The sequence below is a fragment of the Rhizobacter sp. P5_A1 genome (genome assembly GCF_056400745.1).
In genome coordinates, this window is sequence record NZ_JBFUKR010000008.1 from 1 (window position 1) to 114,258 (window position 114,258).

Genomic DNA, 114,258 nt, shown 5'->3' on the forward strand with positions numbered 1-114,258 from the left:
GCCAACGTCAAGATGAGCATGAACCCGTTCGACGAGATCGCCGTCGAAGAGGCCGTGCGGCTGAAAGAGAAGGGCATCGTGACCGAGGTGATCGCCGTCTCGTGCGGCGTCACGCAATGCCAGGAGACGCTGCGCACCGCGATGGCGATCGGCGCCGACCGCGCGATCCTGGTCGAGACTGCCGACGAGCTGCAGCCGCTCGCAGTTGCCAAACTGCTGAAGGCGCTCGTCGACAAGGAGCAGCCGGGCCTCGTGATCCTGGGCAAGCAGGCGATCGACGACGACTGCAACCAGACCGGCCAGATGCTCGCCGCGCTGTGTGACCTGCCGCAGGCCACCTTCGCCTCGAAGGTCGAGCTCACGGCCGACTCGGTGAGCGTCACGCGCGAAGTCGACGGCGGCGCCGAGACCCTGAAGCTGACCCTGCCCGCGATCATCACGACCGACCTGCGGCTGAACGAGCCGCGCTACGTCACGCTGCCCAACATCATGAAGGCGAAGAAGAAGACGCTCGAGGTGCTCAAGCCCGCCGACCTGGGCGTCGACATCAAGGCGCACCTGAAGACACTGAAGGTCAGCGAGCCGCCCAAGCGCAGCGCCGGCATCAAGGTGCCGGATGTGGCGACGCTGGTCTCGAAGCTCAAGAACGACGCAAAGGTGATCTGAGATGGCTGCACTCGTTATTGCGGAACACGACCACGCGTCGATCAAGGGCGCCACGCTGAACACCGTGACCGCCGCGCTCAAATGCGGCGGTGATGTGCACGTGCTGGTTGCCGGGGCGAACGCGAGCGCTGCGGCCAAAGCTGCCGCGCAGATCGCCGGTGTGAGCAAGGTGCTGCACGCTGATGGTGAACAGTTCGCGCACGGCCTCGCCGAGAACGTCGCGGCGCAGGTTCTGACGCTCGCAAAGGACTACAGCCACATCCTGTTCCCGGCCACCGCCGCGGGCAAGAACGTCGCGCCGCGGGTGGCTGCCAAGCTCGATGTCGGCCAGATCTCCGACATCACCAAGGTCGACAGCGCCGACACCTTCGAGCGCCCGATCTACGCCGGCAACGCGATCGCGACGGTGCAGAGCCTGGATGCGATCAAGGTCATCACGGTGCGCACGACCGGCTTCGATCCGGCCGCGGCGAGCGGCGGTTCGGCCGCGGTCGAAAGCGTCGCGGCAACGCCCGACTCGGGCAAGTCGACCTTCGTCGGCAGCGAGATCGCGAAGAACGACCGGCCCGAGCTGACCGCCGCGAAGATCATCGTCTCGGGCGGCCGCGCGATGGGCAGCAGCGAGAAGTTCAACGAGGTGCTGACGCCGCTGGCCGACAAGCTCGGTGCCGCGCTCGGCGCGAGCCGCGCCGCGGTCGACGCAGGCTACGCGCCGAACGACTGGCAGGTCGGACAGACCGGCAAGATCGTCGCGCCGCAGCTCTACATCGCCGCCGGCATCAGCGGCGCGATCCAGCACCTGGCCGGCATGAAGGACAGCAAGGTCATCGTCGCGATCAACAAGGACCCGGAGGCACCGATCTTCTCGGTGGCCGACTACGGGCTCGAGGCCGATCTGTTCACGGCCGTGCCCGAATTGGTGAAGGCGCTCGGCTGACCGGCGCGTCGCCGACACGACGAATCCAAGGGCGCGCAACGCAGGTTGACGCGCCCTCTTTCCATCCGGAGACAAGACATGAGCTACCGCGCCCCCGTCAACGACATGCTGTTCTGCATGAAGGAGCTTGCCGGCCTCGAAGAGATCGCGAAGCTTCCCGGCTTCGAGGACGCCGGCGTCGAGACCGCGCGCGCTGTGCTCGAGGAGTGCGCGAAGTTCAACGAGGGCGTGATCGCGCCGCTGAATGTCGAGGGCGACAAGAACCCGTCCAGCTGGCGTGACGGCGTCGTCACGACGACGCCGGGCTTCAAGCAGGCCTTTCGGCAATTCGGCGAGGGCGGCTGGCAGGGCCTGCAGCATCCGAGCGACTTCGGCGGCCAGAACCTGCCGAAGACGATCGGTGCGGCCTGCATCGAGATGCTCAACAGCGCCAACCTCAGCTTCGCGTTGTGCCCGCTGCTGACCGATGGCGCGATCGAAGCGCTGCTGACCGCCGGCACACCCGAGCAGCAGCAGCTCTACCTGCCGAAGATGATCTCCGGCGAGTGGACCGGCACGATGAACCTGACCGAGCCGCAGGCGGGCTCCGATCTCGCGCAGGTACGTACGCGCGCCGAGCCGCAGCCGGACGGCACGTTCAAGCTCTTCGGCACGAAGATCTTCATCACCTACGGCGAGCACGACATGGCGAGCAACATCGTCCACCTCGTGCTCGCACGCGTCGCCGGCGCGCCCGAAGGCGTGAAGGGCATCAGCCTGTTCATCGTGCCGAAGTTCATCGTCAATGCCGACGGTTCGCTGGGCGCGCGCAACGACGCGCACTGCGTCAGCATCGAGCATAAGCTCGGCATCAAGGCGAGCCCCACTGCGGTGTTGCAGTTCGGTGACCATGGCGGCGCCGTCGGCAGGTTGATCGGCGAAGAGAACCGCGGCCTCGAATACATGTTCATCATGATGAACGCGGCGCGCTATGCGGTCGGCATGCAGGGCATCGCGGTGGCCGAGCGCGCCTACCAGAAGGCCGCGGCATTCGCGAAGGAGCGGGTGCAATCGCGCCCGGTCGACGGTTCGCTGCCGGGCAGCGGACCGATCATTCGGCACCCGGACGTGCGCCGCATGCTGATGACGATGCGCGCCTACACCGAAGGCTGCCGCGCGATGGCGATCACCGCGGCCGCGGCCTTCGATGCGTCGCACCATCATCCCGATGCCGAGGTCCGCCGACAGAACCAGGCCTTCTACGAATTCATGGTGCCGCTCGTGAAGGGCTACAGCACCGAGATGAGCGTCGAGGTCGCGAGCCTGGGCGTGCAGGTGCACGGCGGCATGGGTTTCATCGAAGAAGCCGGCGCCGCGCAGTACCTGCGCGATTCGCGCATCCTGCCGATCTACGAGGGCACGACCGCGATCCAGGCGAACGACCTGGTCGGCCGCAAGACCGCGCGCGACGGCGGCCGCACCCCGAAGGCGATCGCCGCGCAAATCAAGCGCACCGAGGACGAACTCGCGACGCACGACAGCGTCGCGGCGAAGTCCATGCACAAGCACTTGCGTGCGGCGCGCGAGGCCTTCGAGCAGGTCGTCGACTTCGTCGCCGGCAACACCAAGGCGAGCCCGAATGCGGTGTTCGCAGGCTCGGTGCCTTATCTGATGCTTGCCGGCAATGTCGTCGCCGGCTGGCAGATGGCGCGCGCGCTGCTTGTCGCCGAAGACCAGCTCGCGCCAGCGGCGGGCACCGGCGCGGGCGATGCGGCGTTCCTGAAGGCCAAGGTCGCGACCGCGCATTTCTACGCCGAGCACCTGCTGAACAAGGTGCCGGGGCTGCGCGGTTCGATCGTCGAAGGCGGTGACAGCGTCACCGCGCTGGCGCTCGACTCGTTCTGATCTTCATCTCCCTCGACGAACCGAAAGCCCCCATGCGCCTTCCCGGAGTTCTCGCCACGCTGCCGCTGCCCATCATCGGCGCGCCGCTGTTCATCATCAGCAACCCGAAGCTCGTGATCGCGCAGTGCAAGGCCGGTGTCGTCGGTTCGATGCCGGCGCTCAATGCGCGCCCGGCCGAGCAGCTCGACGACTGGCTCGCCGAGATCACCGAGACGCTCGCGGCCTACAACCTCGCGAACCCCGATCGGCCGGCCGCGCCATTCGCGATCAACCAGATCGTGCACAAGAGCAACGACCGGCTCGACCACGACATCGCGATGTGCGCGAAGTACAGGGTGCCGATCGTGATCACCTCGCTCGGTGCGCGCACCGACGTCAACGACGCGGTGCACGCCTGGGGCGGCGTCGTGCTGCACGACGTCATCAACAACTTCTTCGCGAAGAAGGCGATCGAGAAGGGCGCCGACGGCTTGATCGCGGTCGCCGCGGGTGCCGGTGGCCATGCGGGCGTGAAGAGCCCGTTCGCGCTGATCCAGGAGATCCGCGAGTGGTTCGACGGGCCGGTCGCGCTGAGCGGTTCGATCGCGAGCGGCGGCGCGGTGCTGGCGGCACAGGCGATGGGCGCGGACTTCGCCTACATCGGCTCGGCCTTCGTCGCGACCGATGAAGCGCGCGCCGTCGAGGGCTACAAGCAGATGATCGTCGACAGCAGCAGCGACGACATCGTCTACAGCAACCTCTTCACCGGGGTCCACGGCAACTACCTGAAGGGCTCGATTCGAGCGTCCGGCCTGGATCCCGACAACCTGCCCGAGAGCGACCCGAGCAAGATGAACTTCGGCGGCGCCGGTTCGGCCAAGGCCTGGAAGGACGTCTGGGGCTGTGGGCAGGGCATCGGCGCGATCAAGAGCGTGCAGCCCGCGGCCGAGCTGATCGCTCGGCTGACACGCGAATACCAGTCCGCGCGGCAACGCGTCGCTTGCGCTTGACATCACCGCGCCACGGCCGCATGTAAGCCGCGTGGCGTTCAGGTCCTCGACAACGTGCGGTGGTAAAGTCGCGCGCTTGAACTTAACAGCTCCTTCCCGTCCCCTTGACGCTTTGGGTCAAGGCGGGTCGCTTCTCCGCCCAGTGGTCTAGCCGCGTCGCGGAAGGTTTTCCAACCCACTACAGCGCCGGAAACCGGTGCGAAAGGTGAGCGAAATGATGCAGGAATCCAGGTCGAACTCGTACCTGTTCGGCGGCAATGCGCCGTACGTCGAAGAGATGTACGAGGCCTACCTCGACAACCCGGGCTCGGTGCCGGACAACTGGCGCAAGTACTTCGACGCGCTGCAGCACGTGCCGGCCGTCGATGGCTCCAACAGCCGTGACGTGGCCCACGCGCCGGTCGTCGAATCCTTCGCGCAGCGCGCCAAGGCGGGCACCTTCGGCAGCAAGGCCTCGAGCACCGACCTGGCGATCGCGCGCAAGCAGGTCCACGTTCAGTCGCTGATCGCCGCGTACCGGTTCCTCGGTTCGCGATGGGCCGACCTCGACCCGCTGAAGCGCCAGGAGCGCCCGAAGATCCCCGAGCTCGAGCCGGCGTTCTACGACCTGTCCGAGTCCGACATGGACATCGCGTTCAGCGCCACGAACACCTACTTCTCGACCGCCGAGAGCATGACGCTGCGCGAGATCGTGCAGGCGCTGCGCGAGACCTACTGCGGCTCGATCGGCACCGAGTACATGCACGTGACCGAGCCGACCGAGAAGCGCTGGTGGCAGGAACGGCTCGAATCGATCCGCTCGAAGCCCAGCTTCAATGCCGAGCAGAAGAAGCACATCCTCGACCGCCTGACCGCTGCCGAAGGTCTCGAGCGCTACCTGCACACCAAGTACGTCGGCCAGAAGCGCTTCTCGCTCGAGGGCGGCGAGAGCTTCATCGCGTCGATGGACGAGCTGGTGCAGCGCGCCGGCGCGAAGGGCGTGCAGGAGATCGTGATCGGCATGGCGCACCGCGGCCGCCTGAACGTGCTCGTGAACACGCTGGGCAAGATGCCCAAGGACCTGTTCGCCGAGTTCGACCACACGGCGCCCGAAGCGTTGCCGTCGGGCGACGTGAAGTACCACCAGGGCTTCTCGAGCGACATCACGACCAGCGGTGGCCCGGTCCACCTGAGCCTGGCGTTCAATCCCTCGCACCTCGAGATCGTCAACCCGGTCGTCGAAGGCTCGGTCAAGGCGCGCCTCGATCGCCGCGGCGACAAGGAAGGCGACTCGGTGCTGCCGATCATCGTCCACGGCGACGCGGCGTTCGCGGGCCAGGGCGTCGTGATGGAAACGCTGGCGCTGGCGCAGACACGCGGCTACTACACCGGCGGCACGGTGCACGTCGTCATCAACAACCAGATCGGCTTCACGACCAGCGACCCGCGCGACTCGCGCTCGACGCTGTACTGCACCGACGTCGTCAAGATGATCGAGGCGCCGGTGTTGCATGTGAACGGCGACGACCCCGAGGCGGTCGTGCTGTGCACGCAGCTCGCGCTCGACTACCGGCAGGAATTCAAGAAGGACGTGGTCGTCGACATCGTCTGCTTCCGCAAGCTCGGTCACAACGAGCAGGACACGCCGGCGCTGACGCAGCCGCTGATGTACAAGAAGATCGCCCAGCACCCCGGCACGCGCAAGCTCTACGGCGAGAAGCTGATCGTGCAGGGCGTGCTGCCGGCCGATGGCCCCGATGCGATGGTCAAGGCGCTGCGCGCCGCGATGGATGCCGGCAAGAACACCTACGACCCGGTGCTGACGAACTACAAGAGCAAATACGCGGTCGACTGGGCGCCGTTCCTCGGCAAGAAGTGGACCGACGCGGCCGACACCGCGCTGCCGCTGTCGGAGATCAAGCGCCTGGCCGAGCGCATCACGACCGTGCCGCCGAACTTCAAGGTCCACACGCTGGTCGAGAAGGTGCTGGCCGATCGGGCCGCGATGGGCCGCGGCGAGATCAATGTCGACTGGGGCATGGGCGAGCACCTCGCGTTCGCCTCGCTGGTGGCGAGCGGCTATGCGCTGCGCCTGTCGGGCGAAGACAGCGGCCGCGGCACCTTCACGCACCGCCACGCGGTGCTGCACGACCAGAACCGCGAGAAGTGGGACGTTGGCACCTACACGCCGCTCGAACACGTCGCCGACGGCCAGGCACCGTTCGTCGTGATCGACTCGCTGCTCTCCGAAGAAGCGGTGCTCGGCTTCGAATACGGCTACGCCTCCGCCGAGCCGAACACGCTGGTGATCTGGGAGGCGCAGTTCGGCGACTTCGTCAACGGCGCGCAGGTGGTGATCGACCAGTTCATCGCGTCGGGCGAGGTCAAGTGGGGTCGCGCGAACGGCATCACGCTGATGCTGCCGCACGGTTACGAAGGCCAGGGGCCGGAGCACTCGTCGGCGCGCCTCGAGCGCTTCATGCAGCTCGCAGCCGACAACAACATGCAGATCGTGCAGCCGACCTCGGCGAGCCAGATCTTCCATGTGTTGCGACGCCAGATGGTGCGCATGTTCCGCAAGCCGCTGATCATCATGACGCCGAAATCGCTGCTGCGCGCGAAGGACGCGACCTCGCCGCTCACCGACTTCACGAAGGGCGAGTTCAAGACCGTGATCGGCGAGGTCAGCACCGACGTGCAGCCGGACAAGGTCAAGCGCGTGATCTGCTGCTCGGGCAAGGTCTACTACGACCTCGTCAAGGCGCGCGCCGAGCGCAAGAACGGCGACGTGGCCGTGATTCGCGTCGAGCAACTGTATCCGTTCCCGCACAAGGCGTTCGCGGCCGAGATCAAGAAGTATCCGAATCTCAGCGAGGTCGTCTGGTGCCAGGACGAGCCGCAGAACCAGGGTGCCTGGTTCTTCGTGCAGCACTACATCCACGAGAACATGGTCGACGGCCAGAAGCTCGGATATGCGGGGCGCCCGGCTTCGGCGTCGCCCGCGGTCGGCTACGCCCACCTGCACCTCGAGCAGCAAAAGGCGCTGCTCGAGCAGGCCTACGGCAAGCTCAAGGGCTTCGTGCTCACCAAGTAACGCGCGGACCGACGCACCTCAAAAAGATACCGAGCAAACAAAATGGCAATCGTAGAAGTCAAGTGTCCGCAGCTGTCCGAATCCGTCGCCGAAGCGACGCTGCTGCAGTGGAAGAAGCGGCCCGGCGAACGGGTCGAGATGGATGAGATCCTGGTCGAGATCGAGACCGACAAGGTCGTGCTCGAGGTGCCTGCCCCGGCGGCCGGCGTGATCGCGCAGCTCGTCAAGAACGACGGCGAGAGCTGTGTCGCCGAAGAAGTCATCGCGAAGATCGACACCGAAGGCGTCGAAGCGGTCAGCCCGCTCGACGTGAAGCCGGTGCCGCAGGGGCAACCCGCGCCGGGTGCCACGCCCGGCGTCGTGCCGGCGCCGACGCCCGACGCCGTCGCGGCCAACGCCGCGCCGGCGATGCCGGCCGCGGCGAAGATCATGGCCGACAACCGCATCCCCGCGGGCTCCGTCCCGGGCACCGGCAAGGACGGCCGCGTGACCAAGGGCGATGTGCTGGCCTCGATGGAAGGCAGCGCGAAGCCGGTCGCACTGACCCCGCCGGTGATGGCGCCCGCGCCGGCCCCGAAGGCCGCGTTGCCGAGCGTCGCCGCGCCGCCGGCGCCGTCGCTGGGCGACCGCCCGGAGCAGCGCGTGCCGATGAGCCGGCTGCGCGCACGCATCGCCGAGCGGCTGATCCAGTCGCAGTCGACGAACGCGATCCTGACGACCTTCAACGAAGTGAACATGGCGCCGCTGATGGAGATGCGCAAGCGCTTCCAGGAGCGGTTCGAGAAGGAGCATGGCGTCAAGATCGGCTTCATGAGCTTCTTCGTGAAGGCCGCCGTCGCCGCGCTGAAGAAATACCCGGTCATCAACGCGTCGGTCGACGGCAACGACATCGTCTACCACGGCTACTTCGACATCGGCATCGCGGTCGGCTCGCCACGCGGCTTGGTTGTGCCGATCCTGCGCAACGCCGACCAGATGAGCTTCGCCGACATCGAGAAGAAGATCGCCGAGTTCGCCAAGAAGGCCGGCGAGGGCAAGCTCTCGCTCGACGACCTCACCGGCGGCACCTTCTCGATCAGCAACGGCGGCACCTTCGGCTCGATGCTGTCGACGCCGATCATCAACCCGCCGCAGTCGGCGATCCTCGGCGTGCATGCGACGAAAGACCGGGCTGTCGTCGAGAACGGCCAGATCGTCGTGCGCCCGATGAACTACCTCGCGATGTCCTACGACCACCGCATCATCGACGGCCGCGAAGCCGTGCTGGGCCTGGTCGCCATGAAGGAAGCGCTGGAAGATCCTTCGCGCCTTCTCTTCGACATCTGACATCCGAGGTTCGCATGAGCAAAGCATTTGACGTCGTCGTCATCGGCGGGGGCCCCGGTGGCTACGTCGCGGCCATCCGGGCCGCGCAACTCGGTTTCAACACCGCGTGCATCGACGAATGGAAGAACGACAAGGGCGGCCCTGCGCCGGGCGGCACCTGCACGAACATCGGGTGCATCCCGTCGAAGGCGTTGCTGCAGTCGAGCGAGCACTTCGAGCACGCGGGCCACAGCTTCGCCGATCACGGCATCGGTGTCGGCAAGCTGTCGATCGACGTCGCGAAGATGCACGGCCGCAGGGCCGCCGTCGTGAAGCAGAACAACGACGGCATCCTGTACCTGTTCAAGAAGAACAAGGTCACGTTCTTCCATGGCCGCGCCTCGTTCACGAAGGCCGGCGCGGGCGGCTACGAGATCGCGGTCGCAGGCGACAAGCCGGACGATCTGACCGCCAAGCACGTGATCATCGCGACCGGCTCGAACGCACGGGCGTTGCCCGGTGCGGCCTTCGACGAAGAGACCATTCTGTCGAACGACGGCGCACTGCGCATCCCGTCGGTGCCGAAGACGCTCGGCGTCGTCGGCTCGGGCGTGATCGGGCTCGAGATGGGCTCGGTTTGGCGCCGCCTCGGTGCCGACGTGACGGTGCTCGAAGCACTGCCGACGTTCCTTGGCGCGGTCGACGAGCAGATCGCGAAAGAGGCGCACAAGGCACTGACCAAGCAGGGGCTGAAGGTCCAGCTCGGCGTGAAGATCAGCGAGGTGAAGTCGGTCAAGGGCGGCGTCAGCGTCGCCTACACCGATGCGGCCGGCAAGGAGCAGAAGCTCGACTGCGAGAAGCTGATCGTCTCGATCGGCCGCGTGCCGAACACGACCGGGCTGAACGCCGAAGCCGTCGGGCTGAAGCTCGACGAGCGCGGCTTCGTCGCGGTCGACGACGACTGCAAGACCAACCTGCCCAACGTCTGGGCCATCGGCGACGTCGTGCGCGGCCCGATGCTTGCGCACAAGGCCGAGGAAGAGGGCGTCGCGGTCGCTGAGCGCATCGCCGGCCAGCACCCTCTCGTCGACTTCAACACCGTGCCGTGGGTGATCTACACCTCGCCCGAGATCGCCTGGGTCGGCCAGAACGAACAGCAGCTGAAGGCTGCCGGCCGCGCCTACAAGGTCGGTACGTTCCCGTTCATGGCCAACGGTCGCGCGCGTGCGCTCGGCGACACGACCGGCATGGTCAAGATGCTGGCCGATGCGAAGACCGACGAGATCCTCGGCGTGCACATGGTCGGGCCGATGGTTTCCGAGCTGATCGCCGAGGCAGTCGTCGCGATGGAGTTCAGGGCGTCGTCGGAAGACATCGCCCGCATCTGCCATGCCCACCCGTCGCTCAGCGAAGCGACGAAGGAAGCCGCACTCGCCGTCGACAAGCGCACGCTCAATTTCTAGTTTCATGACGACCCCCACGTCGCTTCGCGCCTGCCCCCCGAGGGGGCGCCCAGGCGCCTTGGGGCGGCCCGGCGGCGCCTGACGTGGGCGTCCGCGCGCTGTACGAACAGACGCTCTCCGAGCGCGGCTACACGGCCGATCCGGCGCAGCTGCGGGCGATCGACTCGCTCGAGCGCTGCGAGACCGAGTGGGCCGACTACAAGGCGCGGCGCGGCAACGGGCTGAAGAAGCTGATCTCGCGACCCCCGATCCCGCGCGGCGTCTACATGTACGGCGGCGTCGGTCGCGGCAAGAGCTTCCTGATGGACTGCTTCTTCAACGCCGTGCCGCTGACGCGCAAGACGCGTCTGCACTTTCACGAGTTCATGCGCGAGGTGCACCGCGAGCTGACCGAGTTGCAGGGCACCGTGAACCCGCTGCAGGAGCTCGCCCGGCGCATCGCGCGGCGCTATCGCCTGATCTGCTTCGACGAGTTCCACGTCTCGGACGTGACCGACGCGATGATCCTGCACCGGCTGCTCGAGGCACTGTTCGAGAACCGCGTCAGCGTCGTGACGACCTCGAACTTCAAGCCCGACGACCTGTACCCGAATGGTCTGCACCGCGACCGCATCCTGCCGGCGATCGAGCTGCTGAAGGCCAGGCTGGAGGTCGTCAATGTCGACAACGGCAGTGACTACCGGCAGATCACGCTCGCGCAGGTCGGGCTGTACCAGACGCCGCTGGGCGAAGCGGCCGACGCGGCGATGACACTTGCGTTCGAGCGCCTCGCCGAGGCGAAGGACGAGTCGCCGCTGCTGCACATCGAGCACCGCGCGTTGCAGGCGCGGCGGCGTGCCGGCGGCGTCGTCTGGTTCGATTTCAAGGAGCTGTGCGGCGGGCCACGCTCACAAAACGACTACCTCGAGCTCGCGACCCAGTTCCACACCATGCTGTTGTCGGGCGTGCCGGCGATGTCGCCGCGCATGGCGTCCGAGGCGCGGCGCTTCACCTGGCTGGTCGACGTGCTGTACGACCGGCGCGTCAAGCTGATCATGTCGGCCGAGACCGAGCCCGAGGGTCTGTACACCGAAGGACCGCTGGCGCACGAGTTTCCGCGCACCGTATCACGCTTGCGCGAGATGCAGTCGGCGACGTTTCTGGCATTGGCGCGGCGCGATGTGGACACTTCGCTGACATGAACCTTCGTCTGCTCGGATTTGCGCTGCTCTGCGGCGTGTCGCTCGGCGCTCGCGCCGATGCCGAGCACGAGCGCATCGCGGCCGAACGAGCGGCGGCGAACACGAAGCTCGCCGAGCAGCAGCGCGAGTGCGCGACGCGTTTCCTTGTCGCGCCCTGCCTGGAGGACGCGCGCACCGAGAACCGCGCGACGCTGGCCCGCTTGCGCCAGCGCGAGTTGCAGCTCGACGAAGCCAAACGCCGGGCGACCGCCGAGGCACGCCGCAAGGCGATCGCCGAGAAGGCCGAGGCGCAACAGGCGCGCGCGAGCGATGCGGCGCCCGAGCCGCCGCGAGTGCGCGTGCGGCGTGCGCCGCAGGCGGCGCCGCTTCCCGCGGGGCGCGCATCCGACAGCGTGGCGCCGCGGCTGCCGGGTGGCGCCGAGCCGGGCGCGGACCGAGCAGCGCTCGAGCAGCGCAATCAGCAGAAATTCGAAGCCAGGCAGCGCGAGACCCGGGCGCACCGCGAGGCGGTCGAACGCCGCAATGCGCAGCGTGCCGCCAAGGGCAAGGTGGCCGCGCCGTTGCCGGTGCCCGAAGGCGCTTCGGCGCCGCGCTGAGAGCTTCGCTCGGCGTCGCGCCGGGCGGTCAATCGAGCGCTTCGACGCGCACCAGCGCGAGCGACAGGTTGTCGCCGCCGCCGCGGGCGCGCTGGCGCGCCTTGCTGACCAGCATCTCGCTCGCTTCGCGCGGCGGCAGCGCCTGCACGATCGCGCCGAGTTCGCGCGGCGTGAAGTAGTGCCACAGGCCATCGCTGCAGGCAAGGATGCTGTCGCCGATCTCGAGTTGATCGACGTGCTTGTGACTCAGCGGCGGATCGGCGTTCGTGCCGAGGCAGCCGGTCAGCAGGTTTGACTGCGGGTGGCTGTTGGCCTCGTCTTCGGTGATCTGGCCCTCGTCGGTCAGCCGCTGCACGTAAGAATGATCGACCGTGCGGCTGACCAGATCGGCGCCGCGGAAGTGGTAGACCCGCGAGTCGCCGGCATGAATGATGTCGCAGCCTCGCGAAGGGCTGACGATGAACGCTGCCACGGTGCTGTGCGGCTCTTCTTCGGAGGTGATCGCCGTCAGCTTGATCATCAGATGCGCTTCGAGCACGAGTTGCTTCAGCGCCTCGCCGGCATCGTCGCGGCTCGGGGCGTAGCGTTCGAAAAGCTGGCTCGCGGTCAGCAGCACCTGGTCGGCGGCCTTGCGCCCGCCGCTCTTGCCGCCCATGCCGTCGGCGAGAACGGCCATCAGGCAGCCCGGCGCACGGTCGTGCTGCAGGATCTCGACCTGGTCTTGCTGGTAGGCACGGTCACCACGGTGCAGGCCGGTCGTGCCGGTGAGGCGGTAGCCCAAGGTCGCTGTGCTCATGGTCGAAAACTATAATCGCATTGCATTCGTCCGCCTCGCCCAATTCCGCACAGAATCCGCATCGACTGCGCGCGCCCATGGACCTCAACCTGCACTCCCTGCCGCGCCGCCTGATCGAACTGCGAATCGAGCATGCCGATCTCGACGACCTGATCGACCAGGCCGCGCTGACCTTGTCCGACGACGAACTGAGCCTGCGCCGCCTGAAAAAACGCCGCCTGCGTCTGCGCGACCAGATCGCGCGGTTGGAGGCGGAACTCGATCCGCCCGAGCCGGCGTGAGCCCCCTGGAAGAGGCGGTTTCAGCCGCATTCGCGCACGGCGGGGCGCTCGCGCAGGCCGACGCCAACCATGTCGAGCGTGACGTGCAACTGCGCATGGCGCTCGGGGTCGCGCAGGCGATCGAGACGCGCAGCGCGCTCGTCGCCGAAGCCGGGACCGGCGTCGGCAAGACCTTCGCCTATCTGGTGCCCACGCTGCTCAGCGGCGCGCGTGCGCTCGTCAGTACCGCGACGAAGAGCCTGCAGGATCAGCTCTTCCTGCGCGACATCCCGCGCCTGCGCGACGCACTGAAGCTGCCGGTCACGGTTGCGCTGCTCAAGGGGCGCAGCAGCTACCTGTGCCTGCACCGGCTGAACCAGGCGCGCCAGGCCGAGACGCTGCCGGATCGCTGGGCCGTGCGCACGCTCGCGAAGGTCGAGCAGTGGTCGCACGTGACCGTCAGCGGCGACCTGGCCGAGCTCGACGGCCTGGACGAGCGCAGCAGCGTGATCCCGCTCGTGACCTCGACGCGCGAGAACTGCCTGGGCCAGGAGTGCCCGCAGTTTCGCCAGTGCCATGTCGTGAAGGCGCGGCGCGAGGCGATGCTCGCCGACCTGGTGGTCGTGAACCACCACCTGTTCTTCGCCGACATGAGCCTGCGCGATACCGGCGTGGCCGAGTTGCTGCCGAGCGTCGAGGTTGCGCTGTTCGACGAGGCGCACCAGTTGACCGAGGCCGGTGTGCAATTCCTCGGCACGACGCTGGGCAGCGCGCAGGTGATCGATTTCGCGCGCGACATGCTGGGCGCCGGCCTGCAGCAAGCGCGTGGGCTGCAGCCCTGGCAGGACCTCGCGGCAGCCTGCGATCGGGCAGCGCGCGATCTGCGCATCGCGGCCGCCGGCCGGCTGCGCGATTTGCGCGGCACGCTCAAGCTGCGCTGGAACGAGCGCGGCACGCAGGACGATTTCACGAGCGCGCTCGACGGCCTGCGCCAGACCTGCGAGGCCGCGGCGGCCGCGCTGAAAGTCGTCGTCGAGATGTCGCCCGACTTCGTCAAGCTGATGGAGCGAGCGAGCCAGTTCGGCGCGCTCGCGCAGCGCTTCGGCGAGCCGGCCGAGGACGGCAACGTGCGCTGGATCGATGTCTCGCCGCACCAGGCGCGGCTGGTCGAATCGCCGCTGGACATCCGCGATGCGCTGCGCGAGCAGATGGCCTTGGCGCCAAAGGCCTGGGTGTTCACGTCGGCCACGCTCGGCGACGACGAGCGGCTCTCGTGGTTCACCGAATCGGCCGGCCTGACCGATGCGCGCACCTTGCGGCTGGGCAGCCCGTTCGACTATGCGGCGCACGCGCGCCTGTACATCCCGCGCGGCTTCCCGAAGCCGAACGAGCCCGAGCACGCGGCCTCGGTCGCGCTGCTGGCATCGCGCTGCGCGCGTTCGCTGGGTGGGCGCACCTTCGTGTTGACGACGACGCTGCGCGCACTGCAGACGATCGGCGAACGCCTGCGCGCCGAGTTCGATGCCAACGGCGACGCGCTGCAGGTGCTGATGCAGGGCCAGATGCCGAAGCGCCAGCTGATGCAACAGTTCCTCGCGCAACCGCGTTCGGTGCTGGTCGGCTCGCAGAGCTTCTGGGAGGGCATCGACGTGCCCGGCGACGCGCTGCAATGCGTGCTGATCGACAAGCTGCCGTTCCCGCCGCCGAACGATCCGCTCGTCGAGGCCCGCGTCAAGCGGCTCGAGGGCGAAGGCCGCAACCCGTTCGCCGACTACTTCGTCGCCGAGGCCGCGGTGTCGCTGAAGCAGGGTGCCGGGCGTCTGATCCGCAGCGAGACGGATCGCGGCCTGCTGGTGGTCTGCGACCCGCGCATGGCGGGCATGAATTACGGCAAGCGACTGCGCGAAGCACTGCCGCCGATGGCGATGGTCGCGAGCGAGTCCGAGGCGCTAGACTGGCTGGGCACCTTGGCCGGCGCGGCGCTGCCGTTCTGAGGCGGCCGGCGCGCGCCGCCGTCTATCTCACCAGAGCTGCCACCACGCCCGCTTCGCCGAGCCGAGACCCTCGGTCGGGATCGTCGTCGCCGGGAAGTTCTTCAGCAGCACGCGGTTCGCGTCGTCGCGCAGTTCGTTCAGGCCGAGCTTGTCGTAGCTCTCCGACATGATGTAGAGCGCCTCCTGGGCCGAGGGCGACTGCTGGAACTCGGCCACCACGGTCTGCGCCCGGTTCGCCGCGGCGACGTACGCGCCGCGTCGGAAGTAGTAGCGCGCCACGTGCACCTCGTAGGCGGCGAGCGAGTTGACGATGTAGTTCATGCGCACGCGCGCATCGTCGGCGTAGAGCGACTGCGGGAACTGGTCGACGAGCTGCTTGAACGACTGGTACGAGTCGCGCGCGGCCTGCTGGTCGCGCTCGGAGAGGTCTTGCCGCGCCAGGCTGCCGAGCAACCCGAGGTTGTCGTTGAAGTTGATCAGGCCCTGCAGGTACAGCGCGTAGTCGACCGCAGCGCTCGTCGGGTGCAGCTTGATGAAACGCTCGAGTGTCGACAGCGCCTGCGCTTTCTCACCGCCCTTGTAGAGCATGTAGGCGCGCTCGATCTGGGCCTGCTGCGCGAGCGCGGTGCCGGAGGCGCGGCCCTCGAGCCGCTCGTAGAGCTTGCCGGCGCGCTCGAAGTTGCCCTGCGAGGCTTCTTCCTTGGCCTCCGCATACAATCTCTCGGCGCTCCACTGCGACTCGGGCTCACGCGGGTTCGTACCGCAACCAGCGAGCACGGCCATCAGCATCGCCAGCGCGATGGCGCGGGGCCGTCGCAGCACACTCATTTGAATCATCGGGCCTGGGGCGAGCCGCGAGAGCGGCGCCATCCTGTCAAGAAAACGAGTCGCGATTATATGGTTCAGCCCCCGGCGCCCGCGCCCGAAGACCCGGCCGGTGCCGATGCCGCTGTCGACGACGCCGAGCTCGATGCGCCCTGGAGCGCACAGCCCGAGCGACGCACGGCACCGGTGCCGGCGCAGCTCCACGGCCAGCGGCTCGACAAGGCCGTCGTCGCGATGGCTGGCGAGTTCTCGCGCAATCATCTGCAGGGGCTGATCGAGTCGGGTCATGTCAGCGTCGATGGGGTCGTCGCGGGCAGCGCGTCGCGCAAGGTGCTGGCCGGACAGGTGATTGCCGTCGACCTGGTGCCCACCGCCGAGAGCCGCGCGTTCCGGCCCGAGACGCTGCCGATCGCGGTGGTGTTCGAGGACGAGCACCTGCTTGTCGTCGACAAGGTGGCCGGCATGGTCGTCCACCCGGCGGCGGGTAACTGGTCGGGCACGCTGCTGAACGCGCTGCTCGCCCACCACCGCGCCGCCGCGAGCCTGCCGCGCGCCGGCATCGTGCACCGCCTCGACAAGGACACCTCGGGGCTGATGGTCGTCGGCAAGACGCTGCCGGCGCTGACGGCGTTGACGCGCGCGATCGCGGCGCGCGAGGTGCATCGCGAGTACCTCGCGATCGCGCACGGCGAAGTGCGTCTGGCCGAATTCAGCATCGACGCGCCGCTCGCGCGCGACCCGCAGTCGCGCGTCCGCATGGCGATCGTCGCGTCCGGCAAGCCGGCGCGCACCGACGTCCTGGCGATTGCGCGCGCCGACGGCTTCAGCGCGCTGCGCTGCAAGCTGCACACCGGGCGCACGCATCAGATCCGCATCCACCTCGCGTCGCGTGGGCACCCGCTGGTCGCCGACGCGGTCTACGGCGGCAAGCCGGCGCTCGGCATGCGGCGCCAGGCGCTGCATGCAACCCGGCTCGGCTTCGCGCATCCGGTTTCCGGCGCGCTCGTCTGGTTCGACGCGCCGCCGCCGGCCGACTTCGCGTCGGCTTGGCGCAACGTGGCGGGCGTGGACATCGGATAGCGTTCGCACGTCGCGCCGGTCGTTCGGTACAATGCGCCCAATCCTTTCCGACGCCGACCCTCGCGGTGGCACCTCGAGGTGCCCCGAGCCCACACCGAGTGTGGCCGCGACGAAGCCCCCGGGAAGTGAGCCGCGCACCGAAGGTGCCCCGAACCGGCGTGACGCGAGAAGCGTCGCCCACCTGCCAGCCGCGAAACGCGATGCTCGAGCCCGACCGGCCGGGCATCCTCCGTGAGCGATGAGCGGCATCTGCACTGAATCACGAATGTCAGTCGAATACCAGCCGGGTGCGATCCGGCCGAGGATGTGAACAAAGCCCATGAATAGCCAGGATGCGAAGCGCGTCCTCGAGACCGCCCTGATCTGCGCGAGCCAGCCGCTGCCCTTGCGTGACATGCGCGTTCTGTTCGCCGACGAGATCGGTCACGACACCCTGCGTTCGCTGCTCGACGAGCTGACCCGCGAATGGGAAGGCCGCGGCGTCGAGCTCGTCGCGCTGGCTTCCGGCTGGCGCCTGCAGAGCCGCCCCGAGATGCGCGAGTACCTCGATCGGCTCAACCCGGAGAAGCCGCCGAAATACTCGCGCGCCGTGATGGAGACGCTGGCGATCATCGCGTACCGCCAGCCGGTGACGCGCGGCGACATCGAAGACATCCGCGGCGTCACCGTCGCGAGCCAGATCATCAAACAACTCGAGGACCGCGGCTGGGTCGAAGCGATCGGCTACCGCGAATCGCCCGGGCGCCCGGCGCTGCTGGCGACGACGAAGCAGTTCCTCGACGACCTCGGCCTGGCCAGCCTCGAACAGCTGCCGCTGCTCGCCGGCGCGGCGCCCGATTCCGAAACACTGGCGGGCACGATGCTCGAGCAAGGCTCGCTGCTGGACCCGCCGGCCGATGCCCCGCAAGCCGAGGCCCCGGCCACCGAGGACGCTGCCGATGCGTCCGCCGCCCCTTCTCCCGATCGTCCCGACGAGCCTGCGGCGGATGCCGCCCCGATGGAATCTCACGAATGAACGTCAATCCAGAAACTTCGCTGCCGCCCGACGCGGATGACACCGCCCTGAACGACAGCGCGGAAGCGCCTGCGAAGCCAGCCCGGCGACGCCGGACGACGAAGGCCGACGAGGCCGTCGCGACCGCAGCGCCCGAGACCGCAGCCGCCGAGGCTGTCGTCGAGCCGGCGCCGAAGCCGAAGCGCCGGCGCGCCGCGGCGAGCGTTGCTGCGGCCGGTGACGAGGCCCCGACGGCCGAGTCGCTGCCGCCGGCATCGGAGCCTGCCGTCGCACCCGCGCGGGCGACCGAGGTCGAACCGATCGGCGCCGCGGCGCCGATCGAGAGTCTTCCCGGCGACGAAGCAACGACCGAAGGCGCCGACGATGCCGAAGGCACGGCCGATGGCGCAGACGCCGGCGACGGTCCGCGCGGCCGGCGTCGCGGGCGTCGCGATCGCAAGCGCGGCGAGCCGCGCGATCCGGCGAGCACCGAGGCCGGCGCCGAAAGCGCGCCCGTGGCGCCGGTGCAGACCGGCGAGCTGTTCGCGCAGGTGCTGTCGGGCGAATTCGATGTCAACGGCGAACCCGAACCCGAGCCCGAGATGGCCGGCGAAGAAGACACCGCGGCCGCGCCGAAGCGCGTGCTGCTGCCCGAGCCCGAGGCGCCGAAGCTGCACAAGGTGCTCGCGCAGTCGGGCATCGGCTCGCGCCGCGACATGGAAGACCTGATTGCCGACGGCCACGTGATGGTGAATGGCGAGCCGGCGCATGTCGGCCAGCGCGTCTCGTTCGGCGACCGCGTGCAGGTCAACGGCAAGCCGGTGAAGCTGCGTATCGTTCCGCCGCCGCCGCGCATCATCGCGTACCACAAGCCGGTCGGCGAGATCGTCACGAACGACGATCCGCAGAACCGTCCGACCGTGTTCCGACGCCTGCCGCGGCTTCAGCAGGGCAAGTGGCAGTCGGTCGGCCGGCTCGACATCAACACCGAGGGCCTGCTGCTGTTCACGAACTCCGGTGAGCTCGCGAACCAGCTGATGCATCCGCGCTTCGGCGTCGAGCGCGAATATGCGGTGCGCCTGCTCGGAACGCTGACCGAAGAGAACAAGGCGAGCCTGCTCGCCGGCGTCGACGTCGACGGCCAGAAGGCGAGCTTCAAGTCGATCACCGAAGGTGGTGGTGACGGCGCGAATCACTGGTACCGCGTCGTCATCACCGAAGGCCGCAATCGCGAAGTGCGCAAGCTGTTCGACACGGTCGGCCTGACGGTCAGCCGGCTGATCCGCATCCGCTATGGCACCGTGGTGCTGCCGCTCGGCCTGAAGCGCGGCGTGTGGGTCGACCTCGAAGAGGGCGACGTGCGCGCGATCCGCCGCCTGGCCAGCGGCGAGAACAACGCGCCGCGCGCCGAGCGCAACGACAACAACAACGCGCGCGCCGGCGGTCGTGGCAACGAACCGCGCCAGGGCGGCCAGCAACAGCCGCGCAACGAGCGCCAGGGGGGCCGCCAGAACGACCGCCAGGGCGATCGGCAACGCGGCCCGCGCCGCGACGGCAACGCGCCGGCGCCGCAGGCTTTTGCCGAGGGCATGGAGCGTGCGGCGGAGCGTCACGACGACGATGACGACATGGACTTCGATCCCGCATCGATCCCGAATCCGCTCGAGCAGACCTTCGACAAGCGCTTCGTCTCGAACCCGCGCAGCCCGGTCGGCGGGCGCGGCTTCCGCAACGGCGGCGGCGGTGGCTTCGGTGCCGGTGGCAGCGGCCCGGCGCCGGGCCCGAAGCGCGGCGGCGGGCAGGGCGGTGGGCCGAAGCAGCCCGACCCGCTGCAGACCGCGCTCGGCGTGTTCGGTGCCGATGCCTTCCATCGCAAGAACCGCGGTGGTGGGGGCGGTGGCGGCGGCGGCGGCGGGCGCGGTGGCAACCGGGGCGGCGGCGGTGGCAACAGCGGCGGCGGTTTTGGCGGTGGCGGCGGCGGCCGCCGCGGGCGCTGACGCGACCGTGCCTTCATCAGCCGGCAAGGCTCGCACGCTACAATCTAAGGCTTTGCCAAGTACTTGATTCCAGGAGAAAAAACATGGCCATCGAACGCACGCTTTCGATCATCAAACCCGACGCCGTCGCGAAGAACGTGATCGGTCAGATCTACGCCCGCTTTGAAGGCGCCGGCCTGAAGGTCGTCGCCGCGAAGATGGCGCACCTGTCGCGCGGTGAGGCCGAGGCCTTCTATGCGGTGCACAAGGCACGCCCGTTCTTCAAGGACCTGGTCGACTTCATGATTTCGGGCCCGGTGATGATCCAGGCACTCGAAGGCGAAGGCGCGATCATGAAGAACCGCGACCTGATGGGCGCGACCGACCCGAAGAAGGCCGAGAAGGGCACGATCCGCGCCGACTTCGCCGACAGCATCGACGCGAACGCAGTGCACGGTTCCGACGCGGCCGAGACGGCAGCGGTCGAGATCGCGTTCTTCTTCCCCGCGATGAACGTTTACAGCCGCTGACTGCCGTGAACCTCCCGGAGCCGGGCCCCAGGGGGTCGACCGACGCATTCGTCGGTCAGGGGGCTCCATCGGCCAACTTGCTCGAGCTCGACCGCGACGCGCTGGCTGCATTCTGCGAGCAGCTCGGCGAGAAGCGCTTCCGCGCGACGCAGCTGTTCCGCTGGATCCACCAGAAGGGCGCGGCCGATTTCGCGCAGATGTCTGATCTGGCGAAATCGCTGCGCGACAAGCTCAGCGGTCGCGCCGTGATCGCGGCGATGCCGCTGCTCAGCGAGCAGGCCTCGAGCGACGGCACGATCAAGTGGCTGTTCGATGTCGGCGACGGCAACGCGGTCGAGACCGTGTTCATCCCCGAAGACGATCGCGGCACGCTGTGCATCTCTTCACAGGCCGGCTGCGCGGTCGGCTGCCGCTTCTGCTCGACCGGCCACCAGGGTTTCAGCCGCAACCTGACGACCGGCGAGATCATCGCGCAGCTGTGGTTCGCCGAGCACCAGCTGCGCCGGCGCCTCAAGAACCTGCCGGACGGCGAGCGCGAAGATTCTGGAGACGACAAGCGTGTCATCACGAACGTCGTGATGATGGGCATGGGCGAGCCGTTGCAGAACTACGCGGCGCTGCTGCCGGCGTTGCGCATGATGCTCGACGACCATGGCTACGGCCTCTCGCGGCGCCGTGTCACCGTGTCGACCTCGGGCGTCGTGCCGATGATCGAGCGGCTGCGCGACGACTGCCCGGTCGCGCTGGCGGTCTCGCTGCACGCGCCGAGCGATGCGCTGCGCGACGACCTGGTGCCGCTGAACCGCAAGTACCCGCTGCACGAATTGCTCGCTGCCTGTCGCGCCTACCTCGCGAAGGCGCCGCGCGACTTCATCACGCTCGAGTACTGCATGCTCGACGGCGTCAACGACAGCGACGCGCAGGCGCGCGAGCTGCTTGCGCTGGTCAATGACCCGAAGACCGGCATTGCCTGCAAGTTCAACCTGATTCCGTTCAACCCGTTCCCTGAATCCGGCCTGACGCGCTCGCCGAGCGAGCGCGTCGGCGCATTCGCCCGCGTACTGCAGGAAGGCGGGCTGATCGCGACCGTTCGCAAGACGCGCGGCGACGACATTGCCGCCGCCTGCGGCCAGCTCGCCGGTGAGGTTCAGGATCGAACCAACGCGAAGGCTCGCATGACGCGTGCCCCCGTGAAGCTGCACCGCAGCGGCTCGGCCGTGACCGTGGCGATCGCCGCGGGCCGCGCCGACCGACAGGAGACGAACCGATGAAGCTGCTGCCGTTGCCGAGCCGTTCGCGGCACTGGCTGCCTGTGCTGTTGACGATCGCCGCGCTCGCGGGCTGCACGACGCAGACCACCGTGACCGGATCGGTCGGTGACGGCAAGGATCTCGTGACCGCCTCCGACGAGTCCGATGCCAGCAAGCGCGCGCACCTGCGCATGGAGCTCGCCTCGGGCTACTTCAGCCGCGGCCAGATGACGACCGCGCTCGACCAGGTCAAGCTCGCGCTGCAGGCCGATCCGACGCTCGCCGAGGCCTACAACCTGCGCGGCCTGATCTACGGCAACCTCGGCGACGACAAGCTCGCCGAAGAGAGCTTTCGCCGTGCACTGCAGCTCAGCCCGCGCGACGCCGACACGATGCAGAACTTCGGCTACTACCTGTGCCAGAAGAAGCGCTACCCGGAGGCGAGCGCGATGTTCGACCAGGCGCTGGCCGCACCGCAGTACCGCGACCAGTCGCGCACGCTGCTGACGAAGGGCGTCTGCGAGGCTTTCGCGGGCCAGCTCGCCCAATCGGAGGCGACACTGACGCGCGCCTACGAGCTCGATCCGAAGAACCCGTCGACCGCGGTGAACCTGTCCGAGGTGCTGTACCGCCGCGGCGACTACGAGCGCGCCCGCTTCTACATCCGCCGCGTCAACGCCGTGCCGGCACTGACCGGCGCGCAGACACTGTGGCTGGCCGCGCGCATCGAGCAGCGGCTCGGCAATCGCTCGGGCGCCCAGGAATTCGGTGACCAGCTGCGTAGGCGTTTCCCGGATTCGCGCGAAGCCGCATCGTTCGAACGGGGCAACTTCGATGAGTGACACGCCCGAGTCCGCAGCACCGGCACCGGCTCCGTCCCGACCGACCACGGCCGGCGGCCTGTTGCGGCAGGCTCGTCAAGCTCAGGGCCTGCACATTGCGGCGCTCGCGGCGGCGATCAAGGTCGTGCCGCGCAAGCTCGAGCTGCTCGAGTCCGACCAGTTCGACCAGCTGCCCGACGCGACCTTCACGCGCGCGCTCGCGCAGACCGTCTGCCGCACGCTGAAGATCGATGCCGCGCCGATCCTCGCGCTGCTGCCGCCGCCCAAGGGCCACCGGCTCGAGCAGGTGGCCGAGGGCCTGAACACGCCGTTCCGCGAACGGCCGGGCCGCCTCGAACCGAAGGATTGGGCGAGTCTGACGAACCCGGTGCTGTGGATCGCCGGCCTGATCGTCGTGCTGACGCTGGCGATGTACGCGATGCCGGCCCGCTGGCTGCCGTTCGGGAGCTCGGCGGTCACGCGGCCGCGGCCGGCCGATGTCGCCACGGCGCCGGCGATCGTCACGAGCACGGTTCCGACGCCGATCGCGGCGGCTTCGGCCGCGGCCAGCGACGCGGCGCCGGCGCCGACGATGGCGGTGACGCCGGCACCGGCCGCCTCCGAACCCGCGCTCGCGACCGAGCCCGATGCGGTGACCGCGGTCGCCGCTTCGGGCGTGCTGCAGTTTCGCGCCAGCGCGCAGACGTGGATCGAGGTCACCGATGCGCGCGGGCAATCACTGATCTCGCGCGTGCTGGAACCGGGCGAGAGCGTCGGCCTCGACGGCGTCATGCCGATGAAGGTCAGAATCGGCAACGCCGCCGTGACGCAGGTCGTGTTCCGCGGCCAGCCGCTGGCGCTCGCGGCGTACACGCGCGACAACATCGCGCGGCTCGACCTGAAGTAGCCCAGGGCCCGACACCATGAGCGACATGAACCTGCCTTCGTCCGCCATCGACGCCCTCGAGGCCATCGACGATTTCGTCGCGCCCGCGCAGCCGCCGGTGCATCGCACGCGCCAGGCGAAAGTGGCCTGGGGCGCGCGCGTCGTCACGGTCGGCGGCGGCGCCCCGGTGCGGGTGCAGGCGATGACCAACACCGACACGGTCGATGCGATCGGCACCGCGATCCAGGTCAAGGAACTGGCGATCGCCGGCTCGGAGATGGTGCGCATCACTGTCAACACGCCCGAGGCCGCGGCCGCGGTGCCCTACATCCGCGAGCAGCTCGACCGGATGGGCATCGACGTGCCGCTGATCGGCGACTTTCACTACAACGGCCACCGGCTGCTGACCGAACACCCGGCGTGCGCCGAGGCGCTCAGCAAGTACCGCATCAACCCCGGCAACGTCGGCAAGGGCGACAAGCACGACCGCCAGTTCGCGCAGATGGTCGAGGCCGCCGCGAAGTACGACAAGGCGGTGCGCATCGGCGTCAACTGGGGCAGCCTGGACCAGGAACTGCTGACCGGCATGATGGACGCGAACGCGCAGCTCGCCGAGCCGTTCGAGCCGCAGCAGATCATGTACCGCGCGATCCTGACCTCGGCGATCCAGTCGGCGCGACGCGCCGAGGCGCTGGGCCTGCGCGGCGACCAGATCATCCTGTCGTGCAAGATGTCCGGCGTGCAGGACCTGATCAGCGTCTATCGCGCGCTGGCCAAGCGCTGCGACTACGCGCTGCACCTCGGGCTGACCGAGGCCGGCATGGGCACGAAGGGAACGGTCGCGTCGACCGCGGCGCTCGGCGTGCTGCTGCAGGAAGGCATCGGCGACACGATCCGCGTGTCTCTCACGCCGCAGCCCGGCGAAGCGCGCACGCAGGAGGTCGTCGTCGCGCTCGAGATTCTGCAGGCGCTGGGCCTGCGCCAGTTCAACCCGAGCGTGACCGCGTGCCCTGGCTGCGGCCGCACGACCAGCACGACGTTCCAGGAGCTCGCGAAGCAGATCGACGACTACCTGCGCGCGCAGATGCCGACCTGGAAGGCGCGCTATCCCGGCGTCGAGAAGATGAAGGTCGCGGTGATGGGCTGCATCGTGAACGGCCCGGGCGAAAGCAAGCATGCCGACATCGGCATCAGCCTGCCCGGCACCGGCGAGGCGCCGGCCGCACCGGTGTTCATCGACGGCGAGAAGGCGCTGACCTTGCGCGGCGACAACATCGCGGCCGAGTTCCATGCGCTGGTCGAGCGCTACATCGAGCAGCGCTTCGGCGCGGCATCGGCGCATTGACCCGCGCTCCTCGCCGCCCTGCGGCGAAGGGAAAAATTCAACGAGTTCCCATGGCTGAACAACAACTGCGTGCCGTCAAGGGCATGAACGACATCCTGCCGCCCGAATCGGCGCGCTGGGAATGGTTCGAAACCAAGGTGCGCGGGCTGATGGCCCGCTACGCCTATGCCAACGTGCGCACGCCGATCGTCGAGCCGACCGCGCTGTTCGTGCGCGGCATCGGCGAGGTGACCGACATCGTCGAGAAGGAGATGTACTCGTTCGAGGACTCTATGAACGGCGACAAGCTCACGCTGCGCCCCGAGGCCACCGCCGGCATCGTGCGCGCGATGGTCGAGCACAACGCGCTGTACAACGGGCCGCTGCGGGTCTGGTCGCAGGTCTCGGTGTTCCGGCACGAGCGACCGCAGAAGGGGCGTTACCGCCAATTCCACCAGATCGATGTCGAGGCGCTGGGCTTTGCCGGACCGGATGTCGACGCCGAGCAGATCCTGATGTGCCGCGCGCTGCTGCACGACCTGGGGCTGACCGATGCGCACGTGCGCCTGGAGCTCAACAACCTCGGGCAGCCGGCCGAGCGCATGGCGCACCGCGCCGCGCTGATCGCGCACTTCGAGGCCCATGCCGACGCGCTCGACGACGATGCCAGGCGTCGCCTGCACAGCAACCCGCTGCGCATCCTCGACACGAAGAACCCTTCGATGCAGGCGACGGTCGACGCCGCGCCGCAGTTGATGGATTTTCTCGGCGAGGCCTCGCTTGCGCACCTGAACGCGGTGCGCGCGGTGCTCGACGCGGCGGGGGTCGGGTACCGCATCAATCCGCGCCTGGTGCGCGGCCTGGACTACTACAACCTGACCGTGTTCGAGTGGATCACCGACCAGCTCGGCTCGCAGGGCACGGTCTGCGGCGGCGGCCGCTACGACGGCCTGTTCGAGCAGCTTGGCGGCAAGCCGACGCCGGCGGTCGGCTGGGGCATGGGGATCGAACGCATGCTGCTGCTGCTCGAAGCCGTCGGCGTGCAGCCGCCCGAGAGCGCACCGGATGTCTACGCGATCGTGCCTGCGGCCGACGCGATGCCGACCGCGATCGCGGCCTGCGAGGCGCTGCGCGCGGTCGGCGTCAACGTGCAGATGCACGCGGCCGGTGCCGAAGCCTGGGGCGGCATGAAGAGCCAGTTCAAGCGTGCCGACGCGAGCGGCGCGCGTTTCGCGCTGATCTTCGGCGCCGACGAACTCGCGCGCGGCGAGCTCGCGCTGAAGTCGCTGCGCGACGCCGGCGTGCCGCAGCGCACGCTCGCGCTCGCCGAGTTGGCCGCCTGGGCCGCCGAGCTGCGCACCGCATAATCCCGCCTTCACTGGAAACCTCCCGTCCATGGCCACCCATCTCGACCTCGAAGAACAAGAACAGCTCGACCAGCTGAAAGCCTTCTGGAAGCGCTACGGCAACCTGCTGACCTGGGTGCTGATCGCCGTGCTCGGCGCCTATGCCGCATGGAACGGCTGGAACTGGTGGCAGCGCGATCAGGCGGGCAAATCGAGCGCGATGTTCGACCAGCTCGACAAGGCGGTGCAGGCCGGCGACGTCGACCAGGCCGGGCGCGTCTTCGCCGACCTGAGAGATCGCTACCCGCGCACCGCGTTCACCGAGCAGGGCGGCCTGCTGGCGGCGAAGCTGCAGGCCGAAAAGGGCAAGACCGACGCAGCGCTCCAGACGCTCGCGTGGGTCGGCGCGAATGCGGCCGAGGCCGAATACCAGACGGTCGCGAAGATGCGCGCTGCCGGCATCCTGCTCGACCAGAAGAAGTACGACGAGGCGCTGAAGCAGCTCGACGCTGCGACCGCCCCCGAATTCGTCGCGCTCGCGCAGGACCGCCGCGGCGACGTGCTGCTCGCGCAGGGCAAGAAGGACGACGCGAAGGCCGCCTACGCGAAGGCCTGGGCCGCGATGGACCCGAAGGTCGACTACCGGCGCCTGATCGAAGCCAAGCTCACCTCGCTCGGTGTTGCGCCCGCCGAGGGCGCAAAGATCACCGAGGTGACGAAGTGACGGCGCGCCGCGGCCTGCGCCGTCTCGGCTCGGCATTGGCGTTGCTCGTGCTGCTGGCCGGCTGTGCCGGCAGCAGCAAGCCCAAGCCGCAGCCGCTCGAGGCGCTGACGCCGAAGCTCACGGCCAGCGTGGCCTGGAGCCAGCACATCGAGGCGGTGCCGTTCCCGCTCGCGGTCGCGGTCACGCGCGGCACGTTCACGGTCGCCGGCGGCGACGGCACCGTGCTCGCGCTCGACGCCGAGACCGGCCGCGAGATCTGGCGCGGCAACGCCGGCGGCAAGCTCGGCGCCGGCGTCGGCAGCGACGGCCGCTTCGCCGCGGTCGTCACGCGCGACGGCGAGCTCGTGGTCTTCGAGCAGGGCCAGGTCAAGTGGCGCAAGCCGCTCGGCACGCGCGTATCAACCGCGCCGCTGGTGGCCGGCGAGCGCGTGTTCGTGCTCGGGGTCGACCGCGCGGTGCAGGCGTTCGACGCGCTCGACGGCCGCAAGCTCTGGGCTCTGCAGCGCCCCGGCGATCCGCTGACGCTGGCGCAATCGGGCGTGCTCGGCGCGTTCAAGAACACGCTGGTCGTGGGCCAGGGGCCGCGCATGGCCGGTGTCGACCCGCTGCAAGGCACCGTCAAGTGGGACGTTCCCGTCGGCTCGCCGCGCGGCGCGAACGAGATCGAGCGACTGGCCGATCTGGTCGGCCCGTCGCTGCGCGTCGGCGAGATGATCTGTGCTCGCTCGTTCCAGGCCGCGGTCGGTTGCGTGAACGCCGAACGCGGCGCCAGCATCTGGAGCAAGAACATCGGCGGCACCGATGCGATCGGCGGCGACGCCGAGTTCGTCTTCGCCGGCGATGCCTCGGACCGCATCAGCGCCTGGAAGACCGCCAGCGGCGATGTCGCGTGGACCACCGACAAGCTGCTCTACCGCACGCTGAGTGCACCGCTGAGCTTCGGCAAGTCGGTCGTGTTCGGCGACGAGGACGGCACCGTGCACTGGCTCGCGCGCGAAACCGGCGAAGCGCAGCTGCGCCTGACGACCGACGGGGGCGCGATCACGGTGCAGCCGGTCGCCTCGGGCAACACGATGCTCGTCGTCACGCGCAAGGGCGGCCTGTTCGCCTTTCGCCCTTAAGCGCACGAGACGCCGCGCCAATGAAACCGGTGATCGCGATCGTGGGCCGCCCGAACGTGGGCAAGTCCACCTTGTTCAACCGGATGACGAAGAGCCGCGACGCGATCGTCGCCGACTTTTCCGGGCTGACCCGCGACCGCCACTACGGCGACGGTCGCCTCGGCGACCACGAGTTCATCGTCGTCGACACCGGCGGCTTCGAGCCCGACAGCACGACCGGCATCGTCAAGGAGATGGCCAAACAGACGCGCCAGGCGGTTGCGGAAGCCGACGCGGTGATCTTCGTCGTCGACGTGCGCTCGGGCGTCTCGGGCCAGGACCATGACATCGCGCGCTACCTGCGCACCGTCGGCAAGAAGGTGATCCTCGCCGTCAACAAGGCCGAGGGGATGCAGGAATCACCGCTGCTCGGCGAATTCTTCGAGCTCGGCCTCGGCGACCCCCACCCGATCTCGTCGGCGCACGGGCAGGGCATCCGCAGCCTGACCGAGGCGGCGCTGGCGCATTTCGAGTTCGAGGATGAGGAAGATGCGACGCCCGAGGACGGCGGCCCGATCCGGCTCGCGGTCGCGGGCCGGCCGAACGTGGGCAAGTCGACGCTGATCAACACCTGGCTCGGCGAGGAGCGCCTGGTGGCGTTCGACCAGCCGGGCACGACGCGCGACGCGATCACCGTGCCGTTCGAGCGCAACGGGCAGAAGTTCGAGCTGATCGACACCGCCGGGCTGCGCCGCCGCGGCAGGGTGTTCGAGGCGATCGAGAAGTTCTCGGTCGTGAAGACGCTGCAGGCCATCGCCGATGCGAACGTCGTGCTGCTGCTGCTCGATGCCACGCAGGGCGTGACCGACCAGGACGCGCACATCGCCGGCTACATCCTCGAAAGCGGCCGTGCGGTCGTGATCGCGATCAACAAGTGGGACGCCGTCGACGGCTACCAGAAGGAGACCCTGCAGCGCTCGATCGAGCAGCGCCTGGCGTTCCTGAAGTTTGCCGCGGTGCTGCACATCTCGGCGATCAAGCGGCAGGGCCTCGGGCCGGTCTGGAAAGCGATCGGCGATGCGCACGCCTCGGCGATCAAGAAGATGCCGACGCCGGTGCTGACGCGGCTGCTGCAGGAGGCCGTCGAGCACCAGGCGCCGAAGCGCGCCGGCGCGTTCCGCCCGAAGCTGCGCTACGCGCACCAGGGCGGCATGAACCCGCCGCTGATCGTGATCCACGGCAACTCGCTGGACCACATCACCGACTCGTACAAGCGCTTCCTCGAAGGGCGCTTCCGCGAGCACTTCAAGCTCACCGGCACGCCGATGCGGATCGAGATGCGCTCGTCGAAGAACCCGTTCGATACCAAAGACTGAGTGACGCCGCGAGGACGCACGGGCAAAGCCCCCAAACTTGCTGCGGCGCATCATCGCTGTGTTAACGTGATCGCTTCTGAACTTTCATCACGGAGAATATCGTGAGCAACAAAGGGCAACTCCTACAAGACCCCTTCCTGAACCTGCTGCGCAAGGAGCATGTTCCGGTTTCGATCTACCTCGTCAACGGGATCAAATTGCAGGGCCACATCGAATCTTTCGATCAGTACGTGGTTCTCCTGCGCAACACCGTGACGCAGATGGTCTACAAGCACGCGATCTCGACGGTCGTGCCGGGCCGTGCCGTGAATTTCCACGCGGCCGAACCAAACGATCCGACCGCTTGATCGTGACCCGCGCGCCACGCCTGTCGCCTTGAGTTCCGCGGAATCGATCGCCCTGAACGGGTCGCAAGGCCCCGCCCGGGCGATCCTTGTCGGGGTCGACTTCGGCCGCGGCAAGGCCTTCGACGCGTCGCTCGACGAACTTGCGTTGCTGGCCGAATCGGCCGGCGACGTGGCCGTTGCGCGCGTGGTCGCGCGTCGCAAGGCGCCCGATGCGGCGCTGTTCATCGGCTCGGGCAAGGCCGACGAGATCAAGGCGCTGGTGCAGGGCCACCAGGCCGAGGCGGTGCTGTTCGACCAGGCCTTGTCGCCGGCGCAGCAGCGCAACCTCGAGCAGCACCTCGGTGTCGCCGTGGCCGACCGCACGATGCTGATCCTCGAGATCTTCGGCGAGCGCGCGCAGAGCCACGAGGGCAAGCTGCAGGTCGAGCTCGCGCGTCTGCAGTACCTCTCGACACGGCTGGTGCGGCGCTGGAGCCACCTCGAGCGCCAGAGCGGCGGCATCGGGATGCGCGGCGGTCCGGGCGAGGCGCAGATCGAGCTCGACCGTCGCATGATCGGCGAGCGCATCAAGGGGCTGAAGAAGCAGCTCGAGCGCGTCAAGAAGCAGCGCAGCACGCAGCGCCGTTCGCGCGAGCGCAACCAGACCTTCCGCGTCTCGCTGGTCGGCTACACGAACGCCGGCAAGTCGACCCTGTTCAACGAGCTCGTCAACGCGAAAGCCTACGCGGCCGACCAGCTGTTCGCGACGCTCGACACGACCACGCGCCAGCTGCATCTCGACGGCGTGCCCCGTTCGGTCTCGCTGTCCGACACTGTCGGCTTCATCCGCGACCTGCCGCACAAGCTGATCGAGGCGTTCGAGGCGACCTTGCAGGAGGCCAACGACGCCGACCTGCTGCTGCACGTCGTCGATTGCGCGAGCCCGGTGCTTGCCGAGCAGACGACCGAAGTGCAACGTGTGCTCACCGAGATCGGCGCCAGCGGCATTCCGCAGGTGCTGGTGTTCAACAAGCTCGACCAGCTCGAAGAGACGCAGCGCCCGCGCGAGCTGCGCGACCTGCTCGAGCTCGACGCCGGGCTGCGCGTGCCGCGCGTGTTCGTCAGCGCGCGTACCGGCGAAGGCATGCGCGAGCTGCGGCAGATCCTGATCGAGGCGGTCGGCGGCGCACTGGCCGGCGCCTTGAACCGCCCCGGAGCGACCCCAGATGACATCCGGCTGCAGCAGGTCGACGACGACGAAGAAGAAGACGACGACGTTGGCGGCGACGATGCCGCCGATCCGCCGGCGCACCCGGCAACCCACCATACCCTCCCATGACCATGAGCCAGACGACTTCTGAAGGCCGCTTTCGGCGCCTGCGCGCGCGCGCAGCCGGCTGGGTGCTGATGAGCAACGGCCGCGGCGATGGCCCGCCCGACCTCGACGAACTCTGGCGCGACTTCAATCGCAAGCTCAGCGGCCTGTTCGGCGGCAAGGGCGGCGCGCCGCGCGGCCCCAGCGACGGCGGCGGCGGCGGGAACTTCCAGCCCGACATGAAGAGCGCCGGCGTCGGCGCGAGCCTGGTGGCCGGTGTGGTCGTGATGATCTGGCTCGGCAGTGGCTTCTTCATCGTGCAGGCGGGCCAGCAGGCGGTCGTCACGTCGTTCGGCAAGTACGCGAAGACGGTCGAGGCCGGTTTCCAGTGGCGCATGCCCTATCCGTTCCAGGCCCACGAAACGGTCAACTTCACGCAGCTGCGCACCGCCGAGGTCGGACGCAATGCGGTGATCGCCGCGACCGGGTTGCGCGATTCGTCGATGCTGACCCAGGACGAGAACATCATCGACATCCGCTTCACGGTGCAGTACCGGCTGAAGGACGCGCGCCAGTTCCTGTTCGAGAACCAGAACCCCGAGGCCGCCGTGACGCTGGCCGCCGAATCGGCCGTGCGCGAGATCGTCGGCAAGAGCAAGATCGACTCGGTGCTGTACGAGCAGCGCGACGCGATCGCCACCGAGCTCGTCAAATCGGTGCAGGGCCAGCTCGACCGGCTGAAGGCTGGCATCGTGATCGTCAACGTCAACGTGCAGAGCGTGCAGCCGCCCGAGCAGGTGCAGGCCGCGTTCGAGGACACGCTGAAGGCCGGACAGGACGGCGACCGCCTGAAGAAGGAAGCGCTGGCCTACGCGAGCGACGTGATCCCGAAGGCCAAGGGCACCGCGTCGCGCCTGCATGAGGAGGCCGAAGGCTACAAGGCGAGCATCGTCTCCGAGGCCGAAGGCAATGCGCAGCGCTTCAACAGTGTGCTGGCCGAGTACCAGAAGGCGCCGACCGTGACACGCGATCGCATGTACATCGACACGATGCAGCAGGTCTACACCAACGTCAGCAAGGTCCTGGTCGACGCACGCAGCAACTCGAACCTGCTCTACCTGCCGCTGGACAAGCTGCTGCAGCAGAGCGCTGCCGCGCCGACCGTCGTGACGCCGGCGGCGCCGTCGCCCGAGACCACGACACCGCTGAGCCCGGCCGACGCGCGTTCGCGCGATAACCAGCGCAGCCGCGATCGCGAGAGCCGCTGAAGCGACGGCCCTGAGGAGAACAACAAGATGAATCGCATTGTCCTGATCGTCGGCGGCCTGCTGGTGGCGCTGATGCTGCTTGCCTCGACGCTGTTCGTGGTCGACCAGCGCCAGCTGGCCGTCGTCTACGCGCTCGGCGAAATCAAGGAAGTGATCACCGAACCGGGCCTGCACTTCAAGCTGCCGCCGCCGTTCCAGAACGTGATCTTCCTGGACCGCCGCATCCAGACCATGGACAGCCCCGAGACGAGGCCCATCTTCACCGCCGAGAAGAAGAGCCTGGTGATCGATTGGCTCGTCAAGTGGCGCATCACCGAGCCGCGCCAGTTCATCCTGAACAACGGCTCCGACATGCGCAGCCTCGAGACGCGCCTGAGCCCGATCGTGCACGCGGCGTTCAACGAAGAGGTGACCAAGCGCACCGTCGGCGAAGTGCTGTCCAGCGGGCGCGACAAGGTCATGCAGGACGTGCGTGGCCGGCTCAGCGACGAGGCCAAGTCCTTCGGCATCGAGATCCAGGACGTGCGCATCAAGCGCGTCGACTTCGTCGCCAACATCACCGATTCGATCTACAGCCGCATGGCGTCGGAGCGCAAGCAGGTCGCGAACCAGTTGCGCGCGACCGGCGGCGCCGAGGGCGAGAAGATCAAGGCCGACGCCGATCGCCAGCGCGCGGTGATCGTCGCCGAAGCGTTCCGCGATGCACAGAAGCTCAAGGGCGAAGGCGACGCGAAGGCCTCGGCGATCTTTGCCGAAGCATTCGGGCGCGATCCGCAGTTCGCGAAGTTCTATCGCAGCCTCGAGGCCTATCGCTCGAGCTTTCGCACCAAGTCCGACGTGATGGTCGTCGACCCGACCAGCGAGTTCTTCCAGGCCATGCGCAGCGGTGGCCCCGGCACGCCGGCGGGCGCCGCGAAGAAGAAGTAGCCCGGTGGCTGCTTCGGCGCCGGATTTCTGGGAGCTGCTGCTCGGCGCGTTCGCGCTGATGCTGGTGATCGAAGGCATGCTGCCCTTCATCAGCCCGCTCAAGTGGCGCGCGGTGTTCGAACGGGCAATGCGGATGAGCGATGGGCAACTGCGCTTCGTCGGCCTCTCGAGCATGCTTGCGGGCCTGGCTCTGCTGTACATCTTCCTGTCGTGAGCGGGCGACGGCCGCGACGGAGCACGCCGGTACAATCTCGTTTTTAACCCCCCGGCGTTTTCACATGTCATCTGCTTGGCTGCTGCCCGAGCACATTGCCGATGTGCTGCCCGCGCAGGCACGGCACATCGAGGAACTTCGCCGCGGCTTGATCGACGTCGCCCGCAGCTACGGTTGCGAGCTCGTGATGCCGCCGCTGCTGGAGCACATCGAGTCGCTGCTGTCGGGGGCCGGGGCCGGTCACACGCTCGACCTGAAGACCTTCAAGCTCGTCGACCAGCTCAGCGGCCGCACGCTGGGCCTGCGTTCGGACAGCACGCTGCAGGTCGCGCGCATCGATGCGCACCTGCTGAACCGCAGCGGCGTCGCGCGCCTTTGCTACTGCGGGCCGGTGCTGCACGCGCGTCCCGAGGGCTTGCATGCGACACGTGAGCCGCTGCAGTTCGGCGCCGAGATCTACGGCCACGGCGGGCTCGAGGCCGATCTGGAAGTTCAGGATCTGGCGCTCGACTGCCTGCGCAGCGCCGGCCTCGCGGGCGCGACGCTCGACCTCGGCGATGCCCGCATCGTGCGCGGCCTGCTCGCCGGCGTGGTCGCCGGCACCGAAGAGCTCGGCGAGGTCTACGCGGCGCTCGCGGCCAAGGACGCGGCCGCGCTGCGCGTCTTGTCGCGCGGCTATCCGGACGAAGCGCGGGGGGCATTGCAGACGCTCGTGACGCTCTACGGCGGCGCCGAGATTCTCGACATCGCGCGGCGCGAGCTGCCGCCGCGCCCGCTCGTGCAGGCCGCACTCGACGACCTGCAGTGGCTGGCGCAACGCGTCGAGCAGGCGCACCCCGAGGTGAGCGTCGGCTTCGACCTCGCGGACATCGGCGGCAACGGCTACTACAGCGGAGTGCGCTTCGCTGCGTTCGTCGCCGGCTCGCCCGATGCGGTCGCGCGCGGCGGCCGCTACGACGAGGTCGGTGCGGCCTTCGGGCGCAACCGGGCGGCGGTCGGCTTCAGTCTCGACCTCAAGGGACTCGCGGCGATCGCGCCGGCGCAGCCGTTGCACGCCGCGATCCGCGCGCCCTGGGCCGAAGACGCGGCCTTGCGCGCGAAGGTGCGCAGCCTGCGCGAGCAGGGCGAAACGGTGGCGCGGGTGTTGCCCGGCCACGAGCACGAAGCACAGGAGTTCGCCTGCGACCGCGAACTCGTGCTGGCGAACGGCGCGTGGACCGTGCGGCCGCTTTGAGCGCCGCGCCGCCCGCTGCCCCGCGAATTTTCAGCATTGGACGATCTGACATGCAAGCATTGAACACACGCGCCGACGCGAAAGCGGCCGGGCACAACGTCGTCGTCGTCGGCACCCAGTGGGGCGACGAAGGCAAGGGCAAGGTTGTCGACTGGCTGACCGATCACGCGCAAGCCGTCGTGCGTTTCCAGGGTGGCCACAACGCCGGCCACACGCTGGTGATCAAGGGGGTGAAGACCGCTCTGCAGCTGATTCCGTCGGGCATCATGCGCGACGGCGTGGCCTGCTACATCGGCAACGGCGTGGTCGTCGATCCGACGCACCTGCTCAGCGAGATCGAACGCCTCGAAGCGATCGGTGTCGAAGTGCGCTCACGGCTCTTCATCAGCGAGTCGTGCCCGCTGATCCTGCCGTTTCACGTCGAGGTCGACAAGGCGCGCGAGGCGCTGCGCGAGCAGAGCGGCGCCGGCAAGATCGGCACGACCGGCAAGGGCATCGGCCCGGCCTACGAAGACAAGGTCGCGCGCCGCGCGCTGCGCGCGCAGGATCTGAAGCATCCGGAGCGTTTCGCGAAGAAGCTGCGCGAGCTTCTCGAGCTGCACAACTTCGCGCTCGCCGGCTACCTGCAGTCGAAGGCGCTCGAGTACCAGCCGATCTTCGAGCACGCGATGCGCGTCGCCGAGCAGCTCAAGCCGATGCTCGCCGACGTCGGCTACATCCTGCACAACGCCAATCGCGACGGCGCCAACATCCTGTTCGAAGGCGCGCAGGGCACGCTGCTCGACATCGACCACGGCACCTACCCGTACGTTACCTCGAGCAACTGCGTCGCCGGCAACGCAGCGGCCGGCGCCGGCGTCGGGCCCGACCTGCTGCACTACATCCTGGGCATCACCAAGGCCTACACGACGCGCGTCGGCAGCGGCCCGTTCCCGACCGAGCTGCCAATGGACGTGCCCGGCACGGTCGGCCACCACCTCTCGACTGTCGGTCAGGAGCGCGGCACCGTCACGGGCCGGCCACGCCGCTGCGGCTGGCTCGACGCCGCGCTGCTGAAGCGCTCGGTCATCATCAACGGCATCTCGGGCCTGTGCATCACGAAGCTCGATGTGCTCGACGGCCTGCCCGAGATCAAGGTCTGCGTCGGCTACGAGCTGCACGGCCGGCGCATCGACATCCTGCCGCTCGACGCCGACGACATCGTCGCCTGCGTGCCCATCTACGACACCTTCGAAGGCTGGACCGACAGCACCTTCGGCGTCACCGAATGGGACAAGCTGCCGCGCAACGCGCGCCGCTACCTCGAACGCGTGCAGAGCCTGATCGGCGCGCCGATCGACATGGTCTCGACCGGCCCCGACCGCGAGCACACGATCCTGTTGCGCCATCCGTACAAGGGCTGAGCGCCGCCTCGCTATGCTTGGCGCAGGCACACGATTCACCTCGGATTCACCTCGACAACCGCACCGATCTTGAAGGGTTCTGCATGCTGACCGACGATGGCAAACACCTGTACGTGAGCTGGGACGAATACCACATGCTCATCGAACGGCTGGCATTGAAGATCGCCGGTTCGGGTTGGGAGTTCGACCAGATCCTGTGCCTGGCGCGCGGTGGCATGCGCCCCGGCGACGTGATCTCGCGCGTGTTCGACAAGCCGCTCGCGATCATGTCGACGAGTTCGTACCGCGCCGAGGCGGGCACGATCCAGGGCCGGCTGGATCTGGCGAAGTACATCACGATGCCGAAGGGCGAGCTGGCCGGCCGCGTGCTGCTGGTCGACGACCTGTCGGACTCCGGCGTGACGCTGCGCGCGGTCGTCGATCGGCTGCGCGGTATGCCGTCGATCAGCGAACTGCGTTCGGCGGTGATCTGGACCAAGGGCGTCTCGACCTACACGCCCGACTATTACGTCGAGCTGCTGCCGACGAGCCCGTGGATTCACCAGCCGTTCGAGGAGTACGACGACATGCGGCCCGACGCGCTGGCGAAGAAGTTCGTGATTTGAACCGCGATTTGAACCGAACGAAAAACAGAAGCACAAAGCAAAAAGGCCAGCACTCGCGTGCTGACCTTTCACTTATTCTTGGTGCCCAGGAAGGGACTCGAACCCCCACGGAGTTACCCGCTAGTACCTGAAACTAGTGCGTCTACCAATTCCGCCACCTGGGCATTTCAGGAAGTCTTGGACTATATCATCAAAACAAACACATTGAAGAATTCAAACCCGATCGGCACCGAACTGATGGCCGAAGTGGAAGGCACGGTGCAAGGGCACCGTGATGGGCACGGCTTCGTCGTGCGCGACGACCGTCAGGCCGATCTGTACCTGTCGCAGCAGGAGATGCGCGCGGTGCTGCATCGCGATCGCGTCAAGGCGCGCATCGTGCGCTACGACCGCAAGGGTCGGCCCGAGGGCCGCGTGCTCGAGATTCTCGAGCGGCGGCGCGCGCCGATCATCGGCCGCCTGCTGCACGAAAGCGGCGTCTGGCTGGTCGCCCCCGAAGACAAGCGCTACGGACAGGACATCCTGATCCCGAAGAACGCGATCGCGAATGCGAGCGCGGGGCAGGTCGTCGCGATCGAACTGACCGAGTCGCCGTCGATGTACTCGCAGCCGGTCGGCCGCGTCACCGAGGTGCTCGGCGAGATCGACGATCCCGGCATGGAGATCGAGATCGCGGTGCGCAAGTACGAGGTGCCGCACCAGTTCTCGCCCGAGACGCTGGCGCAGGCCGCGAGCCTGCCCGACAAGATCCGGCCGATCGACCGCAAGGGCCGCATCGACCTGACCGACGTCGCGCTGGTCACGATCGACGGCGAGGACGCGCGCGACTTCGACGACGCGGTGTACTGCGAGCCGGCCGTCGTTGGCAAGCGCGTCGGCCGCGCCAAGACAACGCCGAACGGCTGGCGGCTGATCGTCGCGATCGCTGACGTGAGCCATTACGTGAAGCCCGGCGAGCCGATCGACGACGACGCCTACGAGCGCGCGACCTCGGTCTACTTCCCGCGGCGCGTGATTCCGATGCTGCCCGAAAAGCTCAGCAACGGGCTGTGCTCGCTGAACCCGTACGAAGACCGGCTCGCGATGGTCTGCGACATGCTGATCACCGCCAGTGGCGAGATCCACGCGTACCAGTTCTATCCCGCGATCATCTGCTCGCACGCGCGCTTCACGTACAACGAAGTCGCCGCGATCCTCGCGAACACACGCGGCCCCGAAGCCGCGAAACGCAAGGATCTGGTGCCCGACCTGCTGAACTTGCACGAGGTCTATCGAGCCTTGCTGCGCGAGCGCACCAAGCGCGGTGCGATCGACTTCGAGACCACCGAGACGCAGATCGTCTGCGACGAGAACGGCCGCATCGAGAAGATCGTGCCGCGCACCCGCACCGAGGCGCACAAGCTGATCGAAGAGGCGATGCTCGCGGCCAACGTGTGCTCGGCCGATTTCATCGAGCTCTCGAAGCACCCGTCGCTGTTCCGCGTGCACGAGGGGCCGACCCCGGAGAAGCGGGTGCTGCTGCAGAACTACCTGCGCGCGCTCGGTCTGGGCCTGTCGATCAGCGACGATCCGAAGCCGGGCGAGTTCCAGGCCATCGCCGCGGCCACGAAGGACCGGCCCGACGCGATGCAGATCCACACGATGCTGCTGCGCTCGATGCAGCAGGCGATCTACACGGGCATCAACGCCGGCCACTTCGGCCTCGCGTACGAGGCCTACACGCACTTCACGAGCCCGATCCGGCGCTATCCCGATCTGCTCGTGCACCGCGTGATCAAGGCGCTGCTCGGCGGCAAGCGCTACCACCTCGTGACCGGCGCGAGCAACCCGGCGCCGAGCAACCGCAAGACGACCAAGCCGGTGCGCACCGCGACCGCCGAAGAAGAGAAGTGGGAAGTCGCCGGCGTGCATTGCAGCGTCAACGAGCGCCGTGCCGACGAGGCCTCGCGCGACGTCGAGGCCTGGCTCAAGTGCCGCTACATGCGCGAGCACCTCGGCGAGGAGTATGGCGGCACCGTCAGCGCGGTCGCGAGCTTCGGCCTGTTCGTGCAGCTCGATGGCCTCTATGTCGAAGGGCTGGTGCACATCACCGAACTCGGTGGCGAGTACTACCGGTTCGACGAAGTTCGACAGGAACTGCGCGGCGAGCGCAGCGGCGTGCGCTATGTGGTCGGCTCGCGGGTGCGCGTGCAGGTCAGCCGCGTCGATCTCGACGGCCGCAAGATCGACTTCCGCATGGTCCGCGAAGGCGAGGACGACGCGGGCCTGCTGCGCGCGCGGCGCGACAAGGCGAACGCCACGGCAGCCGGTGAATTGGCCGCGGTGAAAGAGACCGATCGCGCGGTCAAGGCCGCGACGAAGAAGGCGCAGAAGGCACGCGGCGGCAGTGGGGCGACACACCCGGTGCGCGCGGCGAAGTCGGCCGCGCGCAAGTCCGGCGGGCGCGCTGCCGGCGGCAAGTCGCAAGCCCGGCGTTGAAGCGGCGCCGACCGGCGCTCACCCGCACCAGCGCGGCGTCGACGCACTGCGCACGCCAGGCATCCCGAACGAAGAAGGAGAAGGAGACAGATGACGATTCGATTTGACGGCCGCGTGGCCATCGTGACCGGCGCCGGCGGCGGCCTGGGCCGGCAACATGCGCTGGCGCTGTCCGCGCGAGGCGCGAAGGTCGTGGTCAACGATCTCGGCGGCTCGCTCGATGGCAATGGCGGCACGGCAACGGCGGCGCAACGCGTCGTCGACGAGATCCACGCGGCCGGCGGCGAGGCGATCGCCAACGGCGCGTCGGTGACCGACGCCGCCGCGGTGCAGGCGATGGTCGACGCGACGATGGCGCGCTGGGGCCGGGTCGACATCCTCGTCAACAACGCCGGCATCCTGCGCGACAAGAGCTTCACGAAGATGGCGCTCGACGACTTCCGCCTCGTCGTCGAGGTGCATCTGATGGGTGCCGTGAACTGCTGCAAGGCGGTGTGGGACCTGATGCGCGCGCAGAACTACGGCCGCATCGTGATGACGACATCGTCGAGCGGCCTGTACGGCAACTTCGGCCAGTCGAACTACGGCGCCGCGAAGATGGCGCTGGTCGGACTGATGCAGACGCTGTCGATCGAGGGCGCGAAGAACGACATCCGCGTCAACTGCCTCGCGCCGACCGCGGCGACGCGCATGACTGAGAACGTGATGCCCGAGGCCGTGCTGAAGCTGCTGCAAGCCGAAGCGGTGACGCCGGGCTTGCTCGCGCTGGTCGCCGAAGACGCGCCGACACGGGCGATCCTGTGTGCCGGCGCCGGCGCGTTCGAGCGCGCGCATGTCACCCTGACCCAAGGCGTGTTCGTCGGCCTGCCCGACGATGCGGCCGAGCAGGTCGCCGCCAACTTCGCGGCGCTGTCGGATCGCGACGGCGAAGCGGTGCCCGAGAGCGGCAACGCGCAGGGCACGATCGAGATCGGCAAGGCGATGCGCGCGCTGGCGTGAGCCGGCGACGCCAACGAGACCCGCGCTAACGCGCGTACAGGCGTTCGATCAGATCGCCGGCGCGCAGCGCGCCCGAGGGTTGAGGTTCGGCCGCGGCGCCATGCTCCGCGACTGCTTGCCGGGCGACGCCGAACGCGGCCGCCGCTTCGTCGCCGGCGGCGCACTGCGCCCAGCGACCGGCGAGCCACCCGGCGAGCACGTCACCGGTGCCGGCGCTCGCGAGCGCGGCATTGCCGGTGGCATTGATGCGCGCCGTCTCGCCAGGTGCGGCAATCACGCTGCCTGAGCCCTTCAGCACGACGACGCAGCCAAAGCGGTCGGCCAGCATCTGCGCGGCGCGCAGGCGGTCGGCCTGCACTTCGGCGGTCGTGCACGCGAGCAGGCGCGCGGCTTCGAGCGGATGCGGCGTCAGCACCGTCGCGTGACCGCGTGCGGCGCGCGCCTGCAGCAGGGCGGCCAACGCGGCGTCGGCAGCCAGCGCGTTCAGCGCGTCGGCATCGAGCACCAGCCGGCGCGCCAGGCTCAGCAGGCGCGGCAGCGGGGTGCGCACCGCATCGCCGCCGCCGCAGCCGCAGACCACGGTGCTGCCGACCACGGTGTCGGCGGCGCCGCGCGCCCAGTCGCGGCGGAACATCAGCTCGGGGCGCGCCGGGTCGAGGTGCAGGGCCGCGGGTGAGCGATCGAGCAGTTCGACATAGACCCGGCCCGCGCCGGCCGCGTGCGCCGCGCGCGCCGCAAGCAGTGCGGCGCCGACCATCCCCGGTGCGCCGCCGATGACGGCGACATCGCCGAAGCTGCCCTTGTGTTGCGCATGACGACGTGGCGCGATGCCACCGTTGCCCGACAACCAGGCGGAGGGTGCATGCGCCGACGAAGCGACGCCGAGATCCTCCAGCCATGTCGCGCCCGCGTGGTCGCGGCCCGCGGCGGTGAACAGACCCGGCTTCAGCGTCAGCAGCGCCAGCGTGTGCGAGGCGATCACGGCATCGGCACCGAGCGCTTGACCCGTGCCGGCATCCAGACCCGACGGCAAATCGATCGCCAGCACCGGGCAGCACAGCCCGTTCAGTGCGCGGATGCAGTCGGCGAGCGCCCCGACGGGCGCGCGGCTCGCGCCGACGCCGAGCAGCGCATCGATCGCGAACTGCGGCCCGCCGGCCGGCGTCGGCACCGTGCCGATCGTCACGCCGGCGGCGCGCGCACGCGCAAGCGCGTCTGCCGCATCCGCGGGCAATGCCGCCGGATCGCCGATCAGCGAGACCTCGACGTCCTTGCCCAACGCGCGCAGCCGTGCGGCCGCCTCGAGGCCGTCGCCACCGTTGTTGCCAGGCCCGGCGGCGACCCAGAAGCGCTGCGCGTGCGGTGCGAGCGCGAGCGCGAGCCGCGCGACCGCGTCGCCGGCACGGTGCATCAGCGTGTGCGGCGGCAGTGAAGCCGTGGCGCGCCGCTCGATCACGCGGGTCTGCGCGGCGTCGAACAACGCGAGCTCGTCGGTGATCGGCAGCACCGGGCGCATCGTGTTCAGGCCTGCAGGCGCTCGATGCCCAGGCCTTCGATGTCGATCGCGGGCGTGCGCCCCGCGATCGCGTCGGCCAGCAGCCGCGCTGATCCGCAGGCCAGCGCCCAGCCGCTCGAGCCGTGGCCGAGATTCAGCCAGACGCCGTCGATGCCGCTGCGGCCGAGCAGCGGCGGGCCGTCGGGCAGCATCGGGCGCGCGCCCTTCCAGACCTGCGCCTGGCTCAGCCGCGCGCTGCCGGGGAACCAGTCGTGCAGCACCTTGTAGAGTGTCTCGACCGCGCGCGGATCGTGCCGCTCGGATGCGCCGCCGATCTCGGCACTGCCGGCGACACGCAGTCGCGCACCCATGCGGCTGATCGCGACCTTGTAGCGCTCGTCCATCAGTGCCGAACGCGGCCCGGTGTCGCCATGCGCGTCGGCGCGACGCAGCGGGGCAGTGATCGAGTAGCCGTAGACCGCCTGCATCGGCAGCTTCAGCCCGAGCGGGCGCAGCAACGCGCCGGAGGCGAGCGCCGCACAGACGACGACGGCGTCGAAGCTTTCGGTGATCGGCAGCAACGCCATCGGCTCGGTGTCCTGCGCATCGTCCGGCCCGCTGTCGGACGCGACGTTCATCAACACCGTCGGCTCCTCGGGCGGCGCGTGCATGTGGACGAGTTGCGGCGCGCCGCCAGCGAGGATCTTCTGCACCTGCGTGTGGAAGCGAAAGCGCACGCCCGCGCGCTGTGCCTCGCCGCGCAGCAGCATCGAGAACTGCCGGCAGTTGCCGACCTCGTCGTCGGGCAGGTAGACACCACCGTGCAGCGCGGTCTCGGTGCTCAGCCCGGGCTCGACGACGCGGCATTGCGCGGCATCGAGAATCTCGAAGCGCGTGTTCAATTCAGTCAGCGAGGCAAGGCCGGGCTGCACGAGCGCCAGGTCTTTCGCGCTGCGCAGCAGCACGAGGTAGCCATCGCTGCGCTCGTAGTCGAGCTTCAGCGCGCGCGTGAGCTCGCGCAGTCGGCCGCGGCTGAAGTACGCGAGGCGCTGCATGCGCAGGCGATTCGCCTGGTACGTGCGCAGCTTGCAGGCGCGCCACCAGCGCCACATCCAGGCAATCTCGCCGGCGCCGAGGCGGGCGTGAACGCGCACCGGTGCATGCCGGCTCATCAACAGGCTGAGCACCTTGGCCGGCATGCCGGGCGCGGCCCACGGCGTGACATAGCCCGGTGCGACGACGCCGGCGTTGGCGAAGCTCGTCTCGCCCGCGACACTGCCGCGGCGCTCGAACACGGTCACCTCATGGCCGTCGGCCGCGAGTTCCCATGCGGTGGTCACGCCGATGACCCCGGCACCGATCACGGCGACCTTCATGCCGTGACGCCGCTCAGCGCCGCTTCGATCGCCAGTGAGGCGTCGAGCACCGCGTCGTCGCGCAACGCGGCGCCCCAGACCATCAGGCCGACCGGCAACTCGCCGCGAGCGTGACATGGCAGCGAGAGCGCGCAGCCATCGAGCATGTTGACGATCGCCGGATTGCGCAGCAGCAGCGCATTGGTCGCGAAGAAGGCCTCGTCGCTCGCGAGCAGCGGCGCGATCGGCGGCGCGACGATCGGGACGGTCGGGCCGAGCATCGCGTCGTAGCCGACGATGGCGGATTCCATCCGCGCGATCCAGGCGCGGCGGGCATGCAGCAGGTCGATGTAGTCGGCGGCAGACATCGCCTCGCCACGGCGGATGCGCTGTGCGACGCGCGGGTCGTACTCGGCCTGGTGCTGCGCCAGCAGGTGCCGGTGCCAGGCCCAGGCCTCCGGCGGCGAAAAGCTCGCAGGAACGTCGGCCAGCGCGGGCAGGGCGATCTCGTCGATCTGCGCGCCGGCCGCGCGCAGCACCGCGAGCGCACGGTCGAACGCGCGATGAACGGTGTCGTCCAGTGTGTCGAGCATGAGCGTCGTCGGCACCGCCAGGCGCAGCGTACTGGACGCTCGGCCGGTCAGGGGGACACGGCGATCGGCAAGCACCTCATGCACCAGCACCGCATCGGGCACCGAGCGCGTGATCGCGCAGACGGTGTCGAGCGTCGTCGACAGCGGGATCGCGCCGTCGGTCGGCGTCAGGCGCGCGGTGTTCTTGAAGCCGACCAGCCCTTGCAGCGCTGCCGGGATGCGGATCGAGCCGCCGGTGTCCGAGCCGAGCGCCGCCCATGCGGCGCCGGTCGCGACAGAGACGGCGCCGCCGGACGTCGATCCACCGGGAATGCGCGGCTGCGGGTCGAGCGCCGCCGTGGCCGCGTTGGCCGGCGTGCCGTGGTGCGGGTTGATGCCGACACCGGAGAACGCGAACTCCGACATGTTGGTCCGGGCTATCAGCGCGGCCCCGGCGCGGCGCAGGCGCGCGACAGCCGGGCAGTCGGCGGCGGCCGGCGCGTTCTTCGCGAGCACCGTCGAGCCGGCCGTCGTGACCTCGCCCTGCACGTCGAACAGATCCTTGACGCTGATCGCGAGGCCGCCCAGCGCGGGCACCGCCGCACCCGCGTCGCGCAGCGCATCGATGGCACGGGCGCACACCCTCGCGCTGTCGAACGAGGTGTGCAGGAAGGTGTGGCGGTTGGCTTCGGAGCGCGCGGCCTCGATGCAATCGTCGAGCAGGGCGCTCGCGCTGGTGCGCTCGCGCAGGCCGGTCAGGTCAGGTGTCATGGCGATGCTATAATCGATCGGCTTGGCTGGGAGCGGCGCGGTGCCGCACCTCGAACAAGCAAATCGCGAACCGGCTGTTGAAAGGTGTTGCGACGATCAGTCTTCTTGCAGGGTTTGATGCAGGAAACAAGTCGTCGCGATTCGAGCCGGATTCTAGAACCAACCTTTGGAGTCCTCATGACTGTCACCATGCGTGAAATGCTGGAAGCCGGTGTCCACTTCGGGCACCAGACCCGCTTCTGGAACCCCAAGATGGCCCCGTACATCTACGGCCATCGCAACAAGATTCACATCATCAACCTCGAGAAGACGCAGCCGCTCTTCAACGATGCGATGAAGTTCGTGCGCGGCATCGCCGCGAAGCGCGGCACGATCCTGATGATCGGCACGAAACGCCAGGCCCGCGAAGTGATCAAGCAGGAAGCACAGCGCGCCGGCATGCCCTTCGTCGACCAGCGCTGGCTCGGCGGCATGATGACCAACTTCAAGACCGTCAAGGGTTCGCTGAAGAAACTGAAGGACATGAAGGCGCAGGTCGAGGCCGGCACCGAGATCCGCATCAAGAAGGAAGCGCTGATGTTCCAGCGCGACCTGATCAAGCTCGAGAAGGACATCGGCGGCATTCAGGACATGAACGCGCTGCCCGATGCGATGTTCGTGATCGACGTGGGGTACCACAAGATCGCGATCCTCGAAGCCAAGAAGCTCGGCATTCCGATCATCGGCATCGTCGACTCGAACCATTCGCCGGAAGGCATCGACTACGTGATTCCGGGCAACGACGACTCGTCCAAGGCCGTCGCGCTGTACGCGCGGGCTGTGGCCGACGCGGTGCTCGAAGGCAAGGCGAATGCGACGAACGAAGTCGTCCAGGCCGCCGCCGCCGAGGGTGACGAATTCGTCGAAGTCAGCGAAGGCGCCTGATGCCCCGAGCCCGGCTCGCGAACGCGAGCGCCGGGCACTGAGAGAAAGGGGCCGATGGCCCCTTTTCTTCACCTGAACACAAGGAGTTATGAAGATGGCTGCAATCACTGCAAGCATGGTTGGCGAGCTGCGCGCCAAGACCGACGCGCCGATGATGGAATGCAAGAAGGCGCTGACCGAGGCCGAAGGCAACATGGAACGCGCCGAAGAGTTGCTGCGCGTCAAGCTCGGCAGCAAGGCAGGCAAGGCCGCGTCGCGCATCACGGCCGAAGGCGTGATCGTCTCGGCCGTCGTCGGTAGCGCCGGTGCACTGGTCGAGGTGAACTGCGAGACCGACTTCACCTCGAAGAACGACATGTTCCTCGCGATGGCCAACGCGTGCGCCCGCCTCGTCGCCGGGAAGAATCCGGCCGACGTTGCCGCGCTGTCGGCGCTGCCGTACGCGCAGGACGGCTACGGCCCGACCCTGGAAGACGTGCGCAAGGGCCTGATCGGCACGATCGGCGAGAACATGTCGATCCGCCGCTTCAAGCGCTATGAAGGCGCGAAGCTGGCGAGCTACCTGCACGGCACGCGCATCGGCGTGATGGTCGAGTACGAGGGCGACGAGGTCGCCGCGAAGGACGTGGCGATGCACGTCGCGGCGATGAAGCCGGTCGCGCTGCAGTCGTCGGATGTGCCCGCGAAGCTGATCGAGACCGAGCGTTCGGTCGCGACCCAGAAGGCAGCCGAGGATGCCGAGAAGGCCAAGGCCGAAGGCAAGAACCCGCAGTCGGCCGAGATCGTCGCGAAACGCATCGACGGTTCGGTCGCCAAGTTCCTGAAGGAAGTGAGCCTGTTCAACCAGGCCTTCGTGAAGAACGACAAGCAGACCGTCGAGCAGATGCTCAAGGAACGCGCGACGACCGTGAAGGGCTTTACTTTGTACGTCGTCGGCGAAGGCATCGAGAAGAAGGTCGACGACTTCGCGGCCGAGGTCGCTGCCCAGGTGGCGGCAGCGAAGAGCGCCTGATCGTTCGCAGCTCCGACCGGCGGCCCGCCGCACGGGGGCGGGCGCCGACTTTCGAGGCTTTAAGACTTAGACTTCGCGCCAACCGTGCCACAAGCACCACCACCACGATCGGGAGCCCGACCCATGGCCGCCTACAAGCGCATCCTGCTGAAACTCTCCGGCGAGGCCCTGATGGGCGACGACGCCTACGGCATCAACCGGGCCACCATCGTGCGCATGGTGCGTGAGATCCAGGAAGTCACGCAGCTGGGTTGCGAGGTTGCGGTCGTGATCGGTGGCGGCAACATCTTTCGCGGCGTGGCCGGCGGCGCCGTCGGCATGGACCGAGCGACCGCCGATTACATGGGCATGCTCGCGACCGTGATGAATGCGCTCGCGCTCGCCGACACGATGCGCCAGGAGGGCATGACGGCGCGCGTGATGTCGGCGATCGGCATCGAGCAGGTCGTCGAGCCTTACGTTCGGCCGAAGGCGCTGCAGTACCTCGAGGAAGGCAAGGTCGTGATCTTCGCCGCCGGCACCGGCAACCCGTTCTTCACGACCGACACCGCCGCCGCGCTGCGCGGCGCCGAGATCGGCGCGCAGATCGTGCTGAAGGCGACCAAGGTCGACGGCGTCTACACCGCCGATCCGAAGAAGGACCCGAGCGCCACGCGCTACTCCGAACTCACGTTCGACGAGGCCATCACGAAGAACCTGCAGGTGCTCGACGCGACCGCGTTCGCGCTGTGCCGCGACCAGAAGCTCCCGATCCGCGTGTTCAGCATCTTCAAGCCCGGCGCGCTGCGGCGCGTCATGCTGGGCGAGGACGAGGGCACGCTGGTTCGCGTCTGAGGCCGCCGATCCAGTTTGATTGAAGAGGTGTTGTCATGAGCATTGCCGAGATCAAGAAGACCGCCGAGCAGAAGATGGCGAAGTCCATCGAGGCGTTCAAGAACGAACTGCACAAGATTCGCACCGGGCGTGCGCACCCGGGCATCCTCGATCAGGTGCAGGTCGATTACTACGGCTCGATGGTGCCGATCAGCCAGGTCGCCAACGTCAGCCTGCTCGACGCGCGCACGATCAGCGTGCAGCCCTGGGAAAAGGGCATGGGCGCGAAGATCGAGAAGGCGATTCGCGAGTCCGATCTCGGGCTGAACCCGGCGACGCAAGGCGATCTGCTGCGCGTGCCGATGCCGGCGTTGACCGAAGAGCGTCGCAAGGAGCTGACCAAGGTCGTGCGCAACGCCGGCGAAGACGCGAGGATCGCGGTGCGCAACCTGCGGCGCGATGCCAACGAGCACGCGAAGAAGCTGATGAAGGACAAGGAGATCAGCGAGGACGAAGAACGTCGCTCGCTCGACGATCTGCAGAAACTCACCGACCGGACGATCGCCGAGATCGATCGCCTGGTGACCGGCAAGGAAGCCGAGATCATGGCGGTTTGAACTTGAGCGCTGTTCCCGCTCCCGATATTCGCGCGGTGCCACGGCACGTCGCCATCGTGATGGATGGCAATGGCCGCTGGGCCAAGAAGCGCTTTATGCCGCGCTTTTTCGGCCACAAGCAGGGCGTCGATGCGCTGGTGCGCACGGTGCTGAGCTGCGCCGACCGCGGCATCGAGTACGTGACGGTGTTCGCGTTCTCGTCCGAGAACTGGAAGCGGCCGACCGAAGAGGTTTCGGGGCTGATGGGGCTGGTGCTGGTCGCGGTCGCGAAATACCTCGGCAAGCTCGCCGACAAGGGCGTGCGCATCCGCATCGTTGGCGATCGCACCCAGGTCTCCGACAAACTGCGCCAGGCCTGGGAACAGGCCGAGGCGAGTACCCGGAACAACACGCGCATCACGCTGTCGGTGGCCTTCAACTACGGCGGCCGTTGGGACATCGTGCAGGCCTGCCGCCAGGCGATCGCCGCCGGCATCGCGCCGGAAGACCTCGACGAGGCCGCGCTGAACAGGTACATGGCGCTGAGCCATGCCCCTGACCCGGACCTGTTCATCCGCACCGGCGGCGAAGTGCGCATCAGCAACTTTCTGCTGTGGCAGGCGGCGTACGCCGAGCTGTTCTTCAGCGACTGCCTGTGGCCAGAGTTCGGCGATGCCGAACTCGACGCCGCGCTCGCCGAATATGCGCGTCGCGATCGACGCTTCGGCGCGGTCGAAAGCGCCAAGCCGAGCTGATGGTGCCCCCGAGCTCACTGTGTTCGCGGCCCACCGAGGGCGCGCAGGCCGCCAAAGGCCACGCAGGGGCCCCTGCGTGGCCCTGGGCGACCCGTCGGGCAGCCTGACATGCTCAAGCAGCGGGTCATCACCGCGCTCCTCCTGATCGCGATCCTGCTGCCGGCCTTGTTCGCGAATGCGGCCTGGCCGTTCGCGCTGCTGTCGCTCGCGCTGATCGCCGCCGCCGGCTGGGAGTGGGGCCGGCTCAACGGTGCCGGCGCCGCCGCGATCGCATGGGGGGTTCTGCTCGCGGCGATGTGCGCGGCCGGCCTGTGGGCCGGCTGGAGCGATGCGCCGCCGCGTGCCGTCTGGTGGTCCGCGATGCTGGCCTGGGTGCTGGGGGGCGCGTTCGTGCTGCGCGGCGGGCCGACAGGCTGGCCGGCGGTACCGGTCGTCGTGCGCTGCGCAATCGGCGTGCTGCTGCTCTGGACGGCGTGGCTCGCGCTCGCGACGGCGAAGACCGTCGGCGTCAATTTCATCCTGTCACTGCTCTGCCTCGTCTGGGCCGCCGACATCGCAGCCTACTTTGGCGGCAAGCGCTTCGGCCGACGCAAGCTCGCGCCCGGGATCAGCCCCGGCAAGAGCTGGGAAGGCGTCTGGAGCGGCATGCTGGGCGCGCTCGCGCTGGCGGCGTTCTGGCTCTGGCTCGATACGATGTTCCGGATGGATTCGCTGAGCCTGTACCTGCGCCTCTACGGCCGTTTCGGCGTCGCCGGGCTGGTGCTGGTCGTCGTGTTTCTCGCGGCCATGAGCGTGGTCGGCGATCTGTTCGAGTCGCTGGTCAAGCGCGCGGCCGGCGCGAAGGACAGCAGCACGCTGCTGCCCGGCCACGGCGGCGTGCTCGACCGGGTCGATGCACTGCTGCCCGTGCTGCCGATCGCGATGGCATTGATCACGGTATGAACACGGCAGGCTCGGTGACGCTTCAGCGCGTCTGCATTCTCGGCGCGACCGGTTCGGTCGGCACGAGCACACTCGACGTGATCGCGCGGCATCCGGATCGCTTCGAGGTCTTCGCGCTCACCGCTCACAGCCGCATCGACGTGCTGTTCCAGCAGTGCCTGCAATGGCGGCCGCGCTTCGCCGTCCTGCCGGAAGCGGCGCAGGCCGCCGATCTGCGCGCGCGGCTCGCGGCACACGCCATCGCGACCGAAGTGCTCGCCGGCGCGCAGGCGCTGTGCGATCTCGCGGCGCACCCGGAGGTCGACGCGGTGATGGCGGCGATCGTCGGCGCCGCCGGCCTCGCGCCGTGCCTGGCCGCCGCGCGCGCCGGCAAGCGGCTGCTGCTGGCGAACAAGGAAGCGCTCGTGGTCGGCGGCGCGCTGTTCATGGACGCGGTGCATGCGGGCGGTGCGACCTTGCTGCCGATCGACAGCGAGCACTCCGCGATCTTCCAGTGCCTGCCCGAAGATCGCGCTGGCTGGGCGCGGCGCATCGACCACATCCTGCTGACCTCCTCCGGCGGCCCGTTCCGCCAGCGCGACCCGGCGTCGATGTCGACCATCACGCCCGACGAAGCCTGCGCGCATCCCAACTTTGCGATGGGCCGGAAGATCTCGGTCGACTCGGCGACGATGATGAACAAGGCGCTCGAGGTGATCGAGGCGCGCTGGCTGTTCGAGCTCGAGCCGCAGCAGATTCGCGTCGTGATCCATCCACAGCAGATCGTGCATTCGATGGTCGTGTGCCGCGACAACTCGGTGCTCGCGCAGCTCGGTACGCCCGACATGCGGGTGCCGATCGCGTACGGCCTGTCGTTCCCCGAGCGCATCGAGTCCGGCGCCAGCCAGCTCGACTTCACGACGCTGTCGGCGCTGACCTTCGAGGCCCCCGATTTCGAGCGCTATCCGGGCCTCGCACTCGCGTGGGAGACGCTGCGTGCGCCCGAGGGCAGCACGACGGTGCTGAATGCGTCGAACGAAGCCGCGGTCGCGGCGTTCCTGGCCGGAACCATCCGCTTCGACCAGATTCACAGCGTGATCGCCCACGCGCTCGAACACGTGGATGTGCGCTCGGCGGGCAGCGATTCGCTGCCGGCGCTGCTCGAGATCGACCGGCGCGCGCGCCGCCAGGCGCTGCAGTTCGTGAAAGGCCTCGCACGATGAACTTGCTCTCGAACATTCCGGCATTTCTGCTGACGATCGGCGTGCTGGTCGTGATCCACGAGTACGGGCACTACCGCGTCGCGGTCGCCTGCGGCGTGAAGGTGCTGCGCTTCTCGGTCGGTTTCGGCCGGGTGCTGTGGCGCCGCCAGGCCACGCCCGAGAGCACCGAGTTCGTCGTCTGCGCGATACCGCTCGGCGGCTACGTGAAGATGCTCGACGAGCGCGAGGCGCCGGTCGCGCCCGACGAACTCAGCCGCAGCTTCAACCGCAAGCCGCTGTTGCAGCGCGCCGCGATCGTCGCGGCCGGGCCGGTGGCCAACCTGCTGCTCGCGGTGCTGCTGTACGCCGCCGCGCACTGGATCGGCATCGACGAGCCGAAGGCTGTGATGGGCCCGCCGGTCGCCGCAAGCCTGGCCGAGCGCGCCGGGCTGCGCAGCGGCGACTGGGCGCGCGAGTGGTCGAGCGACGGCGTCGAGTGGCACGAGGTCCGCTCGATGGGGGACCTGCGCTGGGAAGTGACGCAGGCCGTGGTACGCGGTGCGCCGCTGCAGCTGATGGTGACCGATCGCGCGGGCCATGCGCGGCGCAGCGTCTCGCTCGCCCTCGACACGCTGGGCACCAGCGAGGTCGACGCGAAGCTGATGCAGCGCATCGGCCTGGGCTACCCGTTCAGCGAACCGGTACTCGGCGAAGTGAAGGCCGGCGAGCCGGCCGCGCATGCCGGGCTGCGCAGCGGTGACCGCGTGCTCAGCATCGACGGGGTCGCGATGGCCGATGCCTTCGCGGTGCGCGACGCGATCCGCAGCAGCGGCCGCAGCGGCGTCGCGAAGACGATGCAGTGGCACATCGAGCGCGGCGGCCAGACGCTGGAACTCGGGGTGACGCCGGCGATCGTCAACGACGGCAGCCAGCAGGTCGGCCGGATCGGCGTTGCGCCGGGTCAGCCACCCGAGATGGCGAATGTGCGCTACGGCGTGTTCGAGGGCTTGTCGAATGCGGTCACGCAGACCTGGCAGATGTCGACGCTGACTTTGAAGCTGCTCGGCAAGATGCTGATCGGCCAGGCCTCGCTGAAGAACCTCAGCGGGCCGCTGACGATCGCCGATGTGGCGGGCCAGTCGATGCGGCTCGGGCTCGCCGACTATCTGAATGTCCTGGCGGTCGTCAGCATCGGCCTCGGCGTGCTCAACCTGCTGCCGCTGCCGGTCCTCGATGGAGGACACCTGATGTATTATCTTTTCGAGGGTGTGACGGGCAAGCCGGTCTCCGAGTTGTGGCTTGACCGGCTGCAGCGTGGCGGGGTGGCCATCATGCTCATGATGATGTCCCTGGCTCTCTACAACGATGTGGCCCGCCTCCTGGGCCTGCAATGACCGACCGCATGCGATCCTCCTCCCGCTCGACCCTGTTTCGCCCCACCCTCGTTTGCATCACACTGGCCGCGGCCCTCCAGGCCGGTTCGGCATGGGCGGTCGAGCCGTTTGCGGTCAAGGACATCCGGGTCGAGGGCCTGCAACGCAGCGACGCCGGCACCGTGTTCGCGTCGCTGCCGTTTCGCATCGGCGAGACCTACACCGATGAGAAGGGCGCCGCCGCGCTGCGCGCGCTGTTCGCGACCGGCCTCTACAAGGATGTGCGCATCGACATCGACGGCACGGTCGTCGTCGTGATCGTCGAAGAGCGGCCGGTGATCGCGAACATCGACTTCGTCGGCCTGAAGGAGTTCGACAAGGACCAGCTGACCAAGGCGCTGCGCGACTTCGGCATCAGCGACGGCCAGCCCTTCGATCGTGCATTGGCCGACCGCGCCGAGCAGGAGCTGAAGCGCCAGTACCTGACGCGCAGCCTGTACGGCGCCGAAGTCGTGACGACCGTGACGCCGCAGGAACGCAACCGCGTGAACCTCAGCTTCACGGTCACCGAAGGTGCGCCCGCGAAGATCAGCGAGATCCGGATCACCGGCAACCAGGCGTTCTCGGAGAGCACCCTGGTCGGCCTGTTCGACCTGAACGCCGGCGGCTGGCTCAACTTCTACACGAAGGCGGATCGCTATTCGCGCGCCAAGCTCGATGCCGATCTGGAAACGCTGCGCGCCTACTACCTGAACCGCGGCTACCTCGAGTTCAATGTCGAGTCGACCCAGGTCGCGATCTCCCCCGACAAGCAGGACATCACGATCACGATCAACGTGAAAGAGGGCCAGCCCTACACGGTGACCGGCGTCAAGCTCGAGGGCGACTACCTCGGCAAGGAAGACGACTTCAAGACCCTCGTGCAGATCAAGCCGGGCGAACCGTATCGCGCCGAGACCGTCACGCAGACGACGCGCCTGATCAGCGACCGCTTCGGCACCTTCGGCTACGCGTTCGCGAAGGTCGAGGCGCGCCCCGAGATCGATCGCGCGAACGGCACCGTCGCGCTGACGATCACCGCCGAGCCTTCGCGCCGTGTCTACATCCGTCGCATCAATGTTGCCGGCAACACCAAGACGCGCGACGAGGTGATCCGCCGCGAGTTCCGCCAGTTCGAATCGAGCTGGTACGACGGCCGCAAGATCAAGCTCTCGCGCGACCGTGTCGACCGGCTCGGCTTCTTCAGCGAGGTCAACGTCGACACCAACGAAGTGCCGGGCACCGCCGACCAGGTCGACCTGACGATCACGATCAAGGAGAAGCAGACCGGCAACCTGCAGATCGGCGCCGGCTTCTCGTCAGCCGACAAGCTTTCGCTCTCGGGCTCGATCAAGCAGGAGAACGTGTTCGGCTCGGGCAACTACCTCGGGGTCGAGCTGAACACGAGCAAGTACAGCCGCACGCTGGTGGTCAGCACCATCGACCCGTACTTCACGGTCGACGGCATCTCGCGCTATGTCGATGTGTTCTACCGCACGCAGCGTCCGATCAACAGCCAGGGCGAGGAGTACAAGCTCGTCACGCCGGGCGCCTCGATCCGTTTCGGCGTGCCGTTCAGCGAGTACGACACGGTGTTCTTCGGCATCGGCTTCGAGCAGACCAAGATCGAGGGATCGAACCTGCCGGTCAACTACCGCAACTACGTGACCGAGTTCGGCGCGAGCAGCAACTCGGTGCCGCTGACGATCGGTTGGTCGCGCGACAGCCGCGACAGCGCGCTGGTGCCGACGGCCGGCCGCCTGACGAGCCTGAACTTCGACTGGGGCCTGACCGGCGAGGCCAAGTACCTGCGCACGAACGCGAAGTTCCAGCAGTACCTGCCGCTGTCGAAGCGCTTCACGTTCGGCTTCAACGCCGATCTGTCCTGGGGCAAGGGACTGGGCGGTCACCCGTATCCGATCTTCAAGAACTTCTTCGGCGGCGGCCTGGGCAGCGTGCGCGGCTTCGACCAGAACTCGCTCGGCCCGGTCGACGTGACGGGCGCCTACATCGGCGGCAACCGCAAGTTCAACATGAACAGCGAGCTGTACCTCCCGATCCCCGGCACCGGCAACGACCGCACCTTGCGCTGGTTCACGTATGTCGACGTCGGCAATGTCTGGGGCGAAAACGACAAGCTGACCGCCGACAGCCTGCGCGCCTCGGCCGGCCTGGGCCTGACCTGGGTCTCGCCGGTCGGCCCGCTGAAGCTGAGCTACGGCACGCCGATTCGCAAGAAGCCAGAAGATAGAATTCAGCGTCTTCAATTCCAGATCGGGACAGCGTTCTAATGAAAAGCTCTTCTCTCAAGGCCGGTGTCGCGCGCTTCGCTGCGCTTGCCGCGCTGACGCTCGTGGCGACGGCCGTCGTGCACGCCCAGGAAGTGAAGATCGGCTTCGTCAACAGCGATCGCGTGCTGCGCGAGGCGACGCTGGCGAAGGCGGCGCAGACCCGCCTCGAGACCGAGTTCTCGAAGCGCCAGAAGGAAGGCGAAGACGCCGCGACCAAGCTGAAGGCCGCGGCCGACAAGCTCGACAAGGATGCGCCCACGCTCAGCGAGGCGGAGCGCAACCGGCGCCAGCGCGATCTCGTCGAACAGGACCGCGAACTGCAGCGCAAGCGCCGCGAGTTCCAGGAAGACCTGAACCAGCGCAAGAACGAAGAGCTCGCCTCGGTCGTCGAGCGTGCGAACAAGGTCGTCAAGCAGATCTACGACACCGAGAAGTTCGACCTGATCCTGCAGGGCGATGTCGTGGTCTTCGCGAGCGCCCGCGTCGACATCACCGACAAGGTGATCAAGGCGCTGAACGCGCAAGGCGGGAAGTGATCTCGGTGTGGCTGATGTCGCCGGTGTCGGTCTGCACGAACTCGTCGCCGCGCTCGGCGGCGAACTGATCGGCGGCGCGGCGGCCGTCGCCGGCGCGCGCATCGACCGCATCGGCCCGTTCGAAGGCGCGACGCCTTCGACCATCACCTTCGTTGCGAACGCGCGGCTCGAGCCGCTGCTCGCGGTATCGAGCGCCGGCTGCGTGATCGTCGGCCCGGCACTGCGCGACACCGCGTTGCTGCGCGGCGCGGCGATCGTCACGCCTGACCCGTACCTGTACTTCGCGAAGCTCACCCAGTGGTGGGCGGCGCGCACCCGCGCGCCGGCGCCCGCAGGCATCCACCCGAGCGCGGCCGTCGATCCGTCGGCGCGCATCGCGGCCAGTGCGTCGATCGGCGCGCTGGCGGTGATCGAGGCCGATGCGGTCATCGGTGAAGGCGTCGTGATCGGCGCGCACGGCTTCGTCGGCCGCGGCGCGCGCATCGGCGCCGGCACGCGCTTCGCCGCGCGAGTGACCTTCAACGAGCGCTGCGTGATCGGCGCGCGCGGCATGATCCACGGCGGCGCGGTGATCGGTGCCGACGGCTTCGGCTTCGCGCCGACCGAAGGCCGCTGGGAGAAGATCGAGCAGCTCGGCGCGGTGCTGATCGGCGACGATGTCGACATCGGCGCGAACACCTGCATCGACCGCGGCGCGCTGGGCGACACCGTGATCGGCAACGGCGTCAAGCTGGACAACCTGATCCAGGTCGGCCACAACGTGCGCATCGGCGACCATTCGGCGCTGGCCGGCTGCGTCGGCATCGCGGGCAGCGCGATCATCGGCAAGCACGTGACGATCGGCGGCGCCGGCATGATCGCCGGCCACCTCGAGATCGCCGACCACGTGCACATCTCGGGCGGCACGTTGGTCAGCCACTCGATCAAGAAGCCGGGCCACTACACCGGCGTGTTCCCCATCGACGACAATGCCGCCTGGGAAAAGAACGCCGCAACGCTGCGCAACCTCTATCGCTTGCGCGAGCGCGTGAAGGCGCTGGAAGCCTCGGGCAGGGCGGCCTCAGACAAGAACGACACGGGCACACCATGAGCATGGACATCCACGAAATCCTGAAGCGGCTGCCGCACCGCTATCCGTTCCTGCTCGTCGACCGCGTGCTCGAGCTCGACAAGGGCCAGCGCATCGTCGCCCTGAAGAACGTCACGATGAACGAGCAGTTCTTCACCGGCCACTTTCCGAACCGCCCGGTGATGCCGGGCGTGATGATCCTCGAGGCGCTGGCGCAGGCCGCGGCGATCCTCGCGTTCGACAATGCCGGTGTGATGCCGGACGACAAGACGGTCTTCTATTTCGCCGGCATCGACAACGCGCGCTTCAAGCGCCCGGTCGAACCGGGCGACCAGCTGATGCTGCACGCAACGCTCGAGCGCAGCCGCGCCGGTATCGTGAAGTTCGCGGCGTTCGCGAAAGTCGGCGACACCGTCGCCGCCTCCGCCGACCTGATGTGCACGATGCGCCGGGTTGATTGAGCTCCCGACTTCCTGACGCGCGCTGCGCCTTCGGACCATGGCGAACATTCACCCCACCGCGATCGTCGAGCCCGGCGCCGAGCTGGACGACGGTGTCAGCGTGGGCGCCTACAGCATCGTGCGCGAGCACGTGCGCATCGGCGCCGGCACGACGATCGGCCCGCACTGCGTGATCGAGGGCCGCACGACGATCGGGTGCGACAACCGCGTCTTCCAGTTCTGCTCGATCGGCGCGATCCCGCAAGACAAGAAATACGCAGGAGAAGACACCGAACTGGTGATCGGCGACCGCAACGTGATCCGCGAGTTCTGCACCTTCAACCTCGGCGTGCCACAGGCCGGCGGCATCACCCGCGTGGGCAGCGACAACTGGATCATGGCCTACACGCACATCGCACACGATTGCGAGGTCGGCAACCACACCACGCTGGCCAACAACACCACGCTCGGCGGCCATGTGCATCTGGGTGACTGGGTGACGATCGGCGGGCTGACCGGCATCCATCAATTCGTCAAGATCGGCGCGCACGCGATGGCGGGTTTCGGCAGCGCGGTGACGCAAGACGTGCCGCCCTACATGATGGTCGACGGCAACCCGCTCTCGGTGCGTGGCTTCAACATCGAAGGCCTGCGCCGCCGCGGTTTCGGACCCGAGCGCATCGCGGCGGTCAAGCAAATGCATCGGCTTCTGTACCGCGACGGTCTGACCTTCGATGCCGCGCGCGAAGCGATCGCCGCCCTCGCCGCCACGAGGCCCGAGGCCGCTGCCGAGGTCGCGCTGATGGATGAGTTTCTTGCGCAAGTGACGCGCGGCATCGCGCGTTGAGATGGCAGCGATCGATCTTCAAGCCCCTCGCTTCGCGATGGTGGCGGGCGAAGCTTCGGGGGATCTGCTGGGCGGCCTGCTGCTCGCGAGCTTGAAGGGGCGCTGGCCGCAACTCCAGTCCGGGGGCATCGGCGGCCCGAAGATGGTCGAGCAGGGGTTCGAGGCCTGGTGGCCGCACCACAAGCTCGCGGTCAGCGGCTATGTCGAGGTTCTGAGCCACTACCGCGAAATCTCGGGCATCCGCAACCAGCTGACCGAGCGGCTTTTGCGCGCCGACGCAGCGACGCGCGCCGATGTGTTCGTCGGCATCGACGCGCCCGATTTCAACCTCGACCTCGAGGCGAAGCTGAAGGCGAGCGGCATGAAGGCGATCCACTTCGTCAGCCCGTCGATCTGGGCCTGGCGCGGCAAGCGCATCGAGAAGATCCAGCGCGCGACCGACCTGGTGTTGTGCCTGTTCCCGTTCGAGCCGGCGATCTACGCGAAGCAGGGCGTCGCCGCGGCGTATGTCGGGCACCCGCTGGCCGACGTGATCCCGCTCGAGGTGCCGCGCGCCGCGGCGCGCGCGGGCCTGGGGATCGCGCCGGACGAGGTCGTCGTCGCGTTGCTGCCAGGCAGCCGCCGCGCCGAGGTCCAGTACATCGCACCGCGCCTGCTGCAGGCCGCCGCGGTGATGCACCGCGAGCGTCCCGGGCTGCGCTTCGTGCTGCCGGTCGTGCCGGGACTGCGCCACGTCGTCGAGCCGCTGCGCAAGCAGTACGCGGCCGACGCCCGCATCGACCTGCTCGACGGCCATTCGCACGACGCGCTCGCCGCCTGCGACGTGACCCTGATCGCCAGCGGCACCGCGACGCTCGAGGCGGCGCTGTTCAAGCGTCCCATGGTCATCACCTATGTGATGCATGCGCTGAACTGGCAGATGATGAAGCGCATGAGCTACCAACCCTGGGTCGGGCTGCCGAACATCCTGCTCGGCGACTTCGTGGTGCCCGAATTCCTGCAGGGCGACGCGACACCCGAGCGGCTCGCGCACGCCGGCCTCGCGTGGCTCGACGATCCCGTACGCTGCGCGGCGTTGCGCGAGCGTTTCGACGCGCTGCACCGCGAGCTGCGCTGCAACACCGGCCAGAAAGCCACCGATGCGATCGAAACGGTACTCGCGGCCTGAGCAGCTCGGACTGGTGTTCGACGTGCCCGGCCTGATCGCCGGCGTCGACGAGGCCGGCCGCGGACCGCTGGCCGGGCCGGTCGTCGCGGCCGCGGTGATCTTGGACGACTTGAAGCCGATCCGCGGCCTGAACGATTCGAAGCTGCTGACGCCGCTGGCGCGCGAGCGTCTGAACGTCCAGATCCACGCGAAGGCACTGTGCTTCTGCATCGCGCAGGCCAGCGTCGAAGAGATCGACCAGTTGAACATCCTGCAGGCGACGCTGCTGGCGATGCGCCGGGCGGTCGAGGGACTGCGGCTGCGGCCGAACAAGGTGCTGGTCGACGGCAACCAGCTGCCGCGGCTGAAGATCGCGGCCGAGGCGGTGATCGGCGGCGATGCGAAGGTCAAGGCGATCTCGGCCGCGTCGATCCTCGCGAAGGTCTACCGCGACCAGTTGTGCCAGGCGCTGCACCTGGAGCACCCGCAGTACGGCTTCGACGGTCACAAGGGCTACGCGACGCCCGAGCACCTCGCGGCGCTGAAGGAGCACGGCGTGTGCCGGCACCACCGCCGCAGCTTCGCGCCGGTGCGCGAGCTGCTCTGACGCGCTTTCCGCATGGCCGCCGCGAACATCAAGGCGATCACGTCGCGCGACAACCCATTGCTGATGCGGCTGCGCAAGCTCGCGGCCGATCCGGCGGCCTATCGCAAGCTCGGCGAGATCTGGATCGAGGGCGAGCATCTGTGTTCGGCCTTCGTGCACCGCGGCGGCTCCGCTGCGCAGGCGGTGATCACCGAGGCGGGCTGGCAGACGCCGGCGCTGCGCGATCTGGCGGGCCAGGCTGCGTCGGTCGCGGTGATCCCGGCCGCGCTGATGGCCGGTCTGAGCGCGCTCGAATCGCCGGCGCCGTTGGGTTTCGCACTGCCGTGGGGTGGACCCGGCGAGCTCGACGCGCAAGCGCCCAGCGTGGTGCTCGACCGGCTGCAGGATGCCGGCAACGTCGGCAACATCCTGCGCAGCGCGAGCGCGTTCGGGTTCACGCAGGTCGTCGCGCTCAAGGGCACCGCCGCGCTGTGGTCGCCGAAGGTGCTGCGCGCCGGCATGGGCGCGCACTTCGCGCTGCGGCTGGTCGAGATGGCGGGCGAGGATGGCCTCGCGCCGCTCGCGCTGCCGCTGCTCGCGACCAGCTCGCATGCCGCGCGTGCGCTTCACGAGGCCACGCTGCCGTGGCCGTGCGCGTGGGTGCTCGGCCATGAAGGGCAGGGCGTCTCGGCGGCGCTGCTGCAGCGCTGCGCCGAGTCGCTGCGCATCCCGCAACCGGGCGGCGAGGAGTCGTTGAACGTCGCCGCCGCGGCGGCGGTGTGCCTCTACGAATCGGCCCGCCAGCGAGGCTGACGGGCCCCTCGGCGAGCGAGTACGTTCGCCGGTCCCCCAAGGGGATGCGGGCCGGCTTGGGGCGGCCCGGCGCTCGGCCCGCGCCGTCAGTACATCAACCGGTCCGGCCGCAGATCGCGCAGGATCGTCGTCGCGATCTCCTCGATCGACTTGTGCGTCGACGAGAGCCACGCGATCCCTTCGCGCCGCATCATCGTCTCGGCTTCCTTGACCTCGTAGCGGCAGTTCTCGACCGCCGCGTACTTGCTGCCGGGCCGGCGCTCGTTGCGGATGTGGCTCAGGCGTTCGGGATCGATCGTCAGCCCGAAGCACTTCTGCTTGTACGGCGCCAGGCTGGACGGAATCGCGCCGCGATCGAAGTCTTCCGGGATCAGCGGGTAGTTCGCCGCCTTGATGCCGTGCTGCATCGCGAGGTACAGCGAGGTCGGCGTCTTGCCGCTGCGGCTGACGCCGACCAGGATCACATCGGCGCTCGCGAGGTTCTTCGCCGACTGGCCGTCGTCGTGCGCGAGCGAGTAGTTGATCGCCTCGATCCGGTCGGTGTACTCCTGGCTCTTCGAGACATCGACGAAGCGGCCGACGCGGTGGTTCGAGGTCATGCCGAACTCGGCCTCGAGCGGCTCGATGAAGGTGTTGAACATGTCCAGCACCATGCCCTTCTGCTCGGTGCCCGGGCTGGCGCCCTTCAGGATCCCGAGAATCTCGGGGTTGACCAGCGTGATGAAGACGATCGGCTTGCGGCCCTCGGTGTCGGCGGTGTGGTTGATCTCGCGCAGCACCTGGTGGGCCTTGTCGGCCGTGTCGATGAAGGGCCGGCGCACATGGCGCGCCTTCACCGCGAACTGCGACATGATCGAATGGCCGAAGGTCTCGGCGGTGATGCCGGTACCGTCTGAAACAAAAAACACGCTGCGATTGGCCATGGTGGAGGGGATCGGTGGGCGGGTTGAGGGTCGCTGTGATGATAGGCAGTTCGCCCGTAAAATCGGCCCCAATCTTCGATTCCGCCCGCCGATGAACGCCACCCCCTGCCGCGCCCAACCCGATCACGGGTGTGCGAGCGCGCGGGCTGGCGGGGCCCTCGAGCGCTGCTCGGGCCGGCTGTGTTGCGATCGCGAAGCACCGATTTTTCACCATCCCGGAGCTCTCCCATGTCAAGCAACCCACTGGCGACCGCCCTGGTCGTGCCGTTTGAACACCTGAGAATGACCGATGTCGAGTCGGTGGGCGGCAAGAACGCCTCGCTCGGCGAAATGATCAGCCAGCTGGCCGCCTCGGGCGTGCGCGTGCCGGGGGGCTTCGCGACGACGGCCCACGCGTTCCGGCAGTTCCTGCGCCACGAAGGCCTGGCCGCACGGATCGAGGCGCGCCTGGCGACCCTGAACACCGACGACGTGCGCGCACTCGCCGCGGCGGGCGCCGAGATCCGCCACTGGATCGAGTCGACGCCATTCCCGCCTGAGCTCGACGCGGCGATCACGCAGGAATTCGCGAAGCTCAGCGCCGGCTCGCCCGGCGCATCGTTCGCGGTGCGTTCGTCGGCGACCGCCGAAGACCTGCCCGACGCGTCGTTCGCCGGCCAGCAAGAGACCTTCCTGAATGTCGTCGGCATCGCCGACGTGCTCGCGAAGATGAAGGAGGTGTTCGCGAGCCTGTACAACGACCGCGCGATCAGCTACCGCGTGCACAAGGGCTTCGCGCACAGCGATGTCGCACTCTCGGCCGGCGTGCAGCGCATGGTGCGTTCCGACCTCGGCGCGGCCGGCGTGATGTTCACGATCGACACCGAGTCCGGCTTCTCCGACGTCGTCTTCATCACCTCGAGCTACGGTCTCGGCGAAACGGTCGTGCAGGGCGCCGTGAACCCGGACGAGTTCTACGTGCACAAGCCGGCGCTGCGTGCGGGCAAGCGCGCGATCATCCGCCGCAACCTCGGCTCGAAGCTGATCAAGATGGAGTTCGCGACGAGCGAAGAGAAGGCGGCAACCGGCCAGCTCGTGAAGACCGTCGACACGCTGCACGAGCAGCGCAACCGCTATTCGCTGAGCGACGCCGATGTCGCCGAGCTCGCCGGCTACGCGCTGACGATCGAGGCGCACTACGGCCGCGCGATGGACATCGAATGGGGCCGCGACGGCGTCGACGGCAAGCTCTACATCCTGCAGGCCCGGCCCGAGACCGTGAAGAGCCAGCAGGAAGGCAAGGCCGAGCAGCGCTTCAAGCTCAAGGGAGACAACTCGAAGAGCACCGTGCTCGCCGAAGGCCGCGCGATCGGCCAGAAGATCGGGACCGGCCCGGTGCGCATCGTGCACAGCATCAAGGACATGGACACCGTGCAGGCCGGCGACGTGCTTGTCACCGACATGACCGACCCGAACTGGGAGCCGGTGATGAAGCGCGCCAGCGCGATCGTCACGAACCGCGGCGGCCGGACCTGCCACGCGGCGATCATCGCGCGCGAGCTCGGCATCCCGGCGGTCGTCGGCTGCGGCAACGCGACCGAGGTGCTGAAGGAGGGTGCGCTCGTCACCGTCGCCTGCTCCGAAGGCGACACCGGCTACATCTACGACGGCCTGCTCGAGACCGAGGTCAGCGACGTGCAGCGCGGCGAGCTGCCGCCGTGCCCGGTGAAGATCACGATGAACGTCGGCAACCCGCAGCTGGCGTTCGACTTCGCGCAGATGCCCAACAGCGGCGTCGGCCTCGCGCGGCTCGAGTTCATCATCAACAACAACATCGGCGTGCACCCGAAGGCGATCCTCGACTATCCGAACATCGACAGCGACCTGAAGAAGGCGGTCGAGAGCGTCGCGCGCGGGCACGCGTCGCCGCGCGCGTTCTACGTCGACAAGCTGACCGAAGGAATCGCGACGATCGGCGCGGCGTTCTGGCCCAAGCCGGTGATCGTTCGCTTGTCCGACTTCAAGAGCAACGAGTACCGCAAGCTGATCGGCGGTTCGCGCTACGAGCCCGAAGAAGAAAACCCGATGCTCGGCTTCCGCGGCGCGTCGCGCTACGTCAGCGAGGAGTTCGGTGAGGCCTTCGCGATGGAGTGCGAGGCGCTGAAGCGCGTGCGCAGCGAGATGGGCCTGACCAACGTCGAGATCATGGTGCCGTTCGTGCGCACGCTGGCGCAGGCCAAGGCCGTCGTCGGCATGCTCGCCGACCGCGGCCTGAAGCGCGCCGCCGACGGAGGCACCGACGGCCTGCGCGTGATCATGATGTGCGAGATCCCGAGCAACGCCGTGCTGGCCGAAGAGTTCCTCGAGCACTTCGACGGCATGTCGATCGGCTCGAACGACCTGACCCAGCTGACGCTCGGCCTGGACCGCGACTCCGGGATGGAACTGCTCGCGAAGGACTTCGACGAACGCGATCCGGCCGTCAAGTACCTGATCTCGCGCGCGATCAAGGCCTGCCGCGCGGCCGACAAGTACGTCGGCATCTGCGGCCAGGGGCCGAGCGATCATCCGGATTTTGCGAAGTGGCTCGCCGACGAGGGCATCGTCTCGATCTCGCTGAACCCGGATTCGGTCGTCGAGACCTGGCGCCGCCTCGCGGCGCACTGAACCGGCTGCAGGCGCGCCTACAGGACCAGCATCATCTGGTCCTTGGCGAAGTACCGGCCCTCGACGCAGATCGCGTGCGGCAGGCTGCCGTAGCGGATGAAGCCGAAGCGCTCGTAGAGCCCGATCGCCGGCAGGTTGCCGGCGGTCACCGTCAGCGTCAGCAGCTCCAGGCCTTCGGCGCGGCGCGCCAGCGCCAGGCATTCGGCGAGCAGGCCACGGCCGACGCCGCGGCCCTGCCACGCGTCGCGCACCATCATGCCGACGATGTGGCTGATGTGGCGCACCTTGATGCGCGCGTCGCGCTCGCAGCCGATCGCACCGACGAGCTCCGCGCCGTCCCAGGCGCCGAGCGTGAACTCGCCGCCTTCCGGTCGTTCGAGGCCGAGCCGCGTGCGGTAGCTTTCGGGGCCGCGCCGCTGCGCCTCGGCGGCATCAGAACTGAAGGCCGACGGGTGGGCCGCGAGCATCGCGTCGCGCAAATCCTTGTAGGCCGGCAGATCGACCGGCATGAGGCGGCGGATTGCGATCGGCTCGGTCATCGGCGGGGGGGGCTCGCTCAGCCGCCGATGTAGTGCATCTCGACGCGGCGCTCGCCGCCCGTCGCGGCCGGCGCGCCGGCGCTGCGCAACTCCGAGTAGCGATCGCCGCGCGCTTGCCAGATCAGGCCGATCGCCGCGGCGATCTGCGCGTCGCTGTAATCGCCGCGCAGCAGGGCGCGCAGGTCGTGGCCGTGGCTCGCGAACAGGCACAGGAAGAGCTTGCCCTCGGTCGACAGCCGCGCCCGGTTGCAGTCGGCGCAGAAGGCTTGCGTGACGCTCGAGATCACGCCGACCTCGCCGTCGCCGTCGGCATAGCGCCAGCGCTCGGCGGTTTCGCCGAGCGTGTTCGCCGCGATCGGCTGCAGCGGCAGTTCGGCGGCGATGCGCCGGATCACCTCGCGCGAGGGCAGCACTTCGTCCATGCGCCAACCGTTCGTCGCACCGACGTCCATGTATTCGATGAAGCGCAGCACCGCGCCGCTGCCCTTGAAGTGCCGCGCCATCGGCAGGATCTGGTCGTCGTTGGTGCCGCGCTTGACGACCATGTTGATCTTGATCGGGCCGAGGCCGACGCGCCGCGCCGTGTCGATGCCCGCCAGCACCTCGGCGACCGGGAAGTCGGCATCGTTCATGCGGCGGAACACCGTGTCGTCGAGCGCATCGAGGCTCACGGTCACGCGCTGCAACCCGGCCTCCTTGAGCGCCTGCGCCTTGCGCGCGAGCACCGAACCGTTCGTCGTCAGGGTCAGATCGAGCGGCGCCCCGTCGGGCGTGCGCAGGCGGCTCAGCATGCCGACCAGCACCTCGAGGTTCTTGCGCAGCAGCGGCTCGCCGCCGGTCAGGCGGATCTTGCGCACGCCGTGCGCGACGAACAGCTTCGCGGCACGCGTGATCTCCTCGAAGCTGAGCAGCGACGAATGCGGCAGGAACGCGTAGCTCTTGTCGAACACCTCTTTCGGCATGCAGTAGCTGCAGCGAAAGTTGCAGCGGTCGGTCACCGAGATGCGCAGGTCGCGCAAGGGCCGGCCGAGGGTGTCGCCGAGCAGACCGTTCGGCTCGGCGGCGACCCGTGGCACCCGCGGAATGCTCGCGGCGTAGCGGTGGTCAGCGACGGGAATGATGACTTTCTCGGCCATGCGGCGATTGTGCCTGTGCGGGCTTGGCCGCGTGGGCGGCGCGGGAAGGTCGCGTCGTCGGATTAGCGCAGCGTGTGCGTCGGCGCCAATGTCTGCGTCATGACCGGCGTGGTCAGTGGCGCATCGGTCGCGGCCTGCTCGAGCACCGGCTCGGCGCGGCGTGCGCCGGTGAAGCGTTTGGCCCAGTAGACGAAGCGCATGTCTTCGACGCGCACCTCGCCGCCGGGCCGCGGGGCGTGGATGAACTTGCCGTCGCCGACATAGATGCCGACATGCGAGAAGGTGCGACGCAAGGTGTTGAAGAACACCAGATCGCCGGGCTGCAGCTCGTCGCGCTTGACCGCGACCAGCCCCGCCGCCTTGGCCTGCTCGTCGGCGCGGCGCGGCAGCACGAGGCCGAGGCTGGTCTCGAAGACCTGGCGCGTGAAGCCGCTGCAGTCGAAGCCGGCATCGGCGGTGCTGCCGCCGCGCCGGTAGCGCACGCCGAGGAAGTTCATCGCGGTCACGACCATGTCCGAGGCCTTCGCGCGAACCTGACTGACGAAGCCGCTTTCGCCGCCTGGCGCGACGGGCGCTGCACCGATCAGGCCCTTGTCCGCGAGGAAGCGGCCGAACGCGTCGGCAGCGGAGGCCGGAGCGGGCGGCGGCATGGGCGCGAAAGCGGCCGGCGCCGCGAGCGCCGCCGTCGACACCCAGGCGGCCAGTGCCCAAACCGTCGCGCAACGCGCAATCGCCAGGGGCCCGGACCAGGATGTCAGCATGGCGCGCAGGATACGGTATACCGGCACCCATCGTCAACAAGAAATATCAATCCCGACAGATACTTGGCGCTGTTTTGTGATGTCGGACCGAACTTTCCCGCGTGATCCGCAGCGCGCCGAGGCTGGGCAGCTTGCGCTATCGTCCGCTGATCTCTTCGGGAGCGATCCATGTTCAACGCCCTCCTGCTCGAAAAGCCCGAATCCGGTTTCAAGGCCTCGCTGCAAGCCGTCGACGCGGCCGGCTTGCCAGCCGGCGACGTGCTGGCGCGCATCGAGTACTCGACGCTGAACTACAAGGACGGCCTGGCGATCACGAACCAGGGCCCGGTCGTGCGCGCGTGGCCGATGGTTGCGGGCATCGACGGCGCCGGTGTCGTGCTCGAGAGCAGCCACCCGGCGTGGAAGACGGGCGATCGCTTCGTGCACAACGGCTGGGGCGTCGGCGAGACGCGCTGGGGTTGCCTGGCCGAACGTGCGCGGCTGATGGGCGACTGGCTCGTACCGCTGCCGACGGCGTTCACGACCGAACAGGCGATGGCGATCGGCACGGCCGGCTACACCGCGATGCTGTGCGTACTGAAGCTGCAGCGGCATGGCGTTGCGGCCGGGGACGGCGAGGTGCTGGTGACCGGCGCGACCGGCGGTGTCGGCAGCGTCGCGGTCGCGCTGCTCGGCAAGCTCGGCTACCGCGTCACCGCGGCGACCGGCAAGCCCGACGAAGCCGACTACCTGCGTGCGCTCGGCGCCACGAACGTCATCGACCGGGCCGAGGTGAGCGCGGCCGGCAAGCCGCTGCAGAAGGAGCGCTGGGCCGGCGTCGTCGACGCCGTCGGCAGCCACACGCTCGTCAATGCGCTCGCGCAGACGCGCTACGGCGGTGTCGTCGCGGCCTGCGGGCTGGCGCAGGGCTTCGATCTGCCGGCGACGGTGATGCCGTTCATCCTGCGCGGCGTCACGCTGGCCGGCGTCGACAGCGTGATGGCTCCGCTCGCGCTGCGGCGCGAGGCCTGGGAGCGCCTGGCCGTCGACCTCGACGCGGCGCGCCTGGCCGCGATCACCGAGGTCGTGCCGCTCGCGGCGGCGATCGAGAAGGCGCATGCGTTGATGCAGGGCAAGGTGCGCGGCCGCATCGTCGTCAAGATCTGAAGGTTTCACTCGGCACCACGGAGCCTTCGATGACACGCTACGCCGACTTCCACCGCCGTTCGCTCGAAGACCGCGACGGCTTCTGGGCCGAGCAGGCCGCGCTGATCGATTGGCAGCGGCCGTTCGAGCAGGTCTGCGACTACCGCGAGCCGCCGTTCGCGCGCTGGTTCGTCGGCGGCCAGACCAACCTGTGCCACAACGCGGTCGATCGGCATCTCGCGCAGCGCGCGGACCAGAACGCGCTGATCTGGGTCTCGACCGAGACGGACGAGGAGCATGTCTACAGTTATCGCGAACTGCACGCCGAGGTGCAGCGCATGGCGGCGATCCTGCTCAGGCTCGGGGTCAAGCAAGGCGACCGCGTGCTGATCTACATGCCGATGATCGCACCGGCCGCGTTCGCGATGCTCGCGTGCGCGCGCATCGGCGCGATCCACTCGGTCGTGTTCGGCGGCTTCGCGAGCGGCAGCCTGGCGAGCCGCATCGACGACGCGCAGCCGACCGTGATCGTCAGCGCGGATGCGGGCAGCCGCTCCGGCAAGATCATCGCGTACAAGCCGCTGCTCGACGAGGCGATCCGGCTCGCGACGCACAAGCCGGCGAAGGTGCTGCTGGTCGATCGCGGCCTCGCACCCATGGAACGAACCGCAGCGCGGGACGAAGACTACGCGGCGTTGCGCGAGCGCCATCTCGACGCCGTCGTGCCTTGCGTCTGGCTCGACTCGACCGCACCGAGCTACACGCTCTACACCAGCGGCACGACCGGCAAGCCCAAGGGCGTGCAGCGCGACACCGGCGGCTACGCGGTCGCACTCGCCGCGAGCATGAAGCTCATCTTTCGCGCCGGGCCCGGCGACACCTACTTCTGCACCAGCGACATCGGCTGGGTCGTCGGCCACAGCTACATCGTCTACGGCCCGCTGATCGCCGGCGTCGCGAGCGTCATGTACGAGGGCCTGCCGACGCGGCCCGACGGCGGCGTCTGGTGGAGCCTGGTCGAGAAGTACAAGGTCAACCACATGTTCAGTGCGCCGACCGCGGTGCGCGTGCTGAAGAAACAGGATCCGAAGTACCTGACGCAATATGACCTGAGCTCGCTGCGCGCGCTCTACCTTGCCGGCGAGCCGCTCGACGCGCCGACCGCGAGCTGGATCGCGCAGGCGATCGGCAAGCCGATCATCGACAACTACTGGCAGACCGAATCCGGCTGGCCGATCCTGACGATCGCGAACGGCGTGGAGCCGCTGCCGAGCCGCCTCGGCAGCCCGGGCTTCGCGATGTACGGCTACGACGTCAAGGTGATCGACGAGTCGAACGGCGCCGAGATCACCGAGCCGAACCGCAAGGGCGTGCTCGCGATCGCCGGGCCGTTGCCGCCCGGCTGCATGCAGACCGTGTGGCGCGACGATGCGCGCTTCGTGAAGACCTACTGGGGCGACTTCCCCGGCAAACAGCTGTACAGCACCTTCGACTGGGGCCTGCGCGACGCCGATGGCTATTTCTTCATCCTCGGCCGGACCGACGACGTGATCAACGTCGCCGGGCATCGCCTCGGCACGCGCGAGATCGAGGAGAGCATCTCGAGCCACGCGAGCGTCGCCGAGGTCGCGGTGGTCGGCGTCGCCGATGCGCTGAAGGGCCAGGTGGCGATGGCGTTCGCCGTGTTGAAAGATCCCGACAGCGCCGCCGATGCCGCGTCACAGCTTCGGCTCGAAGGCGAAGTCATGAAGACCGTCGACCGCCAGCTCGGCGCGTTGGCGCGGCCGGCCCGCGTGTTCTTCGTCGCGCTGCTGCCGAAGACACGCTCCGGCAAGCTGCTGCGTCGCGCGATCCAGGCAGTCTGCGAGCGGCGCGATCCCGGCGACCTCACGACGATGGACGACCCGGCCGCGCTGCAGCAGATCAAGACACTCGTCGATTCCTCGCACAACCCACCACCCCACCCATGACCGATACGACTGCCGCCGCCATCCTCCCGCCCGAACCGCTCGACGCCGCGGCCAGCGATCCGAACGTGATGGGCTGGATGCAAGGCGCGCCGCCGCCGCCCGATCTGCAGGTGCGCTTCGACGACGGCGGCATGTACACCTTCCCGAAGCTGCGCTGGGCCTATTCGAACATCCGGCGTCTGGTGCCGACGACGAACGTGGGGCGCGGCGACGGCCCGGTGCGCGTGCTGCCGCGTGCCGATCGCAACGATCTCGATCGCGTGCGCTTCACGCCGATCGGCCGCAGCGAGACGATGAGCTGGGCCGAGTCGCTGGCCGCGAACTACACCGACGGCATCGTCGTGCTGCACCGCGGCCGGATCGTCTGCGAGCGCTATTTCGGCGCGCTCGATGCGCAGCGACCGCACATCGCATGGTCGGTGACGAAGTCATTCTTCGGCTTGATCGCGGCGTCGCTGATCGCGGAGGGGCGCCTCGATCCGCAGGCGACGCTCGGGGCGTATGTGCCCGAACTCGCCGACAGCGGGCTGGGCGGCGCGACGCTGCGCCAGTTGCTGGACATGACGACCTCGATCCACTACTCGGAGGACTACACCGACCCGCAGGCCGAGATCTGGCAGCATGGCCGCGCCGGCGGCATCCTGCCGCGCACACCCGAGCAGATCGGGCCGGCGAGCTTCTACGAGTTCCTCGCGACACTGCGCCAGGATGGTCCGCACGGCCGGGCCTTCGCGTACAAGACCGTCAACACCGACGCGCTCGGCTGGGTGCTGCGCCGCGTGACCGGGCTGCCGCTCGGCGCGTTGCTGCAGCAGCGGATCTGGTCGCGCCTCGGCGCCGAGCAGGACGGCGACCTGATGGTCGACAGCACCGGTACCGAGTTCGCCGGCGGTGGCTTCAACTGCTGCCTGCGCGACCTTGCCCGCTTCGGCGAGATGCTGCGCAACGATGGCGTCTGGAACGGGCAGCAAGTGGTTCCGAAAGCGGCGATCGCCGACATCCGCGGCGGCGCCGATCCGGCGCATTTCGCGCAGGCCGGCTACGTGACCTTGCCAGGCGCAAGCTACCGCGACATGTGGTGGGTCACGCACAACGCGCACGGCGCGTACTGCGCGCGCGGCATCCACGGGCAGGGCGTCCACATCGATCCGCTGGCCGAGATGGTGATCGCGCGTTTCGCGTCGCACCACATCGCCGGCAACATGGGGATCGACCCGACGACACTGCCCGCGTACGACGCGCTCGCCCGGCATCTGCTGGCGGGTTGAATGGGGCACCCGGCGGCGGATACGCCGCCACCCGCCGAGCGGGTGCGGGCCGGCTTGGGGCGGCCCGGCGCTCGGCCCGTTATCGCTAAAGCACCTCGGACGCGAAGTCGGCGAGCCGCGAGCGCTCGCCGCGTGCCAGTGTCACGTGGCCCGAATGCGGCCAGCCCTTGAAGCGATCGACCGTGAAGGTCAGGCCCGAGCTGCCTTCGGTCAGGTAGGGCGTGTCGATCTGCGCGAGGTTGCCGAGGCAGACGATCTTCGTGCCCGGGCCGGCGCGCGTGATCAAGGTCTTCATCTGCTTGGGCGTCAGGTTCTGCGCCTCGTCGATGATCACGAACTTGTTCAGGAACGTGCGGCCGCGCATGAAGTTCAGGCTCTTGATCTTGATCTTGCTGCGCACCAGGTCGTTGGTCGCGGCGCGGCCCCACTCGCCGGCGCCGCCGTCGGTCTTCGACAGCACCTCGAGGTTGTCGTCGAGCGCGCCCATCCACGGGCTCATCTTCTCTTCTTCGGTGCCGGGCAGGAAGCCGATGTCCTCGCCAACGGGAACGGTCACGCGGGTCACGATGATCTCGGTGTAGCGGCGATCGTCCATCACCTGCGAGAGGCCCGCGGCCAGCGTCATCAGCGTCTTGCCGGTGCCGGCGGCGCCGGTCAGCGTGATGAAGTCGCACTCCGGATCCATCAGCAGGTTCAGCGCGAAGTTCTGCTCGCGGTTGCGCGCGGTCACGCCCCAGACGGCGTTCTTCTGGTGCGTGTATTCCTTCAGCGTGCGCAGCACCGCGGTCTTGCCGGTGATCTCGGTGACCTTCGCGTACAGCGGTGCAGCGCCCGGCGCTTCGAGAAAGACGAACTGGTTCACCAGCAGCACCGGCACCATCGGCCCGCTGATGCGGTAGTAGGTCAGGCCGCCTTGCTGCCAGCTCTCCATCGTCTTGCCGTGCTTGTCCCAGAAGTCGGCGGGCAGCGGCAGCACGCCGGTGTACAGCAGGTCGCCGTCCTCCAGCGTCATGTCGTTCAGGTAGTCCTCGGCCGGCAGGCCGAGCGCACGCGCCTTGATGCGCATGTTGATGTCTTTGGACACCAGCACCACGTCGCGTCCCGGCTGCTGCTCGCGCAGCGCCTGCACGACGCCGAGGATCTGGTTGTCGGCCTTGCCCTGCGGCAGGCCGCTCGGCAAGGTCACGTTGATCAGGTTGGTCTGGAAGAACAGCTTGCCGCCGGCCTCGCGGTGGCCGGTGCGTGCGAGCGACAACCCGTCGGACATGCCCGACGAATCGCGCGTGGGCATGCTCGCGGCCAACGCATCGAGCTCCCGGCTGACCTGGCGCGCGTTGCGCGAAACCTCGGTCATGCCGCGCTTGTGGCCATCGAGCTCCTCGAGCGTGATCATCGGCAGGTAGATGTCGTGTTCCTCGAAGCGGAACAGCGACGTCGGGTCGTGCATCAGCACGTTGGTGTCGAGCACGAACAGCGTTGCCGGGCCGTTGCCACGCGGCTTGCGCGCGCGCGTTTCGTGCTGCGGCTTGCGCGGCGCCGCGACCGGCGGCTTGGCCGGGATCACCGGCGCGGCCTTGGCAATCGCCGCGCCGGGTGCGGCCTGGCCGTCATACAACTCGACGACCGCCGGCGAGGCGGGTTCGGCCGCTGCGCGGGTCTTCTGAGGGCGTTTGCCTGGCTGGGGTGCCGCTTGGGAATCGAAGTCGGCGGCGCTGAGGAGGGAGGCTCGTTTGGCAGGCGGCTTGGGCAATGGCATGGGTGGTGGTTCGGCGGTCAGAAAACAAAAAAGCCGCACAGTCGGCTGCTGGGCGGCTTGGAGGGGGAGCGCAGTTCGAAACTGTCGGCCATGCGGATCATTATGCACAAGTTCGGTGACCCTCCTGACCGGCGTTCACCATGCAAAAGGCCGGCTGAAGCCGGCCTTTTTTCGCGAACACGGAGGCTTCAGCCCGCCTTCTTGATCGCCTTGACTTCCTTCAGCACTTCTTCGACGTGGCCAGCCACCTTGAGCCCGCGCCATTCGCCCTTCAGGACACCATGGCCGTCGATCAGGAAGGTACTGCGCTCGATGCCCTTGACCTTCTTGCCGTACATGATCTTGTTCTTGACGACGCCGAACATGTGGCAGAGCTTTTCTTCGGTGTCGGCGATCAGCTCGAACGGCAGCTCCAGGCTTTGCTTGAACTTGTCGTGCGAAGCCATGTTGTCGCGCGATACGCCGAACACGACCGCACCGGCCTTCACGAACTCCTTGTGGTGATCGCGGAACTGCATCGCCTCGGTGGTGCAACCGGGGGTGTTGTCCTTCGGGTAGAAATACAGAACGACGATCTTGCCGGCGAAAGCCTGGGGCGTGAACTTCACGCCACCGGTCGCGAGCGCTTCAAATTCCGGGAGGGGTTTGTTGAGGGCTGGCGTCATGGAGTATTCTGATTGGTTGCGCCGGGGCAGGCGTAGCCGTAGATTATAAGCGCTGCGGGCTGGCCCTCCGTCCCGCGTTCAGCCAGTGCCGGTGCCATCTGGCGCCGCTTCGAATAGCAGCGCCGCCAGCACCGATCGCCCCTCGGCGAGCAGCACGTTGTAGGTGCGGCAGGCGGCGGCGGTGTCCATCGTCTCGACGCCGATGCGCCGCCCGATCAGCGCCTTCAGCAGCGCCGGCCGAACGAAGCGCAGACGCGGGCCGCTGCCGAAGATGACGAGCTCGGGTTCGAACGCCGCGAGGACCTCGAAGTGCGCCTCGGTCAACGCATCGAAGCGGTCGACCTGCCACGGGCGCACCGAACCGGTCCACGGCACGATGACGCTCTCGCGGTACTCGGAGCCGTTGACGATCACGCCCTCGGGCCCGTGCCGGGCAATGGCGTTCTGCCCTTCGATTCGATCGGCTTGGAGTTTCATGCGGCTGGCGCCCATGGACGCAGGTGTTGCGGAGCTGCCCTTGCAGCCCGGTACGGGACATACCCTGTGGTTAAATTCTAGGTTCTCTGTGCGCAGCGACCCCTCAGGAGGCCTTTTGAAACCCATCGTCAAGTCGAGCAAGCTCGCCAACGTCGCCTACGACATCCGCGGGCCGGTGCTCGACAAGGCCCGCCAGATGGAGGAAGAGGGCCACAAGATCATCAAGCTGAACATCGGCAACGTCGCCGCGTTCGGCCTGGAGCCGCCCGACGAGATCGTGCAGGACATGATCCGCAACATGCCGCACACGGCCGGCTACACCGACAGCAAGGGCCTGTTCGCGCCGCGCAAGGCGGTCGTGCACTACACGCAGCAGAAGAACGTTCATGGCGTCACGATCGACGACGTGTACCTGGGCAACGGCGCCTCGGAGCTGATCGCGATGGGCATGAACGCGCTGCTCAACGACGGCGACGAGGTGCTGATCCCGTCGCCCGACTATCCGCTGTACACCGCGGTGGTCGGCCTGTCGGGCGGCACGCCGGTGCACTACCTGTGCGACGAGTCGACTGGCTGGATGCCCGACATCGAGCACATGAAGTCGCGCATCACGCCGCGCACCAAGGCTCTGGTCGTGATCAACCCCAACAACCCGACCGGTGCGCTGTACCCGGAGAGCGTGCTGCGCGAGATCGTCGAGGTCGCGCGCACGCACCAGCTGATCGTCTTCGCCGACGAGATCTACGACAAGACGCTGTACGACGGCAACGCGCACACCAGCATCTCATCGCTCGCCGACGACGTGCTGTTTGTCACCGTCAACGGCCTGTCGAAAAACTATCGCTCGTGCGGCTACCGTTCGGGCTGGATGGTGGTCTCGGGCGAGAAACGCCATGCGCGCGACTACATCGAGGGCCTGAACATGCTGGCCTCGCTGCGCCTGTGCGCGAACACGCCGGGGCAGCTCGCGATCCAGACCGCGCTCGGCGGTTACCAGAGCATCAACGACCTGGTCGCGCCGAGCGGGCGGCTGTGCCGCCAGCGCGACCTGGCCTACCAGCTGCTGAGCGAGATCCCCGGCGTCAGCGTCGTCAAGCCGAAGGCCGCGCTGTACATGTTCCCGAAGCTCGACCCGAAGATCTACCCGATCAAGGACGACCAGCAGTTCGCCTACGACCTGCTGTCGGAGCAGAAGGTGCTGATCGTGCAGGGCACCGGTTTCAACTGGGCCACGCCGGATCACTTCCGCATCGTGTTCCTGCCGAACTCGGACGACCTGACCGAGGCGATCGGCCGCATCGCGCGCTTTCTCGAGCACTATCGCAAACGCCACTCCCAGATCTGACGGCAGAGCTGACATGAAACCGATCCAAGTGGGCCTGATGGGCCTGGGCACCGTCGGCGGCGGCGTGTTCGAGGTGTTGCAGCGCAACCAGCAGGAGATCAAGCGCCGGGCCGGCCGCGGCATCGTGCTGACGATGGTGTCGCGCCGCAACGTGGCGGCCGCGCAGGCGCTCGTCGGCGATGCCGCGACGATCGTCGCCGATGCCCGCGAAATCATCGCGAACCCGCAGATCGACATCGTGATCGAGCTGATCGGCGGCTGCGGCATTGCGCGCGAGCTCGTGCTCGAGGCGATCGCGGCCGGCAAGCACGTCGTGACCGCGAACAAGGCCCTGCTCGCGGTGCACGGCACCGAGATCTTCGCCGCGGCGCGCGAGCGCGGCGTGATGGTCGCGTTCGAGGCCGCGGTGGCCGGCGGCATCCCGATCATCAAGGCCTTGCGCGAGGGGCTGACGGCGAACCGCATCGAATGGATCGCCGGCATCATCAACGGCACGACGAACTTCATCCTCTCGGAGATGCGCGCGAAGGGCCACGACTTCGACGTCGTGCTGAAGGAGGCGCAGCGCCTGGGCTACGCCGAATCCGATCCGACCTTCGACATCCAGGGCATCGACGCCGCGCACAAGGCGACGATCATGAGCGCGATCGCGTTCGGCATCCCGGTGCAGTTCGACAAGGCCTATGTCGAAGGCATCGCGACGCTGAATGCCGCCGACATCCGCTACGCCGAGCAGCTCGGCTACCGCATCAAGCTGCTCGGCATCACGAAGCGCCGCAGCCTGATGACATCCTCCGGCGCGGTCGAGGGCATCGAGCTGCGCGTGCACCCGACGCTGGTGCCGGCGAAGCGCCTGATCGCGAACGTCGAGGGCGCGATGAACGCGGTGATGGTGCAGGGCGACGCGGTCGGCAGCACCTTGCACTATGGCAAGGGCGCGGGCGCCGAGCCGACCGCCTCGGCGGTGATCGCCGACCTGGTCGACATCACGCGGCTGCACACCGCTGACCCCGACCACCGTGTGCCGCATCTCGCGTTCCAGCCGGGCTCGCTGCAGGACACGCGCATTCTCGCGATCGACGAGGTCGTGACCGCCTTCTACCTGCGGCTGCAGGTGGCCGACCAGGCCGGCGTGCTGGCGCGCATCACCGCGATCCTCGCGGAAAGCGACATCTCGATCGAGGCGCTGCTGCAGCGCCCGGGCGCCGGAGGCGCCTCCGACGAGGCGGGGGCCGAGAGCGAAGCCCAGACCGACGTCATCATCCTGACCCACGACACGGTCGAGGGCCGCATGAACGCGGCGATTGCGCAGATGCAGGCGCTGCCGACCGTGCTCGCGCCGATCGTGCGCATCCGCAAGGAAGAACTGTCGTGAAGTACATCAGCACGCGGGGCGAGCCGACAGAGCGGCGCTTCTGCGAGATCCTGCTCGAGGGACTCGCGCCCGATGGCGGGCTGTACCTGCCCGCGCACTACCCGCGCGTCGATGCCGCCACGCTGGCGCGCTGGCGCGGCCTCGCATACCACGAGCTCGCGTTCGAGATCCTCTCGCTGTACATCGACGACATCCCGGCCGCCGACCTGCGCGCGCTGGTTGCGAAGACCTACACCGCGCAGGTCTTCGGCACCGCGCAGATCGTCCCGTTGCGCGCACTCGAGCCCGGCCTGTACCTCGAAGCCCTGTCGAACGGCCCGACGCTGGCGTTCAAGGACATGGCGATGCAGCTGCTCGGCAACCTGTTCGAGTACGAGCTCGCGCGCCGCGACCAGGTGCTCAACATCCTCGGCGCGACCTCCGGCGACACCGGCAGCGCGGCCGAGTACGCGATGCGCGGCAAGCATGGCGTCAACGTCTTCATGCTCTCGCCGCAGGGCCGGATGAGCCCATTCCAGCAGGCGCAGATGTTCAGCCTGCAGGACGCGAACATCCACAACATCGCGATCGACGGCGTGTTCGACGATTGCCAGGACATCGTCAAGGCGGTCTCGAACGACCTCGAGTTCAAGCGTCGGCACCACATCGGCACCGTCAACTCGATCAACTGGGCGCGGCTGCTCGCGCAGGTCGTCTACTACTTCGCCGGGTACTTTCAGGCGACCCGGGCCGACGACGAGCAGGTGACCTTCGCGGTGCCCTCGGGCAACTTCGGCAACATCTGCGCCGGCCATGTCGCGCGGATGATGGGCCTGCCGATCCGCCAGCTCGTGCTCGCGACGAACGAGAACAACGTGCTCGACGAGTTCTTCCGCACCGGCACCTACCGCGTGCGCAGCAGCGCCGAGACGCACGAGACCTCGAGCCCGTCGATGGACATCTCGAAGGCCTCGAACTTCGAGCGCTTCGTGTTCGACCTGCTCGGCCGCGACTCGCAGCGCACGCGCGCGCTGTTCAAGACCGAGCTCGAACGCGCCGGCGCGTTCACGCTGACGCCGGACGAGCTCGCGCGCATCGCGGGCTATGGCTTTGTCTCGGGCAGCAGCACGCACGCCGACCGGCTCGCGACGATCCGCGACACGCACGCACGCTTCGCGACCATCATCGACACCCACACCGCGGACGGCCTGAAGGTCGCGCGCGAGCACCTGACGCAGGGCGTGCCCACGATCGTGCTCGAGACCGCGCTGCCGGCGAAGTTCGCCGAAACCATCGTCGAGGCGATCGGCCGCGAACCCGAGCGGCCCGCGGCGATGCAAGGCATCGAGGCGCTGCCGAAACGCTTCGAACGGATGCCGGCCGACGCCGCGCAGGTCAAGGCCTTCATCGCCGCCCGCGCCTGAGCCCCTCATGAAGCCCGAACGCGCGCCGCTGCTGACGCTGGACGAGGCGCTGGCGCGCCTGCTCGGCGCCGTCGCGCCACTGCCCGCGAGCACGCACGAAACGCTTTCGACCTTCGATGCGCTCGGCCGCGTGCTGCAGGCCGACCTGCGCTCGACGCTCGACGTCCCGCCGCAGGACAACAGCTCGATGGACGGCTACGCGCTGCGCGCCGCCGACGTGCCGGCGATCGGTGCGCTGTTGCCGGTCAGCCAGCGCATCCCCGCCGGGGTCGTCGGCGCAGCGCTGCAGCCCGGCACCGCCGCGCGCATCTTCACCGGTGCGCAGGTGCCGGTCGGCGCCGATGCGATCGTGATGCAGGAGCAGTGTGAGGCGATGGGTGAGGGCGTGCGCGTGAACGCTGTGCCGAGCGCCGGCGCGTGGATTCGGCGCCGCGGCGAGGACGTGCGCATCGGCGCCGTCGTGCTGCCTGCTGGCACGCGGCTGACGCCGCAGGCGCTCGGCCTGGCGGCCACGGTCGGTGCCGCGACGCTGCAGGTCGCGCGCCGGCCCCGCGTCGCACTGTTCTCGACCGGCGACGAACTCGCGATGCCCGGCGAGCCGCTGAAGGCCGGTGCGATCTACAACTCGAACCGCTTCACCTTGCGCGCCGCGCTCCAGGCGCTGGGCTGCGATTGCACCGACCTCGGCATCGTGCCCGACCGGCTGGACGCGACCCGCGAGGCGCTGCGCCGCGCCGCGCTGGAACACGACCTGATCGTCACCTCGGGCGGCGTGTCGGTCGGCGAAGAGGATCACCTGCGCCCTGCCGTGCAGGCCGAGGGCCGAATCGCGCTGTGGCAGATCGGGATCAAGCCGGGCAAGCCGCTCGCATTCGGCGCGGTGAATCGGCCCGATGGCAGCGCGGCGCACATCGTCGGCCTGCCGGGCAACCCGGTGTCGAGCTTCATCACCTTCCTGCTGCTGGTGCGACCGGTGCTGCTGCGGCTGCAGGGCGCGCTCGCGCTGGCGCCGCAGCGCGTGCCGATGCGGGCCGATTTCGATTGGCCGAAGCCGGACCGCCGGCGTGAGTTCCTGCGCGTGCGCCGCAACGACGACGGTGGACTCGACCTGTTCGCGAACCAGAGTTCGGGCGTGCTGACCTCGGTGGTCTGGGGCGACGGCGTCGTCGACACGCCCGCAGGCCAGCCGATCCGGCGCGGTGACAGCGTGCAGTTCCTGAGCTTCGCGGAGTGGCTGGTATGAAGCTCACGGTGCGCTACTTCGCGTCGATCCGCGAGGCGCTGGGCGCGAGCGAGGCGGTCGAGGTCGCCGAGGGCAGCAACGTCGGCGCGGTGCGCGATGCGCTGATCGCCCGCGGCGGCGCGCACGCCAGCGCGCTCGCGCGCGGCAAGGCCTTGCGCAGCGCCTTGAACCAGGTGCTGTGCGACGAGCAGGCGATCGTCGCCGAGGGTGCCGAGCTCGCGTTCTTCCCGCCGGTCACCGGGGGCTGAGGTGGCCCTGCCGCGCGTCACGATCCAGACCGCCGACTTCGACCTCGGCGCCGAGATTGCGACACTGCGCGCCTGCGATGCCGCCGTCGGCGCGGTCGCATCGTTCATCGGCACGGTGCGCGACCGCAACGATGGCCAGGGCGTCAGCGCGATGGAGCTCGAGCACTATCCCGGCATGACCGAGCGCGCGATCGAGGCGATGATCGACGAGGCGCTGCGCCGGTTCGACATCCTCGGTGCGCGCGTGATCCACCGCGTCGGGCTGCTGCAGCCGTGCGACCAGATCATGATGGTCGCGGTCACGTCGGCCCACCGCGGCCAGGCCTTCCAGGCCTGCGAGTTCCTGATGGACTATCTGAAGACGCAGGCGCCCTTCTGGAAGAAGGAGCAGACGCCCGAAGGCGCGCGCTGGGTCGATGCGCGCAGCAGCGACGATGCGGCGCTCGCGCGCTGGGGCATCGCATCGGACAACGTCGTCGCGACGGCGCCGCCGCACGGGTCGGTCGAGTGAGCGCCGCCTGGCTGGCGGCGCAGGTGCTCGCGGTCGCGGTCGGCGCCGCGATCGGTGCGCTCGCGCGCTGGCTCGCCGGGCTCTGGCTGAATGCGCAGTGGGCCGGTTTCCCGCTCGGCACGCTGTTCGTCAACTGCGTCGGCGGCCTGCTGATCGGCGTCGCGCTGGCGTGGTTCGAACGTTCGCCGAACGAGCTGATGCGCCTGCTGCTCGTGACCGGGTTCCTGGGTGGGTTGACGACCTTCTCGTCGTTCTCCGCCGAGTCGCTGGTGCTGCTGCACCGGGGTCACTTCGCGATGGCGCTGCTGCACAGCGGCGCGCACCTTCTGGGCTCGCTGGTCTGCGCAGCGCTCGGCTACTGGGTCCTCGACATCGCGCTTGACTGAGCGCAACGCGGGGCGCCGTGCCGGCTTGAAAATCGGCCCCTCTCCCTCATGTCCGACGCAATCGGAGGATCTTCCCCATGCGAATCGACAAGCTCACCAGCAAGTTCCAGGAGGCGCTCGCGGATGCCCAGAGCATCGCGGTCGCGAACGACAACCCGTACATCGAACCGGCCCATCTGCTCGCTGCAATGCTCGCGCAGACCGATGGCCCGAAGGCGCTGCTCGACCGCGCCGGCGCGAACAGCGCCGCGCTGAAGACCGCGCTCGACACGGCGATCAAGGGCCTGCCGCAGGTGCAGGGCAGCGGCCAGATCGTGCAGCCCGGCCGCGATCTCGCGGCGCTGCTGCAGACTGCCGAGAAGGAGGCAGGCAAGCGCGGCGACCAGTTCATCGCCAGCGAAATGTTCCTGCTCGCACTCGCCGATGCGAAGACCGACCTCGGCGGCATCGCCCGCGGGCACGGCCTGACGCGCAAGGCGCTCGAGGCGGCGATCGAAGCGGTGCGCGGCGGCCAGAAGGTCGACAGCGCCGAGGCCGAGGGCCAGCGCGAGGCGCTGAAGAAGTACACGCTCGACCTGACCGAGCGTGCGCGCCTGGGCAAGCTCGATCCGGTGATCGGGCGCGACGACGAGATCCGCCGCGCGATCCAGGTCCTGCAGCGCCGCACCAAGAACAACCCGGTGCTGATCGGCGAGCCGGGCGTCGGCAAGACCGCGATCGTCGAAGGCCTGGCGCAGCGCATCGTCGCCGGCGAGGTGCCCGATTCGTTGCGCAACAAGCGCGTGCTGGTGCTCGACATGGCGCTGCTGCTCGCCGGCGCGAAGTTTCGCGGCGAGTTCGAGGAGCGCCTGAAGGGCGTGCTGAAGGAAGTCGCCGCCGACGAAGGCCAGACGATCGTCTTCATCGACGAGATCCACACGATGGTCGGCGCCGGCAAGGCGGAGGGCGCGATCGACGCCGGCAACATGCTCAAGCCGGCGCTGGCGCGCGGCGAGCTGCATTGCATCGGCGCGACCACGCTCGACGAATACCGCAAGTACATCGAGAAGGATGCAGCGCTCGAGCGGCGCTTCCAGAAGATCCTCGTCGGCGAGCCGACCGTGGAGGCAACGATCGCGATCCTGCGTGGCCTGCAGCAGAAGTACGAGGTGCACCACGGTGTCGAGATCACCGACCCGGCGATCGTCGCCGCGGCCGAGCTGAGCCACCGCTACATCACCGATCGCTTCCTGCCCGACAAGGCGATCGACCTGATCGACGAGGCGGCCTCGAAGGTGCGGATCGAGATCGACTCGAAACCCGAGGCGATGGACAAGCTCGACCGCCGCCTGATCCAGCTGCAGATCGAACGCGCAGCCGTGACGCGCGAGAAGGACGAAGCCTCGCAGCGCCGCCTCGGCCTGATCGAGGAGGAGATCGGGCGGGTGCAGCGCGAAGCCGCCGATCTCGACGAGATCTGGAAGGCCGAGAAGGCCGCCGCCCAGGGCTCGGCGCAGCTGATGGAAGAGATCGACCGCGTCAGGTTCCAGATCGAGGAGTGGAAGCGCAAGGGCGACTTCAACAAGGTCGCCGAGCTGCAATACGGCCAGCTGCCGACGCTCGAGAAGACCCTGAAGGAGGCGCAGGCCAAGGAGGCGAAGAAGGGCGCGAAGGGCGCCAACAAGGGCAAGCCGCAGCTGCTGCGCACGACCGTCGGCGCCGAGGAGATCGCCGAGGTCGTCGCGCGCGCGACCGGCATCCCGGTCTCCAAGCTGATGCAGGGCGACCGCGAGAAGCTGCTGCAGATGGAAGCCAGGCTGCACGACCGCGTGGTCGGGCAGGACGAAGCGATCACCGCGGTGGCCGATGCGATCCGCCGCTCGCGCTCGGGGCTGTCGGATCCGAACCGGCCGACCGGCTCGTTCCTGTTCCTGGGCCCGACCGGCGTCGGCAAGACCGAGCTGTGCAAGGCGCTCGCCGGCTTCCTGTTCGACAGCGAGGATCACCTGATCCGCCTCGACATGAGCGAGTTCATGGAGAAGCATTCGGTTGCGCGGCTGATCGGCGCGCCGCCGGGTTACGTGGGCTACGACGAGGGCGGCTACCTGACCGAGGCGGTGCGGCGCAAGCCCTACAGCGTGCTGCTGCTCGACGAGGTCGAGAAGGCGCACCCGGATGTCTTCAACGTGCTGCTGCAGGTGCTCGACGATGGTCGCCTGACCGACGGCCAGGGCCGCACGGTCGACTTCAAGAACACCGTGATCGTGATGACCAGCAACCTCGGCTCGCACCAGATCATGCAGATGGTCGGACAACCGAGCGAGGCGATTCGCGACGCCGTGTGGGTCGAGGTCAAGGCGCATTTCCGTCCCGAGTTCCTGAACCGGATCGACGAGGCCGTCGTGTTCCACGCGCTCGACGCGAAGAACATCGAGGCGATCGCGAAGATCCAGCTGAAGGTGCTGGAGGTGCGGCTCGAGAAGATGGAGATGAAGCTCGAAGTCTCGACGCGCGCATTGACCGAGCTCGCGAAGGCCGGCTTCGATCCGGTGTTCGGCGCGCGGCCGCTGAAGCGCGAGATCCAGCGGCGCATCGAGAACCCGGTCGCGAAGCTGATTCTCGAAGGCCGCTTCGGTCCGAAGGACGTGATCCCGGTCGAGTTCGTGAACGGCGAGTTCGCGTTCGAGCGCGTCGTGCACTGACCCGGCCGCGCCGCCGGGCTTACGGCTGCGCGGTGGGCGGCGGCGCGCTCTCGAACAGCGCGTCGGCGCGCTGCACCTGCAGGCGCGCGAGCGTCAGGTTCGCGTGCGTCTTGTCGAGCGCGGCGTGCAACGCCAGGCCCGGATGGCCGGGCACGGCGCGCAACAGCAGGTGGTGCGAGCCGAGCGTGATCGCGGCCTCGGGGAGCGTGTGGCCCAGCCCCATGCTGCGGCTGCTCGCGCCCATCGCGGCGAGCAGCGCCTTGCCGTGCAGCGCCAGGTCGGCGGCACCGGGGCTGGCACCGGCGTGCGTCACCTCCAGTCCGCTGGCGGCGTCGAAGATGCAGCAGCTGACCATGCCGGGCAGCTCGCTGAGCTGCTGCACGTAGCGGTCGAGCAGGCTCTTCGGTGCCACGGCGCGCACGGCTGTCGGCAGCGCCGGCATCGGGCGCATCGCCAGGCGATCCGGCCCGCGGCGCTCGCCGACAGCGCTGAGGTCGGCAGCAGCGCCGGCCTTCGGCGCGGTCGCCGGGTTTTCGGTCGCGACGGCGAGCGGCGGCAGGCGGCGCCCGTCCGGCTGTGCCGCCTCGCGCAGGCGGTTCCAGGTGCCGTTGATGAAGCCCCAGGCGTCGGCCGGGCGTGTCACCTGCGGCGTCGTGCGCACGTTCACGCCGGTGCCGCGCGTCATCTCCATCCCTTGCGAGACGAGCGTGCTGCCGGAGGCAAGGGGCAGCAGCAGCATCTGCCGGTTCGGCCACGGGCCATTGACGATGAACTCGTGAAACGGCTTCAGCGCCGACGCGATCGCATGGCCGGGCAACTCGCCGACCATCATCACGCCGAGGCGGCTGAAGGCCAGCAGCATGCGCGCGAGGCTGTGCCGCGCCGCGGTGTCGGCGTCGACCTCGGTCGAGTACATGCGCAGGCTGCTGCCGTCGGCAGTGGGCAGTTCGACGAACTCGAGTGTCGCGAGCGCGGTGCCGCCGCCCTGGCGACGGATCACGAGCTTCTGCACCGCACGCCCGCTGGCCGCCGCGATGCCGACCAGCAGCTTGCGCGACGAGGCGGTCGCGATGTCGTGGACCGCGATGAACTCGGGCTGCAGGTATTCGAACTGCTGCTGCATCGCCAGATCGGGTGCGCACGAAACGAACAGCTCGCGCTCGTCGACGCTGGTCTGGCGGCCGATGTCCTGCTGCTTCTCGGACGCGAGGTAGTCGTTCTCGTCGGTCAGGAACTGCGTCGCCAGCGAGGTCTGCGCGCGCGTCGACTGCCAGGCGTCGGGTGCGTTGCCGCCGGCGGGCGGCGGCGAACCGTTGCGGGAGCGGGTCATGGTGTCAGGTTCCGTGCCGGCCGGAGGCCGAAGTTGGGCGCGCTCGGGCGCGCGGATTGCACAATAACCCATGTTTCAAATCGTCTCGGCGACAAATCCGGCTGCAAGGGCTCGCCGGATGCGTCGTCTTGCCGCATGGCGATGAGCGAGACGCGCAGCGCCGACACCGGCGCCTTCAAGCACCGGCTTGACCGAATCTACCTGCGCTACACCGCCGGCTTCGTCGCGTTCGTCGGGCTGCTCGCCGTGCTCGAGCAGGTCGGCTTGCCGCGGCGCTGGATCGGCGTGACCTTCCTGCTCGCGACGGTCGGCCTGTACGCGGCGATCGGCATCATCAGCCGCACCACCGACGCGAACGAGTACTACGTCGCCGGGCGCCGCGTGCCGGCGATGTACAACGGCATGGCCACCGCCGCCGACTGGATGTCGGCCGCGTCGTTCATCGGCCTGGCCGGCACGCTGTACCTGCAGGGCTACGGCGGCCTCGCGTACGTGATGGGTTGGACCGGCGGCTTCGTGCTGGTCGCCGTGCTGCTCGCGCCGTACCTGCGCCGCTTCGGTCAGTACACGATTCCCGACTTCCTCGCGGCGCGCTACGGCGGACGCCTGCCGCGCCTGATCGGGCTGCTCGCGGCGATCCTGTGCTCGTTCGTCTACCTGGTCGCGCAGATCTACGGCGTCGGGCTGATCACGACGCAGCTGACCGGCGTCGACTTCGTGCTCGGCATCTTTCTCGGCCTCGGCGGTGTGCTGGTGTGCTCGTTCCTCGGCGGCATGCGCGCGGTGACCTGGACCCAGGTCGCGCAGTACATCATCCTCGTCATTGCCTACCTGATTCCGGTCGTGTGGCTGTCGGTCGAGCAAACCGGCGTGCCGGTGCCGCAGCTGATCGTCGGCCAGCAGCTGACGAAGGTCAGCGAACGCGAGCAGCAGCTCCTGCGCGACCCGAAGGAGCTCGAGGTGCGCGCGCTCTTCAAGGCGCGCGCCGACGAGATCGGCGCAAAGCTCCGCGACGTGCCCGCCGCGCTGGTCGCCGATCGCGCCGAGGCGCAGCGCCGCAGCCGCGAGCTGAAGGCGGCGAATGCGCCGCTGCGCGAGATCCAGTTGGCCGACAAGGCCCTCGCGACCCAGCCGAAGTCCGAGGCGCTCGCGCGCGAAGCCTGGACACGCGAGCGGGCGCTCGACGAAGCGCGCGCCCTGCCGCTGGCGGGCATGCCGCTGCACGCACAGCAGTTCGCGGGCGACCCGAACGGGGATGCGGCGGCGCGCAAGACCTTCGACGATTCGCGCCGCAACTTCATCGCGCTGGTGTTCTGCCTGATGGTGGGAACCGCGGCGCTGCCGCACATCCTGATGCGCAGCTACACGACGCCGTCGGTGAAGGCCGCGCGCGAGTCGGTCGCGTGGTCGCTGTTCTTCATCCTGCTGCTGTACCTGACCGCGCCGGCGCTCGCGGTGCTGGTCAAGTACGAGGTCTTCAACGGCCTCGTCGGCCTGCCGTTCGACCGGCTGCCGGGCTGGATCGCCGGCTGGACCCGCATCGACCCGGCGCTGGTGTCGGTGACCGACATCAACCACGACGGCATCGTGCAGCTCGGCGAGATCCGCATCGGCAGCGACCTGATCGTGCTCGCAACACCGGCGATCGCGGGCCTGCCGTACGTGGTCACCGGGATGGTCGCGGCAGGCGGCCTGGCCGCGGCGCTGTCGACGGCCGATGGCCTGCTGCTGACGATCAGCAATGCCCTGTCGCACGACCTGTACTACCGGCTGCTCGGACCGGAATCGTCGGGCGCGCGGCGCGTCACGGTCTCGAAGGTGCTGCTGCTGGTCGCCGCGCTCGCGGCCGCGGCGGTCGCCGCGCAGCGGCCAGCGGACATCCTGTTTCTCGTCACGGCGGCGTTCTCGATCGCGGCGTCGGCGTTCTTCCCGGCGCTGGTGCTCGGCATCTTCTGGAGCCGCGCGAACGGGTGGGGTGCGCTGTGCGGCATGGCCGGCGGCCTCGGGCTGACGCTGTACTACCTGATCCGCAATGAATCCTGGCTGCGCGGGCTGTTCGGCGTCACGGCGCCGATCGAGCTGTGGGGCGGCATCCTGCCGGTCTCGGCCGGCGTGTTCGGCGTGCCGCTCGGCTTCGCGGCCTGCGTACTGGTCAGCCTGCTGACCCCGGCACCGAGCGCCGAAGCGCGCGCGTTTGCGCGCAGCCTGCGCTACCCGCGCCCCGGCTGAGCCGACGCTTTGCCGAAAGGCTGGACGCGGGCTATAATCGTCGGCTCGCCTTGCCACACCCGGGTCTGACGCTTCGGGGTGGCTCAACAGTCTCGAGCCTCGTTCTGAATCGAAACCGCGTCGAAACCACCGTCGAAGCGCGGAATCGACAACGGACGCAAGCCGAGCGAACCACAAGGAGTTTCAATGCGTCATTATGAAATCGTGCTGCTGATCCACCCGGATCAAAGCGAGCAGGTTCCGGCCATGCTGGAACGTTACAAGGGTGTCGTCACCGCCGGCGGCGGCAAGGTGCACCGGGTCGAAGACTGGGGTCGTCGTCAGATGGCCTACATGATCCAGAAGCTCGCGAAGACCCACTACCTGTGCCTGAACATCGAGTGCAGCAAGGAAGTGCTGGCCGAACTCGAGACCGGCTTCCGCTTCAACGACGCCGTCATTCGGCACCTCACGGTGCTGCAGGACGAAGCCGTGACCGGGCCGTCGGTGATGATGAAGATGGTCGAGCGCGAAGACTCGCGCAAGTCATCGCCGCCGCCGGAGCGTGGCGACCGCGGTGATCGTCCGGAACGTCAAGAGCGCCAGGAGCGTCCGCCGCAGGAAGCCTCGGCCTGAAAGGCCTTGGCTGACAGCACACACGGGTCGTTGCCTTCACCCCGCGCCGAATGAACCGCCTGGTTCTGACCGCGCAACTGGTGGAGCGAGGCGCGTTGCGATACACCCCCGCCGGTTTGCCGGCCCTCGATTTGAGCCTGAAGCACGAATCGGAGGTCACGCAAGACGGCAAGCCCCGCAAGGTCTGGTTTGACATCAGGGCTCGCGCGATCGGGGAGATCACAACGCGTGTCGAGCGGCTGGAATTGGGAGGCACTCACGGCTTTGCCGGCTTCCTGGGTTCGCAGCGCAACGGCCGAGGTGTCGTGTTCCATGTAACCGAGCTGGATTGAGGTCACGCTGACCCGATCGGCTCACTGTTCGAATCAATGAGGTGTCAATATGCCCCCGCCACGTGGTAAAGGTCGGTTCTCGAAGGACCGCAAACCCAAACGCAATACCCAGTCGCTGCTGTTCCGTCGCAAGCGCTTCTGCCGCTTCACGGTCACCGGCGTCAAGCAGATCGACTACAAAGACATCGACACGCTGCGCGACTTCATCGGCGAGAACGGCAAGATCACGCCGGCTCGCCTGACCGGCACGCGTGCGTTCTTCCAGCGCCAGTTGACGACGTGCATCAAGCGCGCGCGTTTCCTCGCGATGCTGCCGTACAGCGACCAGCACAAGGTCTGAGGAGCACCGACATGCAAATCATCCTGCTGGAAAAAGTCGCCAACCTCGGCAACCTCGGCGATGTCGTCAAGGTCAAGGACGGCTACGCCCGCAACTTCCTGATCCCGCAACGCTCGGCCCGCCGCGCCACCGAAGCGGCGATCAAGGAGTTCGAAGTCAAGCGCGCCGAACTCGAGAAGGCCGCCGCCGACAAGCTCGCCGCCGCTACCGCGATGGGCGAGAAGATGAGCGGCCGCACCGTGCACATCACGCAAAAGGCGGGTGTGGACGGCCGGCTGTTCGGCTCGGTCACGAACGCCGACATCGCCGATGCGCTGACGCGCATCGACTTCAAGGTCGTGAAGTCGCAGGTCCGCCTGCCGAACGGCCCGCTGAAGACGGTCGGCGAGCACACGGTCAGCGTGTCGCCGCACACCGATGTCGTCGTCGAAGTCAAGGTGGTCGTGCTCGGCGAAACGGATTGAGTCTTCGACTCGAGACGAAGGCGGGGCCGTGAACGGCTTCGCCTGGGAACGAGAAACGGGGTCGGCTGTGCCGACCCCTTCTTTTTTCCGTTTCACTTATCCACCGCTGTCCCCTGAATTTCCACAGGGTTGCGCACAGCCGCGCCAATGATGCGGCCCTATGATCCCCGCGATGTCGACCTTCCTGCCCGTTGAACCCTCGCGTCAAGATGACGAGGTCTCGAAACTGCGCATCCCGCCGCACTCGGTCGAAGCCGAACAGAGCGTGCTCGGCGGCCTGCTGCTCGACAACAGCGCCTGGGACCGCGCCGGCGACCTGCTCACCGACAGCGACTTCTACCGCTTCGAGCACCGCCTGATCTACGCGGCGATCGGCGGCCTGATCAGCGCGACCAAGCCGGCCGACGTCATCACCGTGTTCGAGCAGCTGCAGAGCCTGGGCAAGGCCGACGACTGCGGTGGCCTGGTCTACCTCAACGCGCTGGCGCAGAGCGTGCCGAGCGCGGCCAACATGCGGCGCTACGCCGAGATCGTGCGCGAGCGTGCAGTGCTGCGCAAGCTCGTCGCGGCCAGCGACGAGATCGCGACCAGCGCTTTCAACCCGCAAGGCCGCAACGTCTCCGAGATCCTCGACGAGGCCGAAGGCAAGATCTTCCGCATCGGCGAAGAAGGCTCGAAATCGCAGCAAGGTTTCCAGAGCATGGACACGCTCGTCGTGCAGCTGCTCGACCGCGTCACCGAGCTGCACGAGAACGGCGCCGAGGACGTGACCGGCGTGCGCACCGGCTACTTCGACCTCGACCGCATGACCTCGGGCTTCCAGCCGGGCGACCTGATCGTGCTCGCGGCGCGGCCGTCGATGGGCAAGACCGCGTTCGCGCTGAACATCGCCGAGCATGTCGCGGTCAGCGAAGGGCTGCCGGTCGTGGTGTTCTCGATGGAAATGGGCGCCGCGCAGCTCGCGTTGCGCCTGGTCGGCTCGCTCGGCCGCATCGACCAGAGCAACCTGCGCACCGGCCGGCTGAAGGACGACGAATGGGGCCGCCTGTCGGAGGCGGTCGAGAAGCTCGGCAGCGTCAGCATGTTCATCGACGAGAGCTCGGCGCTGACCCCGACCGAGGTGCGCGCGCGCGCCCGGCGCCAGGCGCGCCAGTGCGGCCAGCTCGGCATGATCGTTGTCGACTACCTGCAGCTGATGAGCGGCAGCGGCGGCACCAGCGACGAGAACCGCGCCACCGTGATCGGCGAGATCTCGCGCGGCCTGAAGTCGCTCGCGAAAGAGCTGAAGTGCCCGGTGATCGCACTGTCGCAGCTGAACCGCAGCGTCGAGACGCGCACCGACAAGCGCCCGATGATGAGCGACCTGCGCGAGTCCGGCGCGATCGAGCAGGATGCTGACGTGATCATGTTCATCTACCGCGACGACTACTACAACAAGGAAGCCAGCAAGGAGCCCGGCATTGCCGAGATCATCATCGGCAAGCAGCGCAACGGCCCGACCGGCACGGTCAAGCTGTTCTTCAACAAGCCGCTGACCAAGTTCGACAACCTGGCGCCGGGAAGCGCAGGCAGCTCGGACTACTGATGACTCACGGCAGGGCCGTGGCGACGATGCTCGTCGTCACGCTGATGTGGAGCATCGCCGGCGTCGTGACGCGCCACCTCGAGGCGGCACGCAGCTTCGAGGTCACGTTCTGGCGCAGCGCGTTCACGGTGCTCGCGCTGGCGGTCTTGCTGCCGGCGATCCGGGGCCGCGCGACGCTGGTGCGCTCGCTGCGCGACGGCGGGCGCACGCTGTGGCTCTCGAGCGCCTGCTGGTGCGTGATGTTCACCGCGTTCATGGTCGCGATCACGCTGACGACGGTCGCCAACGTGCTCGTGACGATGGCCAGCGCGCCGCTGCTGACCGCGCTGATCTCGCGCGTCTTCCTCGGCGATCGGCTCGCGCCCCGCACCTGGGCCGCGATCGTCGTCGCCGGCATCGGGATCGTGTGGATGTATGCGAACGAGGTCAGCGGCGCCGATGCACAACACCTGCTCGGCACGGTGGTCGCGCTGGCGGTGCCGGTCGCCGCGGCGATCAATTGGGTCGCGATCCAGCACACGCGCAGCCGCGCCGACGTCGACCTGCTGCCGGCCGTGCTGATCGGTGCGGCGCTGTCGGCGCTGCTGACGCTGCCGTTCGCCATGCCGTTCGCGGCCTCGCCGCATGACCTCGGACTGCTCGCGCTGCTAGGCGTCGCGCAGTTGTCGATCCCGTGCCTGATGTCGGTCGCGGCGGCGCGCCACCTGAGCGCGCCGGAGGCGTCGCTGCTAGCGCTGCTCGAGGTGATCTTCGGTGTCGCGTGGGCCTGGCTCGGCGCGGGCGAAGCGCCGGCGATCCATGTGCTGGGCGGCGGCTCGCTGGTGCTGACCGCGCTCGCGGCAAACGAAGCCGTCGCGTTGCGGCAGGCGGCGCGCTGACCGGGCGAGGGCTTCCCCTCAGCGCTGCGACCGGCGCGGCGCCCTAGCATCGGCGCCATCACCCGCACGGAAACGCCGCATGCAACAACTCCCCGGCCTGGACGCCAGCTTCCTGCACCTCGAGACGCCGCAGATGCCGATGCATGTCGGCGCGCTGCACCTGTTCGAACTGCCGGCCGACTACCGCGGCGACTTTCTCGCCGACATGCGCCGCCACATCGCCGCGCGCCTGGTCCTCGCACCGGCGCTGCGCCAGAGGCTCGTGAAGATGCCGCTGAACCTGAGCAATCCGGTCTGGGTCGACGCCGAGCCCGATCTCGAACAGCACATCGTCGGCATCAAGCTGCCGAAATCGCCGGCAGGCAGCGACCTGGCCAAGCTCGAGGCGCAGGTCGGCAAGCTGCACCCGGTGCTGCTCGACCGCAGCCGGCCGCTGTGGAAGTTCCATGTCTTCAGCGGCCTGAAGGACGGCCCCGGCGGTACCAGGCGCTACGCGATGTACACGCAGCTGCACCACGCCGCGGTCGACGGCCAGGCGGCCGTCGCGCTCGGCCAGGCGATCCTCGACCTGAGCCCGCTGGGACGCGAGGTCGACCAGCAACGCCACGGCAAGCTGCGGCGCGAACGCGGCATGGCCGACATGCTGCGCGGCGCGCTCGGCAACCAGCTGAGCCTCGTGATGGACGCGGTGAAGGCGATCCCCGGCACGGTCGGCGTGCTGTCGCAGATGGCGACGCAGAAGGTCGGCGACACGGCCGGCGGCACCGTCGCGGCGGTTGCGGCGCGCCTGAAGGGGCAGGGCACGGCGGCGCAGGGAAGAAGCGTCAGCAACCTCGCGCTCGCGCCGCGCACGCGGCTGAACGCGACCGTCTCGGAGCAGCGCGCGTTCGCGGCGATCAGCCTGCCGCTCGCCGCGGTCAACGCGACGCGGCGCAAGCACAAGGCCAGCCTGAACGACGCCGTGCTGATGATCTGCAGCGGCGCACTGCGGCGCCACTTCCTGAAGCACGGACCGCTGCCGCGCAAGTCGATGGTCGCCGGCGTGCCGATCTCGACCCGCGCCAAGGGCGACACCGCGTCGAACAACCAGGCGACGATGACCGTCCTCAGCCTCGGCACGCACATCGCCGACCCGACCAAGCGGCTTGCGCACGTGCTCGCCGCGACGGCCGCGATGAAGGCCAACATCGGCGCGATGAAGAGCCTGATGCCGAGCGACTTTCCGTCGATCGGCGTGCCCTGGCTGATGCAGGGCCTGGGCGCGCTGTATGCGAAGGCGCGCGTCGCCGATCGGCTGCCGGCGATCGCCAACGTGACGATCTCCAACGTCCCCGGGCCGACCGTGCCGCTGTACATGGCGGGCGCCGAGATGCTGACGAACTACCCGACCTCGATCGTCGTGCATGGCGTCGCACTGAACATCACGGTGCAGACCTACAACGAGTCGCTCGAGTTCGGCCTGATCGCGTGCGGCGCGGCGCTGCCCGAGGTCGCCGAGCTCGCGCGCGAACTGCAGGCCGCGTTCGACGAGTTCCAGGCCTTGCCAGCCACCGCGGAGCCTGCGCCGACGCCATCGCCTCCGACGAAGACCGTGGCGAAGAAGGTCGCGAAATCAACCGCCAAGCGCGCCAAATCTGTCCCGAAGGCGACAAGCCGGACTAGGGCAAGTGCCCCGCTGAAGAAGCGCGCTGCCCGCTAACATCGATCGGTCCCCACTGCCCGCGAGCGGCATGCCCAGACTGCCCAGAACACCGGTCGCCTCGACCCCTTCCACCGACGACGAGCTGCGCCCGCCGAGCGCCTTTCTGATGATGCTCGAGGCCCGCGCCTTCTGGGAGTTCGGCGCGATGCTCGCCGCGACACCCTGGCTGCGCCGCCTGCCGCGCGGCGACGGCCATCCGGTGCTGGTGTTCCCGGGCATGGGCGCGAACGACTTCACGACCGTGCCGCTGCGCAACTTTCTCAACGGCCTGGGCTATGCGACGCAGGCCTGGGGCCAGGGCTTCAACTTCGGCCCGCGCGACGGCGTGCTGAAGCAATGCGCCGCCGACGTGCGCGCGCTGGCCGAAACGCACGGCCGGCCGGTCAGCCTGATCGGCTGGAGCCTCGGCGGCCTGTATGCGCGCGAGATGGCCAAGGAACTGCCCGATCACACGCGCGGCGTGATCACGCTCGGCACGCCATTCGCCGGCCACCCGCGCGCGACGAACGCCTGGCGCGTCTTCGAGATGCTGAGCGGCCAGAAGGCGCACGACCCGGCCATGATCGCGCGGCTGCGCACGCCGCCGCCGCTGCCGACGACCTCGATCTACTCGCGTACCGACGGCATCGTCGCGTGGCAATGCAGCCTGAACGAACCAGGCCCGCTGACCGAGAACATCGAGGTGCACGCGAGCCACACCGGCATGGGCATGAACCCGCTCGCGCTGTACGCGATCGCCGATCGGCTCGCACAGCCGGCCGGCCGCTGGCAGCCGTTCGAGCCGAGCGGCGCGCGCCGCTTCTTCTTCCAGACCGGCGGGGCGGCGGGCTCGACGGCCGCGGCCTGAGCACGATCATGCAGATTTCCGCGAACGGCATCGCTCTCGAAGTCGAGGACCACGGATCGCCCGCCGGCGAGCCGCTGGTGCTGATCATGGGGCTGGGCATGCAGCTCGTTGCCTGGCATCCGGAGTTCGTCGCGATGCTGGTCGCGCGCGGCTTTCGCGTGATCCGTTTCGACAACCGCGACATCGGCCTGAGCCAGCGCTTCGACCAGTTCGGCGTGCCGAACCTCGCGCTGGATTCGATCCGGTTCGCGGTCGGGATGAAGGTCAGCGCGCCGTACAGCGTTGCCGACATGGCCGACGACACCGCCGGCCTGCTCGACGCGCTCGGCCTGCGCTCGGCACACATCTGCGGCGCTTCGATGGGCGGCATGATTGCGCAGCAGCTCGCGGTGCGCCATCCGCAGCGCGTCAAGAGCCTGACGCTGATGATGACGAGCAGCGGCGCGCGGCGCCTGCCCGGGCCCTCGCTGAAGGTGCGCGGCGCGCTGCTCTCGCGGCCGGACGACCCGACCGACCTGAACAGCGTCATCGCGCATCACGTGAAGCTGTACCGCCTGATCGGCAGCCCCGACTACCCGGCCAGCGAGGCCTACCTGAACGAGCGCCTGGGGCTGTCGGTGCGGCGCTCCTACCGGCCGGCAGGCATGGCCCGGCAGATGGTGGCGATCGCCGCCGACGGCAACCGCTCGCCGCTGCTCGCGCAGATCCGGCAGCCGGCGCAGATCATCCACGGCAAGGCCGATCCGCTCGTGCCCGTCGAGGCCGGGCACGACCTCGCCGCGAAGATCGGCGGGGCCGAGATCGACCTGATCGCCGGGATGGGCCACGACCTGCCGGTGCCGCTGTGGCCGCGCTTCGTCAGCGGCATCTCGAGCGCCGCCGGGCGCGCCTGATGCACTGACCGCGCGAGTCCCTCAGGCCAGCGCGCCCAGCAGCACCGCCTGCATCACCGCGCAGCGCTTGTCGTCGGGTGCCGAATCGCCGTTCAGCTGCGCCGCGAGGCGCGCGGTCGGGTGCGTGCTCGACGAGATCGCCTCGAACACCGGCACGCCGGCCGCGGCGCCGATCTGGCGCACCAGCTGCGAGGGCAATCCGACGCAGTCGAGTGCGTCGTAGAGGCGGCCGAGCAGACGGGCGGTGTCCTGCACCTGATCGTGCGTGCTGCGCTCGGACAAGCTTGGCCGCAGCTGCGCGACCTGCGCACCGAGCTCCGACGCGGCGCGATGGAACAGCGCCGCGGCCGAGGCCGCCTCGCTCTCGTCGCAGAGCATCGCAAGGTTCTTGCCGCGCAGCGCGCGGCGGATCACGCCGGACCGCGCGGCCGTCTGCAATTCGCTGGCGGCCGCCACGAGCGCGTCCGCATCGGCGTCCGACATCGCGGAGAAGTCGGTCACGCTCCGATATTTCAGGCTTCGCTGCATGGTGTGGGCGGATTCGAGCGGGGACACATGTTGTCTCGTCGTCGGTTCGATCAAGACTAGCGCTGCACATCGGCGCCATCCTTGACGCTCATCAAGGCGCGATGCGCGCGCGCTGTGCCGCGCCCGGACACCAACCATTCACACAGCGTTACGCAGCGACGCGCGCCGTTCGCCGCCCATTGCCGCGCGCCCCGCAGCATTCACTCAACGCGTCAAGCACGCCATGCTGCAGGAGCCCGAAACATGCCGAACCCCAACGCCGCCCCCACGCCTGCCATCCGCACTGCGCCGCGGCACGACGCCGCCGCGAACCAGCGCTCGAGCCAGCGCATCGCCGAGGTCCTTCAATTGCTCGCCTCGACGCTGGCGCCGCAGCGCCGGCTCGTGCATGCCGGCGAGCGCGTCTACCAGGCAGGCGAGGGCTTCGGCAACCTGTACATCCTGAACTCCGGCTTCTTCAAGATCGTCACCCTGTCGCCCGACGGACGCGAGCAGGTCGTCGGTCTGAAGTTCCGCGGCGACTGGCTCGGCTTCGACGGCATCGCCGGCGGCAGCTACTCGTGCGACGCGGTCGCGATGGACACCGGCGAGGTCTGGACGATCCGCTACGACGCCTTGCTCGCCGCCTGCGCGACGCACCGCGACCTGCTGATGCTGCTGCACGAGGCGATGAGCCGCGAGATCGCGCACGATCGCGATTCGCTGATGTCGGTCTGCACGCTGCCGGCCGATGCGCGCGTCGCCGACTTCCTGCGCTACTGGGCCGAGTCGCTTGCCAGGCGCGGCCAGCGCACCGACGAGATCGCGCTGCGCATGACGCGCGCCGAGATCGGCAACTACCTGGGAATGACGCTCGAGACGGTGAGCCGCGCGCTCTCGCGCCTCGCGCGCGACAAAGTCATCGGGTTTGCCTCGAAAGGCCGGCGCGACGTGCAGATTCCGAACGTGGATGCCTTGTCGGCCTTCGTGCAGCGCTGCCTGGCGCCGGCGCCGGTGCTGCAGTGAGGCCGCTCGGCGTCAGGCGTTGACGGCGTTGCTGATCGCACGTGCGAGTTCGGCGCGCGTGCAGGGCTTGCGCAGCAGCTCCCACGCGGCCGGCGCGTCACGATCGGCCTCGAGCAGCTCGGCCGAGAAGCCCGACATCAGCAGAATGCGCAGCGACGGCTTGCGCGCCTGCGCGAGCGCCGCGAGTTCGGTGCCGCGCATCCCGGCGCCGAGCGCGATGTCGGTCAGCAGCAGGTCGAAGCCGGCATCGTCGGCCAGCGCGAGCAGCGCCTGCTCGCCGCTCGAGCAGCTCGTGATCTCGCAGCGCAGCGTATCGAGGAAGGTGCGCATCACCGCGCGCACATCGGCATCGTCTTCGACGAGCAGCACACGCAGACCGGGCGCGATCGGATGATCGGCCTCGGTGCCGGGCCCCGCCGGCGCGGCCTGTGTCACGCACGGGATGTACAGCGTCACGGTGGTGCCCTTGCCCGGTGCGCTGTCGATCGCGACGCCGCCGCTCGACTGCTTCACGAAACCATAGACCGTGCTCAGCCCGAGGCCGGTTCCGCGCCCGGCCTCCTTGGTCGTGAAGAACGGCTCGAAGGCATGCTCGCGAACCGCGTCGCTCATGCCGCTGCCGGTGTCGGTGACCGAGATCGCGACGAACGATGCGCCGGGCGCGGGTGCGTCGTCCTCGGAACCCAGGGCCTCGACGGGCAGCGCCGCGCAGGGTTCGGCGCGGAAGCGCAGCGCGCCGCCGCCGGGCATCGCGTCGCGCGCATTGATCGCGATGTTCAGCAGCGCCGATTCGAGCTGGCCCGCGTCGGCCCGGCACAGCGGGCAGGGCAGCGTGTCGACCTCGATCAGGATGTGCTGGTCGAGCGTGCGTCGCAGCATGTCCGACAACGAATGCAGCAGCACATTCACATCGACCGCGCTCGGCTGCAGCACCTGGCGGCGCGCGAAGGCGAGCAGCTTGCCGGTCAGCTCGGCGCCGCGTTTGCTGGCGCGCGTCGCCGCGGCGACGACCTGCTGCGCATACCCTTGGTCGGCGAGCGCCGGCAGTTCCTCGAGCACCTGCAGGTTGCCCTGGATCACCGTCAGCAGGTTGTTGAAATCGTGCGCGATCCCGCCGGTCAGCTGACCCACGCTCTCGAGCCGCTGCGCGTGATTCAGCGCCTCCTCGCTCTGCGCGCGCTGCAGGCTGGTGGCGAGCAGGTTCGACACGGACTCGAGAAAGCGCAGTTCGTCGTCGCCGAAACGCTTCGGCGCGTGCGAACGCACGCTCAGCGCGCCGATCGTGCGGCCGCGGTCCGACAACGGCACCGCGAGCGCACTGACCAGGCCGGCATCGAGATAGGCCTGCGGCACCGTGAAGCGGCGCTCGCTGCGGTAGTCGGCCACGACCACCGGCTGCCCTTGCGCGAGCACGAAGCCGGGCGGCGTGTCGGGGCTGTTCGGCCAGCGCTGGCCGAGCGCTTCGCCCGGCACGAGGCCGACGCCGCTGACGAGCCGGCAGGTCCGCCCGTCGCCCTCGGCGAGCCAGACCAGCGCGACCTCGACCTGCAGCGCTTCGGCCGCGATGGCCGGGACATGCTCGAGCACGACCTGCGGGTCGCGCGCGTCGACCGCGAGGCGCCCAAGCTGAGCCAGGTGCTCGCTGTAGCGCGCGCGCTGCAATGCCTGCTTGACGCGCGGGTAGCTGCCGATGTCGCGGATCGCCGCGACGACCAGCGGCGCGCCGTGGCTGTTCAACGGGCTCAGCGCGATCTCGACCATCACCTCGCTGCCGTCCTTGCGCTTCGCGACCAGGTCCATCTGCATGCCCATCGGCCGCGGCTTGGGGTTCTTGCCGTAGGTCTCGCGATACGCCGCGTGGCGCGGGCGGATGCTGTCGGGCACCAGCGCGTCGACGTTCAGGCCCAGCAGTTCGTCGCCCGCATAACCGAGCAGCGCGCCGGCGGCGGGGTTCGCCAGCACGATGCAGCCGCCCGCGTCGGCGACGAGCAGCGCATCGGGGTAGGCCGCGAACAAGGCGCGGAACACATCGGCGTCGATCCCCGCGGCGATCGATGTCATGGCGTCAGCCCGCGGCGACCGGTGCGACCAGGATGTAGCCGGCGCCGCGCACCGACTTGATGATCTGCGGATCGTCCGGGTCGGTCTCGAGCTTGCGCCGCAGCCGGCCGACCTGCACGTCGATGGTCCGATCGAACGGCCCGCCGTCGCGGCCGCGCGTCTGCTCGAGCAGGAAATCGCGCGACAGCACCCGGCCCGGATGCCGCACGAACGCGCAGAGCAGGTCGAACTCGCCGCCGGTCAGCGCGGTCTCCTGGCCGCGTTCGTCGACGAGGCGCCGCGCCGCGGCGTCGAGCGCCCAGTGCGCGAAGCGGAACCGATCGCGGGACGGCGCCGCGGCCGGCACCGCGCGGGATTCGGCCGGTTCGATGCGCCGCAGCACGGCCTTGACGCGGGCGAGCAGCTCGCGCAGGTCGAACGGCTTGGTCACGTAGTCGTCGGCGCCGACCTCGAGGCCGACGACCTTGTCGACCGCATCGCCGCGGCCGGTCACGATCACCAGCCCGCAGCGCCAGTGCTCGCGCAGCTGGCGCGCGATCGAGAAGCCGTCTTCACCGGGCAGGCCGAGATCGAGCAGCACCAGCGCCGGCGGGTCGGCCGCCATCGCGGCCATCAACGCCCGGCCGCTGTGCATCTGGGTCACCCGGTAGCCGTGGCTCTGCAGGTAGTTGCCGAGCAGCGCGGTGATGTCGGCCTCGTCGTCGACGACGGCAATGTGGGTGGCGGAGGTCACGCACAAGCGTAGCAGGCTTCGCCGCGCGCTCGGCGCGCGCCGCTGTATAAGCCCAGGGCGTTCGCAGTCTGCGACGAAAGGCCGCGCGATGAAGCCAACCCGCCCCGGATTTGCCGCCCTCGTTGCGCTCGGCCTCGCTGTCGGCCTGGCCGCGCGCGCACAGGATTCCCAGGTCCCACTCGCCGTGCCCGCAGACTCGCCGCGCTGGGAGCTGCAAGGGCAGGCCAGGGCGCACGAATACCTGGGCCGGCCATGCCTCTTCCTCGACGGCGGCGCGGCCGTGCTGCGCGAGCTGGAGATGCGCGACGGCGTGATCGACGTCGATGTCGCGACGCCGGCGAGCCGCGGCTTCTTCGGCATCCAGTTCCGGATCGCCGAAGACGGCGCGAATGCCGAATGGGTCTACCTGCGCCAGCACAAGTCCGGCCTGCCCGACGCGCTGCAGTACACGCCGGTGCTCAACACCGGGCTCAACTGGCAGATCTACAGCGGGCCCGGCTTCACCGCGGCGGTCGACATCCCGAAGGCGGCCTGGTTTCACCTGCGCCTGGTGGTCACGGGCGCGCAGGCCAGGTTCTACGTGGACGACATGCGCCAGCCCGCGCTCGTGATGGACGACCTGAAGAGCGGCGTCCGCAAAGGCCAGGTCGCGCTCGCCTCGCTGACCGGCGCGAGCTGCTTCTCGAATTTCGAGCTGCGCACGACCGCCGACACGGCCTGGGAGCGGCACCTGCCGGCGATGCCGGCAGGTACGCTGACCCGCTGGCGCCTGTCGCCCGCGCTCGATGCGCTCGAGCACGATCCGGAGCGCCCGCTCGCGCGTGCCGAGAGCGATGCGATGCACTGGCAGGATGTCGAGGCCGAGCCGCCGGGCTTCGTCGTCGTCAACCGCTATCGCGCGAGCCCGCACCCGCGGGTCTCGTTCGCGAACGATCCTTCGAAGCGGCTGGAGCCGCAGCCCGGCATGAAGCTCGTGTATGCGCGCACCAGCATCCACGCCGATCGCGCGGGCCTGAAGAAGCTCTCGATCGGCTACAGCGACGAGGTCAGCGTGTTCCTGAATGGCCGGATCCTGTACCGCGGCCGCAGCGCCCAGAATTTTCGCGATCCCGCGTTTCTCGGCATCGTCGATGCCGAAAACGACGCGGTCTACCTGCCGTTGCGCAAGGGCCGCAACGAACTGGTGCTGGCGCTGCGCGAGCTCGGCGGCGGCTGGGGCTTTGTCTGCCGCCTCGGTGACCTGTGAGGCCTCAGGCCTTCTTCACCCAGGCACTGCACCAGCCCTTCCCGGCGACGTTCTTGCCGGCGAACAGCGCGCAGCCGCCGCTCGCGTCGCCCGCCTTGCCCTGGTACAGCTGGCAGTTGCTGCAGGTCTGCCCGGCGGCGTACTTCGGGTACTTGGCCTTGTCGGCCTGCGTCGCGTCGGTCACATAGCCGAGCGCGACCGCTTGCGGATCCTTCGGGTCGAGATCGGCCGCGTACGCGAGGCGTGCGCCGAACAGGGCCACGCCGGCGATCGGGACGATTCGGATGAAGCTGCGACGTGAGTTCATGACGTGTGTTCCTGTTCGGTGGGTGGGGTCCTGGATTGTCGGTCCGGCCGCCGCACTGCGCTGCCCGATCCGACCCGAAGACACGTGTCGATTGACCTGAATCAAGTTGCTACGAAGTCCTGGCGGGCCAGCGCCAGCGCGCGAACTCAGCGCCGGGCCGACTCGCCGATCGGCTGCCCCGCGGCAGGCCGCACCGGCGAGATGCGCGCGACCTCGATCAGCTCGCCAGCGAGGAACTGCGTCACGTCGTCGACCGTCAGCACGCCGACCAGCGCGTCGTGCGCGTCGACCACCGCCAGCTTGCGCACACGCTTGCTGCGCATGTGCCAGATCGCGTCGTAGACGAACTCGGACTCGAGCGCCGTCTCGACGTCACGGCTCATCACCTCCGACGCCGCTGTCGATTCGGGTTCGGTGCGATTCGCGACCACGCGCACGACCATGTCGCGAAACGTTACGATGCCGACCGGCACGCGCCGGGACTCACGCTCCTCGACGACGATCACGTCGGTGACTTGCTGGTCGCGCATCAGCTGCGCCAAGGCGAGCACGCTGGTCTGCGGCGCGCAGGTGACCACCGACCGAGTGCAGATGTCTCCGATGTGCATTGCGATTCCCCTCCGGGCCGATGCGGCCGATGCCGTCAGCTTCGCGCATCGCGGCGCGGACCGTTTGCGCCAGATCAAGCGCGAGCCGCGTCGCTGTCACAGGCCGATCGCGTCGAACGTCTGCACCCCATGAACGACACGACCGACAGCTTCAACCGGCTCCGCCCTCGACTGCAGGGCATTGCGTACCGCATGCTGGGCTCGTCCGCCGAGGCCGAGGATGTCGTCCAGGATGCCTGGCTGCGCTGGCACGAGGCCGATCGGCAGCGCGTGGACAACGCCGAGGCCTGGCTCGTCGCCGTCACCACGCGCATCGCGATCGACCGGCTGCGCAGCGCCAAGGTCCAGCGCCAGCATTACGTGGGCACCTGGCTGCCCGAGCCGCTGCTGTCCGATTCGCCCGTCTCGCCGGAGCAGCTGCTGGAGCGCGTCGACGACGTGTCGGTCGCGTTCATGACCCTGCTCGAACGCCTGGCGCCCGAGGCGCGTGCCGCGTACCTGCTGCGCGAAGTGTTCGACGCCGACTACGGCGAAGTGGCCGAAGCGCTCGGCAAGACCGAGCCGGCGTGCCGGCAGCTCGTGCACCGCGCCAAGGCCCAGCTGCGGGACGAGCGGCCGCGCTACAGCGTCGCACGCGAGACGCAGCTGCGGCTGCTGCGCGGCTTTGCCGATGCCGCGGTGCGCGGCGAGTTCGCGGCGCTCAAATCCATGCTCGCCGACGACGCCCAGCTGATCGGCGACGGCGGCGGCATCGTGCCGAGCTTCGGCGTGCCGCTGGTGGGCGCCCAGCGCATCGCCCAGCTCTATCTGGCCACCCGGCTGCGCTACCCCGGCGCGGTGCGTTTCGAGGTCGTCGTGCTGAATGGCCAATGGGGCCTGCTGCGCTTCATCGATGGCGCCCTCGAGTCGGCGCAGGCGCTCGAAACGGACGGCGAGCGCATCGTGCGCATCCACGCGCAGCGCAACCCGGACAAGCTCGCGCGGATCGCCCGGACCCTGGGTCGCGAGCTCAACGTCACAAAGCCGCCGCCTCGATCGTCTTGAGTCTGTGCAGCCCGCACGGCAACTCTCGAGCGAAGCGAACCATGAACGAAGCCCGTCTCCCCTGGACCCAGATTTCCCCGAAGGCCTATCAGGCCATGGCTGGCGTCAACGCCACCATTGCGAAATCTTCGCTCGGCGCCGCGCTGACGGGACTCGTGCGGATGCGCGTTTCCCAGCTCAACGGCTGCGCCTTCTGCCTGGACATGCATGCCCGCGATCTGCGCGAGCAGGGCGAGAGCTGGCAGCGCCTCAACAGCCTCCCCACCTGGCGCGAGACCGGCCTGTACAGCCCGCGCGAGCGCGCCGCGCTGAACTGGGCCGAAAGCATGACCCGCCTGGTCGATCAGCACGGCAGCCGCGACGCCGACTTCGAGGCCTTGAAACTCCAGTTCAGCGATCAGGAGATCGTCGAGCTGGGCTGGACGATTGCCCTGATCAACGGCTGGAACCGCATGGCCATCGGCATGCGGGCGCCGGTCGTCGAGAAGCCCATCGAATGAACGCGCTGCAGCTTCTCTCTCCCCACGCCATGAAGGACTCGACATGAACCTTGTGATCATCGGAGGCAGCGGCCTCATCGGCAAGAAACTGGCAGCCCTGCTTCGGCAGGCCGGGCATCGGGTGGTCGCGGCATCGCCTTCCACGGGCGTCAACGCGGTGACGGGCGAAGGGCTCGCCGGGGCCCTGGCCGGTGCCGAGGTCGTGGTGGACGTGTCGAACTCGCCCTCGTTCGAGGACGAGGCGGTCATGGCCTTCTTCAAGTCCTCGACGCAGAACCTGCTCGCCGCCGAGATCGCCGCGGGCGTGCGCCATCACGTGGCGCTGTCGGTGGTGGGCGCCGAGCGCTCGCCCGACAGCGGCTACCTGCGCGCGAAGGTGGCCCAGGAATCGATCATCAAAGGCGCCACGGTGCCGTACACGATCGTGCGCGCCACCCAGTTCTTCGAGTTCCTGGCGTCGATCGCCCACGTGAGCACCCAGGGCCAGATCGTGCGCGCGTCGTCCGCGAAGTTGCAGCCGATCGCCGCGGCCGACGTCGCCGCCGCGCTGGCGAAGGTGGCCACCGAGGCGCCGCTGAACGGCACCTGCGAGGTCGCAGGGCCGGAGGCTCTCGGTCTCGACGTGCTGCTGCGTCGCGCGCTGCAGGCCAGGCAGGATCCGCGCGAGGTGGTGACCGACGACGATGCGCTGTACTTCGGCGCGCGCCTCGACGACGCGTCGCTGACGCCGGGCGCCGGTGCACGGATCGGCCCGACCTCGCTGGAAGGCTGGCTGGCCGACAACGCGGCCCGCTGAGCACGGCGTCTCGCACCCGGTCAGATGCCCCGTCGGGGCATGCTGCCGCCGTCGGTCTGAGGATGGATGTTCGGCGACAGATCGACATTCATCTGCAGCGAGAAGCCTTCTCTCTGCCAGGCGGCGACCGTCGCGGTCGAGCCGTCGGTGAAACGCATCAGGAACTCGGCGTCACCGCTCGGGCGCTCGACCACGCCGGCCCATTCGATCGTCTTTCCCACCAGCTCGGGCTTGGTTCCTTTGACAGTCATCGTTGGCTCCTGTTGAGCGTCAGTCCGGTGTGTCGTGTCCTTTGGGACAATACGCGCTCAGGCTTGATGAGTCAGCAGCAGGAGTCCTTCTTCAACACGGCACTGTCACCGTGGAAATTGTCGGTTGCCCCGATGATGGACTGGCCGGTTGGCCCTCTTAAGCCATTGATTTAACATAGATTTTTGGGGCCTGTCGCTGCGTAGTTGCACTGCGTTGCGCCGCGGGGGGCGCTAGATCAGGGTGGCGCGGTGCAACTGAAGAGGGGAGCTTGCAATGGAGATAGCGGCACGGGAGATGCCCACGGCGGAGTTCGGCGCGCTCCTTGACATCGAGGAGTCGCACTTTGTAGATCTGAAGAGTGCCGACATCTCACCTGGCAGCCTGACGAAAACTATCGCAGCCTTCTGCAACACGAGCGGCGGCGAGATTTTCTTGGGAATCGAGGAGATCGAAGGGGCCGACGGGCAGGCACGGCTCTGGAATGGTCTGAATGATCAGGAGGCATTCAACGCCTTCCTCCAAGTCGTTGAGGCAATGAGTCCCCTCGGGAACCACTATGCGGGGGAGTTTCTGACTTCCGATGACGGCAAAGGGACCGTCCTGCACCTCACCGTTTTCAAGACCCAGGAGATCATCAAGGCATCTAACGGGAAGGTGTACGTTCGACGCGGATCGCAAAACCTGCCGGTGGAAGGTGAGGAGGCGATCGAGCGGCTTCGCTATGACAAAGGGATGAAAACATTCGAGGACGAGGTAAGCGGCGTATCGATCGCTGACATCTCGAACTCGCTCGTCATCTTGGAATTCTTGATGACTGCCGTTCCGACTGCGGAACCGGAAGAGTGGCTCAGCAAGCAGCGGGTTGTTGTTGACGGTCGGGCGACAGTGGCCGGTGTACTGCTCTACTCAGATGATCCACAGGCGGTCCTGCCTAAGCGCTCTGCCGTAAAGATATTGCAGTACAAGACTAAGCAAGAAGGGGAGCGCGACTACTTGGCATTCGATCCGTTGACAATTGAGGGACCAATTTACTCGCTCATTTACGACTCAGTCGCGAAGTGCAAGGAGCTCATCGAGGGCATCAAGAAGCTCGGGCCGAACGGGCTTGAGCAGGTTGCGTATCCCGAGGAAGCACTGCACGAAGTTCTTACCAACGCGGTTCTCCATCGCGATTACAGCATTGCGGCTGACGTTCAGATTCGAATTTTCGACAACCGAGTTGAGATTGAGAGTCCCGGCAAATTGCCCGGCCATGTGACGGTCCAGAACATCACGAAGACTCAGTTCGCAAGGAACCCAAAACTCGTCCGCCTCGTGAACAAGTTCAGGGAGCCTCCGAACAAGGACGTTGGTGAAGGGCTGCGGACAACGTTCGAGGTGATGGACAAGCTCCGTCTCAAGCCGCCAGTCATCACCGAGACTGAAAACTCCATCATGGTGGTGTTGCGGCACGAAAGCCTTGGATCTCCCGAGCAGTTGGTGATGCAATATCTTGAAAAGAATGCCGAGATCACGAACAGCATCGCGCGCGAACTCACCGGCATCAAATCGGAAAACGTGATGAAGCAAGTGTTCTATCGACTTCGCGACGCCAATCAGCTTGAGCAGGTACCCGGTAAGCCAGCGAACAAGGCGGCTTGGAGAAAAAAGCTCTAGAGGCCTGGTTATCGATGTGAATCGAGGTATTGCGCGCGGTGTAACCGGGTCCGCCGAGCCCTAGTTGCACCGCCGCGCAGATTCGCCCTAAATGGGTGTTAGGCACTTGCGTCACCCACAAACATTGAAGCCAAAGCCTTGACTCTGGACGATCAAAGACTTAACCAGACCGATCGACAGTGGCGCCTATCCGTCGCCCCGATGATGGACTGGACCGACCGCCATTGCCGCGTCTTCCATCGCCGCCTGACGCGCCGCACCCGCCTGTACACCGAGATGGTGACGACCGGCGCGTTGCTGCACGGTGATGTGCCGCGGCACCTGGATTTCGACGCCGCCGAGCATCCGCTCGCGCTGCAGCTCGGCGGCAGCGAGCCGGCCGACCTGGCCGCCTGCGCGAAGCTGGCCGCGCAGTGGGGCTACGACGAGGTCAACCTGAACTGCGGTTGCCCGAGCGAGCGCGTGCAGCGCGGCGCGTTCGGTGCCTGCCTGATGGCCGAGCCGCAGCTCGTCGCCGATGGCGTGAAGGCGATGCGCGATGCGGTCGCGCTGCCGGTCACCGTGAAGCACCGCATCGGCATCGACCGCCACGAGAGCTACGAGTTCGTGCGCGACTTCGTCGGCACCGTGTCGCAGGCCGGTTGCGAGGTGTTCATCGTGCATGCGCGCAACGCCTGGCTGCAGGGCATCAGCCCGAAGGAGAACCGCGAGCTGCCGCCGCTGCGCTACGAACTGGTGCACCGCCTGAAGCGCGAGTTCCCGGCGCTGACGATCGTGCTGAACGGCGGCATCAAGACGAACGCGCAGATCGCCGAGCAGCTCGAGCACGTCGACGGCGTGATGCTCGGGCGCGAGCCGTATCACCACCCGTGGCTGATGGCCGACTGGGACGCGCGCTTCTTCGGCGAGGCGCCGGTCGAGCACGACCGCGACGCGATCGAGGCGCAGATGGTCGCGTACATGCAGCGCCTGGTCGCCGGCGGCGAGCCGTGGTCGCATGTGTCGCGGCACCTGCTCGGGCTGCGCAACGGCCTGCCGGGCGCGCGCCGCTGGCGCCAGGTGTGGTCGGACCACCGCCTGAAGCAGGCCGACCCGGCGCAGGTCAGCCGGCTCGCGCGCGAGAGCGCCGAGGCGCTCGCCTGAACCGACTCAGGCCGGCGACGGCACACCGCGCGACGGCCAGGTCGCGAGCACCACGCCGGCCAGCGCGAGCGCGAACGCGGCGGCCTGCGCCGTGCTGAAGCGCTCGCCGAGAAACAGCACGCCGACGCCCGCGGCGCTGACCGGCAGCAGCACCGTGAAGACGCCGGCCTTCGACGCCGGCACATGCTTCAGCCCGGTCATCCAGAGCCAGACGGTGACCATGCTGGCGGCGATCGAATAGAACCCGAGCAGCCACCATGACGCGGCCGCGACCGCGCCGAAATCGAAGCTCAGCGCCTGCCACAGCCCGAACGGCGCGACCAGCGCGAGCCCCCACAGGTTGATCAGCGCGCTGATGCGCTTCGGGCTGACGTTGCCGGTGAGCTTCTTGCCGATCACCACGTAGCTGGCCTCGCACAGCACCGCGCTGATCAGCAGCAGGTTGCCGAGCAGCGATTGATCGCCGGCCGAAGCGGCGGGCTTCGTGAACGAGACCAGCGCGATGCCGCCGACCGCGCAGGCGATGCCCAGCATCGTGCGCAGCGGGATGCGCTCGCGCAGGAACACGCGCGACAGCAGCGCGACCGCCGCCGGGATGCCGGCCATGATGACGCCGGCCGCGAGCGCGGTGCTCATCGAGACGCCGAACAGCATGCAGACCGAGAACAGGAAGTTGCCGAAGAACGATTCGAGGAACAGCAGCTTGCGGTCGTGCGGGCTCAGCCCGCCTTCGCCCGGCCGGCGCCTGACCCAGCCGGCCATCGCGAGCGCCGCGATGCCGAAGCGCAGCAAGGCCAGCAGGAAGATCGGGAACACCAGCACCAGGATCTTCGACAGGCTGACATAGCTGCCGACCAGCGCCATGCTGCCGGCCAGGCACAGGAACGACAGCCAGGGCGCGTGGTGGGTCGGGCGTTGCGCGGCGAGCGTCGACTCGCTCAAGCGTCGATCCTCACCCAGGTCGTCTTCAGCTCGGTGTACTTGTCGAAGGCGTGCAGCGACTTGTCGCGGCCGTTGCCGCTCTGGCCGAAGCCGCCGAACGGCACGGTGATGTCGTCCTCGTCGTAGGAGTTCACGTGCACGGTGCCGGCGCGCAGGCCGCGTGCGACGCGGTGCGCGCGGTTGATGTTGTCGCTCCAGACGCTGGCCTGCAGCCCGTAGGCGCTGTCGTTCGCCATCGCGACGGCCTGCGCCTCGGTCGAGAAGCGGATCACCGACAGCACCGGGCCGAAGATCTCCTCGCGCGCGATCTTCATCTGGTTCGTGACGCCGTCGAACACGGTCGGCTCGACATAGAAGCCGCCGGTCTCGCGCAGCACCTGGCGGCCGCCGGCGAGCAGCCGTGCGCCTTCGCTGCGGCCGGCGTCGATGTAGCCGAGCACGGTCTGCAGCTGCGCCGCGTCGACGATCGCGCCGATCTCGGCGGTGCCGCCGAGCGGATCGCCGGCCGCGTACTTCGGGGCCTCGGCCTGCACGATCGCGGTGAACTCGTCGGCCAGCGCCTCGTGCACGAAGACGCGCGACGGCGCGTTGCAGCTCTCGCCGGCGTTGAAGAACAGGCTGCCGGCGGCCGTCTTCGCGGCACGCGCCACGTCGGCGAAATCGTCGAACACGACGAAGGCTGACTTGCCGCCGAGCTCGTTGAAGACCCGCTTCAGGTTGCTGCGGCCCGCGTACTCGAGCATCTTGCGGCCGACGCGCGTGCTGCCGGTGAAGCCGATCGCATCGACATCGAGGTGCAGCGCCAGCGCCTCGCCGGCCTCGGCGCCGAGGCCGGGCACGACGTTGAACACGCCTTCGGGCAGACCGGCCTCGAGCGCAAGCTCGGCCAGGCGCAGCGCGCTCAGCGGCGACTTCTCGCTCGGCTTGAGCACGACGCTGTTGCCGGTCGCCAGCGCCGGGCCGAGCTTCCACGCCGCCATGATCATCGGGTAGTTCCACGGCACGATCGCGCCGACCACGCCCATCGGCTCCCGCGTGATCAGCGCGAGCGCGTTCGCAGCGGTCGGCGCGATCTCGTCGTAGACCTTGTCGATCGCCTCGCCGTACCAGGCGATGCAGCGCGCCGCGGCCGGCACGTCGACCGAGAGGCTGTACTGGACCGGCTTGCCCATGTCGAGCGTCTCGAGCAGTGCGAGCTCTTCGCGGGCGGCGAGGATCTTCTCGGCGAAGCGCTGCAGCACCTTCTTGCGTGCCGCCGGGGGCTGGCCGGCCCAGCTTTGATCCGCGAACGCGGCGCGGCCCGACGCGACTGCGGTGTCGATGTCGGCGGCGCGGCCGCGCGCGACCGGCGCCAGTTGGCGGCCGTCGATCGGCGAGATGCAGTCGAAGGTCTCGCCGGACGCGGCGGCGACACGCCGGCCGCCGATCAGCGCGCGGCCATCGAATCTGAGGTTGGCGGCGCGGGCGCGCCAGTCGATCGCAGCAGCCATGGTCATTGCTCCTTGGCGACGGGTTGGTTTCAGGGTCCGCGCGCGGCGGCGGCCATGTCGGCGGCGCGCAGGCGCTCGCGGCGCGCGATCAGCAGACTTGCGCAGACCACACCGATCGAGACCAGCGCGACCGCCAGTGCCGCGACCGCGTTCACGCTCGGGTTCAGGCCGAGGCGGGCGCGCGAGAAGATCACCAGCGGCATCGTCGTCGCGCCGGGGCCGGACAAGAACGCCGACAGCACGACATCGTCGAGCGACAGCGTGAAGGTCAGCAGCCAGGCCGACAGCAGCGCCTGCGCGATCATCGGCAACGTGACGAGCCAGAACACCTGCCAGGGCCGCGCGCCGAGGTCCATCGCGGCCTCTTCGAGTTGCGGGTTCAGGTCGCGCAGCCGGGCCTGCACGACGACCGCGGCGTAGGCCATGCCGAGCAGCAGGTGACCGAGCCAGATCGTCATCAGGCCGCGCTCGGGAAAGCCGAGCGACCTCTGCATCGCGACCAGCATCAGCAGCAGCGACAAGCCGATAATGACCTCGGGCATCACCAGCGGCGCATTCAGCATGCCCGAGAACAGCGTGCGGCCGGTGAAGCGCCGGTGCTTGACGAGCGCGAGCGCCGCCAGCGTGCCGAGCACGACCGAGCTGCAGGCGGTCACGAACGCGATGCGCAGCGACAGCCACAACCCCGACAGGATCTCGCGGTCGCTGCCGAGCGCGGAATACCACTTCAGCGTGAAGCGGTTCCAGACGTTCGGCACCGGCGAATCGTTGAACGAGAAGATCACGAGCGCCGCGATCGGCAGGTACAGGAAGGCATAGCCGAGCGAGAGCCAGCCCCGCCCGAACCATCGATTGAAGCTTGCCGCGCTCACGACCGCCGCTCCACCGCCTCGGCCTCGTACTTGTTGAACAGCGCCAGCGGCACGATCACCAGCAGCACCATCGCGGCCGCGACTGCCGAGGCCATCGGCCAGTCGTTGTTGCTGAAGAACTCGTCCCAGAGCGTGCGGCCGATCATCTGCGTCTGCGGCCCGCCGAGCAGTTCGGGGATCACGTACTCGCCGACGCAGGGGATGAACACGAGCATCGCGCCGGCGATGATGCCGGCCTTCGACAGCGGCACCGTGATCTTCCAGAACGCGACCCAGGCGGTCGCGCCGAGATCGCTCGCGGCCTCGAGCAGGCGCAGGTCCATCTTCGCGAGGTTCGAGTACAGCGGCAGGATCATGAACGGAAGATAGGTGTAGGTCATGCCCAGCACCAGCGAGAACGGCGTGTTCATCAGCTGGCCCGGCGCGGGGATCAGGTCGGCGCGCAGCAGCAGGCGGTCGATCCCGGTCGCGGTGATGAACTCGGCGGCCCAGCCGTGCTCGGTCAGCAGGCCTTTCCAGGCGTAGACGCGCAGCAGGAACGAGGTCCAGAACGGCAGCATCACGAGCATCAGCAGGGCCGGCTGGACCGTCGCGCGGGCGCGCGCCATGAAGTACGCGAACGGGTAGCCGACGCCCAAGCACAGCACGGTCGTGACCGCCGCGTACTTGAGGCTCGACAGGTAGGTCAGCAGGTACAGATCGTCGTGCAGCAGCGTCAGGTAGTTGTCGAACTTCAGGTTCAGCGCGACCTTGCCGTTCTCGAGCGTGAGCACGTCCTTGACGCTCGCGATGTCCATCTCCGAGACGCTGATCTTCAGCACGATCACGAAGGGCAGCAGGAAGAACAGCAGCAGCCAGGCATAGGGCACGCCGATCACGGCCCGGCCGCGAGCGGTTCGGCGCGGCGTCGTCGCAGCAGTGCTCATGAGGTCAGCACCACTTGCGCGGTCGGCGACCAGCTGGCCCAGGCGGCGTCGCCGACGCCGATCGCGTGGTCACGATGGCGCTCGGAGTTGCTGGCGCTGACCTTCAGCGTCGCGCCGCTGGCCAGTGCCAGGTGGTAGACCGTGAAGCTGCCGAAGTAGGCCAGATCCTTCACGGTGCCGCGCGCGCGATTGAATTCGCCGTCGGCAGGCGAGGGTGCCTCGGGCGAGATGCGGATCTTCTCGGGCCGGATCGCGACCGCGACCTTCATCCCTTCGGTGCCGGTGATGCCGTGACCGACGTGGTGGGTGCAATCGGCGCAGCGCACCAGCACGTGATCGACCTCGTCTTTCGTGAGCGTGCCTTCCATCAGGTTCACGTTGCCGATGAAGTCGGCGACGAAGCGGTTCGCCGGCGTCTCGTAGATCTCGCTGGGGTGCCCGACCTGCAGCAACCGGCCCTCGCTCATCACCGCGATGCGCGAAGCCATCGTCATCGCTTCTTCCTGGTCGTGCGTGACCATCACGCAGGTCACGCCGACCTCGTGGATGATGTTCACGAGCTCGATCTGCGTCTCTTCGCGCAGCTTCTTGTCGAGCGCGCCGAGCGGCTCGTCGAGCAGCAGCAATTGCGGCTTCTTCGCGAGGCTGCGCGCGAGCGCGACGCGCTGCTGCTGCCCGCCGGAGAGCTGGTGCGGCTTGCGCTTGCCGAACTTCTCGAGCTGCACGAGCTTCAGCATCTCGTCGACGCGCGTCGCGACCTCGGCGGCCGGCAGGCCGTCGCGGCGCAGGCCGAACGCGATGTTGTCGCGCACCGTCATGTGCGGGAACAGGGCGTAGCTCTGGAACATCATGTTCAGCGGCCGCTCGTAGGGCGGCAGGCCGGCGAGATCATGGCCGTCGAGCACGATGCTGCCGGAGCTCGGCGTCTCGAAGCCGGCGAGCATGCGCAGCAAGGTCGTCTTGCCGCAGCCGCTCGAGCCGAGCAGCGCGAAGATCTCGCCCTTCGCGATGTCGATGCTGACGCGGTTGACGGCCTTGTGGCCGTCGAAGTCCTTCACGATGTCGCGAATCTGCAGGAACGTTTCCGGGGGGCTCATCGTGGTCAGGCCCAGCCGTTGCGGCGCACGTCGGCCAGGGTCAGGTCAAGGCAGCGGCGGATCAGCGCCATCATCTCGTCGATCTGCGCGCGCGTGATCACCAATGGCGGCGCGACGATCATCCGGTCGCCGACCGCCCGCATGATCAGCCCGTTGCCGAAGCAATGGCCGCGGCACAGCATGCCGACCTCGAGCTCGGGCGCGAAGGTCGCGTGTGTCGCCTGGTCCTTCACGAGCTGCACCGCGCCCATCAGGCCGCAGGTCTGCACCTCGCCGACGAGCGCGTGGCCGGCGAGCGCCGCGAACTGCTCCGCGAGGTACGGGCCGGTGTCGTCGTGCACCTTCTCGACGATGCCCTCGCGCTGCAGCAGCCGGATGTTGGCCAGCGCGACCGCGCAGGCGACCGGATGCCCCGAGTAGGTGTAGCCGTGATTGAACTCGCCGCCTTGCTCGATCAGGACCTTCGCGATGCGCTCGCCGACCATCACGCCGCCGAGCGGCACGTAGCCCGAGCTCACGCCCTTCGCGAAGGTCATCAGGTCGGGCCGGAAGCCGAAGCGATCGCAGCCGAACCAGTGGCCGGTGCGGCCGAAGCCGCAGATCACTTCGTCGGAGACGAGCAGCACGCCGTACTTGTCGCAGATGCGCTGGATCTCGGGCCAGTAGGTCTCGGGCGGCACGATCACGCCGCCGGCGCCCTGCACCGGCTCGCCGATGAACGCGGCGACCTTGTCGGCGCCGACCTCGAGGATCTTGTCCTCGAGCCAGCCGGCGGCCTTCAGCCCGAACGCGTCGCGGCTCGTGCCTTGCCCGAGCTCGAACCAGAACGGCTGGCCGATGTGCACGATGCCCGGGATCGGCAGCCCGCCCTGCGCGTGCATGCCGCTCATGCCGCCGAGCGAGGCGCCGGCCATCGTCGAGCCGTGGTACGCGTTGTGGCGGCTGATGATGACCTGGCGCTCCGGCTGGCCGAGCACATCCCAGTAGCGCCGCACCATGCGCACGACCGTGTCGTTGCCTTCCGAACCCGAGCCGGAGAAGAACACGTGCTGGAACTGCCGCGGGGTGACCTGCGCGAGCAGTTCGGCGAGTTCGATCGCCGGGGGTGTCGCGGTCTGGAAGAAGCTGTTGTAGAACGGCAGCGTCGTCATCTGCCGCGTCGCGGCCTCGATCAGCTCGGTGCGGCCATAGCCGACGTTCACGCACCACAGGCCCGACATCGCGTCGAGGATCTTCGCGCCCTCGCTGTCGCGCAGGTAGATGTTGTCGGCCGAGACGATCACGCGCGAACCCTTCGCGGCGAGCGACTTGAAGTCGGTGAACGGGTGCAGGTAGTGCGCGGCGTCGGCGGCCTGCCAGTCCTTCGTGCCGCGTGCGGGGTCGATGCTCATGGGGCCTCTCGAATCAGACATGCAGCAGCAGGTGCTCGCGTTCCCACGGCGAGATCACCTTCATGAATTCGTCGTGCTCGATCTCTTTCACCTCCGAGTAGACGGTGATGAACTCCTTGCCGAGCACGTCGTGCAGATCCTTCTCGTCGGCGAGCCAGCCGAGCGCTTCGCTCAGCGATCGCGGCAGCTGGTATTCGGAGAGGTAGGCGTCGCCCTTGCATTCGGGCGCCGGCTCGATCTTGTTCTTCATGCCGAGGTAGCCGCAGGCGAGTGTCGCGGCGAGCGCGACATACGGGTTCGCATCGGCGCCGATCACGCGGTTCTCGATGCGCCGTGCCGCGGCGCTTGCGACCGGCGAACGGATGCCGACGGTGCGGTTGTCGCTGCCCCACTGGATGTTGATCGGCGCCGCAGTCGAGCGCGCGAGGCGCCGGTACGAGTTGACGTACGGCGCGAACAGCGCCATCGCCGCCGGCGTGTACTTCTGCAGCCCGCCGATGTACCAGTAGAACTCCTTGCTCGGCGAACCGTCTTCGTTGCTGAAGATGTTCTGGCCGGTGACCTTGTTCAGGATGCTCTGGTGCACGTGCATCGCGCTGCCGGGCTCGCCGGCCATCGGCTTGGCCATGAAGGTCGCGTACATCTCGTGGCGCAGCGCGGCCTCGCGGATCGTGCGCTTGAAGAAGAACACCTCGTCGGCCAGGCCGAGCGGGTGGTCGTGGAAGAAGTTGATCTCCATCTGGCCGGCGCCGACCTCGTGGATCAGCGTGTCGACGTTCAGCTCCATCTGGCCGCAGTAGTCGTAGATGTCCTCGAACAGCGGGTCGAACTCGTTGACCGCGTCGATCGAGTAGGCCTGGCGCGAGGTCTCGGCGCGGCCGCTGCGGCCCTTCGGCGGGCGCAGCGGCGTGTTCGGGTCGGAGTTGCGCTCGATCAGGTAGAACTCGATCTCGGGTGCGACGACCGGCGCCCAGCCCTCGGCCGCGTACAGATCGCAGATGCGGCGCAGCACCGAGCGCGGCGCGTACGGGATCATGTTGCCGTCGCGATCGAAGCAGTCGTGGATCACCTGCGCGGTCGGGTCGGCGGCCCAGGGCACGATGCGCACCGTGCTCGGGTCGGGGCGCAGGTGCATGTCGCGATCGGTCGGGTGGATCACGTCGTAGTACGGCCCGTCGGTCGGGAAGTTGCCGGTCACGCCGATGCCGACGATCGCCTCGGGCAGGCGCATGCCGCGGTCCTCGGTGAACTTCTCGCGCGGCAGGATCTTGCCGCGCGCGACGCCGGTCAGGTCGGGCACGAGGCATTCGATCTCGGTGACGCGACGTTCGTTGAACCAGTTTTCGAGATCGGCGAAGGAGAAATTGCTTTTGTCCACCATGGGGCACCTGTAGCTGGGGTCGGCCGGGAAGCTTGGCTGCGTCGTCGGCGGTGCCGGGCTCGGGCGAGCGGCGGCGCCACGCGGGCCGCGCCGCTATCGGTCCGGCACGGGCTCGTGCTGCGGTGCCCGGCGGCGCGCACGGAAGGCCTCGCAGGCGCCGCCGAAGGCCTTCAGCAGGCGCAGCGACACCGGGTTCGTCGCGGCCTGCCACTCCGGGTGCCATTGCACGCCGAGGCTGAAGCCGCGCGCCGCGCTGACCGAGAACGCCTCGACCAGGCCATCGGGCGCGAGCGCCTCGATGCGCAGCCCCGGCGCGAGCCGGTTCACGCCTTGACCATGAACCGAGTTGACGCGGATGCGCGGCTCGGCCAGCACGCTCGCGAGCACGCCGCCCGGTTGCACGATCACGTCGTGCGCGAGGCCGTATTGCGCCTCGGGCGGGGCGTTCTTCGGCGCACGGTGGTCATGGCGATCCGGCACTTCCTGGACCGCCTGGTGCAGCGAGCCGCCGAGTGCGACGTTCGTCTCCTGGAAGCCGCGGCAGATCGCGAACAGCGGGATGCCGCGCTCGAGGGCGCGGGGAATCAGCGGCAGGGTCCAGGCATCGCGGTCGGGGTCGAGCGGCAGCGAGGGGTCGTGCACTGCTTCGGCGAAATGGCTCGGATGCACGTTCGATTGCGAGCCGGTCAGCAGCACGCCGTCGGCCAGGTCGAGCAGCGCGTCGAGTTCTTCGCCGAGCTCGTCGATCGATGCGGTCGGCACGATCAGCGGCGTGCAGCCGGCGAGGCGCACCGCGTCGATGTACTTCTTGCCGGCGACATGGAACGGGTGCTCGCCGAGCACGCGGTTGCATGCGGGGACGAGCACGATCGGCTTGCCTCGCGGGGCGCGGCTGATGCGGGAGG

Annotated in this window: 105 protein-coding genes and 1 tRNA gene; 78 read left to right on the forward strand and 28 right to left on the reverse strand. The window is 68.4% G+C overall.

Annotation, left to right across the window (positions count from 1 at the left end):
• From AC1DTW_RS10715 to AC1DTW_RS10755, 9 genes are all read left to right on the forward strand, one after another.
• A partial coding sequence (locus AC1DTW_RS10715; protein ID WP_477981069.1) for an electron transfer flavoprotein subunit beta/FixA family protein occupies positions 1-666 on the forward strand: 666 nt, incomplete at its 5' end.
• Between the two features lies 1 nt (position 667).
• A complete protein-coding gene (locus tag AC1DTW_RS10720) occupies positions 668-1,603 on the forward strand; it encodes an electron transfer flavoprotein subunit alpha/FixB family protein (RefSeq protein ID WP_477981070.1) in 936 nt (311 codons plus the stop codon).
• A gap of 78 nt (positions 1,604-1,681) precedes the next feature.
• Entirely contained in the window at positions 1,682-3,487 is a 1,806-nt protein-coding gene (locus tag AC1DTW_RS10725) for an acyl-CoA dehydrogenase (RefSeq protein WP_477981071.1), read from the forward strand.
• A gap of 32 nt (positions 3,488-3,519) precedes the next feature.
• Positions 3,520-4,476: an NAD(P)H-dependent flavin oxidoreductase gene (locus AC1DTW_RS10730; protein ID WP_477981072.1), complete on the forward strand. Its 957-nt coding sequence runs from the start codon at positions 3,520-3,522 to the stop codon at positions 4,474-4,476.
• Between the two features lie 214 nt (positions 4,477-4,690).
• On the forward strand, positions 4,691-7,549 hold the full coding sequence (locus AC1DTW_RS10735) for a 2-oxoglutarate dehydrogenase E1 component (RefSeq protein WP_477981073.1): 2,859 nt from the start codon (positions 4,691-4,693) through the stop codon (positions 7,547-7,549).
• Positions 7,550-7,591: 42 nt separating this feature from the next.
• A complete protein-coding gene (odhB, locus tag AC1DTW_RS10740; RefSeq protein ID WP_477981074.1) occupies positions 7,592-8,875 on the forward strand; it encodes a 2-oxoglutarate dehydrogenase complex dihydrolipoyllysine-residue succinyltransferase in 1,284 nt (427 codons plus the stop codon).
• A 14-nt stretch (positions 8,876-8,889) separates the two neighbouring features.
• Positions 8,890-10,317, forward strand: a complete 1,428-nt coding sequence (gene lpdA / locus AC1DTW_RS10745) for a dihydrolipoyl dehydrogenase (RefSeq protein WP_477981075.1) — start codon at positions 8,890-8,892, stop codon at positions 10,315-10,317.
• A gap of 83 nt (positions 10,318-10,400) precedes the next feature.
• Complete coding sequence (gene zapE / locus AC1DTW_RS10750; protein WP_477981076.1) at positions 10,401-11,498, forward strand: cell division protein ZapE; 1,098 nt, start codon at positions 10,401-10,403, stop codon at positions 11,496-11,498.
• The gene (locus tag AC1DTW_RS10755; RefSeq protein WP_477981077.1) at positions 11,495-12,094 is read left to right on the forward strand and encodes a hypothetical protein; all 600 of its coding nucleotides are present in this window, start codon (positions 11,495-11,497) and stop codon (positions 12,092-12,094) included. The genes zapE and AC1DTW_RS10755 overlap by 4 nt, the downstream gene beginning before the upstream one ends.
• 28 nt (positions 12,095-12,122) lie before the next feature.
• Here the strand turns inward: AC1DTW_RS10755 and AC1DTW_RS10760 are convergent, their stop codons facing one another.
• Positions 12,123-12,890, reverse strand: a complete 768-nt coding sequence (locus tag AC1DTW_RS10760; RefSeq protein ID WP_477981078.1) for a PP2C family protein-serine/threonine phosphatase — start codon at positions 12,888-12,890, stop codon at positions 12,123-12,125.
• Between the two features lie 77 nt (positions 12,891-12,967).
• Here AC1DTW_RS10760 and AC1DTW_RS10765 point away from each other — a divergent pair, with 77 nt between their 5' ends.
• Together AC1DTW_RS10765 and yoaA are read left to right on the forward strand one after the other, a co-directional pair.
• Positions 12,968-13,171, forward strand: a complete 204-nt coding sequence (locus AC1DTW_RS10765) for a DUF465 domain-containing protein (RefSeq protein WP_477981079.1) — start codon at positions 12,968-12,970, stop codon at positions 13,169-13,171.
• Positions 13,168-15,144, forward strand: coding sequence for a DNA repair helicase YoaA (gene yoaA, locus AC1DTW_RS10770; RefSeq protein ID WP_477981080.1), 1,977 nt, complete (start codon positions 13,168-13,170; stop codon positions 15,142-15,144). Before AC1DTW_RS10765 ends, yoaA begins: the two co-directional genes overlap by 4 nt.
• A gap of 27 nt (positions 15,145-15,171) precedes the next feature.
• On the opposite strand, the gene AC1DTW_RS10775 is transcribed toward yoaA, so the two are convergent.
• Positions 15,172-15,972: an outer membrane protein assembly factor BamD gene (locus tag AC1DTW_RS10775; protein WP_477981081.1), complete on the reverse strand. Its 801-nt coding sequence runs from the start codon at positions 15,970-15,972 to the stop codon at positions 15,172-15,174.
• 69 nt (positions 15,973-16,041) lie between these two features.
• Between AC1DTW_RS10775 and AC1DTW_RS10780 the strand changes: the two genes are divergently transcribed.
• The 20 genes from AC1DTW_RS10780 to AC1DTW_RS10875 all read left to right on the forward strand — a co-directional run bounded on the left by AC1DTW_RS10780 (position 16,042) and on the right by AC1DTW_RS10875 (position 36,668).
• Complete coding sequence (locus AC1DTW_RS10780; protein ID WP_477981083.1) at positions 16,042-17,049, forward strand: RluA family pseudouridine synthase; 1,008 nt, start codon at positions 16,042-16,044, stop codon at positions 17,047-17,049.
• A 319-nt stretch (positions 17,050-17,368) separates the two neighbouring features.
• Complete coding sequence (scpB, locus tag AC1DTW_RS10785) at positions 17,369-18,064, forward strand: SMC-Scp complex subunit ScpB (RefSeq protein ID WP_477981085.1); 696 nt, start codon at positions 17,369-17,371, stop codon at positions 18,062-18,064.
• Positions 18,061-20,040 (forward strand): pseudouridine synthase, encoded by a 1,980-nt coding sequence (locus AC1DTW_RS10790; RefSeq protein WP_477981087.1) that lies wholly within the window; start codon positions 18,061-18,063, stop codon positions 20,038-20,040. Before scpB ends, AC1DTW_RS10790 begins: the two co-directional genes overlap by 4 nt.
• Positions 20,041-20,123: 83 nt before the next feature.
• Positions 20,124-20,549, forward strand: coding sequence for a nucleoside-diphosphate kinase (gene ndk, locus AC1DTW_RS10795; protein ID WP_477981088.1), 426 nt, complete (start codon positions 20,124-20,126; stop codon positions 20,547-20,549).
• 77 nt (positions 20,550-20,626) lie between these two features.
• Complete coding sequence (rlmN, locus tag AC1DTW_RS10800; RefSeq protein ID WP_477981308.1) at positions 20,627-21,820, forward strand: dual-specificity RNA methyltransferase RlmN; 1,194 nt, start codon at positions 20,627-20,629, stop codon at positions 21,818-21,820.
• Positions 21,817-22,641, forward strand: coding sequence for a type IV pilus biogenesis/stability protein PilW (pilW, locus tag AC1DTW_RS10805; protein ID WP_477981089.1), 825 nt, complete (start codon positions 21,817-21,819; stop codon positions 22,639-22,641). Before rlmN ends, pilW begins: the two co-directional genes overlap by 4 nt.
• The gene (locus tag AC1DTW_RS10810) at positions 22,634-23,527 is read left to right on the forward strand and encodes a RodZ domain-containing protein (RefSeq protein ID WP_477981090.1); all 894 of its coding nucleotides are present in this window, start codon (positions 22,634-22,636) and stop codon (positions 23,525-23,527) included. The genes pilW and AC1DTW_RS10810 overlap by 8 nt, the downstream gene beginning before the upstream one ends.
• Positions 23,528-23,552: 25 nt before the next feature.
• Entirely contained in the window at positions 23,553-24,851 is a 1,299-nt protein-coding gene (gene ispG / locus AC1DTW_RS10815; protein ID WP_477981309.1) for a flavodoxin-dependent (E)-4-hydroxy-3-methylbut-2-enyl-diphosphate synthase, read from the forward strand.
• Between the two features lie 50 nt (positions 24,852-24,901).
• On the forward strand, positions 24,902-26,197 hold the full coding sequence (hisS, locus tag AC1DTW_RS10820) for a histidine--tRNA ligase (RefSeq protein WP_477981091.1): 1,296 nt from the start codon (positions 24,902-24,904) through the stop codon (positions 26,195-26,197).
• A 28-nt stretch (positions 26,198-26,225) separates the two neighbouring features.
• Positions 26,226-26,900, forward strand: a complete 675-nt coding sequence (locus AC1DTW_RS10825; RefSeq protein WP_477981092.1) for a YfgM family protein — start codon at positions 26,226-26,228, stop codon at positions 26,898-26,900.
• Positions 26,897-28,021 carry an outer membrane protein assembly factor BamB gene (gene bamB / locus AC1DTW_RS10830; protein ID WP_477981093.1) on the forward strand — a complete coding sequence of 375 codons (1,125 nt, stop codon included), beginning with the start codon at positions 26,897-26,899 and terminating at the stop codon, positions 28,019-28,021. Before AC1DTW_RS10825 ends, bamB begins: the two co-directional genes overlap by 4 nt.
• Before the next feature lie 20 nt (positions 28,022-28,041).
• Entirely contained in the window at positions 28,042-29,376 is a 1,335-nt protein-coding gene (gene der / locus AC1DTW_RS10835; protein ID WP_477981095.1) for a ribosome biogenesis GTPase Der, read from the forward strand.
• A gap of 101 nt (positions 29,377-29,477) precedes the next feature.
• Entirely contained in the window at positions 29,478-29,723 is a 246-nt protein-coding gene (gene hfq, locus AC1DTW_RS10840) for an RNA chaperone Hfq (protein ID WP_477981096.1), read from the forward strand.
• Between the two features lie 28 nt (positions 29,724-29,751).
• A complete protein-coding gene (gene hflX, locus AC1DTW_RS10845) occupies positions 29,752-31,041 on the forward strand; it encodes a GTPase HflX (protein WP_477981097.1) in 1,290 nt (429 codons plus the stop codon).
• Complete coding sequence (gene hflK, locus AC1DTW_RS10850; protein WP_477981098.1) at positions 31,038-32,285, forward strand: FtsH protease activity modulator HflK; 1,248 nt, start codon at positions 31,038-31,040, stop codon at positions 32,283-32,285. The genes hflX and hflK overlap by 4 nt, the downstream gene beginning before the upstream one ends.
• Before the next feature lie 27 nt (positions 32,286-32,312).
• Positions 32,313-33,212: a protease modulator HflC gene (gene hflC, locus AC1DTW_RS10855; RefSeq protein ID WP_477981099.1), complete on the forward strand. Its 900-nt coding sequence runs from the start codon at positions 32,313-32,315 to the stop codon at positions 33,210-33,212.
• A gap of 4 nt (positions 33,213-33,216) precedes the next feature.
• Positions 33,217-33,426, forward strand: coding sequence for a DUF2065 domain-containing protein (locus AC1DTW_RS10860; protein WP_477981100.1), 210 nt, complete (start codon positions 33,217-33,219; stop codon positions 33,424-33,426).
• 64 nt (positions 33,427-33,490) lie between these two features.
• Positions 33,491-34,660 carry an ATP phosphoribosyltransferase regulatory subunit gene (locus AC1DTW_RS10865; protein ID WP_477981101.1) on the forward strand — a complete coding sequence of 390 codons (1,170 nt, stop codon included), beginning with the start codon at positions 33,491-33,493 and terminating at the stop codon, positions 34,658-34,660.
• Positions 34,661-34,710: 50 nt separating this feature from the next.
• Positions 34,711-36,063 (forward strand): adenylosuccinate synthase, encoded by a 1,353-nt coding sequence (locus AC1DTW_RS10870; RefSeq protein ID WP_477981102.1) that lies wholly within the window; start codon positions 34,711-34,713, stop codon positions 36,061-36,063.
• An 83-nt stretch (positions 36,064-36,146) separates the two neighbouring features.
• Positions 36,147-36,668 carry a phosphoribosyltransferase gene (locus AC1DTW_RS10875; protein ID WP_477981103.1) on the forward strand — a complete coding sequence of 174 codons (522 nt, stop codon included), beginning with the start codon at positions 36,147-36,149 and terminating at the stop codon, positions 36,666-36,668.
• A gap of 79 nt (positions 36,669-36,747) precedes the next feature.
• On the opposite strand, the gene AC1DTW_RS10880 is transcribed toward AC1DTW_RS10875, so the two are convergent.
• Positions 36,748-36,832: transfer RNA gene (locus tag AC1DTW_RS10880), tRNA-Leu, on the reverse strand.
• A gap of 40 nt (positions 36,833-36,872) precedes the next feature.
• Here AC1DTW_RS10880 and rnr point away from each other — a divergent pair.
• Positions 36,873-39,146: a ribonuclease R gene (gene rnr, locus AC1DTW_RS10885; RefSeq protein WP_477981104.1), complete on the forward strand. Its 2,274-nt coding sequence runs from the start codon at positions 36,873-36,875 to the stop codon at positions 39,144-39,146.
• 90 nt (positions 39,147-39,236) lie between these two features.
• Positions 39,237-40,145 carry an SDR family NAD(P)-dependent oxidoreductase gene (locus AC1DTW_RS10890; protein ID WP_477981105.1) on the forward strand — a complete coding sequence of 303 codons (909 nt, stop codon included), beginning with the start codon at positions 39,237-39,239 and terminating at the stop codon, positions 40,143-40,145.
• Between the two features lie 25 nt (positions 40,146-40,170).
• Here AC1DTW_RS10890 and AC1DTW_RS10895 read toward each other — a convergent pair whose 3' ends face one another.
• The 3 genes from AC1DTW_RS10895 to AC1DTW_RS10905 are packed head-to-tail and all read right to left on the reverse strand — an operon-like array spanning position 40,171 to position 44,338.
• Positions 40,171-41,661, reverse strand: a complete 1,491-nt coding sequence (locus tag AC1DTW_RS10895; protein WP_477981106.1) for an NAD(P)H-hydrate dehydratase — start codon at positions 41,659-41,661, stop codon at positions 40,171-40,173.
• Positions 41,662-41,666: 5 nt separating this feature from the next.
• On the reverse strand, positions 41,667-43,016 hold the full coding sequence (locus AC1DTW_RS10900; RefSeq protein ID WP_477981107.1) for an FAD-dependent oxidoreductase: 1,350 nt from the start codon (positions 43,014-43,016) through the stop codon (positions 41,667-41,669).
• Positions 43,013-44,338, reverse strand: coding sequence for an amidase (locus tag AC1DTW_RS10905; RefSeq protein WP_477981108.1), 1,326 nt, complete (start codon positions 44,336-44,338; stop codon positions 43,013-43,015). The genes AC1DTW_RS10900 and AC1DTW_RS10905 overlap by 4 nt, the downstream gene beginning before the upstream one ends.
• Before the next feature lie 177 nt (positions 44,339-44,515).
• Between AC1DTW_RS10905 and rpsB the strand changes: the two genes are divergently transcribed.
• The 16 genes from rpsB (at position 44,516) to AC1DTW_RS10985 (ending at position 59,702) form a co-directional block, all read left to right on the forward strand.
• Complete coding sequence (gene rpsB, locus AC1DTW_RS10910; RefSeq protein ID WP_477981109.1) at positions 44,516-45,262, forward strand: 30S ribosomal protein S2; 747 nt, start codon at positions 44,516-44,518, stop codon at positions 45,260-45,262.
• Positions 45,263-45,356: 94 nt separating this feature from the next.
• On the forward strand, positions 45,357-46,274 hold the full coding sequence (gene tsf, locus AC1DTW_RS10915; protein ID WP_477981110.1) for a translation elongation factor Ts: 918 nt from the start codon (positions 45,357-45,359) through the stop codon (positions 46,272-46,274).
• Positions 46,275-46,397: 123 nt separating this feature from the next.
• Positions 46,398-47,108 (forward strand): UMP kinase, encoded by a 711-nt coding sequence (gene pyrH / locus AC1DTW_RS10920; protein ID WP_477981111.1) that lies wholly within the window; start codon positions 46,398-46,400, stop codon positions 47,106-47,108.
• Positions 47,109-47,143: 35 nt separating this feature from the next.
• A complete protein-coding gene (gene frr / locus AC1DTW_RS10925; protein WP_477981112.1) occupies positions 47,144-47,704 on the forward strand; it encodes a ribosome recycling factor in 561 nt (186 codons plus the stop codon).
• 2 nt (positions 47,705-47,706) lie between these two features.
• A complete protein-coding gene (uppS, locus tag AC1DTW_RS10930) occupies positions 47,707-48,438 on the forward strand; it encodes a polyprenyl diphosphate synthase (RefSeq protein WP_477981113.1) in 732 nt (243 codons plus the stop codon).
• A 108-nt stretch (positions 48,439-48,546) separates the two neighbouring features.
• Complete coding sequence (locus AC1DTW_RS10935; protein ID WP_477981114.1) at positions 48,547-49,380, forward strand: phosphatidate cytidylyltransferase; 834 nt, start codon at positions 48,547-48,549, stop codon at positions 49,378-49,380.
• Complete coding sequence (ispC, locus tag AC1DTW_RS10940; RefSeq protein WP_477981115.1) at positions 49,377-50,582, forward strand: 1-deoxy-D-xylulose-5-phosphate reductoisomerase; 1,206 nt, start codon at positions 49,377-49,379, stop codon at positions 50,580-50,582. The genes AC1DTW_RS10935 and ispC overlap by 4 nt, the downstream gene beginning before the upstream one ends.
• Before the next feature lie 2 nt (positions 50,583-50,584).
• Positions 50,585-51,955 carry an RIP metalloprotease RseP gene (gene rseP / locus AC1DTW_RS10945; RefSeq protein WP_477981310.1) on the forward strand — a complete coding sequence of 457 codons (1,371 nt, stop codon included), beginning with the start codon at positions 50,585-50,587 and terminating at the stop codon, positions 51,953-51,955.
• Positions 51,956-51,963: 8 nt separating this feature from the next.
• Positions 51,964-54,264, forward strand: a complete 2,301-nt coding sequence (gene bamA, locus AC1DTW_RS10950) for an outer membrane protein assembly factor BamA (protein WP_477981116.1) — start codon at positions 51,964-51,966, stop codon at positions 54,262-54,264.
• Positions 54,264-54,800: an OmpH/Skp family outer membrane protein gene (locus AC1DTW_RS10955; RefSeq protein ID WP_477981117.1), complete on the forward strand. Its 537-nt coding sequence runs from the start codon at positions 54,264-54,266 to the stop codon at positions 54,798-54,800. The genes bamA and AC1DTW_RS10955 overlap by 1 nt, the downstream gene beginning before the upstream one ends.
• A 7-nt stretch (positions 54,801-54,807) precedes the next feature.
• A complete protein-coding gene (lpxD, locus tag AC1DTW_RS10960; protein WP_477981118.1) occupies positions 54,808-55,890 on the forward strand; it encodes a UDP-3-O-(3-hydroxymyristoyl)glucosamine N-acyltransferase in 1,083 nt (360 codons plus the stop codon).
• A gap of 2 nt (positions 55,891-55,892) precedes the next feature.
• Positions 55,893-56,330: a 3-hydroxyacyl-ACP dehydratase FabZ gene (fabZ, locus tag AC1DTW_RS10965; RefSeq protein WP_477981311.1), complete on the forward strand. Its 438-nt coding sequence runs from the start codon at positions 55,893-55,895 to the stop codon at positions 56,328-56,330.
• 37 nt (positions 56,331-56,367) lie between these two features.
• Positions 56,368-57,156, forward strand: a complete 789-nt coding sequence (gene lpxA, locus AC1DTW_RS10970) for an acyl-ACP--UDP-N-acetylglucosamine O-acyltransferase (RefSeq protein WP_477981119.1) — start codon at positions 56,368-56,370, stop codon at positions 57,154-57,156.
• A 1-nt stretch (position 57,157) separates the two neighbouring features.
• Positions 57,158-58,324 carry a lipid-A-disaccharide synthase gene (gene lpxB / locus AC1DTW_RS10975; RefSeq protein WP_477981120.1) on the forward strand — a complete coding sequence of 389 codons (1,167 nt, stop codon included), beginning with the start codon at positions 57,158-57,160 and terminating at the stop codon, positions 58,322-58,324.
• Positions 58,296-58,910 carry a ribonuclease HII gene (rnhB, locus tag AC1DTW_RS10980; protein WP_477981121.1) on the forward strand — a complete coding sequence of 205 codons (615 nt, stop codon included), beginning with the start codon at positions 58,296-58,298 and terminating at the stop codon, positions 58,908-58,910. Before lpxB ends, rnhB begins: the two co-directional genes overlap by 29 nt.
• A gap of 12 nt (positions 58,911-58,922) precedes the next feature.
• Positions 58,923-59,702, forward strand: a complete 780-nt coding sequence (locus AC1DTW_RS10985; RefSeq protein ID WP_477981122.1) for a TrmH family RNA methyltransferase — start codon at positions 58,923-58,925, stop codon at positions 59,700-59,702.
• Positions 59,703-59,788: 86 nt separating this feature from the next.
• Here the strand turns inward: AC1DTW_RS10985 and ppsR are convergent, their stop codons facing one another.
• The gene (ppsR, locus tag AC1DTW_RS10990; protein ID WP_477981123.1) at positions 59,789-60,625 is read right to left on the reverse strand and encodes a posphoenolpyruvate synthetase regulatory kinase/phosphorylase PpsR; all 837 of its coding nucleotides are present in this window, start codon (positions 60,623-60,625) and stop codon (positions 59,789-59,791) included.
• A gap of 228 nt (positions 60,626-60,853) precedes the next feature.
• Here ppsR and ppsA point away from each other — a divergent pair, with 228 nt between their 5' ends.
• Positions 60,854-63,271 carry a phosphoenolpyruvate synthase gene (gene ppsA / locus AC1DTW_RS10995; RefSeq protein WP_477981124.1) on the forward strand — a complete coding sequence of 806 codons (2,418 nt, stop codon included), beginning with the start codon at positions 60,854-60,856 and terminating at the stop codon, positions 63,269-63,271.
• Between the two features lie 17 nt (positions 63,272-63,288).
• Here the strand turns inward: ppsA and AC1DTW_RS11000 are convergent, their stop codons facing one another.
• The 3 genes from AC1DTW_RS11000 to AC1DTW_RS11010 form a co-directional block, all read right to left on the reverse strand.
• Positions 63,289-63,810: a GNAT family N-acetyltransferase gene (locus AC1DTW_RS11000; protein WP_477981125.1), complete on the reverse strand. Its 522-nt coding sequence runs from the start codon at positions 63,808-63,810 to the stop codon at positions 63,289-63,291.
• Between the two features lie 17 nt (positions 63,811-63,827).
• Positions 63,828-64,946 carry a GTP 3',8-cyclase MoaA gene (moaA, locus tag AC1DTW_RS11005; RefSeq protein ID WP_477981126.1) on the reverse strand — a complete coding sequence of 373 codons (1,119 nt, stop codon included), beginning with the start codon at positions 64,944-64,946 and terminating at the stop codon, positions 63,828-63,830.
• A gap of 62 nt (positions 64,947-65,008) precedes the next feature.
• Complete coding sequence (locus AC1DTW_RS11010) at positions 65,009-65,596, reverse strand: C40 family peptidase (protein ID WP_477981127.1); 588 nt, start codon at positions 65,594-65,596, stop codon at positions 65,009-65,011.
• Positions 65,597-65,875: 279 nt separating this feature from the next.
• On the opposite strand from AC1DTW_RS11010, the gene acuI reads away from it, so the two are divergent.
• From acuI to AC1DTW_RS11025, 3 genes are read left to right on the forward strand one after another with little or no spacing between them, the layout of a single operon-like run.
• Entirely contained in the window at positions 65,876-66,853 is a 978-nt protein-coding gene (gene acuI / locus AC1DTW_RS11015) for an acrylyl-CoA reductase (NADPH) (protein ID WP_477981128.1), read from the forward strand.
• 29 nt (positions 66,854-66,882) lie between these two features.
• On the forward strand, positions 66,883-68,802 hold the full coding sequence (locus AC1DTW_RS11020; RefSeq protein ID WP_477981129.1) for a propionate--CoA ligase: 1,920 nt from the start codon (positions 66,883-66,885) through the stop codon (positions 68,800-68,802).
• On the forward strand, positions 68,799-70,070 hold the full coding sequence (locus AC1DTW_RS11025; RefSeq protein WP_477981131.1) for a serine hydrolase domain-containing protein: 1,272 nt from the start codon (positions 68,799-68,801) through the stop codon (positions 70,068-70,070). Before AC1DTW_RS11020 ends, AC1DTW_RS11025 begins: the two co-directional genes overlap by 4 nt.
• 85 nt (positions 70,071-70,155) lie before the next feature.
• Here AC1DTW_RS11025 and AC1DTW_RS11030 read toward each other — a convergent pair whose 3' ends face one another.
• The 3 genes from AC1DTW_RS11030 to AC1DTW_RS11040 all read right to left on the reverse strand — a co-directional run bounded on the left by AC1DTW_RS11030 (position 70,156) and on the right by AC1DTW_RS11040 (position 72,968).
• Positions 70,156-71,826, reverse strand: a complete 1,671-nt coding sequence (locus AC1DTW_RS11030; protein ID WP_477981133.1) for a PhoH family protein — start codon at positions 71,824-71,826, stop codon at positions 70,156-70,158.
• A gap of 188 nt (positions 71,827-72,014) precedes the next feature.
• Positions 72,015-72,491, reverse strand: coding sequence for a peroxiredoxin (locus AC1DTW_RS11035; protein ID WP_477981134.1), 477 nt, complete (start codon positions 72,489-72,491; stop codon positions 72,015-72,017).
• 78 nt (positions 72,492-72,569) lie between these two features.
• The gene (locus tag AC1DTW_RS11040; protein ID WP_477981135.1) at positions 72,570-72,968 is read right to left on the reverse strand and encodes an Mth938-like domain-containing protein; all 399 of its coding nucleotides are present in this window, start codon (positions 72,966-72,968) and stop codon (positions 72,570-72,572) included.
• A 115-nt stretch (positions 72,969-73,083) separates the two neighbouring features.
• On the opposite strand from AC1DTW_RS11040, the gene AC1DTW_RS11045 reads away from it, so the two are divergent.
• From AC1DTW_RS11045 to clpB, 8 genes are all read left to right on the forward strand, one after another.
• The gene (locus AC1DTW_RS11045) at positions 73,084-74,313 is read left to right on the forward strand and encodes a pyridoxal phosphate-dependent aminotransferase (RefSeq protein ID WP_477981136.1); all 1,230 of its coding nucleotides are present in this window, start codon (positions 73,084-73,086) and stop codon (positions 74,311-74,313) included.
• 13 nt (positions 74,314-74,326) lie between these two features.
• Positions 74,327-75,688, forward strand: coding sequence for a homoserine dehydrogenase (locus AC1DTW_RS11050; RefSeq protein WP_477981137.1), 1,362 nt, complete (start codon positions 74,327-74,329; stop codon positions 75,686-75,688).
• Positions 75,685-77,091: a threonine synthase gene (gene thrC / locus AC1DTW_RS11055; protein WP_477981138.1), complete on the forward strand. Its 1,407-nt coding sequence runs from the start codon at positions 75,685-75,687 to the stop codon at positions 77,089-77,091. The genes AC1DTW_RS11050 and thrC overlap by 4 nt, the downstream gene beginning before the upstream one ends.
• Before the next feature lie 7 nt (positions 77,092-77,098).
• Positions 77,099-78,334, forward strand: a complete 1,236-nt coding sequence (locus AC1DTW_RS11060) for a molybdopterin molybdotransferase MoeA (RefSeq protein WP_477981139.1) — start codon at positions 77,099-77,101, stop codon at positions 78,332-78,334.
• A complete protein-coding gene (locus tag AC1DTW_RS11065) occupies positions 78,331-78,582 on the forward strand; it encodes a MoaD/ThiS family protein (protein WP_477981140.1) in 252 nt (83 codons plus the stop codon). Before AC1DTW_RS11060 ends, AC1DTW_RS11065 begins: the two co-directional genes overlap by 4 nt.
• A 1-nt stretch (position 78,583) precedes the next feature.
• Positions 78,584-79,093, forward strand: coding sequence for a molybdopterin synthase catalytic subunit MoaE (gene moaE, locus AC1DTW_RS11070; protein ID WP_477981141.1), 510 nt, complete (start codon positions 78,584-78,586; stop codon positions 79,091-79,093).
• Positions 79,090-79,479: a fluoride efflux transporter CrcB gene (crcB, locus tag AC1DTW_RS11075; RefSeq protein WP_477981142.1), complete on the forward strand. Its 390-nt coding sequence runs from the start codon at positions 79,090-79,092 to the stop codon at positions 79,477-79,479. Before moaE ends, crcB begins: the two co-directional genes overlap by 4 nt.
• A 77-nt stretch (positions 79,480-79,556) precedes the next feature.
• On the forward strand, positions 79,557-82,160 hold the full coding sequence (gene clpB, locus AC1DTW_RS11080) for an ATP-dependent chaperone ClpB (protein WP_477981143.1): 2,604 nt from the start codon (positions 79,557-79,559) through the stop codon (positions 82,158-82,160).
• Positions 82,161-82,179: 19 nt separating this feature from the next.
• On the opposite strand, the gene AC1DTW_RS11085 is transcribed toward clpB, so the two are convergent.
• Positions 82,180-83,490, reverse strand: a complete 1,311-nt coding sequence (locus AC1DTW_RS11085) for a hypothetical protein (RefSeq protein WP_477981144.1) — start codon at positions 83,488-83,490, stop codon at positions 82,180-82,182.
• Positions 83,491-83,625: 135 nt separating this feature from the next.
• On the opposite strand from AC1DTW_RS11085, the gene AC1DTW_RS11090 reads away from it, so the two are divergent.
• The 10 genes from AC1DTW_RS11090 to AC1DTW_RS11135 all read left to right on the forward strand — a co-directional run bounded on the left by AC1DTW_RS11090 (position 83,626) and on the right by AC1DTW_RS11135 (position 93,375).
• Positions 83,626-85,719, forward strand: a complete 2,094-nt coding sequence (locus AC1DTW_RS11090; protein ID WP_477981145.1) for a VC_2705 family sodium/solute symporter — start codon at positions 83,626-83,628, stop codon at positions 85,717-85,719.
• A gap of 186 nt (positions 85,720-85,905) precedes the next feature.
• Complete coding sequence (gene rpsF, locus AC1DTW_RS11095; RefSeq protein WP_477981146.1) at positions 85,906-86,334, forward strand: 30S ribosomal protein S6; 429 nt, start codon at positions 85,906-85,908, stop codon at positions 86,332-86,334.
• 50 nt (positions 86,335-86,384) lie between these two features.
• Positions 86,385-86,666 carry a primosomal replication protein N gene (gene priB / locus AC1DTW_RS11100; RefSeq protein ID WP_477981147.1) on the forward strand — a complete coding sequence of 94 codons (282 nt, stop codon included), beginning with the start codon at positions 86,385-86,387 and terminating at the stop codon, positions 86,664-86,666.
• Positions 86,667-86,715: 49 nt separating this feature from the next.
• On the forward strand, positions 86,716-87,006 hold the full coding sequence (gene rpsR / locus AC1DTW_RS11105) for a 30S ribosomal protein S18 (RefSeq protein ID WP_056469785.1): 291 nt from the start codon (positions 86,716-86,718) through the stop codon (positions 87,004-87,006).
• Between the two features lie 11 nt (positions 87,007-87,017).
• Entirely contained in the window at positions 87,018-87,470 is a 453-nt protein-coding gene (rplI, locus tag AC1DTW_RS11110; protein ID WP_477981148.1) for a 50S ribosomal protein L9, read from the forward strand.
• Positions 87,471-87,642: 172 nt separating this feature from the next.
• Positions 87,643-89,055 (forward strand): replicative DNA helicase, encoded by a 1,413-nt coding sequence (gene dnaB, locus AC1DTW_RS11115; RefSeq protein WP_477981149.1) that lies wholly within the window; start codon positions 87,643-87,645, stop codon positions 89,053-89,055.
• On the forward strand, positions 89,055-89,933 hold the full coding sequence (locus AC1DTW_RS11120; RefSeq protein ID WP_477981150.1) for a DMT family transporter: 879 nt from the start codon (positions 89,055-89,057) through the stop codon (positions 89,931-89,933). The genes dnaB and AC1DTW_RS11120 overlap by 1 nt, the downstream gene beginning before the upstream one ends.
• Positions 89,934-90,012: 79 nt before the next feature.
• Positions 90,013-91,632 carry a wax ester/triacylglycerol synthase family O-acyltransferase gene (locus AC1DTW_RS11125; protein WP_477981151.1) on the forward strand — a complete coding sequence of 540 codons (1,620 nt, stop codon included), beginning with the start codon at positions 90,013-90,015 and terminating at the stop codon, positions 91,630-91,632.
• A gap of 31 nt (positions 91,633-91,663) precedes the next feature.
• Entirely contained in the window at positions 91,664-92,482 is an 819-nt protein-coding gene (locus AC1DTW_RS11130; RefSeq protein ID WP_477981152.1) for an esterase/lipase family protein, read from the forward strand.
• An 8-nt stretch (positions 92,483-92,490) separates the two neighbouring features.
• Positions 92,491-93,375 (forward strand): alpha/beta fold hydrolase, encoded by an 885-nt coding sequence (locus AC1DTW_RS11135; RefSeq protein ID WP_477981153.1) that lies wholly within the window; start codon positions 92,491-92,493, stop codon positions 93,373-93,375.
• Between the two features lie 21 nt (positions 93,376-93,396).
• On the opposite strand, the gene AC1DTW_RS11140 is transcribed toward AC1DTW_RS11135, so the two are convergent.
• Positions 93,397-93,876, reverse strand: coding sequence for a Rossmann-fold NAD(P)-binding domain-containing protein (locus AC1DTW_RS11140; protein WP_477981155.1), 480 nt, complete (start codon positions 93,874-93,876; stop codon positions 93,397-93,399).
• Positions 93,877-94,146: 270 nt separating this feature from the next.
• On the opposite strand from AC1DTW_RS11140, the gene AC1DTW_RS11145 reads away from it, so the two are divergent.
• On the forward strand, positions 94,147-94,908 hold the full coding sequence (locus AC1DTW_RS11145; RefSeq protein WP_477981156.1) for a Crp/Fnr family transcriptional regulator: 762 nt from the start codon (positions 94,147-94,149) through the stop codon (positions 94,906-94,908).
• A 12-nt stretch (positions 94,909-94,920) separates the two neighbouring features.
• On the opposite strand, the gene AC1DTW_RS11150 is transcribed toward AC1DTW_RS11145, so the two are convergent.
• A complete protein-coding gene (locus AC1DTW_RS11150) occupies positions 94,921-96,969 on the reverse strand; it encodes a PAS domain S-box protein (RefSeq protein WP_477981157.1) in 2,049 nt (682 codons plus the stop codon).
• 4 nt (positions 96,970-96,973) lie between these two features.
• On the reverse strand, positions 96,974-97,702 hold the full coding sequence (locus AC1DTW_RS11155) for a response regulator (protein ID WP_477981158.1): 729 nt from the start codon (positions 97,700-97,702) through the stop codon (positions 96,974-96,976).
• A gap of 88 nt (positions 97,703-97,790) precedes the next feature.
• Here AC1DTW_RS11155 and AC1DTW_RS11160 point away from each other — a divergent pair, with 88 nt between their 5' ends.
• On the forward strand, positions 97,791-98,948 hold the full coding sequence (locus tag AC1DTW_RS11160; RefSeq protein WP_477981159.1) for a hypothetical protein: 1,158 nt from the start codon (positions 97,791-97,793) through the stop codon (positions 98,946-98,948).
• Positions 98,949-98,952: 4 nt separating this feature from the next.
• On the opposite strand, the gene AC1DTW_RS11165 is transcribed toward AC1DTW_RS11160, so the two are convergent.
• Together AC1DTW_RS11165 and AC1DTW_RS11170 are read right to left on the reverse strand one after the other, a co-directional pair.
• Positions 98,953-99,255, reverse strand: a complete 303-nt coding sequence (locus AC1DTW_RS11165; RefSeq protein WP_477981160.1) for a high-potential iron-sulfur protein — start codon at positions 99,253-99,255, stop codon at positions 98,953-98,955.
• Positions 99,256-99,401: 146 nt separating this feature from the next.
• Positions 99,402-99,863: a CBS domain-containing protein gene (locus AC1DTW_RS11170; protein ID WP_477981161.1), complete on the reverse strand. Its 462-nt coding sequence runs from the start codon at positions 99,861-99,863 to the stop codon at positions 99,402-99,404.
• 129 nt (positions 99,864-99,992) lie between these two features.
• Between AC1DTW_RS11170 and AC1DTW_RS11175 the strand changes: the two genes are divergently transcribed.
• Genes AC1DTW_RS11175 through AC1DTW_RS11185 form a run of 3 tightly spaced genes read left to right on the forward strand, consistent with a single transcriptional unit; the run spans position 99,993 to position 102,203 of the window.
• Positions 99,993-100,907, forward strand: a complete 915-nt coding sequence (locus AC1DTW_RS11175) for an RNA polymerase sigma-70 factor (RefSeq protein ID WP_477981162.1) — start codon at positions 99,993-99,995, stop codon at positions 100,905-100,907.
• A gap of 41 nt (positions 100,908-100,948) precedes the next feature.
• Entirely contained in the window at positions 100,949-101,407 is a 459-nt protein-coding gene (locus tag AC1DTW_RS11180; protein WP_477981163.1) for a carboxymuconolactone decarboxylase family protein, read from the forward strand.
• 43 nt (positions 101,408-101,450) lie between these two features.
• Positions 101,451-102,203 carry an SDR family oxidoreductase gene (locus tag AC1DTW_RS11185; RefSeq protein WP_477981164.1) on the forward strand — a complete coding sequence of 251 codons (753 nt, stop codon included), beginning with the start codon at positions 101,451-101,453 and terminating at the stop codon, positions 102,201-102,203.
• A 20-nt stretch (positions 102,204-102,223) separates the two neighbouring features.
• Here AC1DTW_RS11185 and AC1DTW_RS11190 read toward each other — a convergent pair whose 3' ends face one another.
• On the reverse strand, positions 102,224-102,454 hold the full coding sequence (locus AC1DTW_RS11190; RefSeq protein WP_477981165.1) for a hypothetical protein: 231 nt from the start codon (positions 102,452-102,454) through the stop codon (positions 102,224-102,226).
• Positions 102,455-102,728: 274 nt separating this feature from the next.
• Between AC1DTW_RS11190 and AC1DTW_RS11195 the strand changes: the two genes are divergently transcribed.
• Both AC1DTW_RS11195 and dusA read left to right on the forward strand, forming a co-directional pair.
• On the forward strand, positions 102,729-104,111 hold the full coding sequence (locus AC1DTW_RS11195; protein ID WP_477981167.1) for an ATP-binding protein: 1,383 nt from the start codon (positions 102,729-102,731) through the stop codon (positions 104,109-104,111).
• A 144-nt stretch (positions 104,112-104,255) separates the two neighbouring features.
• Complete coding sequence (dusA, locus tag AC1DTW_RS11200; protein ID WP_477981312.1) at positions 104,256-105,254, forward strand: tRNA dihydrouridine(20/20a) synthase DusA; 999 nt, start codon at positions 104,256-104,258, stop codon at positions 105,252-105,254.
• A gap of 6 nt (positions 105,255-105,260) precedes the next feature.
• Here the strand turns inward: dusA and AC1DTW_RS11205 are convergent, their stop codons facing one another.
• The 8 genes from AC1DTW_RS11205 to AC1DTW_RS11240 all read right to left on the reverse strand — a co-directional run bounded on the left by AC1DTW_RS11205 (position 105,261) and on the right by AC1DTW_RS11240 (position 114,220).
• Entirely contained in the window at positions 105,261-106,196 is a 936-nt protein-coding gene (locus tag AC1DTW_RS11205) for a DMT family transporter (protein WP_477981169.1), read from the reverse strand.
• A complete protein-coding gene (locus tag AC1DTW_RS11210) occupies positions 106,193-107,686 on the reverse strand; it encodes an aldehyde dehydrogenase (protein WP_477981171.1) in 1,494 nt (497 codons plus the stop codon). Before AC1DTW_RS11210 ends, AC1DTW_RS11205 begins: the two co-directional genes overlap by 4 nt.
• Positions 107,687-107,715: 29 nt before the next feature.
• Positions 107,716-108,558, reverse strand: coding sequence for an ABC transporter permease (locus AC1DTW_RS11215; RefSeq protein WP_477981172.1), 843 nt, complete (start codon positions 108,556-108,558; stop codon positions 107,716-107,718).
• Complete coding sequence (locus tag AC1DTW_RS11220) at positions 108,555-109,484, reverse strand: ABC transporter permease (RefSeq protein ID WP_477981173.1); 930 nt, start codon at positions 109,482-109,484, stop codon at positions 108,555-108,557. The genes AC1DTW_RS11215 and AC1DTW_RS11220 overlap by 4 nt, the downstream gene beginning before the upstream one ends.
• Positions 109,481-110,581, reverse strand: a complete 1,101-nt coding sequence (locus AC1DTW_RS11225) for an ABC transporter ATP-binding protein (protein ID WP_477981174.1) — start codon at positions 110,579-110,581, stop codon at positions 109,481-109,483. Before AC1DTW_RS11225 ends, AC1DTW_RS11220 begins: the two co-directional genes overlap by 4 nt.
• Positions 110,582-110,586: 5 nt before the next feature.
• Positions 110,587-111,972: an aspartate aminotransferase family protein gene (locus AC1DTW_RS11230; protein WP_477981175.1), complete on the reverse strand. Its 1,386-nt coding sequence runs from the start codon at positions 111,970-111,972 to the stop codon at positions 110,587-110,589.
• Positions 111,973-111,985: 13 nt separating this feature from the next.
• Positions 111,986-113,353: a glutamine synthetase family protein gene (locus AC1DTW_RS11235; protein WP_477981176.1), complete on the reverse strand. Its 1,368-nt coding sequence runs from the start codon at positions 113,351-113,353 to the stop codon at positions 111,986-111,988.
• A gap of 93 nt (positions 113,354-113,446) precedes the next feature.
• Entirely contained in the window at positions 113,447-114,220 is a 774-nt protein-coding gene (locus AC1DTW_RS11240; protein ID WP_477981177.1) for a gamma-glutamyl-gamma-aminobutyrate hydrolase family protein, read from the reverse strand.
• Between the last annotated feature and the right edge of the window lie 38 nt (positions 114,221-114,258).

Coding starts and splice junctions, on each gene's coding strand:
- AC1DTW_RS10720 (WP_477981070.1), top strand. CDS start 668: ATGGCTGCACTCGTTATTGCGGAACACGACCACGCGTCGATCAAGGGC.
- AC1DTW_RS10725 (WP_477981071.1), top strand. CDS start 1,682: ATGAGCTACCGCGCCCCCGTCAACGACATGCTGTTCTGCATGAAGGAG.
- AC1DTW_RS10730 (WP_477981072.1), top strand. CDS start 3,520: ATGCGCCTTCCCGGAGTTCTCGCCACGCTGCCGCTGCCCATCATCGGC.
- AC1DTW_RS10735 (WP_477981073.1), top strand. CDS start 4,691: ATGATGCAGGAATCCAGGTCGAACTCGTACCTGTTCGGCGGCAATGCG.
- odhB (WP_477981074.1), top strand. CDS start 7,592: ATGGCAATCGTAGAAGTCAAGTGTCCGCAGCTGTCCGAATCCGTCGCC.
- lpdA (WP_477981075.1), top strand. CDS start 8,890: ATGAGCAAAGCATTTGACGTCGTCGTCATCGGCGGGGGCCCCGGTGGC.
- AC1DTW_RS10755 (WP_477981077.1), top strand. CDS start 11,495: ATGAACCTTCGTCTGCTCGGATTTGCGCTGCTCTGCGGCGTGTCGCTC.
- AC1DTW_RS10760 (WP_477981078.1), bottom strand. CDS start 12,890: ATGAGCACAGCGACCTTGGGCTACCGCCTCACCGGCACGACCGGCCTG.
- AC1DTW_RS10765 (WP_477981079.1), top strand. CDS start 12,968: ATGGACCTCAACCTGCACTCCCTGCCGCGCCGCCTGATCGAACTGCGA.
- AC1DTW_RS10775 (WP_477981081.1), bottom strand. CDS start 15,972: ATGAGTGTGCTGCGACGGCCCCGCGCCATCGCGCTGGCGATGCTGATG.
- AC1DTW_RS10780 (WP_477981083.1), top strand. CDS start 16,042: ATGGTTCAGCCCCCGGCGCCCGCGCCCGAAGACCCGGCCGGTGCCGAT.
- scpB (WP_477981085.1), top strand. CDS start 17,369: ATGAATAGCCAGGATGCGAAGCGCGTCCTCGAGACCGCCCTGATCTGC.
- AC1DTW_RS10790 (WP_477981087.1), top strand. CDS start 18,061: ATGAACGTCAATCCAGAAACTTCGCTGCCGCCCGACGCGGATGACACC.
- ndk (WP_477981088.1), top strand. CDS start 20,124: ATGGCCATCGAACGCACGCTTTCGATCATCAAACCCGACGCCGTCGCG.
- pilW (WP_477981089.1), top strand. CDS start 21,817: ATGAAGCTGCTGCCGTTGCCGAGCCGTTCGCGGCACTGGCTGCCTGTG.
- AC1DTW_RS10810 (WP_477981090.1), top strand. CDS start 22,634: ATGAGTGACACGCCCGAGTCCGCAGCACCGGCACCGGCTCCGTCCCGA.
- ispG (WP_477981309.1), top strand. CDS start 23,553: ATGAACCTGCCTTCGTCCGCCATCGACGCCCTCGAGGCCATCGACGAT.
- hisS (WP_477981091.1), top strand. CDS start 24,902: ATGGCTGAACAACAACTGCGTGCCGTCAAGGGCATGAACGACATCCTG.
- AC1DTW_RS10825 (WP_477981092.1), top strand. CDS start 26,226: ATGGCCACCCATCTCGACCTCGAAGAACAAGAACAGCTCGACCAGCTG.
- der (WP_477981095.1), top strand. CDS start 28,042: ATGAAACCGGTGATCGCGATCGTGGGCCGCCCGAACGTGGGCAAGTCC.
- hflK (WP_477981098.1), top strand. CDS start 31,038: ATGACCATGAGCCAGACGACTTCTGAAGGCCGCTTTCGGCGCCTGCGC.
- hflC (WP_477981099.1), top strand. CDS start 32,313: ATGAATCGCATTGTCCTGATCGTCGGCGGCCTGCTGGTGGCGCTGATG.
- AC1DTW_RS10865 (WP_477981101.1), top strand. CDS start 33,491: ATGTCATCTGCTTGGCTGCTGCCCGAGCACATTGCCGATGTGCTGCCC.
- AC1DTW_RS10870 (WP_477981102.1), top strand. CDS start 34,711: ATGCAAGCATTGAACACACGCGCCGACGCGAAAGCGGCCGGGCACAAC.
- AC1DTW_RS10875 (WP_477981103.1), top strand. CDS start 36,147: ATGCTGACCGACGATGGCAAACACCTGTACGTGAGCTGGGACGAATAC.
- AC1DTW_RS10890 (WP_477981105.1), top strand. CDS start 39,237: ATGACGATTCGATTTGACGGCCGCGTGGCCATCGTGACCGGCGCCGGC.
- AC1DTW_RS10895 (WP_477981106.1), bottom strand. CDS start 41,661: ATGCGCCCGGTGCTGCCGATCACCGACGAGCTCGCGTTGTTCGACGCC.
- AC1DTW_RS10900 (WP_477981107.1), bottom strand. CDS start 43,016: ATGAAGGTCGCCGTGATCGGTGCCGGGGTCATCGGCGTGACCACCGCA.
- AC1DTW_RS10905 (WP_477981108.1), bottom strand. CDS start 44,338: ATGACACCTGACCTGACCGGCCTGCGCGAGCGCACCAGCGCGAGCGCC.
- rpsB (WP_477981109.1), top strand. CDS start 44,516: ATGACTGTCACCATGCGTGAAATGCTGGAAGCCGGTGTCCACTTCGGG.
- tsf (WP_477981110.1), top strand. CDS start 45,357: ATGGCTGCAATCACTGCAAGCATGGTTGGCGAGCTGCGCGCCAAGACC.
- pyrH (WP_477981111.1), top strand. CDS start 46,398: ATGGCCGCCTACAAGCGCATCCTGCTGAAACTCTCCGGCGAGGCCCTG.
- frr (WP_477981112.1), top strand. CDS start 47,144: ATGAGCATTGCCGAGATCAAGAAGACCGCCGAGCAGAAGATGGCGAAG.
- AC1DTW_RS10935 (WP_477981114.1), top strand. CDS start 48,547: ATGCTCAAGCAGCGGGTCATCACCGCGCTCCTCCTGATCGCGATCCTG.
- ispC (WP_477981115.1), top strand. CDS start 49,377: ATGAACACGGCAGGCTCGGTGACGCTTCAGCGCGTCTGCATTCTCGGC.
- bamA (WP_477981116.1), top strand. CDS start 51,964: ATGCGATCCTCCTCCCGCTCGACCCTGTTTCGCCCCACCCTCGTTTGC.
- AC1DTW_RS10955 (WP_477981117.1), top strand. CDS start 54,264: ATGAAAAGCTCTTCTCTCAAGGCCGGTGTCGCGCGCTTCGCTGCGCTT.
- fabZ (WP_477981311.1), top strand. CDS start 55,893: ATGGACATCCACGAAATCCTGAAGCGGCTGCCGCACCGCTATCCGTTC.
- lpxA (WP_477981119.1), top strand. CDS start 56,368: ATGGCGAACATTCACCCCACCGCGATCGTCGAGCCCGGCGCCGAGCTG.
- lpxB (WP_477981120.1), top strand. CDS start 57,158: ATGGCAGCGATCGATCTTCAAGCCCCTCGCTTCGCGATGGTGGCGGGC.
- rnhB (WP_477981121.1), top strand. CDS start 58,296: ATGCGATCGAAACGGTACTCGCGGCCTGAGCAGCTCGGACTGGTGTTC.
- AC1DTW_RS10985 (WP_477981122.1), top strand. CDS start 58,923: ATGGCCGCCGCGAACATCAAGGCGATCACGTCGCGCGACAACCCATTG.
- ppsR (WP_477981123.1), bottom strand. CDS start 60,625: ATGGCCAATCGCAGCGTGTTTTTTGTTTCAGACGGTACCGGCATCACC.
- ppsA (WP_477981124.1), top strand. CDS start 60,854: ATGTCAAGCAACCCACTGGCGACCGCCCTGGTCGTGCCGTTTGAACAC.
- AC1DTW_RS11000 (WP_477981125.1), bottom strand. CDS start 63,810: ATGACCGAGCCGATCGCAATCCGCCGCCTCATGCCGGTCGATCTGCCG.
- moaA (WP_477981126.1), bottom strand. CDS start 64,946: ATGGCCGAGAAAGTCATCATTCCCGTCGCTGACCACCGCTACGCCGCG.
- AC1DTW_RS11010 (WP_477981127.1), bottom strand. CDS start 65,596: ATGCCGCCGCCCGCTCCGGCCTCCGCTGCCGACGCGTTCGGCCGCTTC.
- acuI (WP_477981128.1), top strand. CDS start 65,876: ATGTTCAACGCCCTCCTGCTCGAAAAGCCCGAATCCGGTTTCAAGGCC.
- AC1DTW_RS11020 (WP_477981129.1), top strand. CDS start 66,883: ATGACACGCTACGCCGACTTCCACCGCCGTTCGCTCGAAGACCGCGAC.
- AC1DTW_RS11025 (WP_477981131.1), top strand. CDS start 68,799: ATGACCGATACGACTGCCGCCGCCATCCTCCCGCCCGAACCGCTCGAC.
- AC1DTW_RS11030 (WP_477981133.1), bottom strand. CDS start 71,826: ATGCCATTGCCCAAGCCGCCTGCCAAACGAGCCTCCCTCCTCAGCGCC.
- AC1DTW_RS11035 (WP_477981134.1), bottom strand. CDS start 72,491: ATGACGCCAGCCCTCAACAAACCCCTCCCGGAATTTGAAGCGCTCGCG.
- AC1DTW_RS11040 (WP_477981135.1), bottom strand. CDS start 72,968: ATGAAACTCCAAGCCGATCGAATCGAAGGGCAGAACGCCATTGCCCGG.
- AC1DTW_RS11050 (WP_477981137.1), top strand. CDS start 74,327: ATGAAACCGATCCAAGTGGGCCTGATGGGCCTGGGCACCGTCGGCGGC.
- AC1DTW_RS11060 (WP_477981139.1), top strand. CDS start 77,099: ATGAAGCCCGAACGCGCGCCGCTGCTGACGCTGGACGAGGCGCTGGCG.
- AC1DTW_RS11065 (WP_477981140.1), top strand. CDS start 78,331: ATGAAGCTCACGGTGCGCTACTTCGCGTCGATCCGCGAGGCGCTGGGC.
- clpB (WP_477981143.1), top strand. CDS start 79,557: ATGCGAATCGACAAGCTCACCAGCAAGTTCCAGGAGGCGCTCGCGGAT.
- AC1DTW_RS11085 (WP_477981144.1), bottom strand. CDS start 83,490: ATGACCCGCTCCCGCAACGGTTCGCCGCCGCCCGCCGGCGGCAACGCA.
- AC1DTW_RS11090 (WP_477981145.1), top strand. CDS start 83,626: ATGGCGATGAGCGAGACGCGCAGCGCCGACACCGGCGCCTTCAAGCAC.
- rpsF (WP_477981146.1), top strand. CDS start 85,906: ATGCGTCATTATGAAATCGTGCTGCTGATCCACCCGGATCAAAGCGAG.
- priB (WP_477981147.1), top strand. CDS start 86,385: ATGAACCGCCTGGTTCTGACCGCGCAACTGGTGGAGCGAGGCGCGTTG.
- rpsR (WP_056469785.1), top strand. CDS start 86,716: ATGCCCCCGCCACGTGGTAAAGGTCGGTTCTCGAAGGACCGCAAACCC.
- rplI (WP_477981148.1), top strand. CDS start 87,018: ATGCAAATCATCCTGCTGGAAAAAGTCGCCAACCTCGGCAACCTCGGC.
- dnaB (WP_477981149.1), top strand. CDS start 87,643: ATGTCGACCTTCCTGCCCGTTGAACCCTCGCGTCAAGATGACGAGGTC.
- AC1DTW_RS11120 (WP_477981150.1), top strand. CDS start 89,055: ATGACTCACGGCAGGGCCGTGGCGACGATGCTCGTCGTCACGCTGATG.
- AC1DTW_RS11125 (WP_477981151.1), top strand. CDS start 90,013: ATGCAACAACTCCCCGGCCTGGACGCCAGCTTCCTGCACCTCGAGACG.
- AC1DTW_RS11130 (WP_477981152.1), top strand. CDS start 91,664: ATGCCCAGACTGCCCAGAACACCGGTCGCCTCGACCCCTTCCACCGAC.
- AC1DTW_RS11135 (WP_477981153.1), top strand. CDS start 92,491: ATGCAGATTTCCGCGAACGGCATCGCTCTCGAAGTCGAGGACCACGGA.
- AC1DTW_RS11145 (WP_477981156.1), top strand. CDS start 94,147: ATGCCGAACCCCAACGCCGCCCCCACGCCTGCCATCCGCACTGCGCCG.
- AC1DTW_RS11150 (WP_477981157.1), bottom strand. CDS start 96,969: ATGACATCGATCGCCGCGGGGATCGACGCCGATGTGTTCCGCGCCTTG.
- AC1DTW_RS11160 (WP_477981159.1), top strand. CDS start 97,791: ATGAAGCCAACCCGCCCCGGATTTGCCGCCCTCGTTGCGCTCGGCCTC.
- AC1DTW_RS11165 (WP_477981160.1), bottom strand. CDS start 99,255: ATGAACTCACGTCGCAGCTTCATCCGAATCGTCCCGATCGCCGGCGTG.
- AC1DTW_RS11170 (WP_477981161.1), bottom strand. CDS start 99,863: ATGCACATCGGAGACATCTGCACTCGGTCGGTGGTCACCTGCGCGCCG.
- AC1DTW_RS11175 (WP_477981162.1), top strand. CDS start 99,993: ATGAACGACACGACCGACAGCTTCAACCGGCTCCGCCCTCGACTGCAG.
- AC1DTW_RS11180 (WP_477981163.1), top strand. CDS start 100,949: ATGAACGAAGCCCGTCTCCCCTGGACCCAGATTTCCCCGAAGGCCTAT.
- AC1DTW_RS11185 (WP_477981164.1), top strand. CDS start 101,451: ATGAACCTTGTGATCATCGGAGGCAGCGGCCTCATCGGCAAGAAACTG.
- AC1DTW_RS11190 (WP_477981165.1), bottom strand. CDS start 102,454: ATGACTGTCAAAGGAACCAAGCCCGAGCTGGTGGGAAAGACGATCGAA.
- AC1DTW_RS11195 (WP_477981167.1), top strand. CDS start 102,729: ATGGAGATAGCGGCACGGGAGATGCCCACGGCGGAGTTCGGCGCGCTC.
- AC1DTW_RS11210 (WP_477981171.1), bottom strand. CDS start 107,686: ATGGCTGCTGCGATCGACTGGCGCGCCCGCGCCGCCAACCTCAGATTC.
- AC1DTW_RS11220 (WP_477981173.1), bottom strand. CDS start 109,484: ATGAGCACTGCTGCGACGACGCCGCGCCGAACCGCTCGCGGCCGGGCC.
- AC1DTW_RS11225 (WP_477981174.1), bottom strand. CDS start 110,581: ATGAGCCCCCCGGAAACGTTCCTGCAGATTCGCGACATCGTGAAGGAC.
- AC1DTW_RS11230 (WP_477981175.1), bottom strand. CDS start 111,972: ATGAGCATCGACCCCGCACGCGGCACGAAGGACTGGCAGGCCGCCGAC.
- AC1DTW_RS11235 (WP_477981176.1), bottom strand. CDS start 113,353: ATGGTGGACAAAAGCAATTTCTCCTTCGCCGATCTCGAAAACTGGTTC.